At 65.4% G+C, this 113,556-nt stretch carries 109 protein-coding genes, 1 tRNA gene and 1 other RNA gene (1 of these 111 running past the window's edge); 55 read left to right on the top strand and 56 right to left on the bottom strand.

All coding sequences use genetic code 11. The annotated features are described in order from the left end of the window. Positions 1–20, bottom strand: the beginning of a protein-coding gene (locus ACO05N_RS14430) for an EF-hand domain-containing protein (protein WP_422057768.1). It extends 463 nt beyond the left edge of the window; 20 of the gene's 483 nt are visible here — the first part of the coding sequence; its start codon is at positions 18–20; its stop codon lies beyond the left edge, outside the window. A gap of 57 nt (positions 21–77) precedes the next feature. Continuing rightward, positions 78–722: a hypothetical protein gene (locus tag ACO05N_RS14435; RefSeq protein WP_422057769.1), complete on the bottom strand. Its 645-nt coding sequence runs from the start codon at positions 720–722 to the stop codon at positions 78–80. A 151-nt stretch (positions 723–873) separates the two neighbouring features. Between ACO05N_RS14435 and ACO05N_RS14440 the strand changes: the two genes are divergently transcribed. The 3 genes from ACO05N_RS14440 to ACO05N_RS14450 are packed head-to-tail and all read left to right on the top strand — an operon-like array spanning position 874 to position 4,300. Further along, positions 874–2,874, top strand: coding sequence for a pilus assembly protein TadG-related protein (locus ACO05N_RS14440; protein WP_422057770.1), 2,001 nt, complete (start codon positions 874–876; stop codon positions 2,872–2,874). Then, a complete protein-coding gene (locus ACO05N_RS14445) occupies positions 2,871–3,641 on the top strand; it encodes a TadE/TadG family type IV pilus assembly protein (protein ID WP_422057771.1) in 771 nt (256 codons plus the stop codon). The genes ACO05N_RS14440 and ACO05N_RS14445 overlap by 4 nt, the downstream gene beginning before the upstream one ends. Beyond that, complete coding sequence (locus tag ACO05N_RS14450) at positions 3,638–4,300, top strand: pilus assembly protein (RefSeq protein ID WP_422057772.1); 663 nt, start codon at positions 3,638–3,640, stop codon at positions 4,298–4,300. Before ACO05N_RS14445 ends, ACO05N_RS14450 begins: the two co-directional genes overlap by 4 nt. A 40-nt stretch (positions 4,301–4,340) precedes the next feature. On the opposite strand, the gene ACO05N_RS14455 is transcribed toward ACO05N_RS14450, so the two are convergent. The 4 genes from ACO05N_RS14455 to eno form a co-directional block, all read right to left on the bottom strand. Next, positions 4,341–5,735, bottom strand: a complete 1,395-nt coding sequence (locus ACO05N_RS14455) for a pyruvate dehydrogenase complex E1 component subunit beta (protein WP_422057773.1) — start codon at positions 5,733–5,735, stop codon at positions 4,341–4,343. Position 5,736: 1 nt separating this feature from the next. Next, a complete protein-coding gene (gene pdhA / locus ACO05N_RS14460; protein ID WP_422057774.1) occupies positions 5,737–6,798 on the bottom strand; it encodes a pyruvate dehydrogenase (acetyl-transferring) E1 component subunit alpha in 1,062 nt (353 codons plus the stop codon). A gap of 122 nt (positions 6,799–6,920) precedes the next feature. Then, entirely contained in the window at positions 6,921–7,232 is a 312-nt protein-coding gene (locus tag ACO05N_RS14465) for an FtsB family cell division protein (protein ID WP_422057775.1), read from the bottom strand. 31 nt (positions 7,233–7,263) lie between these two features. Next, a complete protein-coding gene (gene eno / locus ACO05N_RS14470) occupies positions 7,264–8,541 on the bottom strand; it encodes a phosphopyruvate hydratase (protein ID WP_066662320.1) in 1,278 nt (425 codons plus the stop codon). Positions 8,542–8,683: 142 nt separating this feature from the next. Between eno and ACO05N_RS14475 the strand changes: the two genes are divergently transcribed. The 5 genes from ACO05N_RS14475 (at position 8,684) to ACO05N_RS14495 (ending at position 10,575) form a co-directional block, all read left to right on the top strand. Then, positions 8,684–9,217, top strand: a complete 534-nt coding sequence (locus ACO05N_RS14475) for a hypothetical protein (RefSeq protein WP_422057776.1) — start codon at positions 8,684–8,686, stop codon at positions 9,215–9,217. An 18-nt stretch (positions 9,218–9,235) separates the two neighbouring features. Beyond that, entirely contained in the window at positions 9,236–9,577 is a 342-nt protein-coding gene (locus tag ACO05N_RS14480) for a phage holin family protein (protein ID WP_422057777.1), read from the top strand. Further along, on the top strand, positions 9,574–9,933 hold the full coding sequence (locus tag ACO05N_RS14485) for a hypothetical protein (protein ID WP_422057778.1): 360 nt from the start codon (positions 9,574–9,576) through the stop codon (positions 9,931–9,933). The genes ACO05N_RS14480 and ACO05N_RS14485 overlap by 4 nt, the downstream gene beginning before the upstream one ends. Next, on the top strand, positions 9,930–10,259 hold the full coding sequence (locus ACO05N_RS14490) for a hypothetical protein (protein WP_422057779.1): 330 nt from the start codon (positions 9,930–9,932) through the stop codon (positions 10,257–10,259). The genes ACO05N_RS14485 and ACO05N_RS14490 overlap by 4 nt, the downstream gene beginning before the upstream one ends. A 97-nt stretch (positions 10,260–10,356) precedes the next feature. Beyond that, positions 10,357–10,575: a DUF4170 domain-containing protein gene (locus tag ACO05N_RS14495; protein ID WP_422057780.1), complete on the top strand. Its 219-nt coding sequence runs from the start codon at positions 10,357–10,359 to the stop codon at positions 10,573–10,575. A gap of 94 nt (positions 10,576–10,669) precedes the next feature. Here ACO05N_RS14495 and greA read toward each other — a convergent pair whose 3' ends face one another. The 4 genes from greA to carA all read right to left on the bottom strand — a co-directional run bounded on the left by greA (position 10,670) and on the right by carA (position 16,105). After that, positions 10,670–11,146: a transcription elongation factor GreA gene (greA, locus tag ACO05N_RS14500; protein WP_422057781.1), complete on the bottom strand. Its 477-nt coding sequence runs from the start codon at positions 11,144–11,146 to the stop codon at positions 10,670–10,672. A gap of 83 nt (positions 11,147–11,229) precedes the next feature. Beyond that, entirely contained in the window at positions 11,230–14,562 is a 3,333-nt protein-coding gene (gene carB / locus ACO05N_RS14505; protein ID WP_422057782.1) for a carbamoyl-phosphate synthase large subunit, read from the bottom strand. After that, positions 14,562–14,948, bottom strand: a complete 387-nt coding sequence (locus tag ACO05N_RS14510) for a hypothetical protein (protein ID WP_422057783.1) — start codon at positions 14,946–14,948, stop codon at positions 14,562–14,564. The genes carB and ACO05N_RS14510 overlap by 1 nt, the downstream gene beginning before the upstream one ends. Beyond that, entirely contained in the window at positions 14,945–16,105 is a 1,161-nt protein-coding gene (gene carA / locus ACO05N_RS14515) for a glutamine-hydrolyzing carbamoyl-phosphate synthase small subunit (protein ID WP_422057784.1), read from the bottom strand. The genes ACO05N_RS14510 and carA overlap by 4 nt, the downstream gene beginning before the upstream one ends. Positions 16,106–16,238: 133 nt before the next feature. Between carA and ACO05N_RS14520 the strand changes: the two genes are divergently transcribed. From ACO05N_RS14520 to ACO05N_RS14560, 9 genes are all read left to right on the top strand, one after another. Beyond that, positions 16,239–16,691, top strand: coding sequence for a GatB/YqeY domain-containing protein (locus tag ACO05N_RS14520; protein WP_422057785.1), 453 nt, complete (start codon positions 16,239–16,241; stop codon positions 16,689–16,691). Between the two features lie 105 nt (positions 16,692–16,796). Continuing rightward, complete coding sequence (trpB, locus tag ACO05N_RS14525) at positions 16,797–18,026, top strand: tryptophan synthase subunit beta (RefSeq protein ID WP_422057786.1); 1,230 nt, start codon at positions 16,797–16,799, stop codon at positions 18,024–18,026. After that, positions 18,023–18,826, top strand: a complete 804-nt coding sequence (gene trpA / locus ACO05N_RS14530; protein WP_422057787.1) for a tryptophan synthase subunit alpha — start codon at positions 18,023–18,025, stop codon at positions 18,824–18,826. The genes trpB and trpA overlap by 4 nt, the downstream gene beginning before the upstream one ends. Continuing rightward, a complete protein-coding gene (gene accD / locus ACO05N_RS14535; protein WP_422057788.1) occupies positions 18,823–19,683 on the top strand; it encodes an acetyl-CoA carboxylase, carboxyltransferase subunit beta in 861 nt (286 codons plus the stop codon). The genes trpA and accD overlap by 4 nt, the downstream gene beginning before the upstream one ends. A gap of 90 nt (positions 19,684–19,773) precedes the next feature. Continuing rightward, positions 19,774–19,950, top strand: coding sequence for a DUF559 domain-containing protein (locus ACO05N_RS14540; protein WP_422057789.1), 177 nt, complete (start codon positions 19,774–19,776; stop codon positions 19,948–19,950). Continuing rightward, a complete protein-coding gene (locus ACO05N_RS14545; protein WP_422058759.1) occupies positions 19,917–20,276 on the top strand; it encodes a hypothetical protein in 360 nt (119 codons plus the stop codon). Before ACO05N_RS14540 ends, ACO05N_RS14545 begins: the two co-directional genes overlap by 34 nt. 143 nt (positions 20,277–20,419) lie before the next feature. After that, entirely contained in the window at positions 20,420–20,866 is a 447-nt protein-coding gene (locus ACO05N_RS14550; RefSeq protein ID WP_422057790.1) for a DUF6530 family protein, read from the top strand. Positions 20,867–21,036: 170 nt separating this feature from the next. Next, on the top strand, positions 21,037–22,353 hold the full coding sequence (locus ACO05N_RS14555; RefSeq protein WP_422057791.1) for a bifunctional folylpolyglutamate synthase/dihydrofolate synthase: 1,317 nt from the start codon (positions 21,037–21,039) through the stop codon (positions 22,351–22,353). 78 nt (positions 22,354–22,431) lie between these two features. After that, the gene (locus tag ACO05N_RS14560) at positions 22,432–22,872 is read left to right on the top strand and encodes a DUF6628 family protein (protein WP_422057792.1); all 441 of its coding nucleotides are present in this window, start codon (positions 22,432–22,434) and stop codon (positions 22,870–22,872) included. Here ACO05N_RS14560 and ACO05N_RS14565 read toward each other — a convergent pair. Then, positions 22,869–24,548, bottom strand: a complete 1,680-nt coding sequence (locus tag ACO05N_RS14565; RefSeq protein WP_422057793.1) for an AmpG family muropeptide MFS transporter — start codon at positions 24,546–24,548, stop codon at positions 22,869–22,871. The genes ACO05N_RS14560 and ACO05N_RS14565 overlap by 4 nt on opposite strands. A gap of 65 nt (positions 24,549–24,613) precedes the next feature. Then, positions 24,614–25,048, bottom strand: a complete 435-nt coding sequence (locus tag ACO05N_RS14570) for a response regulator (protein WP_422058760.1) — start codon at positions 25,046–25,048, stop codon at positions 24,614–24,616. A 102-nt stretch (positions 25,049–25,150) separates the two neighbouring features. Here ACO05N_RS14570 and ACO05N_RS14575 point away from each other — a divergent pair, with 102 nt between their 5' ends. Continuing rightward, positions 25,151–26,512, top strand: coding sequence for a pseudouridine synthase (locus ACO05N_RS14575; RefSeq protein ID WP_422057794.1), 1,362 nt, complete (start codon positions 25,151–25,153; stop codon positions 26,510–26,512). After that, positions 26,509–27,048, top strand: a complete 540-nt coding sequence (gene rsmD / locus ACO05N_RS14580; RefSeq protein WP_422057795.1) for a 16S rRNA (guanine(966)-N(2))-methyltransferase RsmD — start codon at positions 26,509–26,511, stop codon at positions 27,046–27,048. The genes ACO05N_RS14575 and rsmD overlap by 4 nt, the downstream gene beginning before the upstream one ends. Before the next feature lie 38 nt (positions 27,049–27,086). Here the strand turns inward: rsmD and ACO05N_RS14585 are convergent, their stop codons facing one another. The 3 genes from ACO05N_RS14585 to ACO05N_RS14595 form a co-directional block, all read right to left on the bottom strand. Further along, entirely contained in the window at positions 27,087–29,189 is a 2,103-nt protein-coding gene (locus ACO05N_RS14585; protein ID WP_422057796.1) for a catalase, read from the bottom strand. Between the two features lie 81 nt (positions 29,190–29,270). Further along, positions 29,271–30,536 (bottom strand): MFS transporter, encoded by a 1,266-nt coding sequence (locus ACO05N_RS14590; protein ID WP_422057797.1) that lies wholly within the window; start codon positions 30,534–30,536, stop codon positions 29,271–29,273. Positions 30,537–30,571: 35 nt separating this feature from the next. Continuing rightward, positions 30,572–30,787, bottom strand: coding sequence for a hypothetical protein (locus ACO05N_RS14595; protein ID WP_422057798.1), 216 nt, complete (start codon positions 30,785–30,787; stop codon positions 30,572–30,574). Between the two features lie 88 nt (positions 30,788–30,875). Between ACO05N_RS14595 and ACO05N_RS14600 the strand changes: the two genes are divergently transcribed. Next, positions 30,876–33,209, top strand: coding sequence for an ATP-dependent helicase (locus ACO05N_RS14600; protein ID WP_422057799.1), 2,334 nt, complete (start codon positions 30,876–30,878; stop codon positions 33,207–33,209). A 61-nt stretch (positions 33,210–33,270) separates the two neighbouring features. Here ACO05N_RS14600 and ACO05N_RS14605 read toward each other — a convergent pair whose 3' ends face one another. The 3 genes from ACO05N_RS14605 to ACO05N_RS14615 form a co-directional block, all read right to left on the bottom strand. Then, positions 33,271–33,561, bottom strand: coding sequence for a type II toxin-antitoxin system RelE/ParE family toxin (locus tag ACO05N_RS14605; protein ID WP_422057800.1), 291 nt, complete (start codon positions 33,559–33,561; stop codon positions 33,271–33,273). A 14-nt stretch (positions 33,562–33,575) separates the two neighbouring features. After that, positions 33,576–33,851, bottom strand: a complete 276-nt coding sequence (locus ACO05N_RS14610) for a ribbon-helix-helix domain-containing protein (protein WP_422057801.1) — start codon at positions 33,849–33,851, stop codon at positions 33,576–33,578. A 152-nt stretch (positions 33,852–34,003) separates the two neighbouring features. Then, the gene (locus ACO05N_RS14615; protein WP_422057802.1) at positions 34,004–35,263 is read right to left on the bottom strand and encodes a DUF6161 domain-containing protein; all 1,260 of its coding nucleotides are present in this window, start codon (positions 35,261–35,263) and stop codon (positions 34,004–34,006) included. Between the two features lie 205 nt (positions 35,264–35,468). On the opposite strand from ACO05N_RS14615, the gene ACO05N_RS14620 reads away from it, so the two are divergent. Next, on the top strand, positions 35,469–35,903 hold the full coding sequence (locus ACO05N_RS14620) for a hypothetical protein (protein WP_422057803.1): 435 nt from the start codon (positions 35,469–35,471) through the stop codon (positions 35,901–35,903). Between the two features lie 21 nt (positions 35,904–35,924). Here the strand turns inward: ACO05N_RS14620 and ACO05N_RS14625 are convergent, their stop codons facing one another. Together ACO05N_RS14625 and tpiA are read right to left on the bottom strand one after the other, a co-directional pair. Further along, a complete protein-coding gene (locus tag ACO05N_RS14625) occupies positions 35,925–36,371 on the bottom strand; it encodes a hypothetical protein (protein WP_422057804.1) in 447 nt (148 codons plus the stop codon). 3 nt (positions 36,372–36,374) lie between these two features. Continuing rightward, on the bottom strand, positions 36,375–37,121 hold the full coding sequence (gene tpiA / locus ACO05N_RS14630) for a triose-phosphate isomerase (RefSeq protein ID WP_422057805.1): 747 nt from the start codon (positions 37,119–37,121) through the stop codon (positions 36,375–36,377). A 151-nt stretch (positions 37,122–37,272) separates the two neighbouring features. Between tpiA and ACO05N_RS14635 the strand changes: the two genes are divergently transcribed. After that, entirely contained in the window at positions 37,273–39,219 is a 1,947-nt protein-coding gene (locus ACO05N_RS14635) for a SurA N-terminal domain-containing protein (RefSeq protein WP_422057806.1), read from the top strand. A gap of 5 nt (positions 39,220–39,224) precedes the next feature. Beyond that, positions 39,225–40,739: an anthranilate synthase component I family protein gene (locus tag ACO05N_RS14640; protein ID WP_422057807.1), complete on the top strand. Its 1,515-nt coding sequence runs from the start codon at positions 39,225–39,227 to the stop codon at positions 40,737–40,739. Here the strand turns inward: ACO05N_RS14640 and ACO05N_RS14645 are convergent, their stop codons facing one another. Then, positions 40,740–41,165, bottom strand: coding sequence for a hypothetical protein (locus ACO05N_RS14645; RefSeq protein WP_422057808.1), 426 nt, complete (start codon positions 41,163–41,165; stop codon positions 40,740–40,742). 365 nt (positions 41,166–41,530) lie between these two features. Between ACO05N_RS14645 and ACO05N_RS14650 the strand changes: the two genes are divergently transcribed. Further along, the gene (locus tag ACO05N_RS14650; protein ID WP_422058761.1) at positions 41,531–42,895 is read left to right on the top strand and encodes a class II 3-deoxy-7-phosphoheptulonate synthase; all 1,365 of its coding nucleotides are present in this window, start codon (positions 41,531–41,533) and stop codon (positions 42,893–42,895) included. Between the two features lie 50 nt (positions 42,896–42,945). Here ACO05N_RS14650 and ACO05N_RS14655 read toward each other — a convergent pair whose 3' ends face one another. The 10 genes from ACO05N_RS14655 to ACO05N_RS14700 all read right to left on the bottom strand — a co-directional run bounded on the left by ACO05N_RS14655 (position 42,946) and on the right by ACO05N_RS14700 (position 56,451). Continuing rightward, positions 42,946–47,493, bottom strand: a complete 4,548-nt coding sequence (locus ACO05N_RS14655) for a CHAT domain-containing protein (RefSeq protein WP_422057809.1) — start codon at positions 47,491–47,493, stop codon at positions 42,946–42,948. Between the two features lie 73 nt (positions 47,494–47,566). Next, positions 47,567–47,961, bottom strand: an RNA gene (rnpB, locus tag ACO05N_RS14660) — RNase P RNA component class A. 17 nt (positions 47,962–47,978) lie between these two features. Further along, on the bottom strand, positions 47,979–48,563 hold the full coding sequence (locus ACO05N_RS14665; RefSeq protein ID WP_422057810.1) for a DUF2306 domain-containing protein: 585 nt from the start codon (positions 48,561–48,563) through the stop codon (positions 47,979–47,981). A 47-nt stretch (positions 48,564–48,610) separates the two neighbouring features. Next, positions 48,611–49,024: a hypothetical protein gene (locus ACO05N_RS14670; protein ID WP_422057811.1), complete on the bottom strand. Its 414-nt coding sequence runs from the start codon at positions 49,022–49,024 to the stop codon at positions 48,611–48,613. Next, on the bottom strand, positions 49,005–50,726 hold the full coding sequence (gene ilvD, locus ACO05N_RS14675) for a dihydroxy-acid dehydratase (protein WP_422057812.1): 1,722 nt from the start codon (positions 50,724–50,726) through the stop codon (positions 49,005–49,007). The genes ACO05N_RS14670 and ilvD overlap by 20 nt, the downstream gene beginning before the upstream one ends. A gap of 7 nt (positions 50,727–50,733) precedes the next feature. After that, positions 50,734–51,465 carry an N-formylglutamate amidohydrolase gene (locus ACO05N_RS14680; RefSeq protein WP_422057813.1) on the bottom strand — a complete coding sequence of 244 codons (732 nt, stop codon included), beginning with the start codon at positions 51,463–51,465 and terminating at the stop codon, positions 50,734–50,736. Next, on the bottom strand, positions 51,462–52,190 hold the full coding sequence (locus ACO05N_RS14685; RefSeq protein ID WP_422057814.1) for an enoyl-CoA hydratase/isomerase family protein: 729 nt from the start codon (positions 52,188–52,190) through the stop codon (positions 51,462–51,464). Before ACO05N_RS14685 ends, ACO05N_RS14680 begins: the two co-directional genes overlap by 4 nt. Before the next feature lie 175 nt (positions 52,191–52,365). After that, entirely contained in the window at positions 52,366–53,196 is an 831-nt protein-coding gene (locus ACO05N_RS14690; protein WP_422058762.1) for a 4-(cytidine 5'-diphospho)-2-C-methyl-D-erythritol kinase, read from the bottom strand. Then, on the bottom strand, positions 53,196–54,752 hold the full coding sequence (locus tag ACO05N_RS14695) for a tetratricopeptide repeat protein (RefSeq protein ID WP_422057815.1): 1,557 nt from the start codon (positions 54,750–54,752) through the stop codon (positions 53,196–53,198). Before ACO05N_RS14695 ends, ACO05N_RS14690 begins: the two co-directional genes overlap by 1 nt. 37 nt (positions 54,753–54,789) lie before the next feature. Beyond that, the gene (locus tag ACO05N_RS14700) at positions 54,790–56,451 is read right to left on the bottom strand and encodes an electron transfer flavoprotein-ubiquinone oxidoreductase (RefSeq protein ID WP_422057816.1); all 1,662 of its coding nucleotides are present in this window, start codon (positions 56,449–56,451) and stop codon (positions 54,790–54,792) included. A 115-nt stretch (positions 56,452–56,566) separates the two neighbouring features. Between ACO05N_RS14700 and ACO05N_RS14705 the strand changes: the two genes are divergently transcribed. The 4 genes from ACO05N_RS14705 (at position 56,567) to ACO05N_RS14720 (ending at position 60,726) form a co-directional block, all read left to right on the top strand. Then, complete coding sequence (locus ACO05N_RS14705; protein ID WP_422057817.1) at positions 56,567–57,301, top strand: uracil-DNA glycosylase family protein; 735 nt, start codon at positions 56,567–56,569, stop codon at positions 57,299–57,301. Further along, positions 57,298–59,070, top strand: a complete 1,773-nt coding sequence (locus ACO05N_RS14710) for a transglycosylase SLT domain-containing protein (RefSeq protein WP_422057818.1) — start codon at positions 57,298–57,300, stop codon at positions 59,068–59,070. The genes ACO05N_RS14705 and ACO05N_RS14710 overlap by 4 nt, the downstream gene beginning before the upstream one ends. After that, entirely contained in the window at positions 59,060–59,587 is a 528-nt protein-coding gene (gene moaB, locus ACO05N_RS14715) for a molybdenum cofactor biosynthesis protein B (protein ID WP_422057819.1), read from the top strand. Before ACO05N_RS14710 ends, moaB begins: the two co-directional genes overlap by 11 nt. 68 nt (positions 59,588–59,655) lie before the next feature. Next, positions 59,656–60,726 carry a PA0069 family radical SAM protein gene (locus ACO05N_RS14720; protein WP_422057820.1) on the top strand — a complete coding sequence of 357 codons (1,071 nt, stop codon included), beginning with the start codon at positions 59,656–59,658 and terminating at the stop codon, positions 60,724–60,726. On the opposite strand, the gene ACO05N_RS14725 is transcribed toward ACO05N_RS14720, so the two are convergent. Next, positions 60,723–62,147 (bottom strand): hypothetical protein, encoded by a 1,425-nt coding sequence (locus ACO05N_RS14725; protein ID WP_422057821.1) that lies wholly within the window; start codon positions 62,145–62,147, stop codon positions 60,723–60,725. The two genes, ACO05N_RS14720 and ACO05N_RS14725, sit on opposite strands and share 4 nt — an antisense overlap. 113 nt (positions 62,148–62,260) lie before the next feature. On the opposite strand from ACO05N_RS14725, the gene ACO05N_RS14730 reads away from it, so the two are divergent. Further along, on the top strand, positions 62,261–62,704 hold the full coding sequence (locus ACO05N_RS14730; protein ID WP_422057822.1) for a response regulator transcription factor: 444 nt from the start codon (positions 62,261–62,263) through the stop codon (positions 62,702–62,704). Positions 62,705–62,807: 103 nt separating this feature from the next. After that, positions 62,808–63,350: a DUF4199 domain-containing protein gene (locus ACO05N_RS14735; protein ID WP_422057823.1), complete on the top strand. Its 543-nt coding sequence runs from the start codon at positions 62,808–62,810 to the stop codon at positions 63,348–63,350. Positions 63,351–63,367: 17 nt separating this feature from the next. Here the strand turns inward: ACO05N_RS14735 and ACO05N_RS14740 are convergent, their stop codons facing one another. From ACO05N_RS14740 to ACO05N_RS14760, 5 genes are all read right to left on the bottom strand, one after another. Further along, positions 63,368–64,966 carry a long-chain fatty acid--CoA ligase gene (locus tag ACO05N_RS14740; protein WP_422057824.1) on the bottom strand — a complete coding sequence of 533 codons (1,599 nt, stop codon included), beginning with the start codon at positions 64,964–64,966 and terminating at the stop codon, positions 63,368–63,370. A gap of 81 nt (positions 64,967–65,047) precedes the next feature. Next, positions 65,048–68,530 carry a DNA polymerase III subunit alpha gene (dnaE, locus tag ACO05N_RS14745; RefSeq protein WP_422057825.1) on the bottom strand — a complete coding sequence of 1,161 codons (3,483 nt, stop codon included), beginning with the start codon at positions 68,528–68,530 and terminating at the stop codon, positions 65,048–65,050. Positions 68,531–68,641: 111 nt separating this feature from the next. After that, positions 68,642–69,121: a glutathione peroxidase gene (locus ACO05N_RS14750; RefSeq protein ID WP_422057826.1), complete on the bottom strand. Its 480-nt coding sequence runs from the start codon at positions 69,119–69,121 to the stop codon at positions 68,642–68,644. After that, positions 69,118–69,801 carry an ABC transporter ATP-binding protein gene (locus ACO05N_RS14755; RefSeq protein ID WP_066662556.1) on the bottom strand — a complete coding sequence of 228 codons (684 nt, stop codon included), beginning with the start codon at positions 69,799–69,801 and terminating at the stop codon, positions 69,118–69,120. The genes ACO05N_RS14750 and ACO05N_RS14755 overlap by 4 nt, the downstream gene beginning before the upstream one ends. Continuing rightward, positions 69,794–71,044, bottom strand: a complete 1,251-nt coding sequence (locus tag ACO05N_RS14760) for a lipoprotein-releasing ABC transporter permease subunit (protein WP_422057827.1) — start codon at positions 71,042–71,044, stop codon at positions 69,794–69,796. Before ACO05N_RS14760 ends, ACO05N_RS14755 begins: the two co-directional genes overlap by 8 nt. Before the next feature lie 321 nt (positions 71,045–71,365). Between ACO05N_RS14760 and ACO05N_RS14765 the strand changes: the two genes are divergently transcribed. Further along, positions 71,366–71,635 carry a hypothetical protein gene (locus ACO05N_RS14765; protein WP_422057828.1) on the top strand — a complete coding sequence of 90 codons (270 nt, stop codon included), beginning with the start codon at positions 71,366–71,368 and terminating at the stop codon, positions 71,633–71,635. A 15-nt stretch (positions 71,636–71,650) separates the two neighbouring features. Further along, positions 71,651–71,863 (top strand): hypothetical protein, encoded by a 213-nt coding sequence (locus ACO05N_RS14770; protein WP_422057829.1) that lies wholly within the window; start codon positions 71,651–71,653, stop codon positions 71,861–71,863. A gap of 95 nt (positions 71,864–71,958) precedes the next feature. On the opposite strand, the gene ACO05N_RS14775 is transcribed toward ACO05N_RS14770, so the two are convergent. Then, positions 71,959–74,445: a TonB-dependent receptor gene (locus ACO05N_RS14775; protein WP_422057830.1), complete on the bottom strand. Its 2,487-nt coding sequence runs from the start codon at positions 74,443–74,445 to the stop codon at positions 71,959–71,961. Between the two features lie 248 nt (positions 74,446–74,693). Here ACO05N_RS14775 and ACO05N_RS14780 point away from each other — a divergent pair, with 248 nt between their 5' ends. Further along, positions 74,694–75,158: an Hsp20 family protein gene (locus tag ACO05N_RS14780; RefSeq protein WP_066662567.1), complete on the top strand. Its 465-nt coding sequence runs from the start codon at positions 74,694–74,696 to the stop codon at positions 75,156–75,158. Positions 75,159–75,265: 107 nt separating this feature from the next. Here the strand turns inward: ACO05N_RS14780 and ACO05N_RS14785 are convergent, their stop codons facing one another. Together ACO05N_RS14785 and secG are read right to left on the bottom strand one after the other, a co-directional pair. After that, the gene (locus ACO05N_RS14785; protein ID WP_422057831.1) at positions 75,266–76,903 is read right to left on the bottom strand and encodes a CTP synthase; all 1,638 of its coding nucleotides are present in this window, start codon (positions 76,901–76,903) and stop codon (positions 75,266–75,268) included. Positions 76,904–76,986: 83 nt separating this feature from the next. Beyond that, a complete protein-coding gene (gene secG / locus ACO05N_RS14790) occupies positions 76,987–77,325 on the bottom strand; it encodes a preprotein translocase subunit SecG (RefSeq protein ID WP_422058763.1) in 339 nt (112 codons plus the stop codon). Positions 77,326–77,527: 202 nt separating this feature from the next. Here secG and ACO05N_RS14795 point away from each other — a divergent pair, with 202 nt between their 5' ends. The 10 genes from ACO05N_RS14795 to ACO05N_RS14840 all read left to right on the top strand — a co-directional run bounded on the left by ACO05N_RS14795 (position 77,528) and on the right by ACO05N_RS14840 (position 87,282). After that, positions 77,528–77,890 (top strand): MarR family transcriptional regulator, encoded by a 363-nt coding sequence (locus ACO05N_RS14795; protein WP_422057832.1) that lies wholly within the window; start codon positions 77,528–77,530, stop codon positions 77,888–77,890. Next, positions 77,820–78,200: an SH3 domain-containing protein gene (locus ACO05N_RS14800; RefSeq protein WP_422057833.1), complete on the top strand. Its 381-nt coding sequence runs from the start codon at positions 77,820–77,822 to the stop codon at positions 78,198–78,200. The genes ACO05N_RS14795 and ACO05N_RS14800 overlap by 71 nt, the downstream gene beginning before the upstream one ends. Continuing rightward, on the top strand, positions 78,197–79,129 hold the full coding sequence (gene argC / locus ACO05N_RS14805) for an N-acetyl-gamma-glutamyl-phosphate reductase (protein ID WP_422057834.1): 933 nt from the start codon (positions 78,197–78,199) through the stop codon (positions 79,127–79,129). The genes ACO05N_RS14800 and argC overlap by 4 nt, the downstream gene beginning before the upstream one ends. A 76-nt stretch (positions 79,130–79,205) precedes the next feature. Continuing rightward, on the top strand, positions 79,206–80,663 hold the full coding sequence (gene zwf / locus ACO05N_RS14810; protein WP_422057835.1) for a glucose-6-phosphate dehydrogenase: 1,458 nt from the start codon (positions 79,206–79,208) through the stop codon (positions 80,661–80,663). 42 nt (positions 80,664–80,705) lie between these two features. Further along, entirely contained in the window at positions 80,706–81,413 is a 708-nt protein-coding gene (gene pgl / locus ACO05N_RS14815) for a 6-phosphogluconolactonase (RefSeq protein ID WP_066662580.1), read from the top strand. Between the two features lie 5 nt (positions 81,414–81,418). Next, the gene (gene edd / locus ACO05N_RS14820) at positions 81,419–83,242 is read left to right on the top strand and encodes a phosphogluconate dehydratase (RefSeq protein ID WP_422057836.1); all 1,824 of its coding nucleotides are present in this window, start codon (positions 81,419–81,421) and stop codon (positions 83,240–83,242) included. Between the two features lie 23 nt (positions 83,243–83,265). Continuing rightward, positions 83,266–84,237, top strand: a complete 972-nt coding sequence (gene glk / locus ACO05N_RS14825) for a glucokinase (RefSeq protein WP_422057837.1) — start codon at positions 83,266–83,268, stop codon at positions 84,235–84,237. Further along, positions 84,234–84,839, top strand: coding sequence for a bifunctional 4-hydroxy-2-oxoglutarate aldolase/2-dehydro-3-deoxy-phosphogluconate aldolase (eda, locus tag ACO05N_RS14830; RefSeq protein WP_422057838.1), 606 nt, complete (start codon positions 84,234–84,236; stop codon positions 84,837–84,839). Before glk ends, eda begins: the two co-directional genes overlap by 4 nt. A 31-nt stretch (positions 84,840–84,870) precedes the next feature. Then, entirely contained in the window at positions 84,871–85,920 is a 1,050-nt protein-coding gene (locus ACO05N_RS14835; RefSeq protein ID WP_422057839.1) for a DUF5694 domain-containing protein, read from the top strand. A gap of 81 nt (positions 85,921–86,001) precedes the next feature. Then, a complete protein-coding gene (locus tag ACO05N_RS14840) occupies positions 86,002–87,282 on the top strand; it encodes an MFS transporter (protein WP_422057840.1) in 1,281 nt (426 codons plus the stop codon). 3 nt (positions 87,283–87,285) lie between these two features. Here the strand turns inward: ACO05N_RS14840 and mltG are convergent, their stop codons facing one another. From mltG to fabD, 5 genes are all read right to left on the bottom strand, one after another. After that, positions 87,286–88,254: an endolytic transglycosylase MltG gene (gene mltG / locus ACO05N_RS14845; protein WP_422057841.1), complete on the bottom strand. Its 969-nt coding sequence runs from the start codon at positions 88,252–88,254 to the stop codon at positions 87,286–87,288. Positions 88,255–88,308: 54 nt separating this feature from the next. Next, a complete protein-coding gene (gene fabF, locus ACO05N_RS14850; RefSeq protein WP_422057842.1) occupies positions 88,309–89,568 on the bottom strand; it encodes a beta-ketoacyl-ACP synthase II in 1,260 nt (419 codons plus the stop codon). A gap of 113 nt (positions 89,569–89,681) precedes the next feature. Further along, positions 89,682–89,918 (bottom strand): acyl carrier protein, encoded by a 237-nt coding sequence (locus ACO05N_RS14855; protein WP_066575645.1) that lies wholly within the window; start codon positions 89,916–89,918, stop codon positions 89,682–89,684. A gap of 99 nt (positions 89,919–90,017) precedes the next feature. Continuing rightward, on the bottom strand, positions 90,018–90,755 hold the full coding sequence (fabG, locus tag ACO05N_RS14860; protein WP_422057843.1) for a 3-oxoacyl-[acyl-carrier-protein] reductase: 738 nt from the start codon (positions 90,753–90,755) through the stop codon (positions 90,018–90,020). 11 nt (positions 90,756–90,766) lie between these two features. Then, entirely contained in the window at positions 90,767–91,702 is a 936-nt protein-coding gene (gene fabD / locus ACO05N_RS14865) for an ACP S-malonyltransferase (RefSeq protein ID WP_422057844.1), read from the bottom strand. A gap of 187 nt (positions 91,703–91,889) precedes the next feature. Here fabD and ACO05N_RS14870 point away from each other — a divergent pair, with 187 nt between their 5' ends. From ACO05N_RS14870 to rplI, 4 genes are all read left to right on the top strand, one after another. Beyond that, complete coding sequence (locus tag ACO05N_RS14870) at positions 91,890–92,258, top strand: RcnB family protein (RefSeq protein ID WP_422057845.1); 369 nt, start codon at positions 91,890–91,892, stop codon at positions 92,256–92,258. A 189-nt stretch (positions 92,259–92,447) separates the two neighbouring features. Then, positions 92,448–92,825 carry a 30S ribosomal protein S6 gene (rpsF, locus tag ACO05N_RS14875; protein WP_257845385.1) on the top strand — a complete coding sequence of 126 codons (378 nt, stop codon included), beginning with the start codon at positions 92,448–92,450 and terminating at the stop codon, positions 92,823–92,825. 3 nt (positions 92,826–92,828) lie between these two features. Continuing rightward, complete coding sequence (rpsR, locus tag ACO05N_RS14880) at positions 92,829–93,053, top strand: 30S ribosomal protein S18 (protein ID WP_066575653.1); 225 nt, start codon at positions 92,829–92,831, stop codon at positions 93,051–93,053. Between the two features lie 12 nt (positions 93,054–93,065). Continuing rightward, positions 93,066–93,656 (top strand): 50S ribosomal protein L9, encoded by a 591-nt coding sequence (gene rplI / locus ACO05N_RS14885; RefSeq protein WP_422057846.1) that lies wholly within the window; start codon positions 93,066–93,068, stop codon positions 93,654–93,656. A gap of 256 nt (positions 93,657–93,912) precedes the next feature. On the opposite strand, the gene mutL is transcribed toward rplI, so the two are convergent. After that, positions 93,913–95,727, bottom strand: a complete 1,815-nt coding sequence (gene mutL, locus ACO05N_RS14890; protein ID WP_422057847.1) for a DNA mismatch repair endonuclease MutL — start codon at positions 95,725–95,727, stop codon at positions 93,913–93,915. A 169-nt stretch (positions 95,728–95,896) separates the two neighbouring features. On the opposite strand from mutL, the gene ACO05N_RS14895 reads away from it, so the two are divergent. The 6 genes from ACO05N_RS14895 (at position 95,897) to ACO05N_RS14920 (ending at position 101,709) form a co-directional block, all read left to right on the top strand. After that, a complete protein-coding gene (locus ACO05N_RS14895; protein WP_066664761.1) occupies positions 95,897–96,937 on the top strand; it encodes a rod shape-determining protein in 1,041 nt (346 codons plus the stop codon). Between the two features lie 13 nt (positions 96,938–96,950). Next, positions 96,951–97,832: a rod shape-determining protein MreC gene (mreC, locus tag ACO05N_RS14900; protein ID WP_422057848.1), complete on the top strand. Its 882-nt coding sequence runs from the start codon at positions 96,951–96,953 to the stop codon at positions 97,830–97,832. After that, the gene (gene mreD, locus ACO05N_RS14905; RefSeq protein WP_422057849.1) at positions 97,829–98,341 is read left to right on the top strand and encodes a rod shape-determining protein MreD; all 513 of its coding nucleotides are present in this window, start codon (positions 97,829–97,831) and stop codon (positions 98,339–98,341) included. The genes mreC and mreD overlap by 4 nt, the downstream gene beginning before the upstream one ends. Beyond that, positions 98,332–100,404, top strand: a complete 2,073-nt coding sequence (gene mrdA, locus ACO05N_RS14910; RefSeq protein ID WP_422057850.1) for a penicillin-binding protein 2 — start codon at positions 98,332–98,334, stop codon at positions 100,402–100,404. Before mreD ends, mrdA begins: the two co-directional genes overlap by 10 nt. After that, a complete protein-coding gene (gene rodA, locus ACO05N_RS14915; protein ID WP_422057851.1) occupies positions 100,401–101,528 on the top strand; it encodes a rod shape-determining protein RodA in 1,128 nt (375 codons plus the stop codon). The genes mrdA and rodA overlap by 4 nt, the downstream gene beginning before the upstream one ends. Before the next feature lie 105 nt (positions 101,529–101,633). Next, a tRNA-Lys gene (locus tag ACO05N_RS14920) sits at positions 101,634–101,709 on the top strand. 293 nt (positions 101,710–102,002) lie between these two features. Here the strand turns inward: ACO05N_RS14920 and ACO05N_RS14925 are convergent. The 5 genes from ACO05N_RS14925 to ACO05N_RS14945 are packed head-to-tail and all read right to left on the bottom strand — an operon-like array spanning position 102,003 to position 108,021. Next, complete coding sequence (locus ACO05N_RS14925) at positions 102,003–102,206, bottom strand: helix-turn-helix domain-containing protein (RefSeq protein ID WP_069321922.1); 204 nt, start codon at positions 102,204–102,206, stop codon at positions 102,003–102,005. Then, positions 102,203–102,751 carry a lytic transglycosylase domain-containing protein gene (locus ACO05N_RS14930; protein ID WP_422057852.1) on the bottom strand — a complete coding sequence of 183 codons (549 nt, stop codon included), beginning with the start codon at positions 102,749–102,751 and terminating at the stop codon, positions 102,203–102,205. Before ACO05N_RS14930 ends, ACO05N_RS14925 begins: the two co-directional genes overlap by 4 nt. Further along, positions 102,741–105,692, bottom strand: a complete 2,952-nt coding sequence (gene mobF, locus ACO05N_RS14935; RefSeq protein WP_422057853.1) for a MobF family relaxase — start codon at positions 105,690–105,692, stop codon at positions 102,741–102,743. Before mobF ends, ACO05N_RS14930 begins: the two co-directional genes overlap by 11 nt. Further along, on the bottom strand, positions 105,689–107,728 hold the full coding sequence (locus ACO05N_RS14940; RefSeq protein ID WP_422057854.1) for a type IV secretion system DNA-binding domain-containing protein: 2,040 nt from the start codon (positions 107,726–107,728) through the stop codon (positions 105,689–105,691). The genes mobF and ACO05N_RS14940 overlap by 4 nt, the downstream gene beginning before the upstream one ends. Continuing rightward, on the bottom strand, positions 107,725–108,021 hold the full coding sequence (locus ACO05N_RS14945) for a hypothetical protein (RefSeq protein ID WP_069321925.1): 297 nt from the start codon (positions 108,019–108,021) through the stop codon (positions 107,725–107,727). The genes ACO05N_RS14940 and ACO05N_RS14945 overlap by 4 nt, the downstream gene beginning before the upstream one ends. 518 nt (positions 108,022–108,539) lie before the next feature. Between ACO05N_RS14945 and ACO05N_RS14950 the strand changes: the two genes are divergently transcribed. Further along, positions 108,540–108,779, top strand: coding sequence for a hypothetical protein (locus ACO05N_RS14950; protein ID WP_069321926.1), 240 nt, complete (start codon positions 108,540–108,542; stop codon positions 108,777–108,779). A gap of 190 nt (positions 108,780–108,969) precedes the next feature. Here the strand turns inward: ACO05N_RS14950 and ACO05N_RS14955 are convergent, their stop codons facing one another. Next, positions 108,970–109,947, bottom strand: coding sequence for a DUF2493 domain-containing protein (locus ACO05N_RS14955; RefSeq protein ID WP_069321965.1), 978 nt, complete (start codon positions 109,945–109,947; stop codon positions 108,970–108,972). Between the two features lie 457 nt (positions 109,948–110,404). Here ACO05N_RS14955 and ACO05N_RS14960 point away from each other — a divergent pair, with 457 nt between their 5' ends. After that, the gene (locus ACO05N_RS14960) at positions 110,405–110,872 is read left to right on the top strand and encodes an SRPBCC domain-containing protein (protein WP_069321927.1); all 468 of its coding nucleotides are present in this window, start codon (positions 110,405–110,407) and stop codon (positions 110,870–110,872) included. Positions 110,873–110,906: 34 nt separating this feature from the next. On the opposite strand, the gene ACO05N_RS14965 is transcribed toward ACO05N_RS14960, so the two are convergent. From ACO05N_RS14965 to ACO05N_RS14980, 4 genes are all read right to left on the bottom strand, one after another. Then, positions 110,907–111,152: a FitA-like ribbon-helix-helix domain-containing protein gene (locus tag ACO05N_RS14965; RefSeq protein ID WP_069321928.1), complete on the bottom strand. Its 246-nt coding sequence runs from the start codon at positions 111,150–111,152 to the stop codon at positions 110,907–110,909. Between the two features lie 78 nt (positions 111,153–111,230). After that, positions 111,231–111,482 (bottom strand): DUF6117 family protein, encoded by a 252-nt coding sequence (locus ACO05N_RS14970; RefSeq protein ID WP_069321929.1) that lies wholly within the window; start codon positions 111,480–111,482, stop codon positions 111,231–111,233. 13 nt (positions 111,483–111,495) lie between these two features. Beyond that, complete coding sequence (locus tag ACO05N_RS14975; RefSeq protein ID WP_069321930.1) at positions 111,496–112,500, bottom strand: DUF2493 domain-containing protein; 1,005 nt, start codon at positions 112,498–112,500, stop codon at positions 111,496–111,498. A 74-nt stretch (positions 112,501–112,574) separates the two neighbouring features. Further along, positions 112,575–113,039, bottom strand: a complete 465-nt coding sequence (locus ACO05N_RS14980; RefSeq protein WP_069321931.1) for a DUF736 domain-containing protein — start codon at positions 113,037–113,039, stop codon at positions 112,575–112,577. Between the last annotated feature and the right edge of the window lie 517 nt (positions 113,040–113,556).

Consider the following 113,556-nt stretch of genomic DNA (forward strand, 5'->3'; position numbering starts at 1 on the left):
CCTACGAAATATCGCCACATACCGACTCTCCCCCGCCGCAGCGACAGGCTAACGCCTTCGGCGGCGGCAGCAAGCGCTCAGCGGCCGGTCATCCGATGCCACAACGCCCGCAGCGTCCGCTGCGGCGACCCGACCGGCACTCCTGCCAGATCCATCCGCGCCAGGTGCGCCATCGCCCCCAAGGCCCGACCATTCCGGCTCCAGCGGACCGCGCAAGCGTCAGCCAGCGCAGCCCCGGCGATCCGCCGCGCTTCCACCGCCTCGCCGGAATCGCTCAACTTTGCCGAGAGATCGGCCAGCGCCCAGCCTTCCCCCGCCCGCTCCAGCGGATCGGACTCGGCAGACCCAGCCACACGCCCGGCCAGCGCGAACAAGGCCCGACCGCGTGCGCCATGCGACCGCAGCGCCGCCCCATCGAGTTCCGCCTCCAACAGCACGCGCCAGCCTTCGACGATCTGCCCGACCTCGACACCGGTCACCCGGTCGCGCAGCACGTCGCGCGCAACGCCCTGCAAAACGGGTTCCGGCGGCGGCGGCGCGCTGTCGAGCTTCGCCAGCGCATCCTGCCACCATTGCATGCGGATCTGGCCCAGCATCGGCTCACTGGTCGTGCGCAGCGTCTCGGCCAGCTTGTCATCCAGCGCGAACAGCGCCGCCAGCGCCGCCGCCGCAGCGGGCGTCGGCATATAGGTCAGCACCAGCCGGCGCTCGACGTCGATCACCGCTTCTCTCCTCGCCGCCCGATCGTAACCACCGCGTTAACCATCCGTCTTCAATCCCCCTTAGCCCAGTTTCGCGCATAGCCGACGAAGGAACCGGGGACCCCTTACCATGCCGTTGCGCTCAACTGTCGTGACCAGCGCCTGCAGCACGATGGCCGCGCTCGCCCGCGACAAGCGCGGCAACACGCTCGCGATCGTCGCTGCATCGCTGATCCCGCTGGCCGGGATGGTCGGCGGTGGCGTCGATCTGAGCCGCATGTACATCGTCAAGACACGGCTGCAACATGCGTGCGATGCCGGCGCACTGGCCGGGCGCAAGCAGATGGGTGGCGGGACCTGGGCATTCAACAGCTATGCGGCGCGTGCGGCGGCCGAACGCTTCTTCGACGCGAATATTCAGGCCAGCCCCTATGGCGCGACGTCGGTGACCAAAACCTATACTGAAAGTGCAGGCAAGGTAACCGGAAACGCCAGCGCCACGCTGCCGATGACGCTGATGCGCGTGCTGGGCAAGACAACCGAGACGCTTACCGTCAACTGCGACGCCGAAATGCGCCTCCCCAACACCGATGTGATGTTCGTGCTCGACACCACCGGGTCGATGGCCAGCAAGGCGGTTTCGAGCGATAGCCAGACCAAGATGGAAGCGCTGCGCTCGGCGGTGAAGTGCTTCTACGAAATCGTCGCTCGGCTTGACACGGCCGAAAATTGCGCGGGCGGCGCGCCGTCCGGCGGGACCAGCAACACCGTCCAGATCCGTTTCGGCTTCATGCCCTACGCGACCAACGTCAATGTCGGAAAGCTGCTGCCGACCGGCTTTATTGCGAACAGCTGGCCCTACCAGTCGCGCGAAGCACAATATACGACCACCACCACCACCACGTGGAGCCAGGGTGGCGCTACCGAATCCGCCAGCCCGAGCATCCAGCAAGGCAGCACAAGTGGCTGGAGCACGATCAGCACCACCTACAACGTGTCCAGCAGCTGGTGTGACAGCCAGGTGCCGCCAGACGGCGAGATCAACTATACCGGCTCGCCCTCGACCCGGAATTACCAGGAGGGCAGCGGAAATCCGCGCACCGTGACCTGGGAAACCGAACAGGATGGCTGGCGCTACGAGTATCGCGCCAGCTACCGCAGCAGCGACGACCGCTGCCGCATTCAGCGGCGCAGCCGGGACGTCGAAGTCACGCGCTACTGGACGCGGACCGATACCGGGACCGAGACGACGACCCGGACCTTCAACCGCTGGCGCTACGCGCAGATCAGCCATGACGTGAGCGGATTGAAGAACGGCACCAGCTGGAACAACTCGGTCAGCCTGCCGATCGGCTATCAGGGTGCTGCGCGCAGCCTGACCTGGGACGGGTGTATCGAGGAACGCCAGACCGTATCGCAATCGAGCTACAGTCCGATCCCGTCGGATGCGAAGGACCTCGACATCGATCTGGTTCCCAACTCCGGGGACCCGACCACGCTGTGGGGGCCGGCACTACCGGGCGCGATCTTTGCGCGCGACGTCCAAAGCTATTGGTCCGAGCTTGACCGGAACGAGGCGCTTACGACGGCCGATTATTACAACAATGTCCCTTATTACTGCCCGGAAGAAGCCAAGAAGCTTCAGGCTTGGCCGACCGCGTCGGCATTCGAATCCTACGTCAACGGCCTGACGCCCAACGGCAACACCTATCACGACATCGGCCTGTTGTGGGGCGCGCGCTTCATCTCTCCGACCGGCATCTTTCGTTCGGAGAATGAATATACGTCGCAGGGCGGCGAGATCGAACGCCACCTGATCTTCATGACCGACGGTGAGGCGTGCACCGGCGACACCGACTATGCCGCCTATGGCTTCCCCTGGCTCGACCGCCGCACGACCGACCCCAATCAGGTGCCGACCGGCGGCTGCCTGACCACCGGCACGATCACGCAGCAGGTCAATGCCCGCACCCAGGCAATCTGCACCGCGGTAAAGAACAAGAACATCACCCTGTGGGTGATCTGGTTCGGCGCATCGAGCAGCACGATCGAGGGGATGATGCAGAGCTGCGCCACGCCCGGCCGCTATTTCGCCGCGCGCAACTCGACCGACCTGCAAAACACCTTCCGCTCGATCGCGGACCAGATTTCCCAGTTGAGGCTTACCCGGTGAAGCGGCGATTCTCCCTCCGTCGCTTTGCCCCCGGCGCGCTTCGGCGCGACGAGTCGGGTGCCACCATCGTCGAGTTCGCGATGGTGGCACCCGTCCTTGGCCTAGTCCTGCTGGGCGGGTTCGATGTGGCCCACACGCTCTACACCCGCGCGGCGCTGCAGGGCGTGGTGCAAAAGACCGCGCGTGACTCGACCCTTGAAAGCGGGGCCGATACCACGACCCAGACCGCATTGGACGACAAGGTGCGGGCGCAGGTCAAGGCTTTGGCCAACAACGCCACGATCACGATCGATCGCCGCTATTACCGTACCTTTTCCGAGGCTTCGGCGGCGCGTGCAGAGACTTGGACCGACACCAACGGCAATGGCGTATGCGACGGTAGCGAGCCCTATCAGGACGCCAACCGCAACAATGCATGGGACCGCGACGGGGGCAATGCGGGTCAGGGCGGCGCGAAGGACGCCACGCTCTACACCGTCACCGCCAGCTACCCGCGCATCTTTCCGCTCTATAATCTTGTCGGGGGGGGCCGCACGACCACGATCACTGCATCCACCGTGCTCCGCAACCAGCCTTATGGCGACCAGGGCAGCTATGGCACGAGCCAGGTCCGCAACTGCCCCGCGGCGATCGAGGCATCGCCGACGCCGGTGAACACCAGCTCGCCCTCGCCGACGCCAACCTCCAGCAGTTCGGCAAGCCCCACGCCGAGCCCGACGCCCACGTCGAGCTGTGGTATCGGTCTGCTCGGGCTGTGCCTCCTGTGATCGCCAACCTGTTCCGACAGCGCCGCAGTCTGCGGGCGCTCGGGCGCGACACGGGTGGCCTCGCCCTGCTCGAATTCGCGCTGTCGCTACCACTGTTGCTGACGCTCAGCCTCGTCGGGGCCGAACTGACCAACTACATCACCAGCCGGATGCGAATCAGCCAGATCGCGTTGCACCTGGCCGATAACGCCGCACGGATCGGTTCGGGCAGCCAGCTTCAGGCAAAGACAATCAACGAAGCCGACATCAACGACCTGCTGACCGGTGCCGGGCTCCAGTCAGGTGAACTCGACCTGTTCCGCAATGGACGGGTGATCATCTCGAGCCTTGAGCCGGACCCCGCGAACAGCGGCAAGAACCGCATCCGCTGGCAACGCTGCCGCGGCAACAAGACGTCGCAGACCTCGGCCTATGGCGCCGCCGGAACCGTCAATCTCAACGGCATGGGCAAGACCGGTCGACTGGCGATCGCGCCCAGCGACGGCGTCACCATGTACGTCGAGGTCTATTACGAATATCAGCCGCTGTTCCGCGCGGCCCTCGCCCCCAACACCAATTTCCGCGAGGAAGCGTCGATGATGGTCCGCGACCGCCGCGACACGGTGGGCGGAACCAACGGCGTGTATCAGGTCACCGGCGTCACCGCCTCGACCTGCTGATCGCGGAGCCCCTCCCCGTCAGGAGAGGGGCTCGCAATTCTCAGCGGTACGTGACCTTCTTGACGCCCGCCACCACCTTGTCGGCGGTGATCAGCGCCAGCTTCTCAAGGTTCGCGGCATAGGGCAGCGGCACATCCTCGTTCGTCACGCGGATGACCGGAGCATCGAGATCGTCGAAGCCCTGCTCCATGCACACCGCGACGATTTCCGACGCGATCGAACAGACTGGCCAACCTTCCTCGACCACCACCATGCGGTTGGTCTTCTTCAGGCTCTTGAGCACCGTTTCGGTGTCGAGCGGGCGCAGCGTGCGCAGGTCGATCACCTCGGCGTCGATGCCCTCTTCGGCCAGCTTCTCGGCGGCTTCCAGCGCAACGCCAACGCCGATCGAATAGCTGACCAAAGTCACGTCCTTGCCCTCGCGCACGATCCGCGCCTTGCCGATCGGCAGCACCCAGTCGTCGAGCTTGGGCACGTCGAAGCTGCGCCCGTACATGAGCTCGTTCTCGAGGAACACGACCGGATCTTCCGACCGGATCGCCGCCTTGAGCAGGCCCTTGGCATCCGCCGCGTCATAGGGCGCGATCACGATCAGGCCCGGAACGCTGGCATACCACGGGCCGTAGTTCTGCGAGTGCTGCGCGCCGACGCGGCTCGCCGCGCCATTGGGACCGCGGAACACGATCGGGCAGCGCATCTGGCCGCCCGACATATAGTTGGTCTTCGCGGCCGAGTTGATGATGTGGTCGATCGCCTGCATCGCGAAGTTGAACGTCATGAACTCGACGATCGGCTTGAGGCCACCCATCGCCGCGCCCGACCCGATGCCGGCAAAGCCATACTCGGTGATCGGCGTGTCGATCACGCGGCGCGGACCGAATTCGTCGAGCAGACCCTGGGTCACCTTGTAGGCGCCCTGATATTCCGCGACTTCCTCTCCCATCACGAACACGCGATCGTCCGACCGCATTTCCTCGGCCATCGCATCGCGCAGCGCTTCGCGCACAGTGGTCTTGACCATCTCGGTCCCGGCGGGAAGCTCGGGGTCGGCAACGCTCGCCGCCTTGTCGCTGGCCAGCTGCTTGGTACCGCTGTCGGCCTTTTTGGGCGCAGCATCAGTGCCGGATTCGGCTGCCTTCTGCTCCTGAGCGGGCGCTTCGGCCTTGGGGGCAGGCGCTGCGGACGCATCCTCGCCCTCGGCCGCGATCGTCGCGATCACGGTGCCGACCTTCACCCCGTCGGTGCCCTCGGCCACCAGGATCTGCGCCAGCGTGCCTTCATCGACGGCTTCGAATTCCATCGTCGCCTTGTCGGTTTCGATCTCGGCGATGATATCGCCCGACTTGATCGTATCGCCTTCCTTCACCAGCCACTTGGCGAGGGTTCCCTCTTCCATCGTGGGCGAGAGCGCGGGCATCTTCAGCTCGATCGCCATTTCAGTACGTCTCCACCAGAACGTCGGTATACAGCTCGGCCGGATCCGGCTCCGGCGCCTGCTCGGCAAAGTCGGCCGACTCGTTCACCGCCTTGCGGATCTCGGCCTCGATCGCCTTCAGCTCGTCTTCCTTGACGCCGATCGCTTCGAGTTCCTTCTTCACGCCCTCGATCGGGTCGCTCTTTTCACGCACCGACTGAACCTCGTCGCGCGACCGGTACTTGGCCGGGTCGGACATCGAATGGCCGCGATAGCGATAGGTCTTCATTTCCAGGATGATCGGACCCTTGCCCGCGCGCACCCACGCCAGCGCTTCTTCTGCCGCACCACGGCACGCCAGCACGTCCATGCCATCGACCTGGATGCCCGGAATGCGGAAGCTTTCGCCGCGCTTGTACAGCTGGTCCTCGGAGCTCGCGCGATTGACGCTGGTGCCCATGGCGTACTGGTTGTTCTCGATCACGAAGATGATCGGGAGCTTCCACAGCTCGGCCATATTGAAGGTCTCATAGACCTGGCCCTGGTTCGCCGCGCCATCGCCGAAATAGGCCATGGCGACGCCACCGTCACCGCGATATTTGTGGGCGAAGGCCAGGCCAGCGCCAAGCGAAACCTGCGCACCAACGATGCCATGGCCGCCGTAGAACTTCTTCTCGGTCGAGAACATGTGCATCGACCCGCCCTTGCCGCGGCTGATGCCCGCGGCGCGACCGGTCAGCTCCGCCATGATCTCCTTGGGATCGATGCCGTATGCGAGCATGTGGCCATGGTCGCGATACCCGGTGATCACCGAATCCTTGTCACCGTCCAGTGCCGACTGCAGGCCGACCGCAACCGCTTCCTGACCGATATAGAGGTGGCAGAAGCCGCCGATGAAGCCGAGGCCGTAGAGCTGGCCCGCCTTTTCCTCGAAACGGCGGATGAGCAGCATCTGGCGATAAAATTCGAGCAGCTCCTCCTTCGACGCATTGTACCGTTGCGGTTCGTTTGGACGCTCACGGTTGGTTGGAGCTGGTTCGTTAGTGCGGCTCTTGGCCGGGGATTTTGCCACGATGATCCTCATCCTGGGGAAAGATGGAACCGGCCCTATAGGCCGGATATCGCACGCGGCGCAATGGCCCGCACGGCTAGTAACAAACGTGTCTAACGCTACGGCGGCTTGCACGCGCGCGCGGCGCCTACACCTCAGTCGAGCGTGACGATGACCTCGTCGGGGTGGACGACGTTCAGCTTCTTGCGCGTCAGCTCATCGACCATGTCGGGGTCGGCGCCGCTCTGCTTGAGCAACGCGACCCGGTTTCGCAGCTGCGCGCGCTGCGCCTCCAGCTTCGCCAGCTCCGCCTTCTTGGTTTCCAGCTGGCGCTTGTAGTCGCCATAGACCAGCACCCCGTTCGGACCCAACACCGCCGAATAAGCGAAAAAGCCCATCAGGATGATCGCCACGGCCGGCAGGCCGGCGCGACGCAGGATCGTATTGAACGGGGTGGACCGGCTCATACAGTTAATCTCGCCTAAACCGACTCGACGATCAACCCCGTAGAATGCCGCGACCGGCATAAACCGACGCATCGCCCAACTCTTCCTCGATGCGGATCAGCTGGTTGTACTTGGCAAGCCGGTCGGATCGCGCGAGCGAGCCGGTCTTGATCTGCCCGCAATTCGTCGCGACCGCGAGGTCGGCGATCGTCGCATCCTCGGTCTCGCCCGAACGGTGCGACATCACGGCGGTATAGGACGAACGCTGCGCCAGGCTCACCGCCTCCAGCGTTTCGGTCAGCGTGCCGATCTGGTTGACCTTGACCAGCAGCGAATTGGCATAGCCGCCGTCGATGCCGCGCTTCAGCCGCTTCGGATTGGTCACGAACAGATCGTCACCGACCAGCTGGACCTTGCCGCCGAGCTTCTCGGTCAGCAGCTTCCACCCGTCCCAGTCGTCCTCGGCCATGCCGTCCTCGATCGAGAAGATCGGGTAGCCCGCGCACAGATCGGCGAGGAAATCGGCATTCTGCGCCGACGTCAGGGTCTTGCCCTCACCCACCATCTTGTATGCGCCATCGCGATAATATTCGGTCGCGGCGCAATCGAGCGCGAGCATCACATCGTCACCCGGCTTGTATCCGGCCTTCTCGATGCTCGCCATGATGAAGTCGAGCGCCTCGCGGGTCGATGCGATGTTCGGCGCGAACCCGCCCTCATCGCCAACCGCGGTCGACAGGCCCTTGTCGTGCAGGCCCTTCTTGAGCGTGTGGAAAATCTCAGCACCGCAGCGCACCGCTTCGGCCAGCGAGTCCGCGCCGACCGGAACGATCATGAACTCCTGGAAGTCGATCGCATTGTCGGCATGCTCGCCGCCATTGATGATGTTCATCATCGGCACCGGCAGGACATGCGCCGAAACGCCGCCGACATAGCGATAGAGCGGCAGGCCGCGCGCATCCGCCGCCGCCTTGGCAACCGCCAGGCTCACGCCCAGGATTGCGTTCGCGCCCAGCCGGCCCTTGTTCTCGGTCCCGTCCAGCTCGATCATCGCGTAGTCGATCTCGGCCTGATCCTCGGCGTCGAGGCCCGTGATCTCCTCGGCGATCTCGCCGTTCACGCCCTCGACCGCCTCGAGCACGCCCTTGCCGAGATAGACCGACTTGTCGCCGTCGCGCTTTTCGACTGCCTCGTGCGCACCGGTCGACGCGCCCGACGGCACCGCCGCACGGCCAAAGCTGCCGTCTTCGAGCAGCACGTCGACCTCGACGGTCGGGTTGCCGCGGCTGTCGAGAATCTGGCGTGCATGGATGTCGATGATTGCGGTCACGAAATGGTCTCCCTACCTTGGGTCAAGACGGTGTCGCGCGGGCCTCTATCCCGTTCGTCGCCGCTGGGCAAATCACGGATGGCGCGGAACCCTCGCGCCGCGCCATGGTTGTCTGGACGAACCATTAGAAGGGATTCGAGCGATGGCTGACGAAACATTCCCCAAGGACCAGAGCATGGACCCCGCGACCGACGCCCTGGTGGCGACGCGCCCGGCCGGCGCGACCGCGTCCGACGACGGCAGCAAGCGCAGTGCCGGCGCCTTCGTCCGTGACGAAGCCGGCAAGCTTGCCGGGCAGGCCGGCGACAAGGCGCGCTCCTTTGCCGACACGGGCAAGGAAAAAGCGACAGGTGCGCTCGACGAATTTTCGAACATGATGCGCGACGCGGCGGGCACCGTCGATGAGAAGCTGGGCGAGCAATATGGCCAATATGCCCGCTCCGCCGCCGACCAGATCTCCGGCCTAGCCGAATCGCTGCGCGGCAAGCAGGTCGACGACCTGCTCGACGATGCCCGCGAATTCGTGAAGAAAAGCCCCGCCGTCGCCGTCGGCATCGCGGCCGGTGTCGGCTTCGTCCTCGCGCGCCTGCTCAAGTCCGGGCTGGATGCGGCAGGAGACCTCGCCGACAAGGGTGATGCGAACCGGGACGATCCCAACGACAGCACCAAGGCATAACATGGCCTGGGGGGCGTGGTGAACGAACGGGAAGATGACAGCATCGGCGCATTGGCGGCTCAGGCAGTGGCCGATGCGCGCGCCTTTGCCGATGCGGAAATCGCTTATTGGAAGGCGCTGGCGCTCGCCCGGCTGAGCGACGCGCGTGCGGCGCTGATCCTCGGTGCGCTGGTGTTCCTGCTCGCCAATTCTGCCGCGATCGCGCTGATCGTCGGCCTGGTTCTGATCCTGTCCCCCCATGTCGGCCCGGCGGCCGCGACATCGATCGTCGTGGTCACCGCGCTCGTAGCTGCCGGCCTTGCAGGCCGTGCAGCGCTCGTCCGCTACCGTCGCGCCATCCGCCCCCGGAACATGCCATGAGTGAAATACTTCCTACCGAACTGACCGAGGCCGAGGCACGCAGCCGCAATGCGCGCGCGCGGCTGTTCGGCACGCTGGGACGGATGCAGGACAAGCTCAATCCGATGGCGCTTGCGCAGGACGCGGTCGAGAATGTTGCCATCGGCGTTGCCCGCGACACGGTCGCCACCGTCCGCGCCAACCCGCGCACCGTCGCGGTCGTTGCGGGGGCCGCGATGCTGTTCCTCGCACGCCGTCCGCTCGCGCGATTGCTGGTCGGTGGTGCAACCGCTGCGGCCAAGGCGAGTTTGAACAAGCGCAAGTCAGACACCAGATCAGGGGCGAAGGCCCGTCCGAAGAAAGGATCCTCGACATGACCACCCCCCGCAAGACCGCGCCCAAGGACCGCGCAGAGGGTATCGAGAAGAACCCGCTCGCGCTCGTCGCCGGCGGCGTCGCACTCGGCGTCGTGATCGGCGCGCTCGTTCCGCGCCTGCAGAAGGAAAAGGAATTGCTGGCGCCCGTCGGCAAGCGGATCGCCGAAGGCGCGACCGCTGCTGCCGCCGCCGCGCGCGAAGCCGGCAAGGCCGAGATCGACGCCATCCTGCCCCAGCGCGATGCCGCCAAGGAACAGATCGGCAAGATCATCGGCTCGGCCGTCACCGCCGCGAAGGAAGCGGCGGCGAGCAAGACCGACGCGTAATCGCATCCGTGTCGCGCTTTTACGGTGCGGCACGGTATTGAGTGCAGCGCAACAACGCGGCTAAGGCTCCCGGGTATATCTTTCCCCGGGAGCATTTATGAGCAAGCTGCACCTCGTCTTCGGCGGTCGCGTTAAGGACCCGATGACGCTTGATTTCCAGGATCCGACCAAGCTCGACGTCGTCGGCATCTTCCCCGACTATGCCAGCGCCGAAAAGGCATGGCGCGGCGCCGCGCAGCGCACGGTCGACGATGCCGAGATGAAATATGTGGTGGTCCACCTCCATCGGCTGCTTGAACCGGACATGGAGGGGTAACCAGCACCGTCGCCCCAGCGAAAGCTGGGGCCTCACGACATGCGCGCGCGCTATCACTATGAGACCCCAGCTTTCGCTGGGGTGACGATCAGGCTTAAATAAACTCGATCTTGCTGACCTCATACCAGCGGTCGCCCGCCGGCACCGTCACCTCGACTTCATCGCCCAGGCTCTTGCCGATCAGCGCGCGGCCCAGCGGCGAGTTGTAGCTGATCTTGCCCGACTTGGCGTCCGCCTCCGCCTGGCCGACGATCTGGTACTTCACCGACTTGTCGTCCTCGTCGAGCAGCGTCACCGTCGCGCCGAACACGATCCGGTCGCCCGACAATTCCCGCGGATCGATGATCTGCGCGCGCGACAGCTTGTCCTCGATATCGGCGATCGTCGCCTCGACCTGGCCCTGCCGTTCCTTCGCCGCGTGATATTCGGCGTTTTCCGAAAGGTCGCCATGCGCTCGCGCTTCCTCGATGGCGTCCACGATCAGCGGACGCTCGGCTTTCAGCACTTTGAGCTGCTCGTTGAGCTTCTCATAGCCTTCCGCCAGCATCGGCATCTTCTCGACCGTCGCCATTTCAGCACTTGTCCTTCGTCAAAACCCCTTCCCCCGGCGTGCCTCAATCGGCCCGCTCGCACCCTAACCTTCGTTGTGGGGGATCAATTGTGCGATTGCGAATAGTAAGCCTGCAAGGGACGGACTTCAAGGGACTGGCCACTCAGGGCGGTAATCGCCTGTGATGCGGCGACGCTGGCGGGTGCCGTGGTGAAATACGGGATTTTCAGCGACAGCGCCGAAGCGCGGATCGACTCGCTGTCCTTCAGCGACTGCCACCCCTCGGTGGTGTTGAAGATCAATGCGATATCGCCGTCGCGGATGCGGTCGACGATATGCGGGCGGCCCTGCGCCACCTTGTTAACCCGCTCCACCGGCACGCCCTGCGCCGTCAGGTAATCGGCGGTCCCGCCGGTTGCGACGATGGCAAAGCCCTGTTCGACCAGCAGCTTTACGCCCGGCAGAACCACCGGCTTGTCGCTGTCCTTGACGCTGACGAACACATGGCCAGCCTTCGGCAACACCGTCCCCGCCCCCAGCTGCGCCTTGGCAAAGGCGGTGGGGAAATCGCGATCGATCCCCATCACTTCGCCGGTCGACTTCATTTCCGGCGACAGCACCGGATCGACGCCGGGAAAGCGATTGAACGGGAACACGGCTTCCTTGACCGCGATATAATCTATGTTCCGATCGATCTTGGGCAGGTCCTTCAGCTTCTCGCCCGCCATCACGCGGCTTGCGATCTTGGCGATCGGAATGCCGATGGCCTTGGCGACGAACGGCACGGTGCGCGAGGCGCGCGGATTGACCTCGATCAGGTAGACCTCGCCGTCCTTGACCGCGAACTGGATGTTCATGAGGCCACGGACCTTCAGCGCCCGCGCCAGTGCGTCGGTCTGGCGCTCGATCTCGGCAATAATCGCGTCGGGCAGGCTGTAGGGGGGCAGCGAGCAGGCGCTGTCGCCCGAATGGACGCCCGCCTCCTCGATATGCTGCAGCACGCCTGCCACGACCACATCGTCGCCATCGCTGATTGCATCGACATCGACCTCGATCGCGTCGCGCAGATACTGGTCGATCAGCACCGGGGCATCGCCCGACACCTGCACCGCCGTCTGGATATAGTGATCCAGCTGCTCGGGCGTATCGACGATCTCCATCGCCCGGCCACCCAGCACGAAGCTCGGCCGCGTCAGCACCGGATAGCCGATCCGCTCGGCCACCGCGATCGCCTCTTCGCGGCTGCGCGCAATGCCGTTCTTGGGCTGCTTCAGGTTCAGCTTGGACACCAGGTCGGCGAACAGCTCGCGATCCTCGGCCAGGTCGATCGCATCCGGGCTGGTGCCCAGGATCGGGATCCCCGCCTGCTCCAGCGCGCGCGCGAGATTGAGCGGCGTCTGCCCGCCAAACTGGACGATCACCCCGGCCAGCGTACCGTTCGACATTTCGACGTGCAGGATTTCCAGCACATCCTCCGCCGTCAGCGGCTCGAAATACAGCCGGTCCGACGTGTCATAATCGGTGCTCACCGTTTCCGGATTGCAGTTGACCATGATCGTCTCATAGCCCGCATCCGCCAGCGCGAAGCAGGCGTGGCAGCAGCAATAGTCGAACTCGATCCCCTGCCCGATCCGGTTCGGCCCGCCGCCCAGAATGACGACCTTCTGGCGCTCGGTCGGCATGGATTCGCACTCGGGCTCGCCGAACGATGGCGCCTCATAGGTCGAGTACATGTACGGCGTCTTGGCATCGAACTCCGCCGCGCAGGTGTCGATCCGCTTAAACACCGGGCGCACGTCCAGCTTGTGGCGCAGCTTGCGCACATCGGCCTCGGTCACGCCGCCGGTCATCGCCTTGACCACCTCACCGATCAGGCCCGACGACTTCGCCATCGCGTCGGTGCCCTCGCGCAGGTTCGCCGAGCGCAGCGCCAGCCAGGCAAGCCGCTTGTCGCTGAACCCCATCGCCTTGAGCCGCCGCATCCCCGCCGCGTCCTGCGGCAGCCCGTTGCGGCACACGCCTTCTTCCGCCGCGACGATCTCGGCGATCCGCTCCAGGAACCACGGGTCATAGGCCGCGAGCGCATGCACCTCGGCTACCGTGAAGCCCTCCCGCAGCGCCTGCGCCGCGATCAGCAGCCGGTCGGGCGTGCGCTGCGCCAGCGCCGCCTCGATCACGTCGCGCGGCGCACCCTGCAGATGCTCGACATTGTTGAATCCGGACAGGCCGGTCTCGAGGCCCCGCAGCGCCTTTTGCATCGATTCATGGATGTTGCGGCCGATCGCCATCACTTCGCCGACCGACTTCATCGCCGTGCCCAGCGTCGCTTCGGCACCCTTGAACTTCTCGAACGCAAAGCGCGGGATCTTGGTCACGACATAGTCGATCGTCGGCTCGAAGCTCGCCGGGGTCGCGCCGGTAATGTCGTTGGTAATCTCGTCCAGCGTGTATCCGACCGCCAGCTTCGCGGCGACCTTGGCAATCGGGAAGCCCGTCGCCTTCGACGCCAGTGCCGAGGACCGCGACACGCGCGGGTTCATCTCGATCACGATCAGCCGCCCGTCCTTCGGGTTCACCGCGAACTGCACGTTCGACCCGCCAGTCTCCACGCCGATCTCGCGCAGCACCGCGATGCTGGCGTTGCGCATGATCTGATATTCCTTGTCCGTCAGCGTCAGCGCGGGCGCTACCGTGATCGAGTCACCGGTATGGGTGCCCATCGCATCGACATTCTCGATCGAACAGATGATGATGCAGTTGTCGTTGCGGTCCCGCACGACCTCCATCTCATATTCCTTCCAACCGAGGAGCGATTCCTCGATCAGCACCTCGGTCGTCGGCGATGCGTCCAGCCCCTTGCGGACGATCTCGATGAACTCTTCCTTGTTATAGGCAATGCCGCCGCCAGTGCCGCCCAGCGTAAAGGACGGACGGATGATCGCCGGCAGCCCGACCTTCTCCAGCCCCTCCAGCGCCTCGGCCTCGCTGTGCGCAATCGCCGAACGCGCGCTGTCGAGCCCGATCTTGTCCATCGCGTCGCGGAACTTCAGCCGATCCTCGGCCTTGTCGATCGCCTCGGCATTCGCGCCGATCATGGTGACGCCGAATTTCTCCAGCGTGCCATCCTGCGCCAGCGCCAGCGCCGTGTTCAGCGCCGTCTGCCCACCCATCGTCGGCAGGACGGCGTCGGGCCGCTCCTTCTCGATGATCTTGGCGACCACCGCGGGCGTGATCGGCTCGACATAGGTCGCGTCGGCCAGCTCGGGATCGGTCATGATCGTCGCCGGGTTCGAATTGACCAGGACGATGCGATAGCCCTCTTCCTTGAGCGCCTTGATCGCCTGCGTGCCCGAATAATCGAACTCGCACGCCTGACCGATCACAATGGGACCAGCGCCAATGACGAGGATGGAGGAGATGTCGGTGCGTTTGGGCATTAGTCGACGGCATCCTTGGCGTTGACAGAAACTTTATTATTGCGACGGTCGGCGTAAAGCCCTCTAAATATCCATCGCAAAATAAAGTAAACAAGAAGAAGAAAAGCTGGAAAAACCATGCCAACGATTACGGCTGATACAATTGCATCGGCTGTCCGACACTCACCAGCGTATCGGTAGTTTTCATCCACCTCAGGTGGACCGGAAATATCTACAGGTGAAAACGTACCCAAAATGCATTTTCGATCTGCTATTTCCCAAGCACCATTTTCTACTCGAGCGGCGTAGACATTCTCTGTATTTTGCCAACCGGCGAATATAGAAAAACTTACGGATGCAACAGCAATAACTATCCAGCAGCGACGAAGCAATTCGACCCAGTTCACCGCAACATTCCCACAAACCGCTCGAACAGATAGAAACTATCCTGCGGCCCCGGCGACGCCTCGGGGTGGTACTGCACCGAAAACGCCCGCCCGCCGTCGATCTCGATCCCGCAATTGCTGCCGTCGAACAGCGACACATGCGTCTCAACCACGCCTGCGGGCAGCGTCGCGCTTTCGACCGCAAAGCCGTGGTTCATCGACGTGATCTCGACCGCACCGTCGGAGAGCCGCTTGACCGGATGGTTCGCCCCGCGATGCCCCTGGAACATCTTGGTCGTCTGCGCGCCCACCGCCAGCGCCAGCAGCTGATGGCCAAGGCAGATGCCGAACAACGGCTTCTTGGTCGCCAGCAACTCACGGATGACCGGCACGGCATATTCGCCCGTCGCGGCGGGATCGCCCGGCCCGTTCGACAGGAAGATACCGTCGGGGTTAAAGCTCAACACCTGCTCGGCAGTCGCGGTCGCGGGCAGCACCGTCACCTTCGCCCCGGCCTTCACCAGATTGCGGAAGATATTGTGCTTGGAGCCGTAATCGATCGCCACGACATGCGGCCGCGCGCCATCGCCATCGACCTCATAGCCGAACCCCAGCCGCCACACGCCGCCTTCCCACCCGAAATGCGTTTCGGTGGTGACGGTAATGGCCAGGTCCATGCCCTCCAGCCCGGGCCAGGCCTGTGCCTGCGCGATCAGCGCCGGGATATCGAATGTGCCATCCGCCGAATGCGCGATCACGCCATTGGGCGCGCCCTTGCCGCGAATCCGCCGCGTCAGCGCGCGGGTGTCGATGCCCGACAGGCCGATGCGGTCATGCTTCTTCATCCAGCTGTCGAGATGCTCGACGCTGCGGAAATTCGACGGCTCCGTCACATCCTCGCGCACGATCATGCCGAGCGCGTGCGGATTGTCCGCCTCCACGTCATCGGGGTTCGCGCCGACATTGCCGATATGGGGGAAGGTAAAGCAGATCATCTGGCCCGCGAACGACGGGTCGGTCATGATCTCCTGATATCCGGTCATTGCGGTGTGGAAGCAGACTTCCCCCGCCGCCGCGCCCTCGGCCCCGAATCCACGGCCCCAGATGACCTCACCGCTCGCGAGAACCAGAACGCCTGTAGCTCCTTCAGGCACGATAATAGGCGTGGCTTCGGCCATCAGAGAAGGTCGCTCCTGTCAGTTTTTCCGGCGATGTCGCTAAGCGCTGCCCGCTAGACCCCTACCCCCCTCGCGTCAACCGTCCGTCGCGACTATCTGGGGCAAATTCCGATTCAGTTGAAAGATGAACCAAATGATCCGCGACGACATCAAGGCCGCCCTCGTCACCGCCATGAAGGGCGGCGACAAGGAAGGCACGGCCGCCATCCGCCTGATCCAGAGCGCGATCAAGAACCGCGATATCGAAGCGCGCACCCAGGCGCCCGTCGCCGACGACGACGCGCTGGTGGTCGAAGTGCTGCAGAAAATGGTGAAACAGCGCCGCGAATCGATCGAGATGTTCGAAAAGGGCGGTCGCCAGGAACTCGCCGACAAGGAGAAGGCCGAGGTCGCAGTGATCGAAGGCTTCCTCCCCGCCCAGATGAGCGCGGAAGACACCACCGCCGCGATCGAGGCGATCAAGGCCGATCTCGGCGCCACCGGCATGAAGGACATGGGCCGCGTCATGGCCGAACTGAAAGCGCGGCATGCGGCCAGCCTCGACATGAGCAAGGCGTCCGGGCTTGTGAAGGCAGCGTTGAGCTGAAGGCCGCATGATCCTCCCCCTCTCGGGGAGGATCAGCCGCGCCAAGAATTCCTTCCGCCAACAATGCTTGGCGTCGCGGCAATCCCCGCCTAAACGCCCCTCATCATGAACGCACCCAACTCCTTCCGCGCCCAGCCCGATGATCGCGGCCATTTCGGCCAGTTCGGCGGGCGCTATGTCGCCGAAACGCTGATGCCGCTCGTCCTCGACCTCGAGCGCGAGTATAAGGCCGCGAAAGCCGACCCGGCCTTTGCCGCGCAGTTCGACGACCTGCTCGAACATTATGTCGGCCGCCCCAGCCCGCTCTATTACGCCGAACGGCTCACCGAAGCGCTGCGCGAAAACGCACCCGACGGCATGGGGGCCGAAATCTGGTTCAAGCGTGACGAGCTCAACCATACCGGCGCGCACAAGATCAACAATTGCATCGGCCAGATCCTGCTCGCGATCCGCATGGGCAAGACGCGGATCATCGCGGAGACCGGCGCGGGCCAGCACGGCGTCGCCACCGCCACCGTCTGCGCACGCTTCGGCCTGCCCTGCACCATCTTCATGGGCGGCAAGGACGTGTCGCGCCAGCAGCCGAACGTCTTCCGCATGAAGCTGCTCGGCGCCGAAGTCCGCCCGGTCACCAGCGGCGCGGGCACGCTCAAGGACGCGATGAACGAGGCGCTGCGCGACTGGGTCGCCAACGTCCACGACACCTTCTACATCATCGGCACCGCCGCCGGCCCGCACCCCTATCCGGAGCTGGTCCGCGACTTTCAGAGCGTGATCGGCAAGGAAGCGCGCGCCCAGATGCTCGCCCGCACCGGTCGCCTCCCCGACCTGCTCGTCGCCGCGATCGGCGGGGGCAGCAACGCGATCGGCCTGTTTCACCCGTTCCTCGACGACGCCGATGTCGCGATGCTCGGCGTCGAAGCGGCGGGCGAAGGGCTGGACAAGAAGCACGCCGCCAGCCTCGCGGGCGGCGAACCCGGCATCCTCCACGGCAACAAGACCTATCTGCTGCAGGACGAGGATGGCCAGATCACCGAAGCGCATTCGATCAGCGCCGGCCTCGACTATCCCGGCATCGGCCCCGAACATGCCTGGCTCAAGGACATCGGCCGCGTCGAATACACGTCGGTGACCGATACGGAGGCGCTCGACGCCTTCCAGCTGCTCTGCCGCACCGAAGGCATCATCCCCGCGCTCGAACCTTCGCACGCGATCGCAGCGGTCGCGGTGAAGGCACGGGAAATGCGCCAGGATCAGGTGATCCTCGCCAACCTCTGCGGCCGCGGCGACAAGGACATCTTCACCGTCGCCGAGGCGCTGGGGGTGGCGATATGACCCGCCTCGCCACCACCTTCGCCACCGCCGCCGCACACCACCGCGCCGCGCTCGTCACCTTTGTCACCGCCGGTGACGGCGACACCGCCGCGATCCTCGACGCGCTCGTCGCGGGCGGGGCCGACGTGATCGAGCTCGGCATGCCGTTCACCGATCCGATGGCCGACGGCCCGGCGATTCAGGCCGCAAACCTGCGCAGCCTCGCCGCCGGCACCCGCACCGCCGACGTGCTTGCCATCGCCGCCGCCTTCCGCAAGCGCCACCCGGAAACCCCGCTGGTGCTGATGGGCTATGCCAACACCATGACCCGCCCGACGCCCGAAGCCTTCGCGCAAAAGGCGGCGGACGCCGGCGTCGACGGCGCGATCATCGTCGATATCCCGGCGGAGGAAGCGGACGAAATCGCCGCCTTCGCCCCCCACGGCATCGCCACGATCCGCCTCGCCACCCCCACCACCGACGCCGCGCGCCTGCCCGCCGTGCTCGATGGCGCGAGCGGCTTTCTCTATTACGTCTCGGTCGCCGGCATTACCGGCAAGCAGCAGGCGGCACAGCACAGCATCGAAGCCGCCGTCGCCCGCCTGAAAGCCGCAACCGACCTCCCCGTCGCGGTCGGCTTCGGCGTCCGCACGCCGCAGCAGGCCGCCGCGATCGGCCGCGTCGCCGACGGCGTCGTCGTCGGCTCGGCAATCATCGACATCATCGCGGCAGAGGGCACCAACGCCCCCGCCGCCGTCCGCACCTATATTCAATCCCTGTCGGCCGCGCTGGCCGCAGCACGCAAGGAAACCGCCGCATGAGCTGGCTCACCCGCGTCCGCAACGCGATCTCGCTCGTCATCCCGAACAAGTCGGAGACGCCCGACCATCTCTGGCACAAGTGCAAGGGTTGCGGGCAGATGGTGTTCGTCAAGGAACTCCAGGAAAACCAGTCGGTCTGCCCGATCTGCGACCATCATGAGCGCATCGGCGGCCGCGCGCGGTTCGAGCAACTGTTCGACGCGGGCAGCTACACGATCCTCCCGAACCCCAAGGTCGCCGAAGACCCGCTCAAGTTCCGCGACCAGAAGCCCTATCCCGCCCGCATCAAGGCCGCCCGCGCCAGCACCGGCGAGCAGGACGCGTTTCTCAACGCCAGCGGCACGATCCTCGGCCAGCGCGCGGTGATCGGCGTGCAGGATTTCGCCTTCATGGGCGGATCGATGGGCCAGGCAGTCGGTGAAGCCTTCATCGCCGGCGTCGAAGCAGCGATCGCCGCCAAGGCGCCCTACATCGTCTTCACCGCCAGCGGCGGCGCGCGCATGCAGGAGGGTATCCTCAGCCTCATGCAGATGCCGCGCACCACCGTCGCGATCTCGATGCTCCACGATGCCGGCCTGCCCTATATCGTCGTGCTGACCGACCCGACCTCGGGCGGCGTGATGGCGGCCTATGCGATGCTCGGCGACGTCCAGATCGCCGAGCCCAAGGCCACCCTCGCCTTCACCGGCCGCCGCGTGATCGAAAGCACGATCCGCGAAAAGCTGCCCGACGATTTCCAGACCAGCGAATATTATCTCGACCACGGCCTGATCGACATGGTCGTCCACCGCAAGGACCTGCGCGACAAGCTCGGCGCCCTGATCGGCCTGCTGGTGGAGGAAAAGGCGGCGGCGTAGGGGAACCTAAAAAGCCCTCTCCCCTCCGGGGAGAGGGTTGGGCATCTAAAAGCCCCTCCCCTTCAGGGGAGGGGTCGGGGTGGGGCAGACATGGCAACGGAAACCGAACTCTCCGCCTTCGCCCGACAGAACCGCCGAAACCCCACCGAATACGAAAAGCGCCTCTGGCGACACGTCTCGAACCGCCAACTAGGCGGCTACAAGTTCCGCCGCCAGCATAAGTTCGCCCCTACATCGCCGACTTCTTCTGCCCGGCCAAAGGCCTAGTCGTCGAAATCGACGGCGACACCCACCGCGCCGACCGCGACGAGGCGCGCGCATCTTCTTCCTCCGCTCCGGCTTCACGACGCTCCGCTTCACGAACGGCGAGGTGCAGGAGAATATCGACGGCGCGCTCCAGGCGGTCCTTTCGAAGCTGGAGCCACTTCCCGATAGTTGGGCTGACGACGCCAAGACTCCCCCGCCCCAACCCCTCCCCTGAAGGGGAAGGGCTTGAAGCTCGCTCGTCCATGCCCGCACGCCACCGCATCACCCGCCCCCTCCGCTGGCTGCTCCTGCTGCATGGCGAGCGACGCAGGGATCACCGCCCATAGCGCGCTGTGGCGTCCTCCTTGGAGGTTCATCACGCAAACGTATCGCAGTTAACGCGTCGATGTGATGCAGCCACATACTACTACGTTTACAGAATGTACTACATTTACTACATGGGGGCTATCGCAACTATGGAGTGATTCGCATGCCTCAGGAGGCAAGTTTTCCGGAACAAATTCTGCACAAGCCGGTGTATGTCGTACCGTACTTCGACCACGACCCTTGGTACGCGGGCGAAACCGACGCCCAGTTTATAACTCTTGGCTGGTCTCAGTGGGATCAGCGCGAACTGTCGGCCAAGGTGGTTCGTCATTCTGGTCAGAGATGGTCCCGCCAATCCGAGGAGCTTCCTCTTCCCCGAGCCATCGACCTCACGATCCTCACTGCCCTTGCTTATGGGCAGGGCGACGATCTGGTACAGATCAACGTGGGCACATTCGAAAATCAAACCAATCCTATCACGGTAGCGCATGGCTCAAAGCGTGATCGCACTGCGGCAACCAAAGCGATGCGTGACGATCCGCTTATGAAGTCGCGGCTGCGTGCGCTGTTCGACGTTTTGAAACCGATGCATGATCAAGGGCTGATCTAGCTGCCCAAACGTGTGAAAGGCGTTGCAGAAGGTTTCTTTGCAACGCCTTTCCTCGTGCCATACGAACAGTCGAGCTCCAGAGACACAGCGCATAATTCGCGTTCATTGTCCTGAAACCTCGGGCGCTTCCCCCCTCCCCACCGCCCCCACACCCGCTATACACCCCCGCAATGCCCGACCACGCGACCTCCTCCTCCCCCGCCGTCCAACGCCAACTCGACCGCCTCTGGGCGCTCGGCCCCGGTGCCGATGTCCTCGGCCTCAGCCGCATTACCGCGCTGCTCGACCGGATCGGCAATCCGCACCTACGCCTGCCCCCCGTGCTCCATGTCGCAGGGACCAACGGCAAGGGTTCGACCTGCGCCTTCCTGCGCGCCGCGGTCGAGGCGGCGGGCCTCACCGCGCATGTCTATTCCAGCCCGCATCTGGTCCGCTTCAACGAGCGTATTCGCCTCGCCGGGCAGCTGATCGACGACGCCGCCCTCGCCGCCCTGCTCGAACAGGTGCTCGATGCCGGGGGAGACATCGGCGCGAGCTTTTTCGAGGTGACCACCGCCGCCGCCTTCCTCGCCTTCGCCCGCACCCCGGCGGACGCCTGCATCATCGAGGTGGGCCTGGGCGGACGGCTCGACGCAACCAACGTCATCCCCGCCCCCGTCGCCTGCGCCATCGCCCAGCTCGGCATCGACCATCAGGCATTCCTCGGCGACACCGCCGAAGCCATCGCTGGAGAGAAAGCAGGCATCGCCAAGCCCGGCGTCCCGCTCGTCACAATGTCCTATGGCGACAGCGTCACCGCCCGCATCGCGGAGGTCGCCGCCGCCGGGAACGCTCCGGTCCACGCGCGCGGCACCGCATGGGACTTCGCCGTCACGCCCGATCGCCTGATCTACCGCGACGCGCAGGGCGAGGTCGCTACCCCGCTCCCCACCCTCGCCGGCCCGCACCAGCCCACCAACCTCGCGCTCGCCATCGCCACGCTGCGCCACCAACGCGTGCTGGCGATTCCCCACAGCGCCTTCCCCACCGCCGCTACCGCCGCCCGCTGGCCCGCGCGCATGCAGCGTCTGACCCCCGGCCCGCTCCTCGCGCTCCTGCCTGAAGGCGCCGAAATCTGGCTCGACGGCGGTCATAACGAAGCCGCCGCGCAATCGGTCAGCGCCACGCTGGCGCAGGTCGCGAACGGCCGTCCCGCGCACCTGATCCTCGGCATGCTGTCGAACAAGGACGCGACCGGCCTGCTCGCCCCCTTCGCCCCGCTCGCCGCCAGCTTCACCGCGGTCCCGGTCCCCGGCCACGCGCATCACGACCCGGCCGACCTCGCCGCCACCGCCCGCGCGCTCGGCATCCCCAGCACCGCCACCGCGACCGATGTCCCGACCGCGCTCGCCGACCTGCACAGCGCCGAAGCCCCGCTCGTCCTCATCCTCGGCTCGCTCTATCTGGCGGGCGAAGTGCTCCGGGAAAACGACGAACTCCCCGACTGATTCCCACCTTGGCGCTTATTGCGATTGACTATCAATAGAAGCTTGGCACACTGGCATTCCCGATCAAGGAGTCGCCCGTTGCGCCAATCCCCCGCCCGCGCCGAAACCCTCGGCACCCTCCTGCCCCGGCTCCAGCCCGAGGATCCCGCCGCCCGCCTGCTGCTGTTCGGCATCCGTCAGCTCGGCGCGCATGGCCTGGGCGACGCCGCTGCCGCGCACGCCTTCATCACCGCATTCGGCAAGGCCTTCCGCCGGCCGCTCCTGCTGCTGCGATCGCTGATGGCAGAGATGTCGGCCGCCAGCGCCGGCCCGATTCAGATCGCCCCCTGGTGCTGCGCCCGCATGACCGCATCCGAAGCCGCGCTGCTCGAGGTCATCGCCAGCGTCGAGCGCGACAGCGAACGCGCCCGGCTGCTGCTGTCCGACCTGCTCGGCGTGCGCCGCGTCGACACCGTGATGGCCACCGCCCACGCGCTGTCTAACGCCTTCGCCGATGCCGGGATGCCGGTGGAGGTTTAGGTTCGCACCACGGGCGGCTCGACCTCGCCCTCCGCTCGCGCATCGCCCTCGCCTTCGGTCCCGGCATTGCCGATCGACCGGTCGACCAGCCCCGACGCCATCATCCACCAGAACAGCAGCACCCCGGGCAGCGCCAGCACGGTCGTGAACAGATAATAGTTCACATAGCCCATGCCCTCGATCAGCAGCCCTGCGGTCGTGCCCGACAGGAACCGGCCCAGGATGCTCGCCGCCGCCGAAAGCAGCGCGAACTGCGTCGCGGTGAAGCTGAGGTTGCACAGCGCCGACAGGTACGCGACCACGCACACACCGCCGACGCCGCTCGCGAAATTCTCGAACCCCATCGCGGCGGCCATGCCGATGTTGCTCTTCCCGCTCGCCGCCAGCGCCGCAAATGCCGCGTTGGAGATCATCATCAGGAACAGGCTGAGCAGCACCGACCGCTTCATGCCAAGCTTCACATAGAGCACGCCGCCGACGAAAATACCGAGCAGCAGCGCAATGAATCCAACGAATACGTCGTAAAACGCAATCTCCGTCTTGCTGAACCCCAGATCGTTGAACAGCAGCCGCAGCGTCAGGTTGGCCAGCGTGTCGCCCAGCTTGTGCACAAGCACGAACAGCAGCACCACCGCGCCGCCCTCGCGCCGGAAAAACTCGATCAGCGGCCCGACCTTCCCGCTATCAGCGGGCGCAGCAGCGACCGGCCGCAATAGCGCGATGCCCAAAAGCGCGGCGGCACCCGCCACCAGCAGCGCGGTCGCCAGCGGATCGCTCCACCCGCGCCACAGCCCCACCCCGACACCAGCAACGGTCACCAGCCCCAGCCAGGTCAGCGCACTCGGCTTGCCCGCATCGCGCGCACGGCGGGCGGTCAGGTCGAACAGCGGGAACAGATAGCCGACCAGCACCATGTTCGACAGGATGTTGACCCCCAACACGCCGTCAATCCAGCGCCCGACCAGATACAGCGGGACGAACGACAGGATGAAGATGAGGTAGGGCCGCTGCGCCATGCGCTCGGGCCATTCGCGGCTCACCTTGCGCTCCGGCTCGCCGACGATCAGCCCGGCGAGGATCGCGGGCAGCGCAAAGATCGCGCAGGCGGCATAGGCCACGCCCCACCCCGCGCCATCGGCAACGTAGAGCGCCAGCCCGCCCGCACCGGCGGACCCGATCCGCCAGCCATATTGCGACATGCCCGACCCGATGCCGAGCTGGCGCGGTTCGAGCAGTTCGATGCGATAGGCGTCGATCACGATGTCGAACGTCGCTCCGGCCAGCCCGACCATAATCGCCGCCGCCACGACCCAGCCGAGCGACGCAGTCGGATCGAGGCTGCCGAGGAACACCACCGCCGCCGCGACCAGCGCGCCGGTGACGATCAGCCAGCTGCGCCGCGCGCCGATCGCGCCCAGCACCGGAATGCGGAACTTGTCCACCACCGGCGCCCATGCCCATTTGAGGTTATAGGCGAGGAAGGTCAGAGCGAATGCCGTCACCGCCGACTTGGTGATCCCATCCTGCGCCAGCCGCGTGGTCAGCGTCGCGCCGATCATCGCAAAGGGGAAGCCCGACGAAATGCCCAGCGCAAGCGCGGCCAGCGGCGCCTTTTCGAAATAGGGCCGGATCCCGTCGATCAACGATCCACTGGCCGGCTTCACCGCGTCGCTCATGCAATCCCCCACGCTTTGGCCGCGACCCTAGCGGGAAAAACGCCGCTGCAAAGCCCGGGGACGGATTATTGCGCGACGGGCTGGAACAGGCGCAGGGCGGACGGAATGCGCTTGGGAGTGCGCCCTTCGGTCAGCGCCTCGCAAATGTCGATCGCCGCGACCAGATCGCGCTGCTTGTACGGCTTGATCAGGCAGCCAAGCCCGATCGGCTCGAATTCCGCCGGGTCGCGTCCGGTGATGATCAGCACCGGTATATTCTCGGCGCACGCGGCATGCGCGACATCCGCACCACTGCCATCGCTCAGCCCCAGGTCGACCAGCACGATATGGGGCTTTTCCGCCGCGATGATGTGGCCGATCGCCTCGCCCACCGAATCGGTCGTGGCGACGACGGTAAAGCCTTCATCCGACAGGAAATGTTCGGTGTCGAACGCCACCAGCGGTTCGTCCTCGACGATCAGGACCCGAACGATCTGCCGCTTTTTCTTCCCGAACACCATGACCCACCCGAACGTTACGCCCTGACAACGCATTAAGCGCCCCGGAGTTCGTCCCCGCACAAGATTTTTGCGCGAAAGCCAAACCCGCTGTATCGCGCGCTAATGCCCCCTTCATCGACCAATCAACCTGAACGGCAACCTGCCAAGGCCGGCGAACGTATCGCCAAGCTGCTCGCCCGTGCCGGAATCGCGTCGCGGCGAGAGATCGAACGCATGATCGCCGATGGCCGCGTGGCGATAAACGGTCAGGTACTGACCACGCCCGCGACCGTGCTCGCCTCGCTCCACGGCGTCACCGTCGACGGCAACCCGGTCGCCGCGCCCGCCCCCGCGCGCCTGTTCCGCTTCCACAAGCCCGCCGGGCTGCTCACCACCGAACGCGATCCCGCCGGTCGCCCGACCATCTATAGCAATTTGCCCAAGAGCCTGCCGCGCCTGATGCCGGTGGGCCGCCTCGACTTGTCCACCGAGGGGCTGCTGCTGATGACCACCGATGGCGAACTCAAGCGCCAGCTCGAACTCCCCGCCACCGGGGTCGAGCGCAGCTACCGCGCGCGCGCCTATGGTCAGGTCAGTCAGGAGCAACTCGAAGACTTGATGCTCGGCGTCGAGATCGAAGGGGTCCGCTACGGCTCGATCAACGCCAATCTAGAACGCCGCACCGGCGCGAATGTGTGGATCGAACTGACGCTGACCGAGGGCAAGAACCGCGAAGTCCGCCGCGTCCTCGAACATCTCGGGCTCAAGGTCAGCCGCCTGATCCGCACGCGCTATGGCCCGTTCGAACTCGCCGACATGCCCGTGGGGGCGGTGGACGAAATTCGCCAGCACGACCTGATCGTGTTCCGCAAGGCGCTGACCGGCCCCGGCGGGGGCAAGGCTGCATCGAACCTGCAATTATCGGGCAAGTCCAAGGCGGTCGACGCGCCACCGGAAGAGGCTCCCGCCGAGTCCGCCGCCGCGCTCCCGACGAACCGCGCAGAGCGCCGCAAGGCGGGCGCGCAGACCAGCGAGCCCGAAGCCTATAAGCCTGCGCGCACGCCACGACCCAAGGCCGAGAAAAAAGGCCCCGAGAAATTCGGCGTCGCGCAACGCCGGCGCCATCAGGCGGCAGCGCAGCGTAAGGCTGGCGCGCCTTCCCACCGGGAGGGGATCGATCCGGATCCGCGCCGACCACGGCCCGATGCGGCCGACCCCGCGCGGCAGCACGCGCACCGCCCCCGCCAGGACGCGCCCGGTCGCCCCCCGCAGCAACAGGGCAAGCCGTTCGCCAAGCCTTCCGCCACGCGCCATGCCCAGCATGACGACGACGGCAGCCCGCTGCTCGACCGGCCCAAGCGCGGGCGTCCCAACGACCGCCGCCCCGCCGCGTCCCCCGGCAAGCGTCCGCCGACCGGCAAGGGCGGCCCGACCAAGCCCACGCGCGGCACGCCTGCGCCCAGCAAGCGAGGCCCGCGCACATGAGGATCATCGCCGGAACTTGGCGCGGCCGCCCGCTCGTCGCGCCCAAGGGCGACGCCACCCGCCCCACCGCCGATCGCACGCGTGAGGCATTGTTTTCGATGCTCACCAGCCGCGTCGGAAGCTTCGAGGGGCTGGCCGTCGCCGACCTGTTCGCCGGCTCCGGCGCGCTCGGGCTTGAGGCACTGTCACGCGGCGCCGCATCGTGCCTGTTCGTCGAACAGGACCGCGCCGCGCTCGACGCGCTGCGCGCAAACGCCGACAAACTCGACATCCGCCCCGACATCCGCGCCGGTTCGGTCTTGTCGCTTGGCCCGGCAGCGAAACCGCTCGACCTGATCATGATGGACCCGCCATATGGCACCGGCGCCGGTGCGGTCGCCCTCGACAAGCTCGCCCGCCTCGGCTGGACTGGCCCCGCAACCTGGATCAGCATCGAAACCGCCAAGGGCGAGAAGGTCGAAGTAGACGGCTTCGTCACCGATACCGAGCGGGTGCACGGCAAGGCGATGCTGACGATCTTGCGGGCTGCAGAGTGACGGCGACGGCTCCCCATCGGGACGCCGCCGCCTGATCATCAAGGCAGCATCCGCACGCCCGGCTCACGGTCCCAACACCGCTTCGCCGCCGCCGCGATGAAGCCGTCATCCAGACCCGTCACACCGTCGTCGGCCTCCACGCCCGCCTTGTCGAGCAACGGCTGAGCTTCGTCACTCGCCGCAATCGCCTTCAAATGCGCAAAGGCGTCCATTACGAACTGCACCGCGGCGCCTTCCTTGAGCAGCATCGCGGTGCCCTCGTCCGACAGTGCGATCACCACCGCATCCGCCATCACCGACGGATAACCCGCGAGCTGCGCATCTGCCTTCAGCAGCGACCCGTCGGAGAGTTTCGCACCACCGACCTTGGGCGCGACGATCACCGCGCGCGCACCCGCGCCTTCGATCGCCTTGGTCATCTTGGCGATCGCAGCAGCGTCCGATCCGTCGGCAACTAAAATCGCGATCGACCGGCCGACAATATCCTGCGGCTCCAGCGGCCCGTCGATGATCCGCAACGCCGGCGACAGGTCCAAATCCTGCACCTCCGCCGCAGTTTTAGACGCAGCAGGCACCGGCATCCCGATCCCATCCGCGACGCGCTGCGCCAGCTCCGGATCGACATTGACCAGATTGGCAACCGTCCGCTCGCGGATATGCTCTAGCCCGACCTTGGACAGCTCGAACACAAGTGCGAAGGCGACGTGAGCCTGCTCCGCTTCTGCCAGCGAGCGGTAGAACATTCGTGCCTGGCTGTAGTGATCGGCAAAGCTCTCCGGCCGCAGCCGCAGCTTGTCGCCCTGCTCCTGCTCGGCAGCGCGGCCGGGATGCGTCTCGAAGCCCGTCACCGGGCATTCGCGCGGGCCGGTCACTTCGCCCGCCATGTCGAGGGAGTTCGGCTCGTAATTCGCGCGCCCCTTGGGCACGTTCATCTGCATCTGCCCGTCGCGCTGAAAGTTCATCACCGGACATTTGGGCGCATTGATCGGCAGCTGATGGAAATTGGCCGTGCCCAGCCGGCTCTTCTGGGTATCGAGATACGAGAATAGCCGCCCCTGCAGCAGCGGATCGTTGGTGAAGTCCAACCCCGGCACGATATTGCCCGGACAGTACGCCACCTGCTCGGTCTCGGCGAAGAAATTGTCTGGATAGCGATCGAGCACCATCCGCCCGATCGGCCGCACCGGCAGCACTTCCTCGGGGATGATCTTGGTCGGATCGAGCACGTCATAGGGCAGGCTGTCGGCGAACTCTTCGTCGAACGCCTGGATGCCCAGCTCCCATTCGGGGAAATCGCCGCGATCGATCGCTTCGAACAAGTCGCGACGATGGAAATCGGGATCTGCGCCGGCGATCTTGACCGCCTCGTCCCAACAGGTCGATTGTACGCCCTGTTTCGGCTTCCAGTGGAATTTGACGAAGGTCGACTTGCCCTGCGCATTGACCATGCGGAAGGTGTGGACGCCAAAGCCCTGCATCGTGCGCAGCGAGCGCGGGATGGTGCGATCGCTCATCGCCCACATGATCATGTGCATCGATTCGGGCATCAGGCTGATAAAGTCCCAGAAGGTATCGTGCGCCGACGCCGCCTGCGGATATCCGCGATCCGCCTCCATCTTCACCGAATGGACGAGATCGGGGAATTTGATCGCGTCCTGGATGAAGAAGACCGGGATGTTGTTGCCGACCAGGTCCCAATTGCCCTCTTCGGTATAGAATTTGACTGCGAACCCGCGCACGTCGCGCGGCGTATCGACCGACCCAGCGCCGCCGGCGACGGTCGAAAAGCGGGTAAACACCGGCGTCTTCTTGCCCTTCGCGCTGAACAGTCCGGCCTTGGTCAGGTCGGACAAATCCTCATAGCTCTCGAAATAGCCATGCGCCGCCGAACCGCGCGCATGCACGATCCGCTCCGGGATCCGCTCATGGTCGAAGTGGAAGATCTTCTCGCGCAGCACGAAATCTTCCAGCAGCACCGGCCCGCGCGCGCCGGCCTTCAGCTGGTTCTGATTGTCGGACACGCGAATGCCCTGATTGGTGGTCAGGTGGTCCGCGCGCGCATGATCGCCCTGCTCGGGTACGCGCTGGTGGGTTTCGCCACCGTTACCGAAGTTGGTGTCGAACTGTGTGTCGTCTGTCATGTGGGAAGCCCCTTGCGATGCCATGCCCGCTCAACGGGTGGCAGCGGGCAAGGGTCCGCCCACTAACCTCGATCAGTGCGATTACGCCGCGTCACGCCCCTTGAGCGCGAGCAAGGCAATCAGGCTCAGCACCGCCGCGCCGCTCAAATACCAGCCGACCGGAGCCAGCCCCGCATCCATCGCCAGCTTCTGCGCGATCACCGGCGTCAGCCCGCCGCCGATCACGCCCGCAATGTTGAACGCCATCGACACGCCGGTATAGCGCACCCGCGCCGGAAACAGGTCGGTCAGCCAGGCGCTCAACGGCCCATAGACGAACCCCATCGCGAACAGCAGCAGCGCCAGGAACGCGAACACGCCGCCCAGCCCCGCGCCCATCAGCGGCGCGATCACGAACCCGCTGCCCGCCACCATCACGCATCCGCCCGCGAGCACCCGACGCGGATCCCAGCGCGCATCCGCGGCCCAAGCCGCCAGATAAATCCCCGCCGCCATGAACAGGATCGCAACCAGCTGCACGCTCAGGAACGCGGGCTTGTCATAGCCAAGCGTCTTGGTCCCCCAGCCGAGCAGGAACGCCGTCGCGATATAATAGGTCGCGAAACAGCACACCGCGCCCAGCGTCCCGCCGATCAGCACACCGCTATGCCGGCCGACCACTTCGCCCAGCGGCACCTTGGCCGGCGGCGCCTCGGCCAGCGACGCCTTGAATTCCGGCGTCTCGCCCAGCTTAAGGCGCACCCACAGCCCGACCAGCACCAACGCCGCCGACAGCGCGAACGGAATGCGCCAGCCCCAGTCGGCAAACTGTTCGGGCGTCATCCAGCTCAGCAGCAGCAGGAACAGCCCGTTGGCGGCGATGAACCCCGCCGGCGCGCCCATCTGCGGCGCGCTGCCGAACCGCGCGCGCCAGCCCGGCGGCGCATTCTCGACCGCCAGCAACGCCGCCCCGCCCCACTCACCGCCCAGGCCAAAACCCTGGCCGAAGCGGAGCAGGCACAATGCAAAGGGGGCGATCCACCCCGCCATTTCATAGGTGGGCAGGAACGCGACCAATGTCGTCGACAGCCCCATGGTCAGCAGCGACGCGACAAGCGTCGCCTTGCGCCCGATGCGGTCGCCATAATGACCGAACACCGCCGCCCCCAGGGGCCGGGCGAAGAACGCGACGCCCAGCGTCGCAAAGCTCAGCATCTGCTGAACCCCGGCATCACTCGTGGGAAAGAACACCTGCCCGAACACCAATGCCGCGGCGGTCGCGTAGATGTAGAAATCGTAGAACTCGATCCCCGTCCCTACGAAACTCGCCCACAGCGCGCGCCGTCGCCGCGTCCGGTCAGCGTCCATCCGTCCCTCCCAAATTCAGCGCCCCCCGGCGCCGCTCACTTCGCGTCTTCATAACAGGTCGTGCGCGTCACCTGCACCACCTTGCCGTCCTTGTCCTTGACCTCGTTGCGCCCCTCGACGCACGGCTTCTGCTCGGGCTGCTCCCCTTGGAACCCGTTCGTCCGCCACCCGACATACAGCGCAACCAGCGCCAGCGCCGCGATCAGCACCAGCCTGCGTTTGTCGAACCTGCGCTTCAGTTTCTCCAGCATGCCCCCTCCCTGCCTCACTCCGCCCAGCCCCGCAACTACTCACGCAATCAAGCTTGCCCCGACTCGCGCCGTTCCCTACCTGTTCGCAATGTCCGTACCTCAGCCTTCCGCCGACGATCCCCCCTATCTGCGCGGCCTCAACGCGCCGCAGCGTGACGCCGTGCTCACCGTCGATGGCCCCGTGCTCGTCCTCGCCGGCGCTGGCACGGGCAAGACCGCCGCGCTCACCGCGCGTCTCGCCCACCTGCTCTGGACCCGCCGCGCCTATCCGTCGGAGATCCTGTCGGTCACCTTCACCAACAAGGCCGCGCGCGAGATGCGCGAACGCGTCCGCCACCATGTCGGCGACGCGGTCGAGGGGATGCCGTGGCTCGGCACCTTCCACGCGATTGGCGCCAAGATGCTGCGCCGCCACGCCGAGCTGGTCGGGCTGCAGAGCAACTTCACCATCCTCGACACCGACGACCAGCTCCGCCTGATCAAGCAGCTCATCGTCGCCAACGACCTCGACGAAAAGCGCTGGCCCGCGCGCCAGCTCGCCGGGCTGATCGACGGGTGGAAGAACAAGGGCCTGACCCCCGAGATGCTCGACGCCGGCGAGTCCGAACATTTCGCCAATGGCAAGGGGCAGTCACTCTACCAGCAATATCAGGACCGGCTGCGCGCGCTCAACGCGTGCGACTTTGGCGACCTGCTGCTCCACATGCTCACCATCCTGCGCACCCACCGCGACGTGCTGGCGCAGTACCAACAGCGCTTCCGCTACATCATGGTCGACGAGTATCAGGACACCAACAGCGTCCAGTATCTCTGGCTCCGCCTGCTGGCGCAGGAGCGCAAGAATATCTGCTGCGTCGGCGACGACGACCAGTCGATTTACAGCTGGCGCGGCGCGCAGGTCGAAAACATCCTGAAGTTCGAAAAGGACTTTCCGGGCGCCAAGGTCATCCGCCTCGAGCAGAATTACCGCTCCACCCCCCACATCCTCGCCGCCGCCGGCGCGGTGATCGCCAACAATTCAGGCCGCCTCGGCAAGGAATTGTGGACCGAGATCGACGCGGGCGAAAAGGTCCGCGTCATCGGCGTGTGGGACGGCCCCGAAGAAGCACGCCGCGTCGGCGAGGACATCGAAAGCGCCCGCATCCGCACCGGCAAGTCGCTCGACGATTTCGCCATCCTCGTCCGCGCCCAGCATCAGACGCGCGAGTTCGAAGACCGCTTCATCGCCACCGGCCTGCCCTATCGCATCGTCGGCGGCTTCCGCTTCTACGAACGCGCCGAAATCCGCGACGCGCTCGCCTATCTCAGACTCGTCCACCAGCCCGCCGACGACCTAGCGTTCGAACGCATCGTCAACGTGCCCAAGCGCGGCCTGGGCGACAAGGCCATCGCCAAGATCCACATGCTCGCCCGTGCCGAGGGTATCCCCCTGCTCGTCGCCGCTGCGCGCATCCTCGACACCGATGAACTGACGCCGCAGGCCCGCCGCGCACTCGGTAATTTCGTCGGCGACGTCGCCCGCTGGAGCCAGATGCTCCGCGCGCCGGTCCCGGTGGAGGGTGAGGAACTGCCGCCCACCCGCATCGGTCAGCTTCCGCACACCGAACTCGCCCAGATCATCCTCGACGAAAGCGGCTACACCGCGATGTGGCAGGCGGACCGCACCGCCGAAGCCGCCGGCCGCCTCGAAAACCTCTCCGAACTCGTCCGCGCGATGGAGGAGTATGAAACGCTCGGCGCGTTCCTCGAACACGTGTCCCTCGTCATGGATAACGAGAATAACGCCGACGAGCCCAAGGTCACGATCATGACCATCCACGCGGCCAAGGGGCTGGAATTCGACACCGTCTTCCTCGCCGGGTGGGAAGAAGGCCTGTTCCCCAGCCAGCGCTCGCTCGACGAAGGCGGCCTCGCCAGCCTCGAGGAGGAACGCCGCCTCGCCTATGTCGCGATCACCCGCGCGCGCCGCCTCGCGACGATCCTCCATGCTGCCAACCGCCGCATCTACGGCCAATGGACCAGCAGCATCCCCAGCCGCTTCGTCGGCGAACTGCCCAAGGAGCATATCGACGAGGAATCCACCCTCTCCGGCGGCGCGAGCCTGTGGCGCGCCAACTGGAGCGAACACACCGACCCCTTCGCCCATGTCGGCCGCGGCACCGGCCGCGGCCCCGGCTGGCAACGCGCCGCCGCCCCCAGCTCGACCTTCACCACCGCCCCCAAGCGCGTGGTCGAAAATCGCGGCAGCGCGGTCAGCCTCGGCAACAAGGGCCGCGACGACCTCTCGCTCGGCATGCGCGTCTTCCACCAGAAATTCGGTTACGGCGAAATCGTCGAGATCGAAGGCAACAAGCTGGAGATCGAGTTCGAGACGAGCGGGCGGAAGCGGGTGATGGACAGTTTCGTCACCATCGACGCCTAGAAAAGCCCCTCCTCTTCAGAGGAGGGGTTGGGGTGGAGGACACTTGGCAGAGCCAAACCGCCTAATCGCCCCGCAACATCCCGGCCAAATCTTGTCCTGCATAGGCAATGGTCAGGATCACCACATCATCGCCCGACGCCACGTAACCAATCGTCGCGCGCCGCCGAAACGGTATCGTCCGCAAGCCGGGCCGGAGATCGTCACGCGGCGTCCCGCGATGGGCGAACTCCGCCAGCGTCAGGCACCGCTCGATCAGATCGTTCGTCAGGCCATCAGCTACCTCTGCCGAAGCCTCCTGCGTCACATAGGCCCGCAAAGCATCCAGCTGCCGCCAGACACGCGGCGCGAACACGACGCGGTATCGCCTCATCCGCGCGCGCGCCGCGCGTCTGCCAACTTCCGCCGCACCTCATCGACCGTCATCACGGCAGCGGGATCAGCCTTCCACGCATCATAGGCGGCGGCGAGTTCCTCCCGCTCCCACGCCACTCGCGCTGGATCGTCGTCCCGCGTCGCCAATGCGCGAAGGCCCTCCTCCACGACTTCACTCACACTCGCATACTCCCCCGCTCTGACCCGCGCCTCAACGGCATCGGCCAGATCTTCAGGCAGTTCGATATCAAGACGGCGGGTGGATTCCATCGGGGCCTCTCGCGATAGGCCGAGAGGATATGATGGAAGACGGGGTGGTTCAAGCTCATGCGTCTTCCATGAGAGCCGTCGTCCCCCTGTCTCCGCTCGCCGGGATGGCAAACTGTCGCAAGTGCGGCGGTTAGCTTGTGATCATCAGCGGGCTAAGGCTTTCCCGCGAGTTGCCCAGAAAGGATCGTCGCAGGGCTAATCAAAGGCAACGCATCGTCTTTGACGAGCCCATCGGTCACAGGACGAAATAGTGCTGCCAATATGATAGCTCTGTCTGCATCTTCTGATACCGCTTGCTGCTCTAAAAGAGCCAGATAAGTATGCGCCATACTTTCTCTCGACCTAGCATCAACTGCCAAGTGTTGCTCTGCCATTAACATACGCACCAGCACTCTCAGCAGCCAGAGGAACAATGTCAAATATAGTAGCGACACAGATCCAGCGAATATTAACTCGTGAACCCAAGTAGGACGAAGAGTGCCTGCCTGAACAATCGCGGTACCCTCGACCAATGCGTCTGAAAACAACCACTTGGCCAAAGACAACGCCCCCCAAGATACGGCGACAGCTAGCGATGTTCCAACCACACCGGTGCCTAACGCCCACCGCTTCCTTTCCAAATAGGTATTCTCGTGCCCTTCGGCTCGGTCTCCCCATTGCTTGACCGCAGCGCGTATTTTCAGTTGAGAAACATAAAGGTCGTAGGACTCCTTCCAGCGGGCTGCTCGATCATTCTCCGCACTCTGATACCCCCCCTCTCTCCGCTCCTCATTATTGGCAAATTCCTCAGCGAGTCGCGCGGAAGTGGCGGCAAATTGATCGATTTCACGTCGCGTCTCTTCTAAATTTTCTTCTAACTTCGCGTGGTGCTCTGCATAGTCTTCTTCGATGCGCCGCACCGCTAGTCGTATAGAGTCCCGGCTACGACGAACCGCTTCGGAACCGAGCGCCTCACCGTCCGCCCAAGCCAAGAAAACGCCTTCCAACCCTCCTCGCGTTCCGACATCAGCCAAGGACTCTCCCGGGGAAGCTACTAAGTATCTCAACGCGCCGGCAGCGACATGGATACCGCGCTCATGGAACAACTTTCTAACTAATACGGCTTGAGGATAATGCAAATTTATCGGCTTAGTGGATTTAAAAAGCCTCGAAATGTTCGACGAAAAATTCTCATCATTGTCCAAGAACTGCTGATTCAAGTTTTGGAAATGCTGCCGCATTTCGTTCCACTTAGAAATTACATAGTTCAATTGAGCCGACGGTGGGGAATTTTGATTTGATGCCGCTTGATAAAACGATTCATCTTCGTTTCGCCACAGCCCACGCTGTTCATCAATAAAACTAGATATCTGCTCGCGTTCTGAAAACGCTCGAAGACCACCAGCAAATGGACCAAGTTCAATATTCAGCATGCTGACGCTCCCTATCCGAAGATTGGCGAATGAGGAATTGGCGTAACGGTCTCATGGTGAAGGGGATAGCGCTTTCCCAGCGTTCATTTCGCCAACTGGTTGTGGATCATGGACAGCCAATCAAGCCATAGCCTGCACCGTCACGGGAACAAACCGCAAACAAACCCCTTTCCTACAAGCCCCATCCCAGCACATAATCTTGTGGATGAACGACTCGCCCACCCCGCTCGCCGCGTCTCACGAGGATGAAGCCATCCTCGCCTTCACGCCCGCCCCCACCTGTGGCCGCGCCGATGGCTGGACTGCGCGGCGACAAACCGACTTCATCCACGCGCTCGCCGTCATGGGCACCGTCACCCGCGCCTGCAAAGCCGTGGGGATGAGCCGCCAGACCGCATACAAATTGCGCGAGCGGCCGGAGGCGGCCGATTTCGCCCGCGCATGGGATGCGGCGTTGATGATGGGCTATGACCGCATGTTCAGCATGGCGATGGACCGCGCGCTCAACGGCGTCACCCGCCCGCGCTATTATCGCGGGCGTCAGATCGGCACGATCACCCGCCCCGATTTCCGTATGGCGCTGGCGGCGCTCGCCGAACCTCCCGCACCGCCCCAGCGCCGTCCGAAGCTGACAGAATGAAGCGCGTTGCGCGGAACTTCGTCAGTTTCGCGACGCCGCCGCGCCCCGCTCGACCCGCACCGCACCAACCGCCCACAGCGCCCACGCGATCAGCAGCGGCTGCGCCAGCAATCGCGGCACATGGTACCACGCCGACAGTCCTGTCCCGCTCCCGCCCAGCCACGTCAGGTCGATCATCGCGTGCTTCACATTGGCCGGCCACACGCACAGCGCATAGAGCGCCAGTGCCCAGCCCGCCGCCAGCCGCCATTTCCGGGTCATCAGTGCCGCAACACAGATCAGCTCGGCCGCGCCGGTGGTCAGCACCACCTCGCGCGCGTCCCACGGCACCCATGAAGGCACGATCCGCACCATCGCGTCGGTGTACAGGAAATGCGCTACGCCGGCCGCTGCATAAAAGGTCGCCAGCGCCCACCGCCCGATCCGCCGCGCCCGCGTCTCCGGCACATCAGGGCGCGCCGCGTCCATCGCCTACAGCTTCGCGGCGGCTTCGATAATCGGCACGAACTTCTCGGCGGTCAGGCTCGCCCCGCCGACCAGCGCGCCGTCGACATTGTCGACCGCCAGGATGGTCGCGGCATTCGCGCCGGTGACCGAACCGCCATAGAGGATGCGGATCCCCTCGGCCTTCTCCGCGCCGACCATCATGCCCAGCTTGGCGCGGGCGATGGCGTGGATCAGCTCGATTTCCTCCAGCGTCGGGGTGCGCCCGGTGCCGATCGCCCAGCGCGGCTCATAGGCCAACGTGAACCAGCTGCCGTCCGCATCCTCGGGCACCGATTTCTCGATCTGCGCCTGCACCACCCGCTCGGCGCGACCGGCATTGCGTTCCGCCTCGGTCTCGCCGACGCACAAGATGACGTTCAGGCCGTGGCGATGCGCCGCCGCTGCCTTGGCCCAGGCGTCGTGGCTGGTCTCATTCTGGTCGGCCCGGCGTTCGCTATGCCCGACGATGGTCAGCGTGGCGCCAGCGTCCTTCAGCATCGGGGCAGAGATGCACCCGGTATGCGCGCCGCTGTCATTCTCATGGCAATCCTGCCCGCCGATCGGCATCCCGCCCGCGACCGCGACCGCCGGGGCAATCAGCGTCGCCGGGGGGCACAGCGCGACATCGACGCCGGGATTGGCGGCCGCCGCCTCGGCAATCGCCGCGACTTCGCCCAGCGAATCGGTGACGCCGTTCATCTTCCAATTGCCCGCCACCAGCTTTCGCCGCATCCCGCTTCCCCTTTGTCCACTATTGGACAAGCCGATAGGCGGCGATGTCCCGCCGCACAAGCATCATACCGCCACCGGTGCCGTTGTCGCTTGATGCCCGTCCCCCTGCCCCCTAAAGCGAAGCCAATTCTTACCTTCTCAGCGGGTTTCCATGCTCACCAATTTGCGCCGCGTCATTTTCTCGACCCCCGGCAAGATCGTTGCCCTGCTGCTGCTGGTCGCCCTCGGCGTCGGCTTTGCGATGATGGACGTCCAGAGCCTCGGTGTTGGCGGCGCATCGTCCGGCGGCGCTCTGGTCCAGGTCGGCGACAAGAAGCTGACCGAGCAGGAGTTGCAGGACCGCCTCCGCAACGCGCTGGAACGGGTGCGTCAGCAACAGCCGATGCTGGATATGGCGCAGTTCGTCCGCACCGGCGGGTTCGATCAGGTGCTGAACCAGGTCATCGACGGCATGGCGCTCGAGGAATATGCCGCCGAGCACGGCATGGCCGTCTCCCCCGCCGCGATCGATGGCCAGATCGCCTCGATCCCCGCGTTCCAGGGTTTCGACGGCAAGTTCAGCCAGCAGCGCTTCGACCAGTTCCTCTCCGAACAGCGGCTGACCGCCGAACAGGTGCGCAGCGACATCCGCCGCGAGACCCTGGTCCAATGGCTGATGGCACCGATCGCCAACGCTGGACCGGTCCCGACCGAACTGGCCGTGCCCTATGCATCGCTGATGCTGGAACGGCGCAAGGGCTCGGTCGGCTATATCCCGATCGGCGCCATTGCCATGGGCAACCCGCCGACCGACGCGGAGCTGCAGGACTATTACAAGAAGAATGTGGGCCGCTACACGCTGCCCGAGCGTCGCGTGGTGCGCTACGCCGTGGTGATGCCGACGCAGTTCGAGGCCGGCGCCAAGGCGACCGAGGCCGAGATCGCGGCCGAATACAAGAAAAACGCCGCGCAATATGCTGCCAGCACCCGCCGCAACCTGGCGCAGATCATCGTCGCCGACGAGAATGCCGCCAAGACGATCGCGGCCAAGGTAAAGGCCGGTACGTCGATGGCCGACGCTGCCAAGGCGGCGGGCCTTCAGGCGTCGACCTTGCCCAATGCCGAGAAGGAAGCGTTCGCCCGCGCCAGCAGCCCCGCTATCGCCAATGCCGCCTTTGCCGGGGCACAGGGCACGGTGGTCGGCCCGCTGCGCTCTCCGCTGGGCTGGCACATTGTCCGGGTTGAGGGGATCGAACAGGTTGCCGGCAAATCGCTCGATCAGGTCCGCGGCGAACTCGCCGAAACGATCTCCAAGACCAAGCTGGCGACCGCGCTCGCCGATCTGCGTGCCAGGATCGATGGCGAGATCGCCGACAATGCGACCTTCGACGAAGTGGTAGGCGCATCGAAGCTGAAGGCGGAGACCAGCGCGCCGCTGTTTGCTGACGGCCGCACCATGGGTGCCGGCGAGGCCGCGCCCGATCCCACGCTGGCGCAGATCGCCCAGGCCGGCTTTGCCATGGAAACCGGCGACGATCCCCAGCTGATTCCGCTGGGCCAGGAGGGCGCCTTCGCGCTGGTCAAAACCGACCGGATCGTTGCCGCCGCGCCCCGTCCGCTGGCAGAAATCCGACCTGATGTGGCCGGCGACCTTGTCCGCAGCCGGCAGCTTGATGGCGCGCGCAAAGCCGCCAACGCGATCGTCGCCAAGCTGGGCAAGGGCATGCCGATCGCTCAGGCGATGAAGGAAAGCAGCCTCAACCTGCCGCCGATCCAGCCGCTCGATGCCTCGCGCGGTCAGCTTGCCCAGATGGGCGATCAGCTGCCCCCGCCGGTGCGCCTGATGTTCAGCATGGCCGAGAAGAAGGCCAAGGCGATCCCGGCGCCCGAGCGCGGCGGCTACTGGATCGTCCAGCTCGACGACATCGAAGAGGGCAATGCCAAGGGTAACGCCGCGCTGATCGGTCAGACCCGTGGCCAGCTTGGCCAGCTGATCGGCAATGAATATGCTGAACAGTTCGCCGCCGCCGCGCGCAAGGCCGTGAAGGTCAAGCGCAACGAAGCCGCCATTGCCGCGCTCAAGGCGCAGCTGAGCGGTCAGGCGACGGGCGGCAATTGATCGCCATGCGCGGGGGGATTGAGGGGATCGACGCCGCCCGCGCGGAACTCGCCGCCGGTCGGCCCGCGCTGATCTGGCGGCGGCAGCTGGCGGATACCGACACCCCGGTGGCCGCTGCACTGAAGCTGATCGAGCCGGGCCGGGGCGATTTCCTGCTGGAATCGGTCGAGGGTGGCGCGGTGCGCGGTCGGCACAGCATGATCGGTCTCGCCCCCGATCTCGTCTTTCGCGCTCAGGGCGAAGCGGCTGAACTCAACCCCGATTGGCTCACCGACCGCGACGCATTTGTCCCGGCGGATGCTCCGACGCTCGCCGCCTTCCGGGCGCTGGTACAGTCGTGTCGCATTGACGTGCCGGCCGAATTGCCCCGGGCCCTCGCCTGCCTGGTCGGCTATTTCGGCTATGAGACGATCGGGCTGGTAGAGGCTTTGCCCCGTGCCGCGAACGACGCGTTGGGCCTGCCCGACATAATCTTCGTGCGCCCGACCGTGATCCTGATCTTTGACCGGCTGGCAGATTCGCTGTTCCTCGTCGCGCCGATCTGGCCCGACGCATCGGCCGATCCCCAGCAGCGGATCGACACCGCCGCCGATCGGATCGATGCCACCGCGGCGCGCCTTGCCGCCGCCCCGCTGCCGCCTCGCGCCGTTGCGGAGGCGATGGACGTCGTGCCCCAGCCGGTCGTCGCGGCCAGCGACTATGCCGTCATGGTCGACCGCGCCCGCGAATACATCACCGCCGGCGACATTTTTCAGGTTGTCCTTGCCCAGCGCTTCACCGCGCCATTCGCGCTTCCACCGATCGAACTGTATCGCGCGCTGCGCCGGGTGAACCCCTCACCCTTTCTCTATTTCCTCGACCTGCCCGGCTTTGCCCTGACCGGGTCGAGCCCGGAAATTCTCGTCCGCGTCCGCGATGGCGACGTGACGATCCGCCCGATCGCCGGGACACGACCACGCGGTAAGGATGCCGCCGAAGACGAGGCGAACCGCGACAGTCTGCTCGCCGATCCCAAGGAGCGCGCCGAACACCTCATGCTGCTCGACCTTGGCCGCAACGATGTCGGCCGGGTCGCAGGGGCCGGGTCGGTCAAAGTCACCGACAGCTACACCGTCGAATTCTACAGCCATGTGATGCACATCGTATCGAATGTGGTGGGCAGGCTGCGCCCCGACGCCGATGCGCTGGACGCACTGTTCGCGGGCTTCCCCGCCGGCACCGTCAGCGGAGCGCCCAAGGTCCGCGCGTGCGAGATCATCGCCGAGCTCGAACGCGACCAGCGCGGTCCGTATGCCGGTGGCGTCGGTTATTTCTCGCCCGATGGGTCGATGGACAGCTGTATCGTCCTGCGCACCGCGATCGTGAAGGACGGAACGATGCACGTCACGGCCGGCGCGGGCATCGTCGCCGACAGCGACCCCGCCTATGAACAGCGCGAGTGCGAGGCGAAGGCCGGCGCCCTGTTTGCCGCCGCACGCGAAGCCGTTGCCCGCGCGAGCGAGCCGGGCTTCGGCCAATAACTAGTCGTCGAGTTCGGCGCCACGCGGCATCGCCGCCTCTTCGTCCTTCTTCGCTTTCATCTCCGCCTTCCACTGCTGCAGCATCCGGATGGTGCAGCCGCTCTGGCCATAGCTGCCGATCGGGCTACAGCTCCCGGGCAGCGTCGCCCGGTTGACCTCATCGACCAGCTCGGCGCGGCGAACCCAGCTCGTTCCTGCCGGCCCCGGTTCGCTTTTCCGCAACGCCTTGGGAATGCGGAACGGCGAGTCTCCGGGCCGTGCGCAGATCACAACCTCGTCCGGGCTCTCGGCTTTGGGACAGGATTCCTCGCCATAGAGCAGCACACTGCGCACCCGTTGCGGCGGCACGCTACCATCCGCACCACCTTGCTCCTGTGCCATGACGGGCGATGCGGCCAGCGATGCGATGAGGAACGGACGGATCATGCTGGCCTCCTGGACTGAGGCCCAGTCTATCGCACGACGTCCCATTAAGCTGGGCTGAACCACCATGCCCAGTGCTCACATCGTTTACCCCAAACGGGTGAATTTATCACTTGCATCGACTTACCCAGCGCGGGTAAGGGAACCGCATGACGACGTTAGCTGGTTCCAAAATTCGCCGCTTCCGTGAGGAACGCTCCATGTCCCGTGCCGCATTCGGCGCGTGGTTCGACACGCCCGGATCGACGGTTCAAGGCTGGGAAGAAGACGGAAAGCGGGCCTCTCCCGCCGTTCTCAACCAGATCGCGGCGAACGGCATTGCGCATCATCAGGACTGGTATGTCCATGTCCGAAATCTGGAGCAGGCGATGGACTGGACCCCTGACAGCTGGACGCGCGCCGAAGCACGGCAGTTGCCGATTTACCCCGACGGCGCCGCGCTGACCGCCGCGACCGACACGCTGTCCAATTTCCCGCCACTGGTTTTCGCGGGCGAGGCGCGCGCACTGACGCAGGAGCTGGCGCGTGTGTCGCGTGGCGAGGCATTCCTGCTGCAGGGCGGCGACTGTGCCGAGAGCTTCGCGGAGTTCCACCCGAACAACATCCGCGACACATTTCGCGTGATCCTTCAGATGGCGGTGGTGCTGACTTTTGCGTCCAAGTTGCCGACGGTGAAAGTCGGTCGCATGGCGGGCCAGTTCGCCAAACCGCGGTCGGCGGATACCGAGACGATCGATGGGGTCGAACTGCCCAGCTATCGCGGCGACAATGTCAACGACATCGCGTTCACCGCCGAGGCGCGCATCCCCGATCCGCAACGGATGATCCGCGGCTACACCCAATCCGCCGCGACGCTGAACCTGCTGCGCGCCTTTGCCAGCGGCGGATACGCCAATCTGCATCAAGTGCATAAGTGGACGCTCGACTTCATGGGCCGCAGCCCTTGGGCCGACAAGTTCGCCGATGTCGCCGATCGCATCGGCGAGGCGCTCGACTTCATGGAAGCGTGCGGGATCAACCCCGAAACCGTGCCGCAGTTGAAGCGTACCGATTTCTACACCAGCCACGAAGCGCTCCTGCTCCCCTATGAGCAGGCGCTTACACGGCAGGACAGCCTGACCGGGGACTGGTACGATACCAGTGCGCACTTCCTGTGGATCGGCGATCGAACGCGTTTCGACGGATCGGCGCATGTCGAGTTCCTGCGCGGCATCGGCAATCCGATCGGGATGAAGTGCGGCCCGAGCTTGGAGCCCGACGCACTGCTGCGCATGCTCGACACGCTCAATCCGACCCGCACGCCGGGCCGGATGACCCTGATCACCCGCTATGGCCATGACAAGATCGAGGACGGCCTGCCCAAGCTGGTGCGCGCGGTGAAGCGCGAAGGGCATCCGGTGGTGTGGAGCTGCGACCCGATGCACGGCAACGTCATCAAGGCCGCGAATGGCTACAAGACGCGTCCATTCGATCGCATCCTGGCCGAAGTGCGCGGCTTCTTCGCCGTTCACCGCGCCGAGGGGACCTATGCCGGCGGCATCCATGCTGAGATGACCGGGCAGAATGTCACCGAATGCACCGGCGGCATGATTGACGTCAGCGAACACGACCTCGCCGACCGCTACCACACCCATTGCGACCCCCGCCTCAACGCGGGCCAGAGCCTGGAGCTCGCCTTCCTGCTCGCCGAAATGCTCAACGAGGAGATGGCGGAGCGGCGCAAGGCGGCGTGAGGACGAACCGATCCTGCGGGGTTACAGCGCCCGCAGGATCGGTAGTCCGGCTATTGCCAATTTCCCAGCAGCACGAACGGTGCCCAATAGAACGGGTGCGCATAGCCGGTGACCGCCGGTCCCGTCGGCCCACTCCGTGCCGCGCGGCCGTTGCCGCGATCAGCTCCTGTACCCCCTTGCCCATCCATCAGCGCGATCTGCGCCTGGCGCAGGGCCTCTGCCTTGCTGATGCCCCCCTGTGCATGGATCGCGTAGAAACGCTGCATCAGCACTGCGGTCGACTCATCCGCCACCGACCAGAGTGAGGCGAGGACCGCCGACGCGCCTGCCTTTTGCGCGAGTTCGGCGAGGCTGGCGTCGACCTCCGACCCGTTCTGGTTGCCGCCCGGCACGCCGGTCTGACAGGCCGACAGCGCGAGCAGATCGACGTCGATCGCCGTGAAGCTGCCATCCTTGATAAACTCGGTCAGCGGCAACTCCTTGCCCGTGCCCAGCAGAAGAAAAGACTTGTCGGCACTGGCCGGATCGAGCGCGAAGTGCGACGCGATATGGATCACGCGATAGCCCCCGGCCATCGCCGCCCCGAGCGCGGCCCGGTCGAACGCACCATCCAGCCGGACCACGCCGGGAAGCACCCCGGTGGTCGCGCCGTCCGCGCGGACGATGCCCGACAATTCGGCCGGCACTGCAGGCAAGGGGCTCAGCCCGGCACCGCCCTGGCTCGCCCCCAGCGCAGCGACGCGCCACTCGGTCGAGTCCGACGGCCCCATCTGCACCTCGTCGATCGACCGGAACGCGCTGAAGGCGTAGCGTTCGGCGAGCCATTGCTTGCCGTCATGGAGCGCGGCCACCGGCAGGTAGCGCAGTGCATCGTCGAGCGAGAGCATCACCTGCCGGACCCCCGCTGCCCGCAGCGCCTTGTCGACCGGTTCGAATATCGCTTTGTAGAGCTTGGACGCGGGGTCCGTAATGAACACCGCCTGGTCGCTGATCGCCTGTCGGTAGAGGCCGATATCCTTGCGCATCGCGGTGATGTCGATCGGCACCACGACGGATTTCTGGTAGTTTGCGGTGGTGATGAGCCAGTGGATGCGGTCAGGCAGCACCACGGCATGCAGTGCGGCGACGTCCTTGCCCAGCCGTCGGACGGTCGAAATGAGGCGTGGCTGGATCGATGCGACACGGTCGGCCTTTGCCTGCTGATCCGGGGCCAGCGTGACGTCGAGTCCGGCGACGACATTGGCCAGATCGCCCAATTCGCTGCGGAACGCGGTTTGCGCGGCTCCCAGCGCCGTGGTCGCCGCTGCCAATTCCTGCTGCTGCGCCGGCGTCAGCGCGTCTTGCCGCTGTAGCGCAATCAGCCGGTCGCGCGCCGCCCCCGCCTGCGCCAGCGCCGCAGTGGCGGCATCGAATGCAGCCATGCTCTGCATCTGCTTGGCGTCGAGCGGCATCTGATCGAACGCCTCGCCCTCGCGCCGTTTGTCGCGGGTATAGTTATAGCTCTCGAAATCCTTGAGCATGGCCAACACATGCTCGGCCTCGCCGAACCGGCCCATTTCCATGAAGATGCCGGCGAGATAGCGATAGCGGTCCTGATGGACGCGGATGAAGCATTCGCGGATCGACGGATCGAGCTCGGAGATGCGCTTGCGCGCGTCCTGCAGCTTGTTGACCGCCACCTTGGCGAAGAACAACGCCGCCTCGCGCCGCCCGCCGCCGCTCGCTTCCTTGGCGGCGCTCGACCAGTGGCATGAGGATTCGATCAGCGCGAAATAATTGTCCCGGCTGCCGAAGCGGCTGGTGAGCGCCGCTTCCTTGATTGCGAGCGAGCGGACCTTGGTCGCCAGATACTGGTCCATCTTGCCGTAGAGAAGATAATGCTCCTCCAGGCCGCGGAACCCTTCGAACACGGCATATTCGGAGCCGTTGTCGACCGCAGTATCCAGTTCCTTGCGCAGCACCGCCTCACGCGCTTCGAATGTCGGCTCGGCAGCAAGGCCCTCGGTCTGCGGGCCGATCGGGATGGGGGTGAATCCTTCGATCCGCACCAGGCATTTGATCGTTGCCTGCGTCCCGCATGCGTCCTGCCATTTCCTGGCGTCGTCACTGCCCCGCCGCACGGCTTCCGCCAGCCAGTAACGCGTCTGTTTGACGTCGGCCGGCATACCCCAGCCCAGCGCGGAAGCCCGCACCATCGCCGCCGCACCACCGCTCCAGGGCGTGGCCGCCGCATGCCGGAACCAGCGCAGCGCCATCGCGGGGTCCTTGGGCACGCCGGACCCGTGCAGATACGCCTCACCCAGCGCAACACGTGCGCTGTAATCCCCGCAATGTACTGCCCAGCGCAGCAGGCGAATCGCCTCCTTGGGGTTCGCCTTGGTCCCGTCGCCCGCGAGATACATGCGCGCGAGCAGGACCGCATTGGCAAAGCTTGCCGACGCCGCGCGTTGCATCCATTCGAACGCTTGCGCGCGGTCATATTGCGGTGCGCCAGCCCGCTCGGCCGCGGTGAACTCCAACTCGCCCTTGTAATAGAGTGCCAGGCTCAGCGCCGCATAGCCGTCGCCGCGGCGATAGGCCTCCTCCCAGGCGCGCACCGCCCTCACCGCGCTCTTCTCCACCCCAAACCCGTTGAGGTGGAGATAGCCTAGCGCCCGCTGCGCATCGGCCGAGCCACGTTCGGCGGCAATGGTGAACCATTTCAGCGCTGCTGCGGTGTCACCTTTACCGTCGTCGAGCAACCGCCAGGCATATTTGGCTGCCGGTTCCTTCATCCCCAGTTCGGCCAGCGCGGCAAAGGTCGCGACATGCGACGCGTCACCGTTGAAGTTGAACACCCGCGGCGAGTCGAACTGCGCGAGAAACGCAGTCCGTCGCTCCTCGGGTAACGCCTTGAACTCGGCGGTTTCGGCATAGCGCACCAGCTCGCGCTGCGCCGCCTCCTGCAGCTGCAGGTCGATCATCAGCTTGAGCTGGTATTCCTTCGCCACCGACGGGTCGCTGGCGGCCTTGGTATATTGGACCGCGAGCGCGAATTGTTGCCTGGCCAGCTTACCCGCCTGCAATGCCTTTGCGACGTCCGTCAGCACCTTGGGGTCGGTCAGCGCGGCGATTCGTTGACGCCATGGCGCGCTGTCGATCTTCAGCCCGCCCGCATCCATCAACGGCCCGGGATGGGCGAGTGCGGCGAGTGCCCACCCCGCCCCCTTGTCTGCGCTGGCCGTCAGGATGCGGAGCGCCGCAGCCCTGTCGGCGTCATCGGGTGCGTCGCGGAGGATCACTTCGACCAGATCGGACGCGGCGTCGTCTTCACCGGCAGCCAGCGCCTTTTCATAATATTTGCGCGCCGCCTTCAGATCCATCGGCACCTGTTTGCCGGCGGCAAACACGTCCGCCGCAATGGCGATATCCGTGGGGTCCTCGCTTTCCGCCAACTTGTGATAGAGCCGGATCGCGGCCGGATTATCGCTTGGCACCCCGCTGAATTCACCTGCGGAAAGATCGAGAGCGAGGCTGCGCGTCGCACTCATGCTGCCGAGCTCGGCGGCCTTGCGATACCAGGCGCGGCCGGCTTCCAGGTCGCGCGGCATTCCCCTGCCGTTCTGGGCCATGAAGCCAAGGCGAACCATCGCCTCGGTGTCTCCTGCATCGGCCGCCTTGCGATACCATGCGATCGCCATCTGGATATCGCTGACCAGGCCGATCCCGCTTTCATAGAAGGCGCCGAGGCGCCGCATTGCGCCCCTCTCGCCGCGATCGACCGCAAGACGGATGAATTCCGCCGCGCCCCGCTCGTCCTTCGGGCCGCCCTGTCCGCTCTGGAGCATGACGGCGTAATTCTCGGCGCCCCAGCCCGATCCCTGATCGGCCGCGATCCGGTAAAGCCGTCGCGCCGCGACCAGATCCTTGGGACCGCCCTGCCCCGTCTCCTCCATATAGCCCAGCGACGCTGCGGCGTCCGGCTCGCCCAGCTGCATCGCGCGCTGGTACCATGTGCGGGCGCTCGCGAAATCCTTTGGCACGCCCTTGGTGCCGAAACGATAATGATCCGCCAGCGCATTGGCCGCGCCGGCGTGGCCAAGCTCCGCTGCGCGCGCATAGGTAGCGATTGCGGCCGGAACATTGATCGGCGTGCCGGTGCCATTCAGATAATAGTCCGCCAACCGCCCGAGCAGCCAGACATTGCGCCCCTTTTCCCCCGATCTGGCCAGAGCGAACGCACGCTGCAGATCTTTCGGAACCCCGCTGCCGGTTTCATACATCGATGCGAGTGTGTTGACGGCCTGCAGGCTGCCGCCGGCAGCGGCGCGCTCGATCAGGCTCAACGCCGCCCTGGCGTCGCCCGCCTTGCTGATAGCGCGTCCGAGATTGGCCATCACCGCAGCGTCGCCCGGATGCGCTTCGAGCGCGCGCCGACATAGTTCGATGGCGCGCTCGGCGACCAGCGCGTCGAAGTCGACGCCGGTCTTGTCGTCGGGGGTGGGCAGACGCGCTTCCTGCGCGCACGCCTTGCGCATGTCCCCCTCCCGCGCCGTGGCAAGGCCGGGGGTCATCGCGGCGAGCGATGCGCCCGCACATAGGACGAAGCTGCGTCTCATCTGTTCCCGCTTTCGCGGACAGTATCCAACAGCTGGGGATGCGGTGACAAGTCCCGCAATTCAGACGTAATTGGATGCCAGAGGGCCTGTAAGCCGGGTTCTGTCCACGCGGCCCTTTCCCGTGTGGGAGTTGCGCGCGATAGGCGACCATTCCTCTAGGCCCGCATTTGCATGGGGGCTCAAGCAATCAACCCGGGCCGCCGGGCGGAACTCCCGATGCGCGGCCCCTATTCGATCTTGCTCCCGGTGGGGTTTGCCGTGCCGCTTCCGTTGCCGGTCGCGCGGTGCGCTCTTGCCGCACCCTTTCACCCTTGCCCCTACCCGAAGGTGGTGGGCGGTCTGCTCTCTGTGGCACTTTCCCTGACCCCGGCGAACCGGGACCGCCGGGCGTTACCCGGCACCGTGTTTCCGTGGAGCCCGGACTTTCCTCGGTACACTTGCGTGCAACGCGGCCGCCCGGCCCTCTGGCACAGGCGGCGATAGGCTCAAACGCGGCGCGGTGCAAATAGCGGCTTCGCGGCGGGCCACCATGACAGCCAGAGCTCCACGGCGAGGAGGGGCAGGACGAAGCTCAACCAGCCCCGGGTCGCTGCACGCAACTCCGCATTCTCGATAAAGCCGAGCAATCCTCCATCCGCTGCCGCCATCATCCGCACCCACACGAACGACAGCGCAATCGCCGTGGCGCGGATGAAGAATGCACGATGCAGGTCGAATCGCCGTCGCCGTGCCGCCTGCCATGCGACGAGGACGAAGCCGATCCACACTGCCGCGAACAGCGTCAGTGGCACCTGGGTCTCCTGCGCTGCGATCGTGCGCCCCAGATGCAGCGCGAACAATCCGGCGAGCAGCGAGGCCGCGAGATAGACCCGCCCCAGCGCGCGGTGCAGCGACGGCCAGCGCCCGCGCAGCGACGCTGCGAATTGCATCGGCGCGATCAGCAGCACGGGAATCGCCAGCGCGACATGCGCGAAGTACCAGATGCGGCGACCCCACAGGGTCTCCCCCGTCGGGACTTCGCGCGTGGCAATGAAGGCGAAGGAGTCGTTCAGAAACCACGCTGCAGCCACCACGACGATCAGCCAAAATCCTCCCCAGAGCCATCGCCCCGCGCCGGTCACCGTTTTGCCGAGCCCTTGATGGTCGCGGGCAGGCGGTATCGGGCGTCGTCGATCGTCACCTCGATCGCATCCTTGTCGATGATCGTCACGGTCGCCGCCTGCGCGCCGTCGGCCGCGATCACGCCCCGCCCGTCGCGCGTCACGCGCAGCCGGTGGAAGCCGCCATCGGGATGGCGGACCGTCAGCATCAGCCCGTCCTGGGTCTGCGCCCGGTCGATCGTGCAGCGGGTAGTGAAGTCGTCTCCCCCGCCCAGTGCACAGGGAATGCGCCCCTCTGCCGCGCCACGCGCCGCTTGGGCGCGCGCGTCCTGCGCATGCTCCGCCTTGGTCTTGACCGGGCCGGGATCGCAGGCCGCGAGCGGGAGCAGCGCCCCCGCGGCCGCCAGAACTTCAGATATCCGCAAAGACATGCGTTTCGGACTTCGCCCCCGGATGCGTCACCGCGCCCTTATAGGCGGGTCCGACATTCTGCGCATAGCGCCACAGCGCACCCGACTGATAATCATTGGTACGCGGTTGCCAGCGGGTGCGACGCTCGGCCAGCACGTCTTCGGCGACGAGCAGGTCGATCGCTCCCGACTCCGCATCGATGCGGATCGTGTCGCCGTCCTCGACCAGTGCAATGGGCCCGCCCTCAGCCGCTTCCGGTCCGACATGGCCGATGCAGAAGCCGCGCGTCGCGCCGGAGAAGCGCCCGTCGGTGATCAGCGCCACCTTCTCACCCATGCCAAGGCCATAGAGCGCAGCGGTGGTCGACAGCATTTCCCGCATCCCCGGCCCGCCCTTCGGCCCTTCGTAGCGGATCACGACGACTTCACCCTCGGCGATCGAACGCGCCTCGACCGCAGCAAAGGCATCCTCCTCGCAATCGAAGCAGCGCGCCGGCCCCTCGAACTGCAGCCGCGCCATGCCGGCGACCTTCACGATCGCACCATTGGGCGCGAGGCTACCGCGCAGGCCGACAACACCGCCGGTCGGGGTGATCGGCGTCTTGACGTCGTAGATGACCTTCTGGTCCGGATTCCACGTGACCTGATCGACATTCTCGCCCAGCGTCTTGCCCGTCACGGTCATGCATTCGCCATGCAGCAAACCATTCGCGAGCATCGACTTCATCAGCATGTAGACGCCGCCAGCCTCATACATGTCCTTGGCGACATACTTGCCACCCGGCTTCAAGTCGGCGGCATAGGGCGTTGATTTGAATACCTCGGCGACGTCGAACAGGTCGAACTCGATCCCCGCCTCGCTCGCCATGGCGGGCAGATGCAGCGCGGCGTTGGTCGATCCGCCAGTCGCGGCCACGATCCGCGCCGCATTCACGAACGCCTCGCGCGTGCAGATGTCGCGCGGGCGGATGTTGCGCTCGAGCAACTCCATCACCTGATAGCCCGCCGCGACTGCGATCTGCTCACGGCTCGTATAGGGGGCGGGCACCATGTTGCTGTTGGGCAGCGACAGACCGATCGCCTCGCCGACGCATGCCATGGTGTTGGCGGTGTACTGCCCGCCGCACGCGCCGTGCCCGGGACAGGCGACCTTCTCGAGCGCGTGGACTTCGCTGATCGGGCATGTGCCCGCAGCGAACTTGCCGACGACCTCGAACACATCGACCACGGTGACGTCGCGGTCCTGATAGCGGCCCGGCAGGATCGACCCGCCATAGACGAAGATCGACGGGATATTGAGGCGCAGCATCGCCATCATCATCCCCGGCAGCGACTTGTCGCACCCGGCAAAGCCGACCAGCGCGTCATAGCAATGGCCGCGAACGCTGAGTTCGACCGAGTCGGCAATGACTTCGCGACTGACGAGCGAGGATTTCATCCCCTGATGGCCCATGGCGATACCGTCGGTCACGGTGATCGTGTTGAAGCGGCGCGGCATCCCGCCATTGCTCTCAACGCCCTTGCGCGCGGCATCGGCTTGGGCATCCAGCGTAGTGTTGCACGGCGCACTGTCATTGCCCGCGCTGGCGAGCGCGACGAACGGGCGTGCAATCTCTTCCTCGCTCAGCCCCATCGCGTAGTAATAGCTGCGGTGCGGGGCGCGCTCCGGCCCGACGGAGACGTGGCGCGAAGGCAGGCGGGATTTGTCGAAACGGTTGGTCATGCCGCGCCTATGTCGCCGCAGCCCGCCCCTGCGCAAGATGATCGCGCACGAATGTTACCAGTTTCGCGAGAATTTCGCACCAACGCGCTACTCCGTCCGGGTCGGAGATCAAGTCGTTCCGAATTTCGATGCCCAGATAGGGGGTTCCGGTTGCCTCCGCATGCCGGTTCATCGTCGCGTTGAGGATACGCCCCGAATAGGGCTCATTGTCCCCCGTCACGATGCCCTGGGCCGCCAGCCAGTCGACTGCCGGGCGCGCGGCCCGCGCGTCGCGATTGTAGAGCACACCCGCCTCCCAGGGCCGCGGTGCGACGGTCCCGCTCTCAAGTGCAGAGGTGAAGCTGTGGACCGAGACGAGCAGCGCGGGGTGCTGCGCGCGGACCTGCGCCGCGATCGCGCGATGATAGGGCGCGTGGAAACGCGCGATCCGTTGCGCGCGATCGGCGTCGGCATTGCCGGGAATGACATGACCGTCACTGACATGCGGGATGAGGCCCGGGGCATCGACCTCGCGGTTCAGGTCAATTACCAAGCGCGACACGGTGGCGAGCAATGCGGGTCCGCCCAATCGCTCGGCCAGATCCCGGCTCACCGCCGCCGCGCCGATGTCGATCGCGATATGCTTGTCGAGCAACGCGGGGTCGATGCCGAGATCGATATCGCCGGGCACATGGTTGCTGGCGTGATCGCACAGGATCAGCACGTCACCGGTTCCTGCGACCCGCTCCACCACGCTCACCTCTTTCCTCCCAGAAATGCATCGAGCCGCTGCGCAAAGCCGCGCGAGCCGAACGCATTTTCGAACGCCTGGTCATGTCCAGAGGCGTCAGGGTCGCGCAGGATCGACTTCAGCAGCCGCACGGCGTCGGGATCGTTGGCGCAGATCGTCGCCGCCATCGCCCGTGCCTGCTCCGCAGCGTCGCTTGCGCGGCACTGGACCAGGCCGATCCGGACGCCCTCGTCTGCGTTGAACCGATCACCGGTGAACAGCATCCGCGCCGCCTGCCCTGCTCCGAGCCGCGCGCGCAACCGCGCAACATCGCTGGCGGGGTAGCCGATGCCGAGCTTTGCCGGCGTGGTCGCGAACAGCGCCGCATCGCCCGCGACGACGATGTCACACGCCAGCGTCAGCGCGACCGCAGCGCCGAAGCAGCCACCATCGACCGCTGCGATGACAGGAATCGGCAACGCTGCCAAAGCCTCCAGAGCGCGCTCCATGGCCAACCGGAACCGGGTGCGCAGCGCCGGGTCGGCTATCAGGGCAGCAAATTCGGAAAGGTCAGCGCCGGCCGAGAAGACGCCCGGCATCGCGGATTCAACGATCAGCACATGCGCGTCGCTCGCGGCAATGGACGCCGCTGCATCCGCGATTGCATCCCACGCGGCGATCGGCAGCGCATTGCGCGCGCGGCCCCGGTCGAGCGTCAGCACCGCGGTGGCTTGATCGAACTGAATCCGGATCATCGGCGCCCCAGAGGGCGAGGATGGCGCCCGCCCGAAAGCGGGGGCCACCCACGGGCGTCTCGCTCCCGGCGCATGACCCGCCGCGAAACCTCAGCAAGAACGGGGCCAACTGCCAGCGCTCTCCCAGTCAGCCCGCGCGCGGCACCACCGCGTCCCGATATGGGCCAACAACCTGTCACGACAGCACCGTTTCGAGACACCACCAGTCCCGCTGATCGTGGCGCAGGCGCTCGGCCGCAGCCGCGCAACTCGCGCCATCCGCAAAGGTCGCGAAACACGTCGCTCCCGATCCCGACATCCGGCACAGGTCGGCGCCCGGCTGGCGTTCCAGCCACGCGATGGCATCGCCAATCTGTGGCGCGACGGTCAGTGCGGGCGGGTAGAGATCGTTGCGCCCCGCCCTGGCCCGCGTGATCAAATCGCCCTCTGCCGGTATAGGCCCGCGATCCACGCGATCCCACGCCGCGAACACCGGCGCCGTCGCCACGGCCACACCCGGATTGACCAGCAGCACCGGCACATCTGGTGCCCCGTCGATCCACGCAAGCTGTTCGCCGCGACCAGTCCCGATTGCCGTCCGCCCATACAGGCATGCCGGGACGTCCGACCCGAGCCCGTCGGCGACAGCGAACAGGCGCGGGTCGTCCAGCGACACGCCTTCGCGCCGCGCCAGCAGCCGCAGGGTCGCCGCCGCGTCAGCTGAACCGCCGCCCAGGCCCGACGCCACCGGCAGCCGCTTGTCGAGCGTGACCCGCCCCGGCGTGGCCACCCCGAACGCAGCGCCGAACGCGTCGCGCGCGCGGGTCACGAGGTTATCGCCTTCGCCGGCCAGCACGCCGCCGAACGGCCCCTCGACGGCAAAACCCTCGCCGTCGGCATCAAGCCGCACGACATCGCCGTCGCGCACGAACGCGAACAGCGTCTCCAGCTCGTGATAGCCGTCATCGCGCCGCCGCCGCACGTGCAGCGCCAGGTTGAGCTTGGCCGGGGCGGGCTCGATCAGGATCAGTTTGCCGCCATCCTTAGCGTCACGCCGTCAACCAGCTTTCCCGCCAGCCGCGCCTTTTGCGCATCGTCCGCGTTGATCAATGCGGCGCGCCAGGCATAACGCGCTTCGAACCGCCGCCCCGCGCGCCAATAGGCATCGCCCAGATGTTCGTTGATTGTGACGCTGCCCGGCCGACCCTGCGCTGCCTGTTCGAGCAGCGGGAGCGCACGGGCCAGATCGCCACTGCGATAATAGCCCCAGCCGAGCGAGTCCGTTATTGCCGGATCATCGGGACGTAGCCGGTTGGCGCGTTCGAGCAGCGTGACCGCCGCGGTCAGATTTTCTCCGCGCTCGACTTGGGCATAGCCCAGATAGTTCAGCGCGACGGGTTCGTCGGGTGCCAGCTCCACTGCCTTGCGCAGATGCGGCAGCGCTCCAGCCCAGTCCCCCGACCGCTCCAGCGCGCCGCCTAGCTGCAAATGATGAACCCAGTTCGCGTCCGCGCCCGCCTGCGCCAACGCCTCGGCATAGAGCGGTGCAGCATCGGCATCGCGCCCCTGATCGGACAGAAGGTCGGCATAGCGCCGGATATCGCGCACGTCCGCTCCCTTCGCCGTCGCAAGCGATTGCGCCAGCGCCAGCGCCTGAGCGGGATCGCCCTGTTTGCGGCGAAGTTCGATCCGTTCGGCCACGGCTGCACTGTAAAACGGACTGGCAGGCCGTATCGTCCCGAGCACCAGCTGCGCCCGGTCGAACGCGCCCTCCTCGCCCAGTGCCGCAGCGAGCAGCAGCCGGGCGCGATCGTCTCCGGGATCGAGCGACAGCGCGGATCGCGTCAACAGGATCGCAAGCACCTGCGTCTCCTGCCCCTGCAGATCGGCGGCAAGACGCGTCAGCAGGCGGCTGGTCCCGAACGCGGCACCGGGACGCGACGACACCAGTGCCGCGCGCAGCGCCACCATCGTGGGATCGTCCCCGGCCAGCAGTTCATGCGCCGCACGCCGGTCGCCGATTCCGGCCATCAGGTTTGCCGCGTTCCAGCGCAGGTCGATACTGCCCGGGTCAGCCCCCAAGGCGGCCCGCAGCGCGGCCACCCCTTCGTCCCGCCGGTCCGATGCAAGCAACAGCAGCGCGCGGTGCTCGGCGATATAGCGTCGGCTGAGCCCGCTCTCGGACGCGGCATCGAGAATCGCGAACGGATCGCCACCTCGATCGAACGCGAGCCATGCGCGCAGCACCGGCGTCAGGAAATCGAGCGGCCCGGCCCCGATCCGGCCCACCGCATCGTCGGCGGCAAGCTTGTTCTTGGACCGCACCGCATCGGCAAAGGCGAGGATTGCGGTATCCGGCGGCGCGACGTTCGACCGGACCAGCACCGCAGCTGCCCGTCGCGCCAGTGCGAGGTCGCCCGCCGCCAGCGCGTTGCGATAGGCGCGGATCGCGACGACCTCGTCCCCGGGGGCGGCGGTCAACGCCGCAGCATAGCCCGCTGCGGCGGCATCGACCGCACCGTCCGCCGCCGCCGCACGCGCTTTCACATAGGCGCCGAGATCGGCCTGTGCCGCCGCCGGCAACAGAAGCGTCAGCGCTGCCGCCGACCAGACGAGATGCTTACATGTTGGGATAATTCGGACCTCCGCCGCCCTCGGGGACGACCCAGTTGATGTTCTGCGTCGGGTCCTTGATGTCACAGGTCTTACAGTGGACGCAATTCTGCGCGTTGATCACGAACTTCGGTTCGCCGGTTTCCGCGCCGACAATCTCGTAAACGCCAGCCGGACAATAACGCTGAGCAGGCTCGTCATACATTGGCAGGTCGTAGTCGACCGGAATGTTGGGATCCTTGAGCGTGAGATGGACCGGCTGATCCTCCTCATGATTGGTGTTCGACAGGAACACCGACGAGAGGCGGTCGAAGGTCAGCACGCCATCGGGCTTGGGGTAGTCGATCGGCTGCACCAGATCCTTGCGCCACAGGCTCTCGTGATCCGGCTTATGCCCCAGCGTGAAGGGCATCTTGATGCCCCAGCTCTCGAGGAACATGGTGACATTGGCGAGGCCGGAGCCGACCAGGTCGCCGAATTTCTTGACCAGCGGCACCACGTTGCGAACGACGCTCAGCTCCTTGTAGAGCCAGCTCGCCGCAAACGCCTCGGGATATGCGGTCAGTTCGTCGCCCGAGCGGCCGGCGGCGACCGCTGAGAACGCTGCCTCGGCCGCCATCATGCCGCTCTTCATAGCGCCATGCGTACCCTTGATCCGCGGCACGTTGAGGAAGCCTGCGCTGTCCCCGATCAGGGCGCCGCCGGGGAACACCAGCTTCGGGATCGACTGCAACCCGCCGTCGCTGATCGCCCGCGCGCCATAGCTGACGCGCTTGCCGCCCTTCAGGATCTCCGCGATCGCAGGATGCGTCTTCCAGCGCTGCATCTCCTGGAACGGTGACAGATAGGGGTTGGAATAGTTGAGCCAGGTGACGAAGCCCAGCGCCACCTGTCCGTTCGCCTGATGGTAGAGGAACCCGCCACCGTTCGACCCTGCGGTCTCGTTGAGCGGCCAGCCCTGCGTGTGGATCACCCGGCCCGGCTCGTGCAGCGCGGGGTCGATGTCCCACAATTCCTTGACACCAAGGCCATAGATTTGCGGCTCGACGTCCTCGCACAGATTGAACTGGCGCTGGATCTGCTTCGACAGATGTCCGCGCACGCCTTCGCCGAAGAAGGTGTAACGCGCGTGCAGCTCGAGGCCGGGCTGATAATCGGGCTTGCGCGTGCCGTCGCGGGCCACACCCATGTCGCCGGTCGCGACGCCCTTCACAGACCCGTCGTCATTGTAGAGAATCTCGGCCGCGGCAAAGCCCGGAAAGATTTCGACCCCCAGCCCCTCGGCCTGTTCGGCAAGCCAGCGGCACAGGCTGCCCAGGCTTCCGGTATAGGTGCCATCATTGTGCATGAACTTGGGCGTGATGAAGTGCGGAATGGCCCATCTGCCCTTTTTCGATAGCAGCCAATGCTGATTGTCGGTCACCGGTACCTGCGCCAGCGGACAGCCGGAGTCGCGCCATTCGGGCAGCAGTTCGTCCAGCGCCTTGGGATCGATCACCGCGCCCGAAAGGATATGGGCGCCGACCTCGGACCCTTTTTCGAGGACGCAGACCGCAATCTCGCTGCCCGCCGCCTGGGCCAGCTGTTTCAGCCGGATCGCCGCAGCAAGGCCCGCCGGCCCCGCGCCCACGATCACCACATCATACGGCATCGACTCGCGTTCGCTCACTTCCTGTCTCCTCTCGGAACACCGGCGTAACATCTCGTCGTGTGTCCGGCGCATTCCGTCCCTCCCCCGATGAAGGCAGATTGACGCTGGCGTCAAGGCATGACTCTGTGAACCGATGGGTATCGAGGGGGCAACCGACTGGCGCGCCGAAGCCGCAAGCGCACTGAACTGGTGGCGCGATGCGGGCGTTGACGTGCTGGTCGAGGATGATCCGCGCGACTGGACCGCGCGCCCTGCCCCTACGGCACAGCCCGACGCCCCGGTCCGCGTCGCACCCGCCGGCCCCGAACCCGAAGCCCCGTTGCCCGCGACGATCGAGGCATTTCTCGACTGGCGCTATGGCGCAGGGGCTCCCGAGGCGACGATGGGTGAACCGATCGTCGCGGCGGAGGGCGATGCCGATGCCCCGCTGATGGTCATCACCGACCTGCCGGAATTTGACGGCGGCGCCCCCGCCTTACTCGATGGCGCGGCGGGGCGGTTGTTCGACCGCATCCTGATCGCGATCGGCCAGTCGCGCGAGTCGATCTATCTGGTTCCACTCTGCGCCGCGCGCCCGATCACGGGTCAGGTGCCGCGCGATCTTGAGGACAAACTGGCTGAAGTCCTGCGGCATCACGTCTCACTGGTTGCTCCGCCACGACTGCTGTTGCTGGGCCAGGCGACGAGCCGTGCGCTTCTCGGGACTGATGCCGCTGCGGAGGCTGAGGGTTTAACGGCATTTAACTATTCTGGCGGAAAATCGGAAGTCGTCGCGATCCGCCACCCGCGCTTTCTGTTGCGCAGGCCTGCGGCAAAGGCCGACGCCTGGAAGGACCTGCAATTGCTGATCGAGGGGCAAAGCCTGTGAGTGCGCGTATCCTGCTAGCCGCCTGTGCATTGATCGCGCCGTTGACGGCGCATGCGTCGGACGACCGTACATCACCGATCGAGCGGCGCGAGGCGAGCGATGGCGTTCCCGCCCAGCTCGCCCGCGAAGAACGCGATGCCTATCGCGCCGTATACGCCGCGATCCGCGAAGCACGCTGGGCCGACGCGCAAATCAAGCTGGACGCGATGCGCCCCGGCCTGCTCCACGCCACGGCGCGCGCCGAACTCTATCTGGCCAAGGGGTCGCCAAAGGTCGAGTTGCCGCAACTGATGGCATTGCTCGGCGAAGCGCCCGAACTGCCCCAGGCCGAACAGATCGCCCGCCTCGCCAAGCTGCGCGGGGCGACCGAGCTGCCCAGTCTGCCGGCGGCACAGCGGATGATCTGGCATGCGGGTGCGCCGATCCGCAAACGCTACCGCTCGGCCAAGTCGGACGCCGCCGCCGCGCAGGTGGCCACCGCGATGGCGCCGCTGATCAAGCTGGACGACGCATTGGGGGCAGAAGCGCTGCTCGACACCCGCGCCGTCGATCTCGATCCCGAAACGCTCACCGAATGGCGGCAGCGGATCGCGTGGATGTATTACACCACTGGACGCGACGCCGATGCCCGCCGCGTCGCTGCGCTAGCCCAGACCGGGAGCGGCGAGTTCGCGCCGCTGGCCGATTGGGTCCAGGGCCTCGCCGCATGGCGCCAGAATGACTGTGCCGGTGCGCAGGCGGCATTCACCGCCGTCGCGCAGCGCGCCGCCGACACCGAAAAGCGCACCGCCGGCCTCTATTGGGCCTCACGCGCCGACATGGCATGCGGCCGCCCGGATCTGGTCAGCACCCGCCTGAAGAGCGCGGCGCAACATGATGAGACTTTCTACGGCATGCTCGCCCGTCAGGCGCTGGGCATGAAGGAAGCGCCGGTGCGCGCCGAAAAGTTCGTCGCCGCCGACTGGAAGGCGCTCGACCGTCGCCCCAATGTCCGCGTCGCCGCCGCGCTGGCCGAGATCGGCGAGGACTCGCTGGCGAGCGAGGTCATCAAGCACCAGTCGAAGATCGGCGATGCACGCGAACATGCGTCGCTGACCCGCCTCGCCGGTCGCCTTGGCCTGCCGGCGACCCAGCTGTGGCTGACGCATAACTGCCCTGTCGGCGCACGGCCGGTCGAGGAAGCACGTTACCCCGCCCCCGACTGGACTCCGGACGGCGGCTGGCGCGTCGACAAGGCGCTGGTCTTCGCCCACACGCTTCAGGAATCGCGCTTCGACGCCAAGGTGCAAAGCCCGGCCGGTGCCTACGGCCTGATGCAGATCATGCCCGCCGCGGCGACCGATATCGGCCGCAAGCGCGGCGTCACCATCGGTCGTGCCGATCTTTCCCGCCCGTCGACCAATATGGAGGTCGGCCAGTCCTATATCGAACAACTGCGCGATCAGCCCTTTACCGGCGGCCTGCTGCCCAAGGTGATCGCCGCCTATAATGCCGGGCCGACCCCAGTGGCGAACTGGAATGCGCAGATCCGCGACAAGGGCGACCCGCTGCTCTACATCGAGAGCATTCCGTACTGGGAGACGCGTGGCTACGTCATGACCGTTCTGCGCAACTATTGGATGTATGAAAAGCAGGCCGGTCGCGACAGCAGCAGCCGTGCGGCGATGAGCCAAGGGCTGTGGCCCAAGGTGCCGGGCAGCAACGGCGCAACGGCGGTGCGAATGACTGCTTCGGTGCCCCAGGACGACCGCGTGACCGGTGCCAATTGACGACAGCATCGCGTTCCGGCCGGTCCGGATCGCAATCCTCACCGTTTCGGATACCCGGACGCTGGCGGACGACCGCTCCGGCGACACGCTGGTCGATCGCCTGACCGGCGCGGGCCATGAACTCGCCGACCGCGCGATCATCCGCGACGACACCGACTTGATCGTAGCCCGGCTGCACAGTTGGATCGACGACGAGACGCTTGATTGCATCATCACCACCGGCGGCACCGGCGTTACCGGTCGCGACGTCACGCCCGAGGCGCTGGAGCGCGTCGCCGACAAGATGATCCCCGGCTTTGGCGAACTGTTCCGCTGGCTCAGCTATGCCAAGATCGGCACGTCCACCATCCAGTCGCGCGCCACCGCCTGCGTCGCGCGCGGCACCTATATCTTCGCGCTTCCCGGATCGACCGGCGCGGTCAAGGACGGCTGGGACGGCATCCTGGCCACCCAGCTCGACATCCGTCACCGCCCCTGCAATTTCGTCGAGCTGATGCCGCGCCTGCGCGAACGCTGAGCGACGGAGCACGACATCACGCAGCCATTTGTTCTTTCTTTGTTCCGGCAGGCGCGTTATGATACGCCATGGCCAATCCCCGCCCGGTCCGCGGCGCGACGCAAAACCGCGAAAGCAGTCGCTTCGCCTTGCCGATGCGTGAGGCCGACGGGGACTGGCTGGACGCACGGGAAGATATCGACGGCGCTGCTCCCCCGCTGCGCACCACCGTCACCGTCGAGCATCCGCGCACGATCCTGTCGCGCAACCAGTCTCCCGACATCCCGTTCGACCGATCTGTGAACCCCTATCGCGGCTGCGAGCATGGCTGCATCTATTGTTTCGCGCGGCCGACCCATGCCTGGCATGACCTGTCCCCGGGGCTCGACTTCGAAACGAAGCTGTTCGCCAAGCCCGACGCCCCGGCCCTGCTCCGCGCCGCGCTGGTGAAACGCGGCTATGTGTGTGAGCCGATCGCATTCGGCACCAATACTGATCCCTATCAGCCGATCGAGGCGACCTGGCGGATCACGCGCGACTGCATTGCCGTGCTGGCCGAGTGCAACCATCCGATCACCATCACCACCAAGTCCGACCGGGTTACGCGCGACATCGACTTGCTCGGCCCGATGGCGGCAAAGGGGCTGGCGGCGGTGATGCTGTCGATCACCTCACTCGACCCAAAAATCGCGATGACCGTCGAACCCCGCGCCCCGCACCCCGAACGCCGCCTGTCCGCCGTGGCGAAGCTGCGCGCCGCCGGCATCCCGACCTTTGTTTCACTCTCCCCGGTCATCCCTGCAATCACCGACCACGAGATCGAACACATCATGGAGCGCGCAGCGGAAGCCGGAGCGCTGGGCTGCTTCTTCCTCCCCGTCCGCCTGCCGCACGAAGTCGCGCCGCTGTTCCGCGCGTGGCTGGAAGAACATTTCCCAGACCGAGCGGCCAAGGTCATGGCGACGATCCAGTCCCTGCGCGGCGGCCGCGATAACGATCCCAATTTCCACACCCGCATGCGCGGCCAAGGCCCCTGGGCGGAGCTGCTGCGCACCCGCTTCCGGATTGCAGCGAAACGGTTCGGGCTCGACCAGCCCTTCCCCCCGCTCCGTCGCGACCTGTTCCGCCCACCCGCGGAGGATCAGGGGGAGTTGTTCTAGGCCAGGATGACGCGTGCGCTGTCCCGGCGGATCGCGACCCCGTTGGTTTCCAGCAATTGGGCGATGAACGCTGCCGGATCGGGCATGCCGCGGTCGAGGAACATCCGCACCTCTGCCGCACCCACCCCGTCTACCGCTGTGAATGCGCCGATCCAGTCGTCGGCAGTCACCAGTCCCGTTTTCCGGTTCGGTTCGATCAGGGTTTGCAACCACGAGAACAGGTCGCTCTTGGCATCGCGTTTTCGCGCAGCCCCTTCGGCCGCCATCATCAGCACCGCGCCGCAATCGTAATTCGCGCGATGTTCGCCGCGCTCCAGCGCGCCCGACAGCGGCTTGCTGCCATTGACGGCGATGCACGCGTCGATCGAACGCTGCAGCCGTGCGCGCACATCATAGGCCGGGTCGTAATGCGCCAGAGCGCGCACTGCCATCAGGTCGGCGGCGCCCTCGGTCATCCAGGATTCGCTGCGGCGTTTGGCACGCACGGTCTGGCCCATCCAGAAATGAGCGCCCTCATGTCCGATGAACCATCGCGTCTGCGCGATCAGGGCAGGCTTGGGGTCGACCATCCCTGCGCCCTTCAGGTTCATCACCACCATGCCGTCAAGCACGCTGCCGCCCTGCGACACCCCCTTGAACGCGGTGCCGCCCCATGCGGCGAGCAATGTCGGCCGTGCACCTGCCGGTTTTCCCAGGCGTTGCGTGTAGAAATCGAACAGGCGCGGTGTGAACCGGTCCAATTCGTCGCGCGTCCACTGGGGCAGGCCCGGGTCGATGATACCGACAAAAGCGGGCGTCGCGGCGGCGCGTGCGGGTCCGGAATAGATGTAGCTTTGCTGCTTTTCGAGCTTCAGCTTGACCGCGTCGCGGTACAGCTTGCCCTCGAATAACAGCGCCTTGCCCGGGTCGCGGACCGTCAGCCGCGTCGCCACCTGTTCGAACGGAAATCCGTTGAGGTCGAGTGGCAACTCCTTCGCCGCTGCGCTCGATGCCAGCGGCGCAAGCAGGTGATGATCGCTGTAAATGCCGACCCCGCCGTCGGAGAAGGCGAGCACCGGCTGATAATCGGCGATGATCGGATCCGCATAAGGCGTGACCCGAATGCGAACCGAGCTCAGTGGGCGCCCATCCCCCACCAGCACGTCATAATGCCCGATGCGCTCAAGGCGAACGCCCGGCGTCTCGACCTGCAAGCTCCGTGCACGCCACGGTTTGCCATCGAGGGCGTTGGACGAGCGAACGAAGAACCATGCCGGTGCGGCGCGCGCGAATCGGTATTCGAGCAGCCACGCGCCGTCGCTAGCGCGGCTCAGCACAACGTCGGTCGGCCCTTTCGGCGCGTTCGCTGCAGCTTGATGCCACGGGGCCAGCGTTGCGCAGACCAACACCAGCAGCGGGATGAATGACCGAATGTTTCGCATCCGGCGTGTATTACATGATTAACACGGCGCGGCAAGATGTTGTCGCCGGGAGCGGGCTTGGGCCGAATACGCACCGGCTTGCCTTGCTCCACGGACAAGGCGATGCTGGGGGCATGGCGAAGGCACGCTGGCCCGATCTGCTCTGGTGGCGACACGCGGCGCTGTACGGCGTGCTGCTCGCCCTGTCGGCAGCGCTGTTGCAGTGGCTCGATTATCGCTGGCTGGCTCGAACCCTGTCGTTCGAATTTTATCTGCTGCTCGTCGCGATCGGCTTTCTCGCACTCGGCCTTTATGTCGGCGCGCGTGTGAACGGGCACCCGGCCCCCGTGCGCGAGCCCGGCAACCCGGACGCTCGCAAGTCGCTCGGGGTGAGCGAGCGCGAGATGGCGGTGCTCCTCGAACTCGCGGCGGGTTACTCGAACAAAGAGATTGCCCGTCGGCTCGACGTGTCGCCGAACACGGTGAAGACGCATGTCGCGCGCCTGTTCGAAAAGCTCGGCGCGCGACGCCGCACCGACGCGATCGCGCGGGCGCGGGAGATCGGGCTGCTATCCTGAACGAAATTGGGGTGAGCGAGGCCAAATCACCCCTTTGGGCGATTGCTCCAGGTACGTTGCGGATCGCAACTGGCGGCCGCCTGAAGCAAGAGGAGGAACCACCATGCAGCGTATCATTCTGACCTATGGCGTGATCGCCGGTTTTGTCGTCGCCATTCCGCTCTTCCTGATGGGCACGCTGATGGCCGACAATCCGCCCAGCGGCGCTGTCGGCATGGCAATCGGCTATCTGATCATGCTGATCGCCTTCACCGCCATTTTCGTCGCGGTGAAGCGGTATCGCGACGATCGCTGCGGCGGGGTGATCCGTTTCCTCCCCGCGCTCGGCATGGGCGCGGCAATCGCGCTGATTGCCAGCCTGTTCTACGTCGTCGCGTGGGAGGCGGTGCTGGCGATCAATGGCGGCGACTTCATCGCGGATATGAGCGCGCGGATGCTCGAAGAACGCCGCGCCGACGGAGCAACGGCCAGCGAGTTGGCTGCTCTGCAGGCGCAGATGACGCAGATGCAGGGACTCTACGCCAACCCGATGTTTCGCGTGCTGATCACCCTGACCGAAATTCTCCCGATCGGCCTGCTCGTCGCGCTGGTCGCGGCCGCCACGCTCGGCTCCCCGCCCCGCCCGTTTCGCAAACGCCGGGCCTGACCGTTACCGGCGGCGGGTCACCCCGCCGCCGCAAAGCGGAAGTCGCGATACTGCTCGCGCAGCGCCGTCTTGAGCAGCTTGCCCGTCGCGGTGTGCGGCAGTTCGGCGACGAACTGGATTTCATCGGGCAGCCACCATTTCGCCACCTGCGTGGCCAAATGCTGCTGCACCTGCTCCGCCGTCACCTCGCTCCCCGGTTTGCGCACCACCAGCAACAGCGGGCGCTCGTCCCATTTGGGGTGATGGATGCCGATCGCCGCAGCCTCCGCCACGCCGGGACAGCCGACCGCGGCATTTTCCAGCTCGACCGAGCTGATCCATTCGCCGCCCGATTTGATGACATCCTTGGCCCGGTCGGTGATCTGCATGATGCCGTCAGGATGCAGCACCGCGACGTCGCCGGTGTCGAACCAGCCATCCTCGGTAAGGCACGGGCCGTTCGCGTCCTGGAAATACTGCTTGATGATCCACGGCCCCTTGATCTGCAGCCGCCCCGAACTGACGCCATCGCGCGGCAGCAGCGTCCCGTCCTCATCCACCGTGCGCAGCTCGACGCCGAACGGCGCGCGCCCCTGAAACACCGTCTTTTCGACCTTCTGCTCGAAACTCAGATCGTCCCAGTCGTGCGTCGGCGCGCCCATCGTCCCGATCGGTGAGGTCTCGGTCATGCCCCAGGCATGGTTGACCCGAGCGCCCATCTTCATGATCCGCTCGATCATCGCGCGCGGCGCGGCCGAACCGCCGATCGTCACGACCTTCAGATGCCGCGGCGCTTCGCCGGTCGCGTCGATGTGCTGGAACATCGCGAACCACACCGTCGGCACGCCTGCGGTGTGCGTCACCCGCTCGCGATTCATCAGGTCGCACAAGGTCTTGCCGTCATTCACCGCCGACATGACCAGCTTCACCCCCGCCATCGGCGCGGCAAAGGGCAGGCCCCAGCCGACCGCATGGAACATCGGCACCACCGGCAACACCACCGCCTGGGTCGACAGGTCGAACACCGCCGGCTGCAGCTCCGCCATCGCATGGATCATCGACGAGCGATGCGTGTACAGCACCCCCTTCGGATTGCCCGTCGTGCCGCTGGTGTAGCAGAGCATGCACGGCTCGCGCTCGTCGCCCTCGACCCAGCTGTAATTGCCGTCCTCGGCGCCGATTACGGCCTCGAAGCTGTCCGGGCCGTCACCATCGAACACGATATAATGCTTGATCGTCTTCCATTGCGGCTTCAGCTTGTCGACGATCGGCTGGAACATCCGGTCATAGATCAGAACCCGATCCTCGGCATGGTTGCCGATATAGGCGAGCTGATCTTCGAACAGGCGCGGGTTGACCGTGTGGACAATCCCGCCCATGCCGATCGTGCCGTGCCATGCAACGAGGTGACGGCTGTGGTTCATCGCGAGCGTCGCCACGCGATCGCCCTTGCGGATTCCGCGCCGTTCCAGCGCCTGCGCCAGCTTGCGGCTATCCCGCGCGATGCCCGCCCAGTTCGTCACCGTCTCACTGCCATCGGCCCAGCGGCTGATGATCTCGCGCGATCCGTATTCGCGCTCGGCATGCTCGATCACCCGAGGTACCCGAAGCTCGAAATCCTGCATCGCGCCCAGCATCGCTCTCTCCTTATCTATACGGCTTTCCGTATTCGTAAGGCCATCCTGTCCGTTCGAGCGCAGGGATGCAAGGGGTCGGTATCAGCTCGCCAGCGCCAGCCTCGGCTGCTCGGTCGGCTTGAGTTCGGCGCGCTCGATCCCCGGCAATCCCTCGATCCGCGTCGCCAGTTCGCCGTCGAGCCGGAAGTTGCGTCCCAGAACCAATTCCGCCTCCCCGCCATCGGGCAGCGGCGCGTCGATCACCACCTCGCACCGCCCGCCGCGCGCATCCTCCAGCAGCTTGGCGACCGCCGCCAGCGCCCCGGCTTCACGCACCGCCATGCGCAGTGTCAGGCGCACGTCCTTCGCCATCCCCTCGAACGGCTGCACCTTGCGCACCGTCACGCGCGCACTGTCCTCGCCCGGTCGCCGGTCGAGCTCGACGGTCAGGATGCCGCACCCGCCAACGCGCGCCGCCTCCTCCATCTCTTTGGCGGTGAACTCCTCGAAGCAGGTGCACGGCACCGTCCCGCTCGCGTCGGACAGCGTAGCCATCATGTACCGCTTGCCGCGCGCAGAGGTGCGCCAACGCGCATCCTCGATCAGCGCGGCAATCGTCGCACCGGCGCGCCCGCCCTCGGCAATCTCGATCTCGTTGAGGCTGGCGATGCTCCGCGCCGAGTGCAGTTTGGCGAGATGCTGGTAGCGGTCGAGCGGATGCGCGGAGAAGAAGAAGCCGAACGCCTCCTTCTCCGCCTCGATCCGCTGGCCCAGCGTCCAGTGCGCGCTTTTGGGCAGCTGAATCGCCGATCCCACCGGCTCGGCCTCACCGAACAGGCCGCCCTGCCCGCTGGTGCGGTTCTCGTGCGTGCGCTGCGCCACCGCCATGATCGTCTCAGCGGCAGCATGCACCTTGGCGCGATCCGGCGCGACGCTGTCGAACGCCCCCGCCCCGGCCAGTGCCTCGACCTGTCGCTTGTTGAGAAGGCGCGGGTCGACCCGCCGCGCGAAATCGTCCAGGCTCTGGAACCGGCCTTTGGCCTGTCGCTCCTCGACCAGAAGCTCCATCGCCCGCTCGCCCACGCCCTTCAGACCCGCCAGCGCATAGCGCACGGCGAACCCGTCGCCATGTTCGGCCACGGAAAACTCCGCTTCGCTCGCATTGATGTCGGGCGGCAGGCAGGGCGTGCCGAGCCGCTTCATATCCTCGACGAACACCGCCAGCTTCTCGGTCTGGCCGAGTTCGAAGCACATTGAGGCCGCATAGAATTCATGCGGATAATGCGCCTTCAGCCATGCCGTATGGTATGCAAGCAGCGCATAGGCCGCCGCGTGCGACTTGTTGAAGCCATAGCCCGCGAACTTGTCGATCAAATCGAACAGCTCGTTCGCCTTGGCTTCGGAGATGTTGTTGACCTTGGCACAGCCCTCGACGAACAGCGCGCGCTGCGCGTCCATCTCCGCCTTGATCTTCTTGCCCATCGCTCGGCGCAGCAAATCCGCGCCGCCGAGCGAATAGCCGGCCAGGATCTGCGCGGCCTGCATCACCTGTTCCTGATAGACGAAGATGCCGTAGGTTTCCTTGAGGATCCCCTCCAGCAACGGGTGCGGATACTCGATTGGCTCCAAGCCCTGCTTACGCCGCCCGAACATCGGGATATTGTCCATCGGACCCGGGCGATAGAGCGAGACGAGCGCGATGATGTCGCCGAAATTGGTCGGCCGCACCGCCGTCAGCGTCCGTCGCATCCCTTCGGATTCGAGCTGGAACACGCCCACCGTCTCACCGCGCTGGAGCAGCTCGTACACCGCCGGATCGTCCCAGCCGAGCGCGGCCAGATCAATACTGATGTTGCGCGCGGCGAGCAGGTCGACCGCCTTTTGTAGCACCGACAGGGTCTTGAGCCCGAGAAAGTCGAACTTCACCAGCCCCGCGCCCTCGACATATTTCATGTCGAACTGCGTCACCGGCATGTCAGACCGCGGGTCGCGATACAGCGGCACCAGCTCGGCCAGCGGTCGGTCGCCGATCACCACGCCCGCCGCGTGGGTGGATGAGTGGCGCGGCAGCCCCTCCAGCCGCATGGCTAGGTCGATCAGGTGACGGACATCGCTCGCGCCATCATATTCCGCCTTGAACTCGCTCACCCCGTTGAGCGACCGCGACAGCGTCCACGGATCGGTCGGGTGGTTGGGCACCAGCTTCGCCAGCCGATCGACCTGCCCATAGCTCATCTGCAGCACGCGGCCGGTGTCCTTGAGCACCGCGCGCGCCTTCATCGTTCCAAAGGTGATGATCTGCGCGACCTGGTTGCGCCCATATTTCTGCTGGACGTAGCGGATCACCTCACCGCGCCGGGTTTCGCAAAAGTCGATGTCGAAGTCGGGCATCGACACGCGTTCCGGGTTCAGGAAGCGCTCGAACAGCAAGCCCAGAGCCAGCGGGTCGAGATCGGTGATCGTCAGCGCCCAGGCGACCACGCTGCCCGCACCCGAACCGCGCCCCGGACCCACCGGGATCCCGTTCGCCTTGGCCCATTTGATAAAGTCCGCGACGATCAGGAAGTAGCCGGGGAACCCCATCTGAACGATGATGTCGGTTTCGAACGCCAGTCGGTCGCAATATTTCTGCCGCTTGACCGGATCGGTGATCCCCGCCGTCTCCAGCCGCGCCTCCAGCCCGGCTCGCGCATCGGCGCGCAGCTGCGCCGCCTCCCCCTCGATATCGCCGGCCAGGCTGGGCAGGATCGGCTTGCGCTTCGGCGCGGCAAAAGCACAGCGCTGCGCGACCACCAGCGTATTGTCGATCGCCTCGGGCAAATCGTCGAACAGCCGCTTCATCTCGGTCGCGGGCTTCATCCACGCATCGGGCGAGGAGCGCTGGCGATCGTCGCTCGCGACATAGGCAGAGCCCGCAATGCACAGCATCGCGTCATGCGCCTGATGAAAATCGGGCACGGCATAGCAGGCGGGATTGGTCGCCACGATCGGCAGGCCACGGTCATAGGCCAGGTCGAGCAGCTTGGGCTCGGCGCGCCCCTCTACCTCGTCCAGCCGCCGGATGATTTCGATGTACAGCCTATCGCCGAACAGCGCCTGCAGCCGGTCGGCATAGGCCAGCGCCGCCTCATCCTGCTCCTCGGCGAACAGCCGCGCCAGCCCGCCCTCTCGCCCGGCGGTCAGCGCGATCAGCCCGTCGGTGCGCCCTTCCAGCGCCGCAAAGGGCACATGCGCGTCCTTCTCGATCGGCCGGTCGAGATGCGCCATCGACACGAGGTGGCAGAGATTTTCATACCCCGTGGCATCCTGCGCAAACAGCGCCAGCCAATCGAGCGCCGGCGTCACGCCATCTGGCACATCCGGCCGCTCGACGCATAGCAGCGATCCGACGATCGGCTGCACCCCGGCCTTCTTCGCTGCATCCGAATAGGACATGGCAGCATAGAGCCCGTTGCGGTCGCACAGTCCCGCCGCCGGAAAGCCCAGCTCCCGCGCGCGCGAAGCAATCGCCTTCGGCTCGATTGCACCCTCCAGCATCGTGTAGGCGGAAAAGACGCGAAGGGGCACGAAACCGGAATGAGGCATGGGGCGGTTATAGGTGCGCGAACCCGCGAGGGTCAAAGCAACCGGTCGTGTTTTCCACAGCTAATCGTCAGCACCATACGTCGTGACCCCGGCCTTGTGCCGGGGTGACGATCAGAGGAGGCGCTCGATATCCGCCGCGATATCCTCGGGCTTGGTCTGCGGGGCGTAGCGTTCCACGACGTTCCCCTCGCGGTCGATCAGGAACTTGGTGAAGTTCCACTTGATCCCCTCGGTCCCGAACAGGCCCGGCGCCTGTTTCTTCAGCCAACGATACAGCGGCGCCGCATCCGCGCCATTGACGTCGATCTTGCCGAACACCGGGAAGGTGACGTCATAGCTCAACGAACAGAAATTCGCGATCTCCGTCGCATCGCCCGGCTCCTGCGCGCCGAACTGGTTGCACGGAAAGCCCAGCACCTCGAACCCGCGCTCGCCATACCGGCGGTGCAATCCCTCCAGCCCGGCATATTGCGGCGTGAACCCGCATTTCGACGCGACATTGACGATCAGCAACACCTTGCCCGCGAACTCCGACAGGTCCGCCAGCGCGCCGCTCGCGGTGGTGACGGGTATTTCGGTGATCGTCGTCATGCCGTTTCCTCCAGCAATCCCTCGTGCAACCGCACCACACGGTCCATCTTTGCCGCCAGCCGCTCATTATGCGTCGCGATCAGCGCCGCCGCGCCCTCGCCGCGCACGAGTCGCAGGAACTCGGCAAGCACCACATCTGCAGTTTTTTCATCCAGATTGCCGGTCGGCTCGTCCGCCAGCACCAGCGCCGGCCGGTTGGCGAGCGCACGGGCGACAGCGACACGCTGCTGCTCGCCGCCCGACAGCTGGCTCGGTCGGTGCGTCAACCGGTGGCCAAGGCCCAGCGCGGTCAGCAGCGCCTCTGCCCGCGCGCGCGCATCGGCATGGGTCGCGTTCTGGATCAGCTGCGGCAGCACGACATTTTCGGTCGCGTCGAAATCGGGCAGCAGATGGTGGAACTGATAGACGAAGCCAAGCTTGTCGCGCCGCGTCAGCGTGCGCGCATGGCTCTCCAGCTTCGCCACCTCAATGCCCGCGATGCGGATCGACCCCTCGAACCCGCCCTCGAGCAGGCCGACCGCCTGCAACAGCGTCGACTTCCCCGAACCGGACGGACCGAGCAGCGCGACGATCTCGCCCGGCGCGACCGACAGGTCGATGCCGCGCAGCACCTCGATCGTCGCGTCGCCTTGGGTGAACGCGCGGCGCAGGCCCTGGGTCTGGAGGACGGCTTCACTCATAACGCAACACCTGTACCGGATCGGTGCTCGCCGCCTTGAACGCGGGGTAGAGCGTGGCAAGGAAGCTGAAGCCCAGCGCCATCAGCGCGATGCTGGCGACCTCCAGCGGATCGGTCTTGGCCGGCAATTCGGTCAGGTAACGCATCGAGGGATCCCAGATTTCCTGTCCGGTGATGAAGCCTAGGAAGCTCAGCACCCCCTGCCGGAAATAAAGCAGGACGAAGCCCAGGATCAGGCCGGCAACGATGCCCAGCCCACCGATCGCGGTGCCGACGGTCACGAAGATCTTGATGAGCCCGCTCCGCGTTGCGCCCATCGTACGCAGGATCGCGATATCGCGGGTCTTGGCGCGGACCAGCATGATCAGCGACGACAGGATATTGAACACCGCGACCAGGATCAGGATCGACAGCACGGTAAAGGTCACCAGCCGGTCCACCGCCAGCGCCTCGAACAGTGTGGCGTTGAGAGTGCGCCAGTCGCTAAGCTGTGCGGTCTGCACCACCTTCTGCGCCAGCGGGGCGAGAATTTCGCCGACGCGGTCGGGGTCCTCGGTGTCAATCTCAACCATGCTGACCGAATCGCCCATCAGCAGCAATGTCTGAGCGGTCTCCATCGGCATGACCACGAACGCCTTGTCATAGTCGTAGACGCCCACCTCGAAGATCGCGGCAATGCGGTACGACACGATCCGCGGCACCGTGCCGAACGGAGTGGTCGGTCCCTGCGGGCTGATCAGCTGGACACTGCTGCCCAGTGACGCACCCAGCGTGCTCGCCAGCCGCGACCCGATCGCGATGCATTCGCAATCCGGGGTCAGCTCGGCCATCCGGCCTATCACCACATTGCGGTTGAGCGTCGGATTGGCGCGCAAGTCGCCAACCGTCATGCCGCGAATCAGCACGCCTTCAACCCGCCCCTGAAAGCTCGCCATCAGCGGCTGCTCGATCAGCGGGGTGGCGGTCGTCACGCCCGGCGTCTTGCGCGCCTCGGCCGCCACCTCGCGCCAGTCGCGCAGCTGGCCGCCATAGCCCTGCACCACCGCATGGCCATTGAGCCCGGTGATCTTGTCGAACAGCTCGGCGCGAAAGCCGTTCATCACGCTCATAACGATCACCAGCGCGGCGACGCCCAGCATCACCGCGACCAGGCTGATCGACGCGACCAGCGCGATAAAGGCCTCGCCCCGGCCCGGCAGCAGGTACCGGCGCGCGATCATGCGTTCATATCGGGAAAGGAACATGGCGCGGTGTTAGGGGGTGGCGCAGGCGCGCGCAATCACGCTGTTGCCAAATAAACACAGCGTTGCCGCAATCCGCCGCCGTGACGTCAACGCCCCGTGACAACCGCCCGCCGCCATCCTAGCACGCTCATACGAAGCAATGGCAAAGGCCGTGGTTCGGGGAGGCTCTTCAGCCCCGTCTTGCAAAGGACGCGCGGGCAGAAGTGGCCACTTAAGGGGGCTGACGAGGCATCGTCACGCAGGGGCCCGGGTCGGAAACGGCCCGGGCCTTTGGCATTTCCGGACATTGTCGCGGCTTAAGCAACTGGCTAACAGCCTAATATGAGCGCCGAACAGTCGACAGTCACCATTGCACGTGTAAACTGGCCGAAAGTTTTGCGTCTGCACCTGCTGCCGCCGGCGATCCTCATGCTGGGATGGGCGACATTCTCGGATCTTTCACTGGCGGAAGTTTTCAGTTGGGAGAATATGGCAACCACGAGTCGATGGCGGCCAATCCCGTATATTGCTTTGCCAATGCTGGCCCTGTTCACGGTCTTTTTCTTAACCCCCTTGCTTCTCCACTGGGCGCGACGTGGAAAGCTGATCTGAATTCAGGGATCGCGATTGCATGCGATCTATTTTCAGTCTTTCCCCATTGCTGAAATCGAATCACAGACTATTCGCTCACATTCTGATCATATGGGCAGCGAGTTAGCCTTTTACCTGCGATCCGGCGGTGAAAAGTCGATCGACTTGAATTTCTCCGACGTTGACGGTGCTGAGGTAGCGCGCCGCCTCACCGATGCGGTGCTGAACTCACGATCAAATGCCTGTTAAGGGCGGGGAGGAAGCCTTGGGAGCCATCCCGGCTCCCTCCCCTGTCCGGCGATGCCATCCCGCGTGCAAGGGACGACACCACACCGGAATTGCGATCAGAAGTTGAACTTGATCGTCCCGCCAAAGGTCTGCGGATCGCCGACCTGCGCCGCGATCAGGCCGGTGTTGCCTCCCGTGCCCGCGAGGTAGAGGTCGATATAATCCTTGTCGAAGGCGTTACGCGCCCACAGGAACACGTCGAACTTGTCCGTCCGGAAGCCGCTGCGGAAATTGTGCAGCGAATATCCGTCCACCCAGGTGTAGATCGACGGCGACGGGTTGGACGACCAGCTCGAGCGCGAGCTGGCGTCATAGCCGAAGTAGAACTGCCCCTCGCTGCCAAACACGTTGTCCGGCGCGTTCGCCTCCGCACCCCAGGAGAATGCCCATTTCGACACGCCCGGCAGCACGGCGCCCGACGCGTCATAGATCGGCGGGCTGACCGCACCCGGCGTCCCCGGCGCGCCGACCGTGCCGGTGAAGGTGCACTTGCCGGTCTGAACGATGCCGGTGGTCGATCCGCCAGCCAGTTCGGGCGGCGGCGGTGCGTCGCAGAATTTGTCGAACTTGGCGTCGGTATAGGCGCCGCTGATATAGGCGTTGAACCGCGCGCTCGGCCGGATCGAGAAGTCCGCCTCGACGCCCTTGCTGCTCACCTTCTCCGCATTGGCCAGGTAGCCGCGCACGGTGACCAGCTGACCGTTGCTCACACTTGCCTGGAAATCCTTGATCTTGGTCCAGAAGCCGGTGATGTTGAACGTCGCCTTGCGATCCCAGAACTGGGTTTTCAGGCCCACTTCGAAGTGAGCGACCTTCTCCGGCTTGATCGTGAAGTCCGCCGCGTTGGGAACGCCATTGGCGTCGGCGCGCACGCCGTTCAGGTTGATGCCGCCGGTCTTGAACGAGCGCGCATAGGTCGCATAGGCGTTGATATCGTCGGTCAATTCATAGCGCAGGTTGAGGTCGTAGGAGAGGTTCCACGCACTGAACTGCGGCTCGAAATATTGCGATGCCTGAATGCCGCGCTGCGCCGCGATCCACGGGTCGGTGTAATAGGGCGAGCCCGGCACCGGCGACACCTCGCGCCGCGTCCCGTCCGACGCCGTGCCGGTGACGACCGAGTTATACAGGCCGTCCTTCTTGTCATAGTTGATGCGGATGCCGGGCGAGACGGTGAAGCGATCGCCGAGCTTCAGGTTCAGCTTGCCGTACAGCGCCAGGCTGGTGTTATCGAGCCGGATATCATTGATCGCGACCAGGTTGTTCAGCACCGCCGGGTTGGTCGACAGCGCGCTGGTCGGGTTGAGCAGCCAGCGGCTGGCGTCGCGTCCGGTTTCCTGGATGCCGCTGGTGCGGATCTTCTGGTGGAACGCGAACGCGCCGACCACGAAGTCGAACCCGTCCCCTTCATGATTGAAGCGGAATTCCTGCGAATACTGGCTCTGCTCGGTCGGATTGTTGACCTTGGTATAAACCTGAAGGCCGGTGTAATCGCGATCGTTCGCCGGGGTCCAATCCCAGAAGCGCCACGCGCTGATCGACGTCAGCGTGTTGCCCTCGCTCACATCCCACACCGCCTTGATCGATGCGCCGCCGATCTCGTTGCGCGCCGACAGCTGCGCATCGACATCGGTCACCCGGTCATAGGGATCAGTGCTGGGCGGCGCATAACCTGGGAAGTAGGAAATCAACGCCGGATATTGCCGGTTCGCCGCGCGCTGCGTCGGGCTATAGCCACCGTAGGTGAAGGCGCAGCAGATCGGATCCTGCAAGTTCCAGTCACCGGCAAAGGTGACGCTCAGATCCTCGCTCGGCTTCCACAGCACCGACCCACGGATACCGATGCTGTCCTGCGACTGGATCCATGTCTTGGAATAGGTATTCCACAGCGTGCCGCGGCGATGCGTCGTGGTGACGCTCAGTCGCGCCGCCAGGTTCTCGGCCAGCGCGCCGGAGATCGACGCCTTGCCCTGCTTGAAGTTGAGGTTGCCGACCGAAATCTCGCCACGGCCCTCTAACTCGAAGCTCGGCGCGCGGGTGGTGATGTTGATCGCCCCGGCCGTGGTGTTCTTGCCGTACAGCGTTCCCTGCGGACCGCGCAGCGTAACGATCTGCTCGACATCGACGAAGTCGAGCGTGGCCGAGGCGATCCGGTTATAGAAGACGTCGTCGATATAGATGCCAACGCCCTGCTCGAACCCGTCATTGGTCAGCCCGAACGGCGCGCCGATCCCGCGGATGTTGATGAAGGTATTGCGCGGGTTTTGCGAATAGAATTGCAGCGTCGGCTGCAGCTGGGTCAGCCCGGTGATGTTGTACGTGCCGCGCGCTTCCAGCGTCTTCGAACCGACGACCGAAAGGGCGAGCGGGACGTCCTGCACATTCTCGGACCGGCGGCGGGCGGTCACCACCACAGTGTTCGCATCCTGCTCGGCCGTGTCGTCAACCGCCGCGATGGGCGCTGGTGCGGGCTTCGCTTCTTCGACCAGCGCGGCTGGCGATGCGATGGCCAGCAACAGCGATGAAAATGTCGTCAGACTCACGTGCCGATCCCCTTTTGATGTCGTCGCGCTAAACTCCACCAATCGCGTAGGCATTAGCCAGAAAGCAATTCTATTCCCAGTGCATCGATGGGCTTTAGGCGCGATATTCTCTCGGTTCGGCGCTCTTGAAAGCCGCACGACACTCCCCAAATCTCAATCGTTCGGCGCCGTCAGGGCCGGGCAGACTTGGCATCGCGGATGAGCCGGATGCCGCAAGACGTTGAAATTGCTCATTGGAGGATTACGCTATGCGTCAGATCGATTTGACCCCCTTCCGCCGCTCGACGATTGGCTTCGACCGGCTCTTCGACATGCTCGAAGCAACCGCGCGCCAGTCCAGCAGCGAGAATTATCCGCCCTTCAATCTCGAGCGCGTGTCGGACGACCGCTATCGGATCACCATCGCCGTCGCCGGCTTCAAGGCTGACGAGATCGAGATCGTCGCCCAGCAGAATCTGCTGCAGGTGACCGGCAAGAAGGGCGAGACCCAAGACAACAACCCCGCACAGATGCTCCATCTCGGCATCGCCAATCGCGGGTTCGAGCGCCGCTTTGAGCTGGCCGACTTCGTCCGCGTCGAGAGCGCGGACCTCACCGACGGTCTGCTCGTGATCGAGTTGGTGCGTGAGGTACCCGAGGCGATGAAGCCGAAGAAGATCGCCATCGGCGGCGGCACCGAAAAGACCGCGATCGAACATCGCGACGTCGCCTGAGGTGACACCCCATGGCGGTGCGCTGACCCCTTGCGCATCGCCACAAAAGAGGGCGTCCGAACTGCGGTTCGGACGCCCTTTTTGCAGCCTGTATCAGGCGATTGCGATCACACCAGTCGCGACTGGCGCACCGCCGCCTCGATGAAGCTGGCGAATAGCGGATGCGGATCGAACGGCTTCGATTTGAGCTCCGGGTGGAACTGAACGCCGACGAACCACGGATGGTCGGGCCGTTCGACGATTTCGGGCAACATCCCGTCGGGCGACATTCCGGAGAAGACCAGGCCGCCGGCCTCAAGCCGCTCGCGATAACCGGTATTCACCTCGTACCGATGGCGATGACGCTCGCTGATCGCCTCGCCGCCATAGATCGACGCCACGACCGAATTGCCGTCGAGCTTCGCGGGATACGCACCAAGCCGCATCGTGCCGCCCAGATCGCCACCCTCTTCGCGCTTCTCGATCCCGTCCCTGCTCATCCATTCGGTGATGATGCCGACCACCGGCTCTTCAGTCGGCCCGAACTCGGTCGAGGACGCGTTGGCGATCCCGGCCATGTTCCGCGCACCTTCGACGCACGCCATTTGCATGCCAAAGCAGATTCCGAAATAGGGCACCTTGCGCTCGCGCGCGAAGCGGACGCTGGCGATCTTACCCTCCGCGCCGCGCGAACCGAATGCACCGGGGACAAGGATCGCATGGCACGGCTCAAGATTGGCCGCGACCTCGGCATCGTCGCCCTTTTCGAACAGCTCGGCGTCGATCCAGCGGATGTTGACCTTCACCTTGTTGGCGATGCCGCCATGGACGAGCGCTTCATTAAGCGACTTGTACGCATCCGGCAGGCCGACATATTTGCCGACCACGCCGACTGTCACTTCGCCTTCCGGGTTGAACAGCCGGTCGGTAATCTCGGTCCAGCGCGACAGATCGGGCGCCGCGCCCGGCTCGATCCCGAATGCACGCAGCACTTCGCTGTCCAGCCCCTCGGCATGATATTGCAGCGGAACGGCATAGATGCTTGGCGCGTCGAGCGCAGGAATGACGGCGCTGGCGGGCACGTTGCAGAATTGCGCGATCTTCGCGCGCTCGCTCGCCGGCAGCGGCTTTTCAGCGCGGCATACTAGCACGTCGGGCTGTACGCCCAGCGACGCCAGTTCGCGCACGCTGTGCTGCGTCGGCTTGGTCTTTAGCTCGCCGGCAGCGGCAATATAGGGCACCAGCGTCACGTGAATGCTGATCGACTGGCCGCGGCCAAGCTCGTTCTTGAGCTGGCGGATCGCCTCGATGAACGGCAGCGACTCGATGTCGCCGACGGTGCCGCCGATCTCGCACAGCACGAAATCCAGATCATCGGTCTCCGCCTGCGCGAAGTCCTTGATGGCATCCGTCACGTGCGGGATCACCTGGACGGTGGCGCCCAGATAGTCGCCGCGCCGCTCACGTTCGATGATCGTCTTGTAAATGCGACCCGATGTCACATTGTCCGACTGGCGTGAGGCAACCCCGGTGAACCGCTCATAGTGGCCAAGGTCGAGATCGGTCTCAGCCCCGTCATCGGTCACATAGACTTCGCCATGCTGATACGGCGACATCGTGCCGGGATCGACGTTCAGATAGGGGTCGAACTTGCGGATACGGACCTTGTACCCGCGTGCCTGCAGCAGCGCAGCGAGGCTGGCGGCCATGAGGCCCTTGCCAAGCGAGGAGACCACGCCGCCGGTGATGAATATATACCGCGTCATGGGAGTCACCGCTTATCCTTCAAGCACAAGTTGGGGCAAGCGCCCGACTCCGGGCGCCGCCAAATAAAGTTCGATTATGCCGCTTAGTTGGCGAGCGGGACGGCGCTGTTGTCCGCAGGGGCTGCGGGAACAGGCTGGGTCGCCGGAGCGGTCTGCGTTGCCGGAGCGGTGGCACGGCTGGTGTCGATGGCACTGTCGCCGCGAGTAGCCGCCAGCACCGCCAGCGTGATGCTCATCACCACGAACGCACCGGCCAGGATTGCCGTCGCTCGTGTCAGGAAATTCGCCGCGCCGCGCGCCGACATCAGGCCCGACGGGCTACCGCCGGTCGTCAGGCCACCGCCTTCGGACTTCTGCATCAGGATCACCGTCACCAGCAGAAAGGCGATGATGGCGTGAACGACGAGGAGGAAGGTGAACAGCATGGCGGTCTTTCTCGGGAAAGCGGCCACATAGGCAACCCGGGGGCGCGGATCAACCGCCGATCGTCAGCCGGGGCACTCCGGGATCGTCACCGAAACGGAACATTTCGTCATCGTGCTGAAACCCGTTGGCCACCGGGGCGTTAATATGCCCGAAGGAACGGTTTCTTGCGGACCTGTAACGATAATGACGAGTAGTGCGATGAACGCCATGACCGACCATTCGCTGGACCAGTGGAAATCGACATTGATCGATTATGTACGGTCGGGCGAACCCGATCTGACCAATCGGCAGATGGCGTTGATGCTGCTGGTGTATCTCGATCCTGGCCCGCACACGGTCCGCGGACTGGCGCGCGCGCTGAACGTGTCCAAGCCTGTAGTCACACGCGCCTTGAACAGATTGGGCGCTCTAAGCTATCTGCGCCGCCAGCGCGACGAAACCGATAAGCGGAACATCTTCGTCGCGCGGACACCGGAAGGGGCGGAGTTTCTTGCAGAATTCGGACAATTCGTTACCGGCGACGCCCTCGGCACCAACGGCAGAGAATCCGCCTCGGCGTAATCGATTCGCGCTCACCGGCCGCTCGGTTCAGATCGATCCTCGCCGTGAAGCGGCGCGCCGCGATCTGGCCGATGTGCGCCTCGCCGACCGGGTTTTTGCCCCGCATTACGCCGCTCCGCTGATCCGGATCGCAGCCTGCCCGACCGTCCTGCGCACAACGCGTGACGCCGACGGCGAGGTGCTTGCGACGCTCGTCCCTGGCGATCGGTTCGAGGCGCTCGAACTGTCCGGCGGTCTGGCTTGGGGAAGCGCGCCGGATCACGGCTTGGTCGGCTACGTCATGGCTGCCGATCTGGGGATCCCGGCGTGACGGTCTCGGTTTTCATCGACGGCGCGGCCGGAACGACCGGTCTCGAGATCCGCGAACGCCTTTCCGGTCGCGATGAGATCGCGCTCATCGCGCTGACCGATGCGGATCGCAAGAATGCGGCCAAGCGCGCTGCAGCGCTGAATGATGCCGATTTCGTCATCCTGTGCCTGCCCGATGAGCCGGCGCGGGAGGCTGTGGCCCTGATCGACAACCCGCGGACCCGCGTCATCGATGCGTCCACCGCACATCGGGTCGCCCCCGGCTGGACCTATGGCTTCGCCGAGCTGGAACCGTCTCAGGCGCAGGCGATTGCGGATGCGCCACGCGTATCCAACCCCGGGTGCTGGCCGACCGGCTATCTCGCTCTTGTGCGCCCGCTCGTCCGCGCCGGCCTCATTCCCGCCGACTGGCAGCTCAGTGCCGGAGGTGCCTCGGGCTATTCCGGCGGAGGCAAGGCGATGATCGCCGAGTTCGAGGATGGATCTGAGCCCACCGGCTTCCGCGCCTATGGCCTCAATCTCGATCACAAGCATCTGCCCGAGATGCAGAAACATGCCCGTATGGAGCACGCGCCGATCTTCATGCCTGCGGTGGCCCATGCGTATCGCGGCATGCTGGTCGAAGTGCCGCTGGCGCTCGCCGCCCTGCCCCGCAAACCCTCGCCCGCCCAGATCCTGCAGACATTGGCCGACGCCTATCGCGACTCGGCGATCGTGCGCGTGGTCGACGATACGGAAGCGACTTTGGTGCGGCTCGAGGATGATGCCGGCACCGATCGGCTGACGATCCGCGTGTTCGCCAATGCCGATCGCGGTCAGGCCCGCCTCATCGCGACGCTGGACAATCTGGGCAAGGGCGCGGCGGGTGCCGCGGTTCAGAACCTCAACATCATGGCCGGGTTCGACCAGACTTCAGGACTGGTGCTTTAGCGCCGAATAGGTATGCGCGCTTCGCAGCGCACCTGTCCGCTGCTAGGGCGGCGGGACGATGACATTGGGAGGATCGATGCGACAGCCTTTCGGCAAGCTGCTGCTGTTTGGAGCCACGGGCGACCTGGCTCAGCGCATGCTGATTCCCTCGCTCTACGGCCTCCATGCGGATCATCTTCTGCCCGAGGCGCTGACGATCACGGGTACTGCGCGGTCAACGCTGTCAGACGCGGAATATCGCGACTTCTGTGCCAAGGCGCTGGAAACCTATCTGCCCGCCGACCGCAAGGACGCCGCAGCGATCGCCGCGTTCCTGGCCCGCGTCCAGTACCAGCCGCTCGATGCGTCGACGATCGAAGGCTATGACGATCTGGCGAAGAAGCTCGGCGACATCTCTGGCGGCCTCGCCATCTTTCTGTCGACCGCGCCCAAATTCTTCGAACCCACGATCAAGGGTCTTGCCTCGGCAGGGCTCGCCGGTGACGATGTCCGCATCGGCCTTGAAAAGCCGCTCGGCACCGATCTTCCGTCCAGCCGCGAGATCAACGACGCGGTCGCATCGGTCTTCCCGGAAAACCGCACGTTCCGCATCGACCATTATCTGGGTAAGGAAACCGTCCAGAACATCCTCGCGCTGCGCTTCGGCAATTCGCTGTTCGAACCGGTGTGGAACGCGGCCGGGATCGACCATGTCCAGATCACGGTCAGCGAAACCGTCGGGCTTGAGGGGCGCGCCGGCTATTATGACGATGTCGGCGCGCTGCGCGACATGGTCCAGAACCACATCCTCCAGCTGCTCGCGCTGATCGCGATGGAGCCCCCTGCCCGCTTCGACGGCACCGCGATCCGTGACGAAAAGGTCAAGGTGCTGCGCTCGCTGCGCCCGATCGCCGGGCGCGACGCGGCCGACCTGACCGTCACCGGCCAGTACACGGGCGGCGCATCGACCGGCAAGATCGTCGCGGGCTATGCCGAGGAGCTGGAAAAGCCTTCGAAGACCGAAACGTTCGTCGCGATCAAGGCGCATGTCGACAACTGGCGCTGGCAGGGCGTGCCCTTCTACCTACGCACCGGCAAGCGGATGACCGAACGGCGCAGCGAGATCGTCGTACAGTTCAAGCCGGTGCCCCACTCGATCTTCGCGGAGCGCGGTGGCGTGCTCCAGTCGAACACGCTGATCATCCGCATCCAGCCGGAGGAATATGTCCGCCTGCTGGTCATGGCCAAGGAACCCGGGCTCGACCGCGACGGCGTGCGTCTGCGAGAAGTGCCGCTGAACCTCAGCCTCGATACCGAATTCGCCGGCACCCGCCGCCGGATCGCCTATGAACGGCTATTGCTTGACCTGATCGAGGGCGACCCCACCTTGTTCGTGCGCCGTGATGAGGTTGAGGCGCAATGGGCCTGGATCGACGCGATCCGCGCCGGCTGGGACATGGCGGACGTCAAGCCGAAGCCCTATGCCTCCGGTACCTGGGGTCCGTCCGCCGCCATCGCGCTCACCGAACGCGACGGCGTGACCTGGAACGAATAAACCTCATACCGGATTGAAGGTTTCCCACTGGAGTAGTTGAAAATGGCCGAAGAAATCGAATGGTGGGAATATGAGGAAGCGGGCGAGTGGGTCGATGCCCTCGCCGGCGACATTGCCTTCATCATCGAAAGCGCGATCGACGCGCGCGGCGGCGCGGTGATCGCGCTGGCAGGCGGCAAGACCCCCGCCCCGGTCTATGAAAAGCTCGCCGCGGCAAAGCTCGACTGGAAGCGCGTGACGATCGTCCCGACCGACGACCGCATCGTCCCGCTCGGCGACCCGCTGTCCAACGTCACGGGCCTCGGCAAGGTGTTCATCCCCAAGGGCGCGCGCGTCGTTCCCTTGGTGAGCGAAAAGGCCGATGATTATAAGGCCGCCGGCCGCGCCGCCGATGCGCGCCTCGCCGATCATCACTTCCCGCTCGACCTCGTCCTGCTCGGCATGGGTGCGGATGGCCACACCGCCTCGATCTTCCCCGGCCCCGATTTCGACGAAGCGCTGAACGGCCCCAAGGAGCGCCGCGCGCTGGGCGTCATGCCCGACCCGCTGCCGCCCGAAGCACCGGTCGCCCGCGTCACCCTGTCGTCCGCCGCCATCGCCAACGCCAAGTCGCTGATGATCGCGATCACCGGCGCTGAGAAGCGCAAGGTGCTGGAGGCAGCGATCAAGCAGGGCGCGTCGAGCAGCTATCCGATCGGCCGCGTCCTCGCGGAGACCGAACTGCCCGTCGACGTCCACTGGCTGGAGTAACCACCATGCCGACGCTCCACGCCGAAATCGCCGCCGTCACCGATCGCGTGATCGAACGCTCGAAGGAACGCCGCGACGCCTACCGCGCGCTGATGAATCAGCAGCGCGAGGGCGGCGTCAGCCGTCGTGGATTGGGCTGCGCCAACCTCGCCCATGCCTATGCCGGCACGGACGAGCAGCGTGACGCGATGAAGCCCGCGAACCGGATGAATATCGGGATCGTCACGGCCTATAACGACATGCTGTCGGCGCACGCGCCCTATTATCGCTATCCCGAACAGATGAAGATCTGGGCGCTGGAGGCTGGCGCGACGGCACAGGTCGCGGGCGGCGTGCCTGCCATGTGCGACGGCGTGACGCAGGGCTATTCGGGCATGGAACTGTCGCTGTTCAGCCGCGACACCATCGCGCTGTCGACCGCAGTCGCGCTCAGCCACAATACGTTCGAGGGCGCCGCTCTGCTCGGCATCTGCGACAAGATCGTTCCCGGCCTGTTGATGGGCGCACTGCGCTTTGGCCATCTCCCGATGATCATGATCCCCGCCGGCCCGATGCGCACCGGCATCGCCAACAAGGAAAAGGCGCGGGTCCGCGAGCTTTATGCCGAGGGCAAGGCGAGCCGCGAGGAGCTGCTCGAATCCGAAATCGCCGCCTATCATGGCAAGGGCACCTGCACCTTCTACGGCACCGCCAATTCCAACCAGATGATGATGGAGGCGATGGGCCTGCACGTGCCCGGCGCGTCGTTCATCAATCCGGGCACGAAGCTGCGTCAGGAACTGACCAGGGCGGCGGTGCAGCGGCTGCCCCAGATCGGCTGGGACGGCGACGATTATCGCCCGATCGGTGAGGTCGTGGACGAGCGCGCGATCGTCAACGCCGCAATCGTGCTGCTCGCTACCGGCGGCTCGACCAACCACCTCATCCACCTCCCCGCCATCGCCCGCGCCGCGGGCATCCTGATCGACTGGGAGGATTTCGACCGTCTGTCGCGCAGCGTGCCCCTCCTCGCCCGCGTCTACCCCAATGGCTCGGCGGATGTGAACGGGTTCGAGGATTCCGGTGGCCCGACCTTCGTGATCCGTGAGCTGCTCAAGGGCGGCATCCTCCATGGCGACACGCTGACCACCTTCGGCGACGGCCTCGACGCCTATGGCAAGAAGCCGGTGCTGGAGAATGACGCGCTCGCCTGGGCCGATCATGGCGATGCCAGCGGCGATGACAGCATCGTCCGCACGATCGACGCCCCCTTCTCGCCCGAGGGCGGTTTCCGCATCCTCGCGGGCAATCTCGGCCGCGCCTGCATCAAGGTCAGCGCCGTCGAGCGTGACCGCTGGACGATCGAGGCACCCTGCCGCGTGTTCGAAACGCAGCAGGCGGTGCAGGACGCGTTCAAGGCCGGAGAACTCGACCGCGACGTGGTCGTCGTCGTGCGGTTCCAGGGGCCGCGCGCCAATGGCATGCCCGAACTGCACAAGCTCACCCCACCGCTCGGCGTCCTGCAGAACCGCGGATTCCGCGTCGCGCTCGTCACCGACGGGCGCATGTCGGGCGCATCGGGCAAGGTCCCGGCCGCGATCCACCTGTCGCCTGAGGCACTGGGCGGCGGCCCGATCGGCAAGCTGCGCGACGGCGACATCGTCCGTCTGTGCGCGGAGGAAGGCGTCCTGCAGGCGCTGGTCGATCCCGCCGAATGGGACGCGCGCGACCTCGCCGCCGCCCCCCCGACCGACCTCGGCACGGGCCGCGAGCTGTTCGCGATGATGCGCCACGGCGCCAGCGAGGCCGAGGCCGGCGGATCGGCAATGCTCGCCGCGGCCGGCCTCTGAGAAAAAGAACAGGGAGAAGACGTTTGGAAGTCGTAGCGGTCGATATCGGCGGGACCCATGCCCGCTTCGCCATTGCCGAGGTCGAGAATGGCCGCGTCGTTTCGTTGGGCGATCCGGTCACGCAGAAGACCGCCGATCATGCCAGCTTCCAGCTCGCCTGGCAGGCATCGGCCCGCGAGTTCGACCGCCCGATGCCGCGCGCGGCGGCGATCGCCATCGCCTCGCCGATCAATGACGAGCTGATCAAGCTGACCAACAACCCGTGGATCATCCGCCCGCCGCTTATCCGCGAACGGCTCGACGTCGACAGCTACAGCCTGATCAACGATTTCGGCGCGGTCGGCCATGCCGTCGCCCAGTTGCCCGACGAGCATTTTGTGCATCTGTGCGGCCCGATGACAGCGTTGCCGGAGAAGGGCTCGATCACCGTGTGCGGCCCCGGCACCGGGCTGGGCGTGGCGCAAGTCTTCCGGCCCCCGAGCGGCGGCTATCACGTCATCGCGACCGAAGGCGGACATATGGATTTCGCCCCGCTCGACAGCATCGAGGATGGCTATGTCCGCCGCCTCCGCTCGACCTACACCCGCGTCTCGGCGGAGCGGATCGTATCCGGCCCGGGCATCGTGCCGATCTACGAAACACTGGCGCAGATCGAGGGCAAGGCGGTCCACAGCCTGTCGGACAAGGAAATCTGGACCCTCGCGCTGGAGGGCAAGGACAGCCTCGCCGTCGCCGCGCTCGACCGCTTTTGCCTCAGCCTCGGCGCGGTCGCCGGCGACCTCGCACTCGCGCATGGCCCGACCGGCGTCGTCATCGCGGGCGGCCTCGGCTTCCGGCTCAAGGATCACCTGCTCGGCTCTGGATTTGCCCAGCGTTTCGTCGCAAAGGGGCGCTTCCAGGGATTGATGTCCTCGATCCCCGTCAAGCTGATCACCCACCCCCAGCCCGGCCTCTATGGCGCGGCGGCGGCCTATGCGCAGGAGCATACGCAATGACCATCGAAACCATCATGCGGACCAGCGCGGTCATTCCCGTCCTTGTCATCGACGACGCGGCGACCGCTAAGCCCCTCGCCGAAGCGCTGGTCGCCGGTGGTCTCAAGGTGCTCGAGGTGACCATGCGCACCCCTGCCGCGCTCGACGCGATCCGCGAGATGAAGAAGGTCGAAGGCGCGATCGTCGGCGCCGGCACCGTCGTCAACACCGATCAGTTCGCGCGCGTGATGGACGCGGGCGCCGAGTTCATCGTCTCGCCGGGCCTGACCGATCGCCTCGGTCAGGTGACCGTCGAGAGCGGCGTGCCGTTCCTGCCCGGCATCGCCAATGCCGGCGACATCATGCGCGGCTACGACCTCGGCCTGCGCCACTTCAAATTCTTCCCGGCGGAAACCAGCGGTGGTCTGAAGGCGCTCAAGGCACTCGCCGCGCCGTTTTACGAAGCGAAGTTCTGCCCCACCGGCGGCATCAGCGCCGCGACCGCCCCCGACTGGCTCGGCTTCGACCCGGTCCTGTGCGTCGGCGGCAGCTGGGTCACGCCCAAGGGCGCCAGCATGGCCGAAGTCGAGGCGCTGGCGCGCGAGGCGGCGGGGATGCGTTGACCTGACTGTATTATTCATGTAATACAGCTGAATGTTCGCACCCGTCGTCACCCTTGTCACCCTCGCCGCCGGATTGCCGCAGGTCTTCGACCCCGGCCGCGAGAAACCGCCGGTCGTCCCGCCGAACCAGGTGCTGGTGCTGGGCACGCCGCACCTGTCCGGCATTCCCGCCGATCAATATCCCGAAAGCTGGCGCCCGCTGCTCGACAAGCTGGCCGCATATCGCCCCCAGATCATCACGATCGAGGCGCTGTCGGGCGCGCAATGCGCTTATCTGCGTACCTATCCGGGACGGTGGACCAGTAGCGTTGCGGACTATTGCTGGGATCCAGCGCCGGCCCGGGCCGCGACCGGCCTCACCGACACCGAAGCCGTCGTGGAATCCGAACGGCTGCTCGCCGCCCGCGGCCCGACCCCGACGCCCGCCGCACGGCGGCGGCTTGCCGCGACCTTCCTCGCCGCGGGCGAACGCGCATCTGCGCTGGTCCAATGGCTCCGCCTGCCCGAGGGCGAACGCCATCCCGGCGACGGCCTCGACGCCGCGCTGGTCGAAGTGCTGGAAAAGGTCCGCGTCCGGCACAACGAAGATTATGCGATCGCCGCGCAACTCGCCGCGCGCCTCGGCCTCGAGCGGCTGCATTATGTCGACGACCACACATCGGACTTCGTGATTTCCGACGAGGCGGCATTTGGCGCCGCGATCCAGGCGCAATGGGACAATGCGGCAAGCAAGCAGCGCAAGGCCGCCGATGCCAAGCTGATGGCGGGCATGAAAGCACCCGGCGGACTGCTCGCCGCCTATCGCGGTTATAATGATCCCCGTACCTTCGCGCTGATTTATCAAAGCGATTTCGGCGCGGCGCTCCGCGACCCGTCACCCCAGCGCTTCGGGCGGCAATATGTCGGCGGCTGGGAAGTGCGGAATTTGCGCATGGTCGCCAATATCCGCGAAACGCTGGTGTCTGCACCGGGTTCGCGCGTGCTGACCATCGTTGGCGCCTCGCACAAGCCCTATTTCGACGCCTATCTGCGCCAGATGCACGATGTGCAGCTGGTCGATGTGGAGTCCGTGCTGAAATAGCATGCACTCGGGCGCTGTTAGCGCTACCCCTGACGACACACGGCACCGCGATGACGCGGGCCGCTTCGGAGGGGGCGAAGAATGGATGATGCGGGTTCGCCGCAAGCGACGCTTGCGAAGATCAGCCGACGGTTGATGCCGCTGCTCTGCACCATGTACCTCCTCGCTTACATCGACCGGCAGAACGTTTCCTACGCCAAGCTGGAGATGGTCGACGCGCTCGGCATGTCCGAAGCCGCCTATGGCCTGGGTGCCAGCCTGTTCTTCCTCGGCTATTTCCTGTTCGAGGCACCCGCGAACATGATTCTCGCCCGCGTCGGCGCGCGGCTGTGGTTCACCCGGATCATGCTCACCTGGGGCCTCATCACCATCGCGCTCGGCTACACGCAAAGCCTGACGATGTTCTACGTCCTGCGTTTCCTGCTCGGCGTGGCAGAGGCGGGCTTCTTTCCGGGCGTGCTTTACCTCCTCACCCTCTGGTATCCCCAGGCGCACCGCGCGCGCATGGTCGGACTGTTCATGATCGCCAGCGCCTTTGCCAATGCGGTCGGATCGCTGATCGGCGGCGCATTGCTTGAGCTCGACGGGTTGGCGGGACTTGCCGGATGGCAATGGGTGTTCGTCGCCACCGGCCTGCCTCCGGTGCTGCTTGCACCGGTGGTGCTGTGGAAGCTGCCCAGCACGCCGGGCGAAGCGAAATGGCTGAGCGCTGGCGAGAAAAAATGGCTCGCCGACACCCTCACCGCCGAAACCCCGGCAGGCGACGCCGGCTCGGCGTGGCGCGCGCTCACCGATCCGCGCGTGCTGCTGCTCTCGCTGCTCTATTTCGCAATGCCGCTCGGCGCCTATGGCCTCAGCTACTGGCTCCCGACCATCGTCAAGAGCTTCGGCGCCTCGAACATCCAAAACGGGATCATCAACGTGATCCCGTGGATCCTCGTCGCGGTCGCGCTCTGGGCGGTCCCCCGCCACGCCGCGCGGCATGGCACCAGCCGCTGGCACGTCGCCGGCCCGATGCTGGTCGCAGCCGCCTTCTTCCTCGCCAGCGTCATCCTGCCCGGCGCAGCGGTCAAATTCGCCTGCCTGTGCATCGCCGCCGCCGCGATCTTCTCTGCCCAGCCGGTGTTCTGGAGCATCCCGCAAGGTCTGCTCCGCGGTGCCCACGCCGCGGCCGGCCTCGCGGTGATCAACTCGGTCGGCAATCTCGGCGGATTCGCAGCGCAGAACGCCGTGCCGATGGTCCGCGACTATACCGGCAGTACGCTCGCGCCCATGGCGATGCTGGCAGGGGTATTGGCGGTCGGAGGGATTGCGTTCCTGACCGTCCTGCCGCGGTTGGGGGTGGAACGTCCGGCGGACTGATCCCTACATCTCCCCGCGTGCTCGGCGCAGCGCATACCATTTCTGGACGTTTGCGTTGTGCTGTTCAAGCGTGTCGGCGAAGATGTGTCCGCCGGTGCCGTCAGCGACGAAGTAGAGCGCGCTGGTCTGCTCCGGGTTCAGCACCGCGTCGATGCTCGCACGGCCGGGATTGGCGATCGGCCCGATCGGCAGGCCCGCGCTGGCGTAGGTGTTGTACCCGTTCTTGTCCTGCAATTCGGAGCGCAGGATCCGGCGGCCCAGCGGCTTGCCTCTGGTCACCGGATAGATCACGGTCGGGTCGGCCTGCAGCGGCATTCCGCGCTTCAGCCGGTTGGAATAGACCCCCGCAACCATCCGCCGCTCTTCGGGCTTCCCCGTTTCCTTCTCGACGATCGAGGCAAGGATCAGCGCTTCCTGCGGCGTGCTCACCGCGATGTTCGGCTTGCGGCGCCCCCATGCCTCGGCGAGATATTTGTCCATCGCGCTCTGCATGCGATCCAGCACCTGCTGCCGCGTATCGCCGCGATTATAGGCATAGCTGTCGGGCAGGATGCTGCCCTCGATCGGTACCTCGACCTCGCCCTGCAGCTGCTCGGCCGCCATCAGCCGTTCATGGACCAGGATCGACGGCATCCCCTCTGGAATCATCACGAAGCGCTGGAGCGTACGCCCGCCCTGCAGCATCTTGAGCAGGTCGGACTGGCTGATCTTGGCCGGTACGCGATATTCGCCCGCCTGGATCGGCGTGTCGTCGCCGAACACCCGCGCCATCCACAGGAACAGGTCCGCATCGCGGATCGCGCCCTGCTTCTCCAGCTCACGCGCGGCGGTGGTGAGGGTCGATCCCTGCGCCACGGTCAGCGTCATGTTGCGCGTCCCCGGCCCGGCCCCGCCCCATAGCTGCGCCGCCCAGAATGCCGCGCCGACCAGCGCGAGGATCAGGAGAACGCCGAAACAGCCAAACTTGCGCAACGCCAATCTCCGTCCTGAAGAATCTCCCCTCCCGCACGCGGGAGGGGAACGAGATCAGACCGCCTTCATCACCAGCGACGCGTTGGTGCCGCCAAAGCCGAACGAGTTGTTCAGCACCGCGCGCACCTTGCGCTCCTTGGCCTTGTGCGGGACCAGGTCGACGCCGGCGCAATTCTCGCTCGGATTGTCGAGGTTCAGCGTCGGCGGCACGATGCCGTCGCGCATCGCCAGGATGCAGAAGATGCTCTCCACCGCGCCCGCGCCGCCCAGAAGATGGCCGATCGCCGACTTGGTCGAGCTCATCGACAGATCGCCGATCGCGTCGCCAAACAGACGGCGCACGCCGCCCAGCTCCAGCTCGTCGCCCAGCGGGGTCGAGGTGCCGTGCGCGTTGATGTAGTCGATGTCCGACAGCGCCAGGCCCGACTTCTTCATCGCCATCTGCATCGAGCGGAACGCGCCCGACCCCTCGGGATGCGGTGCGGTCACGTGATAGGCGTCGCCCGACAGGCCATAGCCGACCACTTCGGCATAAATCTTTGCGCCGCGCGCCTTGGCCCGCTCATATTCCTCGAGCACCACGACGCCTGCGCCCTCGCCCATGACGAAGCCGTCGCGGCCCTGATCCCAGGGACGGCTCGCCCGCCACGGTTCGTCACGGAAGCCGGTCGACAGCGCGCGCGCCTGACCGAATCCGGCGATGCCGATTGGGCAGATCGTGCTTTCCGCACCGCCCGCCAGCATGACATCGGCGTCGTCCATCGCGATCATCCGCGCAGCGTCGCCGATCGAATGCGCACCGGTCGAGCAAGCCGTGACGACCGCATGGTTCGGCCCCATCAGGCCGTACTTGATCGACACCTGACCCGAGATCAGGTTGATCAGGCGGCCGTGGACGAAGTGCGGCGACACGCGCTTCGGACCCTTTTCGGCCAGCACCAGCGATTCGCTCTCGATGCCCGGCAGACCACCGATGCCCGATCCGATCGAACAGCCGGCGCGGAACCGCTCTTCCTCGCTCATGTCGAGCAGGCCGGCGTCCTCGATCGCCTGTCCGGCGGCATCGATACCATAGACGATGAACGGATCGACCTGGCGCTGGATCTTGTGATCGACGCGCTTGCCCGGGTCGAACCCATATTCATGGTCGGCGGGCTTTACCTCACAGGCATAGTTGCTCTGGAAGTCGGTCGCGTCGAACCGCGTGATCGTCCCCGCGCCGGACTTGGCGGCAAGGATGTTTTTCCAGCTGGTTTCGACATCCCCGCCCAGCGGGGTGACAAGGCCGAGGCCGGTGACGACGACGCGGCGCATAGTTACTCTCCGGTGTTGATCGCTACAAAACAAAACGGCTCCCCACCCCTTTCCGGGACCGGGAGCCGTTCGTCAAATCCTGCCCAAGCGGGCGGCCATCCGGGAAACCCGAATTAGCCCTGATTCTCGTCGATATAGGTGATCGCGTCCTTGACGGTCGTGATCTTCTCGGCGGCATCATCGGGGATCTCGACGCCGAATTCCTCTTCGAACGCCATGACCAGCTCAACGATGTCGAGGCTGTCTGCGCCCAGGTCGTCGATGAAGCTCGCGTCTTCGGTGACCTTCTCGGCTTCAACGCCGAGATGCTCGACGACGATCTTCTTCACGCGATCGGCGGTCTCGCTCATGTACCCTGTTCCTTCTTGTAGGTTGAATCTCTTGATCCTGAACGCACCTAGAACGCTGCCAGCCCCTGCGCAAGAGGGGGACGCAGCGTCGGCGCTGGATCACAGCATCGCCATGCCGCCATTCACGTGCAGCGTCTGGCCGGTGACATACCCCGCTTCCTTCGACGCAAGATAGACGACGGCGGCACCAATGTCTTCCCCGCTGCCTAGATCACCCGCCGGAATCCGGGTCAGCAACGCGGTCTTCTGCGCCTCGGGCAGCACATCGGTCATTGCCGAGCGGATGAAGCCCGGCGCGACGCAGTTAACCGTGATATTGCGGCTCGCCAGTTCCTGCGCCATCGCCTTGGACATGCCGACGAGGCCGGCCTTGGACGCGGCATAATTGGCCTGGCCCGGATTGCCGGTCGCACCGACGACAGAGGTGATCGAGATCATCCGGCCGAACCGAGCCTTCATCATCGGCTTGGCCGCGGCGCGCATCAGGCGGAACGCAGCCTCGAGGTTGACGCGGATCACCTGATCCCATTCCTCGTCCTTCATGCGCATCGCCAGGTTGTCGCGCGTCACGCCGGCATTGTTGACGAGGATATCGAGCTTGCCGAGCGCCTCGACCGCCGACGGCACCAGCGCGTCCACCGCCGCGGCGTCGCTCAGGTTGCATGCCAGCGCGACATGATCCCCGCCCAGTTCGGCGCGGAATGCCTCCAGCTTTTCGGCATTGGACCCCGAAACCGCCAACCGCGCGCCTTGAGCGGCGAGTGCCTTGGCGATCGCGGACCCGATGCCCCCCGAAGCGCCAGTCACCAGCGCGGTCATGCCTGTCAGGTCGAACATGTTCATTCTCCTCAGAGCGCCTTCTCGAGCGCTTCGATATCGTCCATCGTCACCACGCTGGTCACGGCCGCATCCGGCGCAGTCCGCTTGACCATCGCGCCCAGCACCTTGCCGCCCAGCTCTACATAATCATGCACCCCGGCGTCGAACATCGCCGCAACCGACTCGCGCCACCGCACCATGCCCGTCACCTGATCGACCAGTAGGCCGCGGATCGTGTCGGGATCGCTCACCGGCGCCGCGGTGACGTTGGCATAGACCGGCACCAGCGGCACACGGATCGCCACATCGGCCAGCGCCTTGGCCATCGCGTCGGCGGCTGGCTGCATCATCGGGCAATGGAACGGCGCCGACACCGGCAACAGCACGGCGCGCTTTGCCCCATGATCCTTGGCAATCGCCACCGCACGATCGATCGCGCCCTTTGCGCCCGAAATCACGACCTGCGACGGGTCGTTATCATTGGCGACGGTGCACACCTCGCCCTCGGCGGCGGCATCCGCAATCGCCTGCGCCTTCACCAGGTCGGCACCGAGCAGCGCGGCCATCGCGCCCTCGCCCACCGGGACCGCCGCCTGCATCGCGCGCCCGCGCAGCTTGAGCAGCCGGGCGGTCGTCGACAGGTCCAGCGCGCCAGCCGCACACAGCGCGGTATATTCGCCCAGCGAATGGCCCGCCACGAAGTCCGTCTTGTCGGCCAGCCGGACGCCGCCCTCCTTTTCCAGGACGCGCAACACCGCGATGGCGTGCGCCATGATCGCTGGCTGGGCATTCTCGGTCAGCAACAGGTCGCCCTCGGGACCTTCGGTCATCAGCTTGAACAGCTTCTGGCCCAGCGCGTCGTCCACTTCCTGAAACACCTCGCGCGCCGCCGCACTGGCCTGGCTCAGCGCCAGCCCCATGCCCACGGATTGGCTTCCCTGCCCCGGAAAGATGAAGGCTCGCATTGTTCTGGCTCCTAGAAATCAGGCCCCGCGCCCTATGCGTGTCAGCCCCATCCCGCAAGATGAACGAAGCTGAACGGGTTGCGACACAAGGCGACCATTTTGCGCAGTACCCGCGAAACCCCTGCGACACGCAGCCCCCAGATTGATCTCGTCGCCCGATACCGGGCTTGAACGCAGGAGACTGGAAATGAAGAAATTTGTTCTCGCCGCCGTCGCCGCATCGGTCGCGGTCAGCCCGATCCTCGCCGCAGCGCCCGCCGCTGCCGCCCCGGCGCAGCAGACCCGCACGGTGATCAAGCACAAGCCGAACGGCAAGGTCGTGGTCAAGAAGACGGTGAAGAAGGCGCCCCAGCAGCGTTATCGCACCAGCTGGAAGCGCGGCGAGCGGTTCGACTATCGCCAGGCGCGCAACTATCGCCAGGTCGATTATCGCCACTATCGCGGCCTGAAGGCCCCGCCGCGCGGCTATCGCTACGTCCAGTCGGGCAATGACATCGTGATGGTCGGCATCGCCAGCGGCATCATCGGCGCCATCTTTGGCAACATGATCCGCTAAACGGCTAACGGCTTCCTCCGGGCGGCGGGGTGTGCATCACCTCGCCGCTTGCCTTTTACAAACCGCGCGCGTAAGGACGCATCGTTGAGCGGCGGCTTCGGCTAGCCGCTTTTCGTATTTTGGAACGACAGCCGGAGGGGCGACCGCATGGGGCGGCGTCAGCGATCGGCCAACAGTGAGAACAGACGCATGGCTCTGTACGAGCATGTGTTCCTTGCGCGCCAGGATCTGGCACAGGCGCAGGTGGACGCACTGGCGGAAACCGCCACCAAGATCGTCGAGGATAATCAGGGCAAGGTCGTAAAGACCGAGACCTGGGGTCTTCGCAGCCTCGCCTACAAGATCGCGAAGAACCGCAAGGCGCATTACGTGATGCTCGAAATCGACGCCCCCGCCGGTGTCGTCGCCGAGCTCGAGCGCCAGACGCAGATCAACGAAGACGTGATCCGCTACATGACCGTCCGCGTGGACGAGCTGGAGCAGGGTCCGACCGTGATGATGCGCAAGGGTGACCGCGAACGCCGCGGCCGTCGCGACCGCGACGGTGACGAAGGCCGGGGAGAATAAGACATGGCACGACCCTTTTTCCGCCGCCGCAAGAGCTGCCCCTTCTCCGCGAAGGACGCGCCCCGGATCGACTATAAGGACGTCCGCCTGCTGCAGGGCTTCGTCTCCGAGCGTGGCAAGATCGTCCCCTCGCGCATCACTTCGGTGAGCGCGAAGAAGCAGCGCGAGCTGGCGATCGCCATCAAGCGTGCGCGCCACCTGGGCCTTCTGCCCTTCATCGTGAAGTAAGGAGCGCAGCTCATGGAAATCATTCTGCTCGAGCGCGTCGAGAAGCTCGGCCACATCGGCGACGTGGTGAAGGTCAAGGACGGCTTTGCCCGTAACTACCTGCTCCCGAACAAGAAGGCGCTGCGCGCCAACGAGGCCAACCGCAAGGTGTTCGAGGCGAATCGCGAGCGCATCGTCGCCGAGAACGCCGCCAAGCGCACCGAAGCCGAGAAGGAATCGAAGGGCCTTGAGGGCGTTTCGGTCACCCTGATCCGTCAGGCGTCGAACACCGGCCAGCTGTACGGTTCGGTCGCGGTGCGCGACATCGTCGAAACACTCAACGCCGACGGCCATAAGGTCAACAAGGCGCAGGTCGTGCTCGACAAGCCGATCAAGGCGATCGGCCTTTACGAAGTCCGCGTTGCGCTGCACGCCGAGGTTGCGGTGACCGTCAAGGTCAACGTCGCCCGCTCGCCTGAAGAGGCCGAGATGCAGGCACAGGGCGTCAACGTGATGGAGGCGATGTTCGAAAAGGACGAAGCCGGCTTCACCGAGGACTATGATCCCAACGCCGAACCCGGCGAGATCGCCACCGAGGCGACCGAGGAGCAGGCCGAGGGCTAATCCCCTCGCCGCTTCCGGCACAGACAAAGAAGAAGGCCGCCCGGTGACACGACCGGGCGGCCTCTTTTTTTTCGCTTGGGAGCGAAACTCTTGAGGTTACGGCGCGACGACCATCGCGCCCAGCACTGCAACCAGCGGAATGGCGGCCAAAGCCACCGACATCAACTTACCCATTTCTATTCTACCTGAAGCGTCGTTCAGGGTTAACAATGCGTACTGACCGCTAAAGTTGCATCGGACGGAGTCAGACGCAGCTTCACTTCCGCCCGAACAGCTTCTCGATATCGCCATGCGCCAGCTTCACCCAGGTCGGGCGGCCATGGTTGCACTGGCCCGAATGCGGGGTGACTTCCATCTCGCGAAGCAGCGCATTCATCTCCGCGACCGACAGCACGCGGCCCGCGCGCACCGATCCGTGGCACGCCATCGTCGCGGCGACATGGTCGAGTTTCTCCTTGAGGCTCAGCGCGTGATCGAACGCCGCAAGTTCATCCGCGATGTCGGTGACGAGCGCGATCACATCGCCCTTGCCCAGCAGCGCCGGGGTCGCGCGCACTAGCATCGCGCGCGGGCCGAACCGCTCCAGCTCCAGCCCGAAATCGGCCAGTTCGCCCGCGCGCGCCTCCAGCCGGTCGCACGCCGGCTCGTCCAGCTCGACCACCTCGGGGAGCAGCAATGCCTGACTCGCCACTCCGCCCTCGCTCACCGCGCGGCGCATGCGTTCGAGGACGAGGCGTTCGTGCGCTGCGTGCTGGTCGACCAGCACTAGCCCGTCCTCCGCCTCCGCAACGATATAGGTCCGCGCCACCTGCCCCCGTGCAACGCCGAGGGGGTAGCTGATGGATGCAGGTACCGGCTCGGCGGCGGATTCGGCGCGCGCCTGAGGCGGAGCGATGAAGCTGGGGCGGCGGTCGTGAACCGCACTCCCGAACATCGTCGGCACCCCGGCGAAAGCCGGGGTCTCGCGGTTGGATAGGGTCTCGCTCGGCCACGGGAGATCCCGGCTTTCGCCGGGCTGAAGGTGGGTATCTGCGGTCTCGCTCGTCCACAACCCCATCACCGCGGCATTGGGCCGCTGCACGCTGCGATGCCCTGCCCCGTCCAGCGCGCGCCGCAGCCCGCTTACGATCAGCCCACGCGCCAGCTGCGGATCGCGGAACCGCACCTCGGTCTTCGCCGGATGGACGTTCACATCGACCTGATCGGGCGGCACGTCGAGGAACAGCGCCACCACCGGATGCCGGTCGCGCGCCAGCATTTCGGCATAGGCGCCGCGCACCGCGCCGGTGAGCAGCCGGTCCTTTACTGGGCGTCCGTTGACGAACAGGTACTGGTGATCCGCCACACCGCGGTTGAACGTCGGCAATCCCGCGACCCCGCCCAGCACGATCCCCTCGCGCTCGAAATCGATGCCGACGCTGTTCGCCGCCAGATCGCGGTCGGTCAGCGCGGCGACGCGCGCGATCCGGTCCATCCCTTCCTGCACGGCCAGCACCCGCCGCCCGTCATGCTCGACCGAAAAGCCGATTTCGGGCCGCGCCATCGCCAGCCGCTTCACCACATCTAGGCAGGCGGCATATTCCGAGCGGGTCGAGCGCAGGAACTTGCGCCGCGCTGGTACCATCTCGAACAGCCCTTCGACCCGCACCCGCGTTCCCGGAGGCAACGCCGCCGGCCCCTCCGCCGCCAGGGCGCCATTGTCCACCGTCCGCGACCAGCCATCCGCGCCCCGCGGGCGGCTCTCCACGGTAAAGCGTGACACGCTCGCGATCGACGGCAGTGCCTCGCCGCGAAAGCCCAGGGTCGTGACCGCGTCGATCGCATCGTCGGGCAGTTTCGACGTTGCATGCCGCTCCAGCGCCAGCGCCATTTCGGCGGGCGTCATGCCGCATCCGTCGTCGGTCACCTCGATCAGGTCGATCCCGCCGCCGGACAGCCGCACGCTAATCCGGGTCGCGCCCGAATCGACAGCGTTTTCCACCAGTTCCTTGAGCGCGCTGGCGGGGCGTTCCACCACCTCACCTGCGGCTATCCGGTTGACAAGATGCTCCGGCAAGCGTCGTATTGACATGCAAGCCGGTGTAGCCCAAGCGGCGCCATCCCGCGACCCGTATCCGCCAGATTTCCTTCGGCCCCAGATTTTCTCCGCCCTGGAGTCGATCCGACCGAAACGGGTCAAGGTATGATTTTCAGTGCGAACCAGCGGCCCCGGGCGGCCGTGACAGAACGGTGCGATCAGAATGATTTTCTCCCGCCTTTTCAAGTTCATGTCCCATGATCTCGCGATCGATCTGGGGACCGCGAATACGGTTGTCTATCTGCGCGGGCGCGGGGTCGTCCTGAACGAGCCGTCGGTGGTGGCGGTCGAAACACTGAACGGCATCAAGCGGGTGAAGGCGGTCGGCGACGACGCCAAGCTGATGATGGGCAAAACCCCCGGCACGATCGAGGCGATTCGCCCCCTGCGCGACGGCGTCATTGCCGATATCGACGTAGCCGAGCAGATGATCTCGCACTTCATCCGCAAGGTGACCGGACAGCGCAAATTCATGCGCTGGCCCCAGATCGTGATCTGCGTGCCCAGCGGATCGACCAGCGTCGAACGCCGCGCGATCCGCGACGCCGCGCAAAACGCCGGCGCTTCTCAGGTGTGGCTGATCGAGGAGCCGATGGCTGCTGCGATCGGCGCCGACATGCCCGTGACCGAGCCAATCGGATCGATGGTTGTCGACATTGGCGGCGGCACGACCGAAGTCGCGGTCCTCTCGCTGCGCGGCCTCGCCTATTCGACATCGGTTCGTGTCGGCGGCGATAAGATGGACGAAGCGATCGTCTCCTATGTCCGCCGCAACCACAACCTGCTGATTGGTGAAGCCACGGCCGAGCGGATCAAGCAGGAAGTCGGTGTCGCAAAGCCGCCGGCAGACGGCATTGGCCTGACGATCCACATCAAGGGTCGCGACCTGGTCAACGGCGTTCCCAAGGAAATCCAGATCAACCAGGGCCAGATCGCCGAAGCGCTGAGCGAGCCCGTCGGCACGATCGTCGAGGGGGTGCGGATCGCGCTCGAAAACACGGCGCCCGAACTGGCAGCCGACATTGTCGATCAGGGCATCGTCCTTACTGGCGGCGGCGCGTTGCTCGAAGGGATCGACGAAGTGCTTCGCGATGAGACGGGTTTGCCCGTTACCGTCGCCGAAGATCCGCTCACCTGTGTGGCGCTGGGCACTGGACGTGCGCTAGAAGATCCGGTGTTTCGTGGTGTTCTGATTCAGGTCTGAGGAAGCGGGGGGTATGGCGCCGCCACATAACCGGCGCCCCGGGTTTTCGCGGCGGGCGCAATACGGGCTGTTCATCGGTTATGTGATCGCGGTCGGCGGTGCGCTGGTCGCGGTCGTTCTGTTGCTGCTCTCGACCCTGAACCCGCCCGCCTATGCCGTGGTACGCGGGGCCTTTTCGGAACTCGTGACGCCCGTGGCATCCGGCGCTGACTGGACGCGGCGCAGCGTGTCCGGCGTGCCCGACGGGATCAGCAGCTTTTTCGGCGTGCGCAGCGAGAATGCCCGGCTCAAGGCCGAGCTGGAGGCGAGCCGGACGCTGATCGAACATGCCCGCGTCGTCACACGCGACAATCGCCGTCTACGCGCGCTGCTCAAGCTGCGCGATCGGGTCGCCGATCCGATCGTCGCCGCGCGCATCGTCTATGCCAGCGGGTCCAGCACGCGCCGCTTCGCAACGCTCAATGCCGGCAGCTGGCAGGGCGTCCGCGCGGGCCAGCCGGTACGTGGTCCTGACGGCCTGATCGGTCGCGTGGTCGAGGTGAGCCCCAACACCGCCCGCATCTTGCTGGTGCTCGACCCCGAGAGCGTCGTGCCGGTGCGCCGCATCCGCGACGGGCTGCCGGCCATTGCCGCCGGGCGTGGCGACGGACTGCTCGAAATCCGGTCGGCGAGCGCCGCGCAGATCCTGTTCGAGCCGGGTGACGCGTTCGTCACATCCGGCACCGGCGGTCTGTTCCCGCCCAATATCGCGGTCGCGGTGACGCTGGAACGTGCGCGCGACACCGCCAAGGCCAGACCCACGGCAAGCCCCGACATGCTTGACTATGCGTTGGTTCAGCGTGCCTTCTTCCCCGAGGCTGCCGACGTTCAGGCGCCGGACAAGGCACCGCGGTGACCGGCACGCGCTTTGCGGGCCTGGGTCAGCCCAATCTGTCGCAGCGCGCGCGCTGGCTCGCCCCGCTGTCGATCATCCTGGCTTCGCTGATCACGCTGATCCCGTTCAAGGCGACGGTACCGCTGCTGCCGCCGTTTGGCCTGATGATGCTTCTGGCCTGGCGGCTGCACCGGCCGGATCTGCTCAAGCCCTGGGCGCCGCTGCTGCTCGGCTTCGTGGATGACATGGTCAGCGGCCAGCCGCTCGGCAACGCGATGTTCTTCTGGACCGTGTCCTTCATCGCGATCGACGTGCTGGATACCCGGATCGTGTGGCGGGATTTCCTTCAGGACTGGCTGCTTGCGGCCGGCGCGATCGGATTTTGCCTGATCGGCGGTCGATTGATCGCCACGCCCCTCAACGCGCATGTCGATACCGTGCTGCTGATCCAGATCCTGATTTCGATCGCGCTGTTCCCGGTGCTGTCGCGCCTCGTTTCCCGCCTCGATCAGCGCAGGAAATGGCAGTGAAGGGCCCCGTCCGCATGATCAGCGAGGGGCAGCAGAGCTACAGCTTTTCGCGCCGCGCGATGCTGCTCGGAAGCATTCAGGCCGGCCTGGGGCTGGTACTGGCCGGGCGGATGACCTGGCTGTCCGTCTATGAAAATGACAAGTACAAGCTGCTGTCGGAGAGCAACCGCGTCAACCTGACGCTCACGCCGCCGCGGCGCGGGTGGATCGTCGACCGGCGCGGCGTGCCGATCGCCAACAACCGCACCGATTTTCGTGTCGACATTATCCCCGACCGACTCGAAAACAAGGGGCAGGTGCTGACCGCACTGCAGCAGATCCTGCGCCTTACCGCCGAAGACCTTTCGCGGATCGAGGATGACCTCAAGGGCGCGGCGGGGTTTCAGCCGGTTCAGGTGGCCGAAAATCTCGACTGGGAACGCTATGCCGCCGTCAGCGTGCGGCTGCCCGAACTTCCCGGTGTCGCCCCGACGCGCGGTTTCGCGCGCAATTACCCCGCCGGCGCGGCGGTCGGGCATCTGATCGGCTATGTCGGCACTGCGTCGGCGGAACGGTTCAAGGAAACCAAGGATCCGCTGCTGCTGACTCCCGGCTTCAAGCTCGGCAAGGACGGGCTCGAGAAGATGCTGGAGGACAAGCTGCGCGGTGCTCCAGGGGCCAAGCGGTCGGAGGTGACGGCACGGGGCAAGCTGGTCCGCGAGCTGGAAACCCGCCCCGATACGCCGGGCAAGACCGTCCGGCTGACGATCGATGCGGGGCTTCAGGAATATACCGCGCGTCGGTTGGGCACTGAATCCGGCTCGGTTACGGTGTTCGATCTCACCAATGGCGACATCCTCGCAATGGTGTCCATGCCGTCCTACGATCCCAACGCCTTTTCGGACGGGATCAGCCGCACCGAGTGGAAGATGTTGTCGGACGACGACCATCTCCCACTGATGAACAAGACGCTGCAGGGCCTGTATCCGCCTGGATCGACCTTCAAGCCGGCAACCGCGCTGGCGATCCTGGGGGCGGGGATCGATCCCAATCGCGTTGTCTTCTGCAATGGCGGCTATCAGCTCGGCAATCGCCGGTTCGGCTGCCTGGGCCGCCATGGGCCGATGACGATGCACACGGCGATCGCGCGCAGCTGCAACACCTATTTCTACACGCTGGGGCGAGAGATCGGGATCGATCCGATCGCGGCGGCCGCCCGCAAATTGGGCTTTGGCGCAGAGTTCGACCTGCCCCTCCCCTCGCAGCGTTACGGCACCGTCCCCGATACGGCATGGAAGATGCGCCGCTTCAAGCAGGAATGGACGCAGGCCGACACGCTCAACGCAGCGATCGGCCAGGGTTATGTGCTGGTCAGCCCGTTCCAGCTCGCGGTCGCTACTGCTCGCATTGCGTCGAGCCGCGCGCTGCTGCCCCAGCTGATCATCGACCAGCCCAGGCCACCGCTCCGGCTCGACTTTCCCGAGGAACATCTCGCCATCGTCCGCGCCGGGATGGACGAAGTGGTCAATGGCGCCGGCACCGCGGTCGCGTCGCGGCTGCCGCTCGACGGCATCCGCATGGGCGGCAAGACCGGCACGGCGCAGGTCCGCCGCATCATGGACCGCAATCGCGGCCAGGGTGGCGAGTGGAAATATCGCGACCATGGCCTGTTCATCTGCTTCGCCCCGGTCGACAATCCGCGTTACGCCGCGTCGGTGGTGATCGAACATGGCATGGGGGGCGCCCGCGCCGCCGCGCCGGTAGCCAAGGACGTGCTGACCTGGCTGTTCGACCGGCAAAAGGCGCTCGACACGCTGGCGGTGCTCGAGGCGGGTTGGGGCGGCGATATCCGCACGCGTATGGCGGCAAAGGAATCGGCGTTCCGGGCGGCACAGGGACTGCCCCCGCGAGCCGACCGGGCGCCTGTTGCGGTCCCCAATCCGGCTCCGTCGCCCACTTCGACCGCAACGTCGGCCGCGGCACCCGCGTCGGCAACGGCTCCGGCCCCTGCCCCTTCACCGTCCGCGGCGCCGTCACCCGCTCCCGCAACAAACCCGACCCCCACAGCGCAGGCGCCGCAATGACCACGATCGGATCCGGCTTCGTTCCAGCTCCGGTGCTGCGCCTGCCATGGGGCGCGCTCCTGCTGGTCACCGCCATCGGCCTGTTCGGAACGGCGATGCTCTATTCCGCAGCCGGCGGAAGCATGACTCCCTGGGCGCTCAGCCACGGCATGCGCTTCTCGGTCTTCCTCGCCATCGCGCTCGCCATGTCGCGCGTTCCGGTCGACTGGTATCGCCAGCTGGCGTTTCCGATCTACGGCGTCTGCATCGTTCTGATCATCCTGACCGAGCTCATCGGCCATGTCGCGGGCGGCGCGCAGAGCTGGCTCGATCTTGGCTTCATGCGACTGCAGCCGTCGGAGCTGACCAAGCTCGCGCTCGTGCTGGCGCTGGCCCGGTTCTACGAGATGCTGCCCGCCGGGGAAACGCGCAAGTTTGGCGCGATCTGGCCGGCGGTGGTCATCACCATGATTCCAGCCGCGCTGGTACTCATCCAGCCCGACCTTGGCACGGCCATGATGATCGTTGCCGGCGGGGGAGCGATGATGTTCCTCGCCGGGGTGCCGCTGCGCCTGTTCATCGCGGGGGGCATGGGTGCAGCGGTCGCGATCCCGCTGATGATCAACTACGGCATGCAGGAATATCAGCAGAAGCGCGTGCTGATCTTCCTCAATCCCGAACAGGATCCGCTGGGCGCGGGATATCACATCACCCAGTCCAAGATCGCGATCGGATCGGGTGGCCTGTTCGGCAAGGGGTTCGGCAACGGCACCCAGGTGCATCTGAATTATCTGCCTGAGGGGCATACCGATTTCGTGTTCGCGCTGATCGCGGAGGAGTTGGGGCTGGTCGGCGGGGTCGCGCTGATCGCCGCCTTCGTCGCGCTCTGCCTGTGGGCGATCGGCGTCGCGACGCGCGCAACCAGCAAGTTCGAACGGCTGACCGCCGCCGCGATCTCCGCCACCATCTTCTTCTATGTCGCGATCAATCTGCTGATGGTGATGGGCATGGCACCGGTGACCGGAATCCCGCTCCCGCTGGTCAGTCATGGCGGGTCGTCGATGATGACGGTGATGCTCGCGATCGGCATCTTGTTCGCGATCGACCGCCAGAGCCGGCACAGCGCTGGAACCGCACGCTGGTAACCGCAAATTTTTGCAAAAAGCCTGTTGCATTCGGCAAAGGCTCCCGCTATCCGCGCCACTCCCGAACGCGGCAAGCGGCTGTTCAGCCCTTTCCTCCGCCGGAATGGACGCATAGCTCAGTTGGTAGAGCAGCTGACTCTTAATCAGCGGGTCCTTGGTTCGAGCCCAAGTGCGTCCACCAAAATCCTTAGTAAATTCAATGGCATAGGTGACTAAGCAACCTTCTCTGGAAGAGGCTGGAACCTAGAAATTGCTATAGGTTCCCTATAGGATCCACTAAGCCGCCCCCCCCCCCCTCTCTCCGGCTAATTTGGTCGGAGCGACCGACAGATCCGTGATGGCCGGGTCAACACGGCGACACGATGCAGCAAGCGAGACCTTGCTGGCATCGGGCCGTTTGGGAGATTTGCGAGAGAATAGTCAGTCGCTCGGCTGAACGTGGACCTGGAGAGCCCACCTCAGCACATTGACCAGCTATGTGGATCGCCGGCGGCTCGAAATGAATGCTTTCAAGCTATCGGTCGGGACAAGCGTCGAGCGCCCAACCTTAACCGTCTCGATCTCGCCGGCCGCGATGAACTGGTAGAGCTTTGACTTTCCAATCCCGAGCATCTGGGCCGCTTGGGGGATCCGCACGGCTAGCGGCTCTACTCTGGCATCGACGATCCGCGCCCTCACAGCTCAGTCCTTTCTTTGATTCGTATCGTTTGCCGAGGCTTGAAAACATCCAGCCCGAATCGTTTGCGGAGTCTGGCAGCGACGCTCAGGGCGTAACGCCGCTGCCGCCAGGCCGTTGGGCTATGATAGGTTCCGACGGCCTTCCAATAGTCGCTCGTCAGGGCGAGGCCCGACAGAAATATCCAACGTGCCGCACTGACATTGAAACAGGCGTCGTGAGTTAACCACCAACGGATGCTCGGCGCCGGCTTCCCTGTTGCGGCGGCGAACTTCGAGATCCACCAGCTGTTGATTTGCAAGGGTCCCAGGTCGTGACTGCCGTCACGGTTCGCGATTTTCGCCCCGATCCAGCCGCCTTCCTGATCACGTAGTCCCCACAGGGTTTTCTCGAGCCAGCCATGATGACCAGACGCTGCTTTGATGCACTGGCCGATCAATTGCTCTTGCGCCGCACGATGTTTGGACATTTGGCTTTTCTCAGCGCCAGCAGCCGTACTCGTTACGAGGGCAGCCACAGCGCCGAGGGTGCGAAACCTAGCGATCATGATCACCAACTCCGTTCGTTCGTTCAGGGTTGGCCGAATGAGGTTGAGCGGACTGTTGGCCTTCGCGATGACCAGCGAGCCGCGACCGTTCCGCGAGTGAGGTCAGCCATCGGTCCAGAGCGCCGACCACAGTTGCCGCTCGACCTGCCAATACCGTGGCAAGCGACTGGTCTCCGCGCTCTTCGGCCTCGCGGATCGCTGCGAGCTCCGCCTTCCGGGCCTTGCGGGCCGCCCGGTCCTCGCTGCGAATTCGGTTCCAGCGGTCACCATGGTGTGCTTCGCGCTGACGCACCGAACTGCGATCGAGGCGACCCAAGCCTTCGAGCGCCGAGGTCTTCTCGCCGGTTCGCCGCTCCAGTTTGTCGACGAGGCGCTTCTCGTCCTCGGTCCACAGCTTGACGCCGAACCGGGCGCGCGTGATCGCAGTGTAGTAGTTCTGTCCGGTCACCAGCGGCGAGTTAACAGGCGCGAGCACGTAGACGCGATCGTAGGTCTTGGATTGAGCCGAGTAGACGGTCTCCGCATAGCCATGATCCCAGCTTTTGTGCTGGCTGAGATCGACTTGCTGGACCCTTCCGTCGCTGTCCCAGCGGATCGTCGCGACGGGGCCGCGCAGTGCCTCGACCGTCCCCCGCTCGGCATTCCTGACGCCGAGCTCGTGACTTACCAGACGCCACTGAATGCGATCGCCTTGTGAAAGATCGCGCTGCTCGGTCCGGAAGACATTGACCTGCGACGCTCGCCCGAGCCGCGGATCCCAACGGATTGTCCGACCACGCTCGTCGATGAGCTGGACAAGCTGCCGCCCGCCGGGTCCTTTTCCAATCCCGAGCACACGATATTCGGCATCTCGGGTGAGTCCGAGACCGGCATTGTCACGGGAAAAAGTAATTACTTGGCCGCCGGAGTAGAAGCGCGCGAAATACTTCTCCTGCGCGGTCATGCCCGCCGGCGTCAGCACCTCGAGTCGGCTGTCTTCCGCGGCGACCGCACCCTCCGCCTTTAGCGCCTTACGCACTTCAACGTTCACGATCAGGCGAGTCGCGTTCTCGAGAACAAGGATGTTGGTATTGGCCCGATTTTCGGGTTTGAGCCGCGTCCATTCGTGAACCAGCGCCTTGGCGAGGTCACCCGCGGTGCTGCCACTGACGACACGATCCAGGCTGGCAAGCGAGGCGGCATATTCGCCGGCCCGCGCCTGGGTCACCGCCGCCTTCATCGCTCGCGTTTCCTGACGAACTGACTCGGTGAGTGTTGCCTTCGAAAGCCCAAGCTCTTGCATCAGCCAGAATGGCTTGCCTTGCTCGATCGCGCCGGTCTGCTTGTTGTCGCCGAGCAGGACCAGACGCGCGCCCGTCATCCGGCTGATCTCCAGCATGCGCTGCGCTTGGCGATTGCCGAGCTGTCCGGCCTCGTCGAGCACGAGTACGTGGCGATCGTCGATGCCTCGTCCGCCGGTCGCGAGAAGGCTTGCGACGGTGCGTGATGGGATACCCGCGGTGGCGCCGAGATTGGCGGATGCAGAAGAGGTCGGAGCCAGCGCGATCAATTCGGTATCTTCACCGGCCGCTTCGCGGAGCGCTCGGATCAGCGTGGACTTCCCCGCCCCTGCCACCCCATGAACCCCTAGCACTCTGTCGCTGGACAAGCCGAGATGGACCAGCGCGCCTCGCTGAGCCGGCGTGAGGCCGGCATCCGCGCTCACCTCCTGCAGCCGCTCGCGCGACGCCAATGGCCTGGCGTCATCGATGGCCAAGGCGAGATGCTCGGAAAGCGCGAGTTCGAGACGCGCTGCCCGTCGCGTGGTCCGGCCGCGCGTGAGCACGGCGTCACCGGTCTGCTCGTGTGTCTCCAGAAGCTTGCGGCGCGCGAGGTGAACGTCCGCCAAAGGGCGGATATCCGCAAGACGGACCTCTCCTAAGTGCGATGACAGGGCGAGGCGCAGCATCTGCCCAAGATTGCTGACCGCTTCGCGCCCTTCCGCCTGACGAAGTCCAAACAGCATCGCCCGAGCTGAAGTCGCGCGGTGTGGCACCACCATTTCGTCTTCCCGACTCGAAGCCTCGGTGCGAACGACATCCAGTGCCTCGCGGTGATTTGCCGAGCGAGCGGCCCATCGCGCTTGCAGCGATTCGTGGCCGAGCTTCTCCTTCGCGCCTCGGGTCTCGTAAAATGAAATGCGCCGCGCTGCCTGCCCGGTAAGGCCGTTCTCCGCCGCATGCGCATCGATCTGCTCTGCGCGTTGCGACATCGTCGTGATCAAGTCTTGAGGGACACCTGAAATCTCGAACAGCCCGGTCCGCGGATCGCGGTCGATGCCATAGCCCAATTCCCGCAGTCCGTGTGCCAGCTCGTTGCGGTAGACCTGCCCCGCGGTCATCTGCTCGGCGTACATCGCGCGCGTTTCGAGGCTCGCCATGGGCGCGTCAGCTTCCCAATTGGTCATGTTCAACACGACCACATGGGTGTGGAGATGCGGATCGAGCTCGCGCGACGCATGCTCGGTGAAGCGCGCGAACAGGAGGCGGCCGGTCGTCTCATGGACGATCTCGCCAGCCATCCGGTGGCGCAGCATCGCATGCTCTTCAAGATAGCCGAGCGCGGTGCTGACAGCGCGTTCGTGGGCCTGAGCGATGCGGTCGTCGCCCATGACCAGCGCCATGACCGACACTGATTTGGGTGCGCTGACCGCGAAGTCCCAGCCGGGATGATGCTCGATCACGCCAGCCTTGCCGTGCCGGCCGAGCTGCTGGTCGCCAATCTTGCCAGCCAGCAATTGCTGGAACAGCGCCGGATCGACGGTTCCCTCGAGCCCGAGATCGGCCGCGAGCGCACCGCCCCAGGCCGACCCCTCGTCAGCGCCTTTGGTGTAATAGTCCCCAACCGAATAATAGCGGGCGATATTGGCGGCGGTGCCCTTGAGGCGGCGCGGATGGATCATGCCGGCCTCGCCGGGCCACGCGCGCCGTCCTGGCGCCCATGCTGCCGCAGCCGGAACCCGTTGGGATTGCCATGGAGCATGAGCAGCGGCACCGATGCTGAATCGGTTTGCACTGCGGCAGGCACCTCAGAGGGTTCGGTGATCTCGTCTTCAGCTGGGCCTTGAGGCGGGGTATCCCCGGTCGGCGCATCCCATTCCAGCGGAAGTTCGGGGCTCACGTTTTCGCTGCGAGGGCGAGGAGCCCGGCGCCGGGATTTGCCGGATGGAGCCGGGACTGAAGCGGAAGCGAGTCGTTCGTCTGCCAGATCAACCCGATGCGGCGGGTCGGTCCGCTCCTGAAACGCCGCCGCAATCGACGGCATGGCATGATAGATATCCTGGAACCGGACCACCGGGAGATTGCGCCCGAACCGGAGGTAGCCGGTGAGATTAGGGAGGTTGGTGACCTCGGTGTGGAGCACGAGCGGCCGCGTCACCTGCATCCGCGACAGGTTCACCCCGTCGCGCATGTCGTTCACGCCATAGGACATGCCCTCATTGGCTTCGATCTGCTCGACCTGGCCCAGATTCTCGCTGACATGCTTGGCGGTCGGCGTGTCGTTCGCGCGCAGCGCCACCCAGGTGGAGCAATAGCCGGTGATTGCCGCGGCATCCTGAATGCCGTAGGTGGCTTCAAGCTGGGGATAGCTCTGGAAGCCGAGAATACCACAGCCACCATATTTGCGGGCGCGGGCGAGAAAGTCCGAGAGCGACGGCAGCTTCTGCAAGCTCGGCAGCTCGTCGATCACGCAATAGAGACGCCGGTTGCGGTCGGCAGAGAGGCTCATGATCGCACTGATCGCGATATCGAGCCAGACGGTGATCAGCGGCCGCAGGGAGGGCAGCTGGTCGGCCTTCACGGTCACGAACAGCCAGCTGTCGTCCTTCTCATTCGCGACCCAGTCGCGGATCGAGAACCCGTCCTTGGTGTCGTCCAGATAAGAGAAGCTGCGCATCACCGAAGCCAGTTCAGCCTGGATGCCGGCCGAGGTCCGCTCCCCTTCCATGCTGATGAACGCAGCAGCCTCTGTCCCCTGCGCAAAAGCGGCGAGGTCCTTGAGCTTTGAACGCACCAGTGTGTCGAGCAGCTGCGATACCAGCATGCGTTCCTGCCGAGCGAGCTTGCGCAGCACCGCGACCAAGGTGCCGCGGGCAGACTTCGCCCAGAACGGGTCTCCCGACTTGTCCGGGATCGTCGATTCCGCGATCTGGTCGTAGTGATATTCCCGGGGGACATCGACCCAGGGGCTCCAGCGGTCGGACCGCACGTCGAGCGGGTTAAGCATCACGTCGATCCCGGGGCGGTAGAATTTTTCGACGAAGGTCCCGGCGGTGTCATAGACGATCGCTCGACGGCGCTTCTCGCGGATGCCGGCCAGCATCTTGACGATGATGTTGGTCTTGCCCGTTCCGGGGGCGCCGCAGATCAGGATATGTTCCGGCTCGAAGCTCTCGGGCACTGCCACGCCACCGATCGCGAAGCTGCCGCGCGCATGCCGCCAAAGCGCCCGCCTAACCTGCCGCGCGCTGCCGAACCGGGCGCCTCGGAGGAACTGGTTGGACCCGAGCCCGCGACCCATCTGAGTAAAGTAGAACCAAGCCCAGGCAAGCATCGCGAGGGTGAACAGGCCCGCGATCAGCGCGCCGCGCAGGAGGTTTCTTTCGAACCGCCGCAGCGTCGTGCGAGCAAGGCTCGATTTGAGCAACAGTTCCGGGTTGGTCCAGTAGCGTTGGCCGGTCGGGGTCTCGAACAAGATCGGCGTGGCGTTGCCTGGTACCGCGTCCCCCATCACCGCGGCCTGGCCAAGCTTGGCGAGGACGAACCGCTCATAGGGCGACGATTGCTCGAACGCATACCAGCCGGTGCCAATCACCCAGATAACCAGCCCGGCCAGCATCGTCTGATAGAAGACCTGAGTGGTCATGCGGACATTGTGGACGATCGCCTGCCCGCCCCTCGTCCAGGAACCGAGCGTATCGTTGCGGAAGATGCTCATCGGCCGATCTCATCAAGCAGGCCGCGCTCAGCCAGCAACACACGGGCTCGATCGAGCGCCTTGTTGCAGAGGTCTGGCGACTGGTGGAGCGCGACCTCGGAGAGCAGCGCGAAGATCTGGATGGCAATTCCGAGGATCTCGTCGTTCGCAGTGAACGGATATCTGCCGCCCGGGGTAGCGGCTTCTTCGAGAACCGGTTGCAGAAACTTGGACAAGCTGAGATTGCCGCCATATGCGCGCAGCCTCAGCCGTCGATAAAGCTCGTCATCCATTCGGATCGAGACCACGGGCATGCAACTCTCCGTCTCAGCTGCCCGCCATGGCGAAGACCGTATTAGCCGCCCGTCGATGGCGGTGCACGGGTCGGGGCGCTGAAGTGCCGGTTCGGCGCATACAACGCACACAGACGGCGTGGTCTGTGCGAGGCGCGCTCGCGCCGACGACGTGTCGTCGGTCAAATATCCCTTCCCGAGAACTGTTTACGCAGGACGAGCTGGAGAGCAGACGATGTGTAGTCGCTTTTCACTTCATAACCGATGACATGTAGTCTCCGATAACGAGCTGCAATGACTGCGAAATATTGCGCAGCACCCGTGCGTACGGTGCATTACAAACGCCTTGCGGCGTGCGTCCTGCCTTCGCAGCGCCTTGCTGCGCTGCGCAGCCTCGTGCCGGAAGGCGCGGGGCTCCCCGCAAGGGGATTCTTTTAGGGGACGCCGGCGACAGCCGGCCTTCTATCGCGCCCATTGCAGACTCCACCAGGCGATGCGAGACTGACGCTGGCGGGCAGACGATCCAGAAGGAGATCGCAATGCCCAAACTGACCGACCGCGAAAAGCTGGCCGAACTCGACAAGCGCCAGCGCGCGCTGTCCGAGGAGGCCGAGTCAGTGCGCCGAAGCCTTCGCGCCCGCTATGGCGCAATGCTTACGGACATCCCCGTCGAACGGATCAGCGAGAAGGAGTTTCGCGACCTCCTCACCCATGCGATTCGTGCTGGCGGCAGCCCCGCCATCGCCGCCCTTAAGGCGCTGCCCGCAGCGCCTATTTGAACGTTCGCCGCCCCGAAGGGGCGTCCCTGCGACGAGCACGGCGGAGCCGCGCGCAGGAGGCCTGCATCCCCGACAGGGGATGCAGCATCGCTCCGCGACGGACCCCGCCAGGGGTCCCTGAGCGAAGCGACCTCCACCGCTCACAAAAAATGGGGGACCGGTCCGGAAAATCCCGAACCGGTCCCCGCCATCATCCTGCGTGGCGCCGCTGCCCCGCCAGCCGGAAGAATCGCGCCGGAACCCCTGCGGCCCGCACCAGTCGCGCCAAATGCGACTGCAACCCCGACCCCTCGCAGACCAGCGCTTCCACTGGCTTGAGTGCCAGCAGCTGTTCGTTGCGCGCGAACCCGGCTCGTTGTCCAAGCTTGCGGTTGAGCGTGAACGCGATCAGCGGCGTCCCCGTCCGTGCAGCCCAGGCCGCAGCAATCGCATCGCAGCCCTTGTCCTGCGCGGTCGTCGCAAGGACCATCGACGGGATGCGCGCCCTCACCTGATCCAGGGCGTCGATGAGTTGGCCGCAATCCTCCCAGGCCTGTCCGCCAGAGAAGATCACCACCGGCCCTTGCGGAGCGTGTGCCTCGTTTTTGCGTTGGCGTCGCGCGGCCAGGAAGTCAGCTGCCGCCACCACCGAGGCGGTACGCTTGCTCGATACCAGCGACCCCCGTGGCGAAGACCAGGGGCGTCCGGTTTCGGCATGGTAGGTCGCCGCGGCATGATCCCGCATGCAGGCCGCCGCGTCACGGGCCTCGTCGAGCGATTGACAGTGCAATTGCGCTTCCTCGAGCTCGGCCATCATCACCTCGCTACCATCGGCATCGCGGATCAGCGCCTTGATCCGGGTGGCCGCCTTGTCGGCCTCACCGTCGAGCTGTCCGGACACCCGGTGGAAGCTGTGGACGATCCCCCAGGCGAACCGGTCGGCAAGGCTTTCCAGCCGCGAGTCGCGCAGCACGTCGAACAGCGTGCGGACCAGCATCTCGGTCGCCAGTTCAACCTCTCGCGCGTCGGGCATACCGGCATCAGTCACGTCGGTTCCGGCATCGATCCGGAACCCGTCGATGGTTTCTGTGAAGGCTGTCGCGAAGCCGTCGCTGGGCGCTGCTGTCTCGGCGATGATAAGGTCGGCAATCTCCGTGAAAGAGCGGATGGATCGTGCAAGCTTGGTCATTTGAACCTCCTTTTCATAAGAGGTCATTTTCCCGGCACGGGCGCCGAGCGGCGGGGTCAAGGATCGGGCGCAGCCCGACCGCGCAGCGGCGGTGGGGGTCACGATTTTCTCTGGCGGCTACATTGCTCGCGGTCTCTGTCCAGCCGCCCGATCCGCCAGGGAAAATGGTGGGGCCCCGCCGTCCTTGAGGCCGCCGCGTCCCCGTGCCACCCTTAGAAGACTTGAGAGAAGAGAAGAGGCTGGGCTGGCGGGGGCTCGATGCCCCCGTCAGCCCATCGTTCCAGGCGACGCACGCGCCTGCTTCTCGACCACATAACAACAGGCTCCTCGCTCGCGCGAGAAGCCTGTTGCGACGAACCGTTGCCCTCCCCCGCGAATCACATTGCCGCGAAGGCGATGTTCTCTCAGAAGCTGAAGGGGACGGCCAGACCGCCGCACGCGTAACAGGGGTGTTTGCGTGACCATCGAAGTCGAAGCGCAGGCGCATAGCGCCTCGCGCGTGATCCTCGCCTCGCCGCGGAACCTGTTCCGGGCGTTCATCGATCCCGAAATGCTCGCCTCCTGGCGGGCACCGCAAGGCATGAGCGCGACGCTCTCGGCCTTCGATCCGCGTGCTGGTGGCGGTTATCGCATGGTGCTGCGCTACCCCGAGCCGGGCCGAGGCAAGACCGCGCCCGACAGCGATTCGGTTGAAGTCCGGTTCGCCGAACTGGTTGCCGAGGAGCGAATCGTCGAGCTTGTCAAGTTCCGCAGCGACGATCCCGCCTTCGACCGTGAGATGCGCCTCACCACCACCTTCGCCCCTGTCGCGGATGGCACCAGGGTGACGATGGTTGCCGACCATGTCCCGCCGGGGATCGAGCAGGCCGATCACGAGGCGGGCATGGCGAGCTCGCTGCGCAAACTGGCGCTCCTCACCGAATAGTCAGCTGTTCCGACGCCGCTGGCGTCGAGCACAATCACGATAAATCGACGGGTCCCCGAATCGGCTGGCGCGGAACTTCCTCGAGATCGACACCGGCAATGCGCGTGACCCGCGCCCGAATCCGATCCACAAGATGAGATCCTTGACCTGATCCCGACGACAGCGCCGAACGAAGAATATCGCGCGCTTCGTCTTCCATCGAGCGTCCGTGCCGAGCGGCCTGGAGATGCAGACGGGATTTTAGCGCGTCATCGATTTCGCGGATGGTGATGCTCGCCATACAATCCGACCTTGGGCCCGCCCATCCTGTCGCTCATTGCTGCACGTCAGGCAAGTCGGCGCTTCTCGTCCGATCATATCACCCGCCCGGCAGCGCCGGCGCCTCCAGCCGCGATCCGCCCGGTGGCACATAGGCCTCATACGGGTTGCCGTCGTGGAGATGCCCGAACGGGGTCATCACATAATCATTGCCCTGCAGCGACACGGCGCACAGCACATAGCGCGGCACGCCGGTAGCGGCATCGGTGCACTCCATCAGCGACAGGTCGCCATTCGCGGCGGCACGCATCATGGTCCGGAAGTTGCGGATATAGGCTTCGGGAATCGCCATCTCATGTCTCCCATCAGGCCGCGTTGCGCGAGCGCGGCAGCACAGCTGCGGGCGCTTGCGCCTGATCGGCCTTCTTGAAGGCGTGGATCGGTACGCCGACCTGGCGCAGCAGCTGGTAAAGATTGGCCTGCAGGCCCGATCCTTCGCACAACAGCGCCTCGACCGGCTTGAGCTCGGCGAGCTTGCGGTTACGCGTGAATGCGACCTTCTTGCCCGTCCCATAGAGCCCATAGGCGACCACCGGCACATGGGTGCCCGGCCTCGCCGCCCAGGCGGCGGCAATCGCATCGACTCCCTTGCGCTGCCCTGTGGTGACCAGCGTCATATGCGGCACCCGTGCCTTGATCTGGTCGAGCCGCGCCCAGATCGCCTCCCAGTCATGCCATTGCGCCGGTCCCGACACGACCACGATGGGAGCCTGCGGCAAGTGCCGCTCGCGCTGGGCCAGGGCACGGGCGCGCAGGAAATCCTGCGCTGCGATCTGGCTCGCCGACGAGGCCGAGGACGCTCGCGTGCCCCGCGCCGGCGACCAGGGCCAGCCGGAACAGGCGCGGTACATTTCAGCGGCATAGTCACGCATGCACTCGATCGCCTCGCGCTGCTCGGCGAACGACTGACAGAGCAGCTGCTTCTCCTCGACCTCGAGTGTGTAGATTTCGCTGAGATCGGGCGCGCGCGCCAGCTCGCCAAGTTCCTGCGCGACCACGTCTTCACGGCGCTCGAGCTTGCCCGCGACGAAGTGGAAGGAGTTGACGAACCCCCAAGCGATCTCGGCGGCGAGCGGCTCCAGCCGCGTGCCGGTGAACAGGTCGAAGATCGTCGCGACGATCCCGGCACAATCAGCCTGGGCGGCGATCGGCTCGGGCATTTCATGCTCGCCAGGCGCCTCGCCCGGCTCGACGATCGACAAGGGCAAGGGCTCGCCAAAGGCGGCCTGGAATTCGGGGGTGGCGATGGCTTCGGCGTAAAGCGCTTTCAAATCGGCGAAGCGGCCGACGCTGCTGGTCTGGCGGGACATGATCCTGCTCCTCGAACGCGATGGACGAAAAATGGGCCGGGGACGGCAAGCGCCCCCGGCCCGGCAAGCCCAGTTCAATAGGGCACGTGGTCGTCGAGATCCGGGCCCGCGTCCATCAGCCCGCCATCGCCGCCAGCGGTGCTTTCGCCGAACCCGCCCTGGCCATCCGGCGCGTCGTCTGCCCGGCTGCCCCGGACCGACGTCCCGAAATCGTCACGTCGCTGCGGCCGCCGCCAAGCGACGCGATAGCCTTCCTCGTCCGTGCCGAAGAGCGCGACCGGCAGCGGTTCGGAGAGGCTCGGATCGTCGATCGTGCCCTGAAAGAAGACCTCGCCAGTGGTGTGCTTCGCCACCGCCTGCCACAGTGCCCCGACCTGCACCCAGCGATTGCCGACATTGAGCGCGAGGATCTCAAAAACCGGGGCCCGCTCGTTGCTGCTTTCGACGGGGCGCAGCCCCAGACGCGGCAGGTCGATCGTCCGGGTCGCGATTGAACCCATCAAACGGCCATTGCTCTGCTTGAACTCACCGATGTTCATGACTCAGTTCCTTTGACGTTCGCCACCTCGGCCAATCCGAAGCGACACCCGCAAAGATTCCTCTCTCCTCTGCTGCCTGCCCTCGCCCGCGCCGCGACGCCGATGGCTGCAGCGCGACGCTTCCACGCGCCCGATGTACCGCCGAGTGAAAGCCGGGGCGGCCGCGCCCAGGGGCGCGGCGGCGGATGGTGGGGCACGCCCTCCTTCCCGTTCAGGCGCGTCCTGCTGCAGCTTTTCACCAGATCCGGCGTGCGAACACGAAAGGTCCCGTGCCGCACGACCCGGCGGTACGCCACTTTTTCCCGCCTTTCCTCCACCCCGCACCAAACCGGGCAGAGCGGTTTAGCGCGATATAACCGCCCGATGGACGCAGCGGCGATCTGGGCCGTCGGCGGTCTCACGCGCAAGCGCGAGCGGAGTGCCAGCGCGCACCTGAGACAGGACGGCATGGCGTGGCTTGGAACCAACAGGCGCTGGAGCAGCTCGCGAAGGATTTCGAGATCAGCACCGCCGAGTC

The sequence above is a fragment of the Sphingomonas sp. genome, from assembly GCF_965227385.1.
GTDB lineage: Bacteria > Pseudomonadota > Alphaproteobacteria > Sphingomonadales > Sphingomonadaceae > Sphingomonas.

Bases quoted from the DNA above. Each gene is read 5' to 3' on its own strand.
- ACO05N_RS14495 (WP_422057780.1), top strand. From the start codon at position 10,357: ATGAGCAAGCTGCACCTCGTCTTCGGCGGTCGCGTTAAGGACCCGATG.
- rplI (WP_422057846.1), top strand. From the start codon at position 93,066: ATGGAAATCATTCTGCTCGAGCGCGTCGAGAAGCTCGGCCACATCGGC.
- ACO05N_RS14650 (WP_422058761.1), top strand. From the start codon at position 41,531: ATGGACTGGACCCCTGACAGCTGGACGCGCGCCGAAGCACGGCAGTTG.
- ACO05N_RS14615 (WP_422057802.1), bottom strand. From the start codon at position 35,263: ATGCTGAATATTGAACTTGGTCCATTTGCTGGTGGTCTTCGAGCGTTT.
- ACO05N_RS14600 (WP_422057799.1), top strand. From the start codon at position 30,876: ATGTCCGTACCTCAGCCTTCCGCCGACGATCCCCCCTATCTGCGCGGC.
- ACO05N_RS14570 (WP_422058760.1), bottom strand. From the start codon at position 25,048: ATGGTGTTCGGGAAGAAAAAGCGGCAGATCGTTCGGGTCCTGATCGTC.
- rpsR (WP_066575653.1), top strand. From the start codon at position 92,829: ATGGCACGACCCTTTTTCCGCCGCCGCAAGAGCTGCCCCTTCTCCGCG.
- ACO05N_RS14635 (WP_422057806.1), top strand. From the start codon at position 37,273: ATGCTCACCAATTTGCGCCGCGTCATTTTCTCGACCCCCGGCAAGATC.
- ACO05N_RS14595 (WP_422057798.1), bottom strand. From the start codon at position 30,787: ATGCTGGAGAAACTGAAGCGCAGGTTCGACAAACGCAGGCTGGTGCTG.
- ACO05N_RS14730 (WP_422057822.1), top strand. From the start codon at position 62,261: ATGGCGAAGGCACGCTGGCCCGATCTGCTCTGGTGGCGACACGCGGCG.
- eda (WP_422057838.1), top strand. From the start codon at position 84,234: ATGACCATCGAAACCATCATGCGGACCAGCGCGGTCATTCCCGTCCTT.
- ACO05N_RS14590 (WP_422057797.1), bottom strand. From the start codon at position 30,536: ATGGACGCTGACCGGACGCGGCGACGGCGCGCGCTGTGGGCGAGTTTC.
- zwf (WP_422057835.1), top strand. From the start codon at position 79,206: ATGCGACAGCCTTTCGGCAAGCTGCTGCTGTTTGGAGCCACGGGCGAC.
- ACO05N_RS14565 (WP_422057793.1), bottom strand. From the start codon at position 24,548: ATGAGCGACGCGGTGAAGCCGGCCAGTGGATCGTTGATCGACGGGATC.
- ACO05N_RS14870 (WP_422057845.1), top strand. From the start codon at position 91,890: ATGAAGAAATTTGTTCTCGCCGCCGTCGCCGCATCGGTCGCGGTCAGC.
- ACO05N_RS14755 (WP_066662556.1), bottom strand. From the start codon at position 69,801: ATGAGTGAAGCCGTCCTCCAGACCCAGGGCCTGCGCCGCGCGTTCACC.
- ACO05N_RS14540 (WP_422057789.1), top strand. From the start codon at position 19,774: ATGGCAACGGAAACCGAACTCTCCGCCTTCGCCCGACAGAACCGCCGA.
- rpsF (WP_257845385.1), top strand. From the start codon at position 92,448: ATGGCTCTGTACGAGCATGTGTTCCTTGCGCGCCAGGATCTGGCACAG.
- ACO05N_RS14720 (WP_422057820.1), top strand. From the start codon at position 59,656: ATGGCCAATCCCCGCCCGGTCCGCGGCGCGACGCAAAACCGCGAAAGC.
- pdhA (WP_422057774.1), bottom strand. From the start codon at position 6,798: ATGAGGATCATCGTGGCAAAATCCCCGGCCAAGAGCCGCACTAACGAA.
- ACO05N_RS14855 (WP_066575645.1), bottom strand. From the start codon at position 89,918: ATGAGCGAGACCGCCGATCGCGTGAAGAAGATCGTCGTCGAGCATCTC.
- ACO05N_RS14970 (WP_069321929.1), bottom strand. From the start codon at position 111,482: ATGGCGATTCCCGAAGCCTATATCCGCAACTTCCGGACCATGATGCGT.
- ACO05N_RS14930 (WP_422057852.1), bottom strand. From the start codon at position 102,751: ATGATCGCTAGGTTTCGCACCCTCGGCGCTGTGGCTGCCCTCGTAACG.
- ACO05N_RS14945 (WP_069321925.1), bottom strand. From the start codon at position 108,021: ATGCCCGTGGTCTCGATCCGAATGGATGACGAGCTTTATCGACGGCTG.
- dnaE (WP_422057825.1), bottom strand. From the start codon at position 68,530: ATGCCTCATTCCGGTTTCGTGCCCCTTCGCGTCTTTTCCGCCTACACG.
- ACO05N_RS14465 (WP_422057775.1), bottom strand. From the start codon at position 7,232: ATGAGCCGGTCCACCCCGTTCAATACGATCCTGCGTCGCGCCGGCCTG.
- rodA (WP_422057851.1), top strand. From the start codon at position 100,401: ATGACCACGATCGGATCCGGCTTCGTTCCAGCTCCGGTGCTGCGCCTG.
- ACO05N_RS14575 (WP_422057794.1), top strand. From the start codon at position 25,151: ATGCCCCCTTCATCGACCAATCAACCTGAACGGCAACCTGCCAAGGCC.
- ACO05N_RS14705 (WP_422057817.1), top strand. From the start codon at position 56,567: ATGGGTATCGAGGGGGCAACCGACTGGCGCGCCGAAGCCGCAAGCGCA.
- ACO05N_RS14555 (WP_422057791.1), top strand. From the start codon at position 21,037: ATGCCCGACCACGCGACCTCCTCCTCCCCCGCCGTCCAACGCCAACTC.
- greA (WP_422057781.1), bottom strand. From the start codon at position 11,146: ATGGCGACGGTCGAGAAGATGCCGATGCTGGCGGAAGGCTATGAGAAG.
- ACO05N_RS14975 (WP_069321930.1), bottom strand. From the start codon at position 112,500: ATGTCCCGCCAGACCAGCAGCGTCGGCCGCTTCGCCGATTTGAAAGCG.
- ACO05N_RS14955 (WP_069321965.1), bottom strand. From the start codon at position 109,947: ATGACCAAGCTTGCACGATCCATCCGCTCTTTCACGGAGATTGCCGAC.
- ACO05N_RS14725 (WP_422057821.1), bottom strand. From the start codon at position 62,147: ATGCGAAACATTCGGTCATTCATCCCGCTGCTGGTGTTGGTCTGCGCA.
- fabG (WP_422057843.1), bottom strand. From the start codon at position 90,755: ATGTTCGACCTGACAGGCATGACCGCGCTGGTGACTGGCGCTTCGGGG.
- ACO05N_RS14485 (WP_422057778.1), top strand. From the start codon at position 9,574: ATGAGTGAAATACTTCCTACCGAACTGACCGAGGCCGAGGCACGCAGC.
- tpiA (WP_422057805.1), bottom strand. From the start codon at position 37,121: ATGCGGCGAAAGCTGGTGGCGGGCAATTGGAAGATGAACGGCGTCACC.
- ACO05N_RS14640 (WP_422057807.1), top strand. From the start codon at position 39,225: ATGCGCGGGGGGATTGAGGGGATCGACGCCGCCCGCGCGGAACTCGCC.
- fabF (WP_422057842.1), bottom strand. From the start codon at position 89,568: ATGCGCCGCGTCGTCGTCACCGGCCTCGGCCTTGTCACCCCGCTGGGC.
- ACO05N_RS14520 (WP_422057785.1), top strand. From the start codon at position 16,239: ATGATCCGCGACGACATCAAGGCCGCCCTCGTCACCGCCATGAAGGGC.
- ACO05N_RS14840 (WP_422057840.1), top strand. From the start codon at position 86,002: ATGGATGATGCGGGTTCGCCGCAAGCGACGCTTGCGAAGATCAGCCGA.
- edd (WP_422057836.1), top strand. From the start codon at position 81,419: ATGCCGACGCTCCACGCCGAAATCGCCGCCGTCACCGATCGCGTGATC.
- ACO05N_RS14625 (WP_422057804.1), bottom strand. From the start codon at position 36,371: ATGGACGCGGCGCGCCCTGATGTGCCGGAGACGCGGGCGCGGCGGATC.
- ACO05N_RS14835 (WP_422057839.1), top strand. From the start codon at position 84,871: ATGTTCGCACCCGTCGTCACCCTTGTCACCCTCGCCGCCGGATTGCCG.
- ACO05N_RS14740 (WP_422057824.1), bottom strand. From the start codon at position 64,966: ATGCTGGGCGCGATGCAGGATTTCGAGCTTCGGGTACCTCGGGTGATC.
- ACO05N_RS14750 (WP_422057826.1), bottom strand. From the start codon at position 69,121: ATGACGACGATCACCGAAATACCCGTCACCACCGCGAGCGGCGCGCTG.
- ACO05N_RS14765 (WP_422057828.1), top strand. From the start codon at position 71,366: ATGAGCGCCGAACAGTCGACAGTCACCATTGCACGTGTAAACTGGCCG.
- fabD (WP_422057844.1), bottom strand. From the start codon at position 91,702: ATGCGAGCCTTCATCTTTCCGGGGCAGGGAAGCCAATCCGTGGGCATG.
- trpB (WP_422057786.1), top strand. From the start codon at position 16,797: ATGAACGCACCCAACTCCTTCCGCGCCCAGCCCGATGATCGCGGCCAT.
- mrdA (WP_422057850.1), top strand. From the start codon at position 98,332: ATGGCAGTGAAGGGCCCCGTCCGCATGATCAGCGAGGGGCAGCAGAGC.
- ACO05N_RS14455 (WP_422057773.1), bottom strand. From the start codon at position 5,735: ATGGCGATCGAGCTGAAGATGCCCGCGCTCTCGCCCACGATGGAAGAG.
- ACO05N_RS14670 (WP_422057811.1), bottom strand. From the start codon at position 49,024: ATGTCTTTGCGGATATCTGAAGTTCTGGCGGCCGCGGGGGCGCTGCTC.
- accD (WP_422057788.1), top strand. From the start codon at position 18,823: ATGAGCTGGCTCACCCGCGTCCGCAACGCGATCTCGCTCGTCATCCCG.
- ACO05N_RS14620 (WP_422057803.1), top strand. From the start codon at position 35,469: ATGAACGACTCGCCCACCCCGCTCGCCGCGTCTCACGAGGATGAAGCC.
- ACO05N_RS14795 (WP_422057832.1), top strand. From the start codon at position 77,528: ATGAACGCCATGACCGACCATTCGCTGGACCAGTGGAAATCGACATTG.
- ACO05N_RS14940 (WP_422057854.1), bottom strand. From the start codon at position 107,728: ATGAGCATCTTCCGCAACGATACGCTCGGTTCCTGGACGAGGGGCGGG.
- trpA (WP_422057787.1), top strand. From the start codon at position 18,023: ATGACCCGCCTCGCCACCACCTTCGCCACCGCCGCCGCACACCACCGC.
- ACO05N_RS14780 (WP_066662567.1), top strand. From the start codon at position 74,694: ATGCGTCAGATCGATTTGACCCCCTTCCGCCGCTCGACGATTGGCTTC.
- pgl (WP_066662580.1), top strand. From the start codon at position 80,706: ATGGCCGAAGAAATCGAATGGTGGGAATATGAGGAAGCGGGCGAGTGG.
- ilvD (WP_422057812.1), bottom strand. From the start codon at position 50,726: ATGACCAACCGTTTCGACAAATCCCGCCTGCCTTCGCGCCACGTCTCC.
- ACO05N_RS14980 (WP_069321931.1), bottom strand. From the start codon at position 113,039: ATGAACATCGGTGAGTTCAAGCAGAGCAATGGCCGTTTGATGGGTTCA.
- carB (WP_422057782.1), bottom strand. From the start codon at position 14,562: ATGCCCAAACGCACCGACATCTCCTCCATCCTCGTCATTGGCGCTGGT.
- ACO05N_RS14655 (WP_422057809.1), bottom strand. From the start codon at position 47,493: ATGAGACGCAGCTTCGTCCTATGTGCGGGCGCATCGCTCGCCGCGATG.
- mutL (WP_422057847.1), bottom strand. From the start codon at position 95,727: ATGTCAATACGACGCTTGCCGGAGCATCTTGTCAACCGGATAGCCGCA.
- rsmD (WP_422057795.1), top strand. From the start codon at position 26,509: ATGAGGATCATCGCCGGAACTTGGCGCGGCCGCCCGCTCGTCGCGCCC.
- ACO05N_RS14475 (WP_422057776.1), top strand. From the start codon at position 8,684: ATGGCTGACGAAACATTCCCCAAGGACCAGAGCATGGACCCCGCGACC.
- ACO05N_RS14585 (WP_422057796.1), bottom strand. From the start codon at position 29,189: ATGACAGACGACACACAGTTCGACACCAACTTCGGTAACGGTGGCGAA.
- ACO05N_RS14645 (WP_422057808.1), bottom strand. From the start codon at position 41,165: ATGATCCGTCCGTTCCTCATCGCATCGCTGGCCGCATCGCCCGTCATG.
- mreC (WP_422057848.1), top strand. From the start codon at position 96,951: ATGGCGCCGCCACATAACCGGCGCCCCGGGTTTTCGCGGCGGGCGCAA.
- ACO05N_RS14550 (WP_422057790.1), top strand. From the start codon at position 20,420: ATGCCTCAGGAGGCAAGTTTTCCGGAACAAATTCTGCACAAGCCGGTG.
- ACO05N_RS14685 (WP_422057814.1), bottom strand. From the start codon at position 52,190: ATGATCCGGATTCAGTTCGATCAAGCCACCGCGGTGCTGACGCTCGAC.
- ACO05N_RS14895 (WP_066664761.1), top strand. From the start codon at position 95,897: ATGATTTTCTCCCGCCTTTTCAAGTTCATGTCCCATGATCTCGCGATC.
- ACO05N_RS14965 (WP_069321928.1), bottom strand. From the start codon at position 111,152: ATGGCGAGCATCACCATCCGCGAAATCGATGACGCGCTAAAATCCCGT.
- ACO05N_RS14735 (WP_422057823.1), top strand. From the start codon at position 62,808: ATGCAGCGTATCATTCTGACCTATGGCGTGATCGCCGGTTTTGTCGTC.
- ACO05N_RS14610 (WP_422057801.1), bottom strand. From the start codon at position 33,851: ATGGAATCCACCCGCCGTCTTGATATCGAACTGCCTGAAGATCTGGCC.
- ACO05N_RS14490 (WP_422057779.1), top strand. From the start codon at position 9,930: ATGACCACCCCCCGCAAGACCGCGCCCAAGGACCGCGCAGAGGGTATC.
- ACO05N_RS14760 (WP_422057827.1), bottom strand. From the start codon at position 71,044: ATGTTCCTTTCCCGATATGAACGCATGATCGCGCGCCGGTACCTGCTG.
- ACO05N_RS14785 (WP_422057831.1), bottom strand. From the start codon at position 76,903: ATGACGCGGTATATATTCATCACCGGCGGCGTGGTCTCCTCGCTTGGC.
- ACO05N_RS14950 (WP_069321926.1), top strand. From the start codon at position 108,540: ATGCCCAAACTGACCGACCGCGAAAAGCTGGCCGAACTCGACAAGCGC.
- mobF (WP_422057853.1), bottom strand. From the start codon at position 105,692: ATGATCCATCCGCGCCGCCTCAAGGGCACCGCCGCCAATATCGCCCGC.
- carA (WP_422057784.1), bottom strand. From the start codon at position 16,105: ATGGCCGAAGCCACGCCTATTATCGTGCCTGAAGGAGCTACAGGCGTT.
- ACO05N_RS14440 (WP_422057770.1), top strand. From the start codon at position 874: ATGGCCGCGCTCGCCCGCGACAAGCGCGGCAACACGCTCGCGATCGTC.